The following is a 112,870-nucleotide window of genomic DNA, read 5'->3' on the forward strand; positions in this document are numbered from 1 at the left end:
CCGGAGGAAGACGAAGCCGCCAACGCATGACCGCCGCCCCCCGTCCCGAACGCCGGGCGCCCCTGCAGGGCGCGCTGGTCCAGCACCGTGATGCCGGCAGCGTCGACGCCAACCTTCAGGCCACCGAGGACGCGGTGGCGGAGGCCGCGGCCGGTGGCGCACGGCTGGTCGTGCTGGCCGAGCTGCACACCGGCCCCTACTTCTGCCAGACCGAGGACGCCGCGACCTTTGATCGCGCCGAGCCGATCCCCGGCCCCTCCACCCGCCGCCTCGGCGAGATCGCCCGGCGCCACGGCGTGGTGCTGGTGGGGTCGCTGTTCGAGCGCCGCGCACCCGGCCTCTACCACAACACCGCGGTGGTGCTGGAAAGCGACGGGCGCCTGGTGGGCACGTACCGCAAGATGCACATCCCCGACGATCCGGGCTATTACGAGAAGTTCTACTTTACCCCCGGCGATACCGGCTTCAGGCCGATCGATACTTCCGTCGGCCGGCTGGGCGTGCTCGTCTGCTGGGACCAGTGGTACCCCGAAGCGGCCCGGATCATGGCCCTCTCCGGGGCCGAGGTACTGATCTACCCCACGGCCATTGGCTGGGATCCGGAGGATACTCCGGACGAACGCGAACGCCAGCGCGAGGCCTGGATCACGGTTCAGCGCGGTCACGCGGTGGCCAACGGTCTGCCGCTCGTCGCGTGTAATCGCACCGGGCACGAACGCGACCCTTCGGGCGCGTCTGCCGGCGCCCATTTCTGGGGCAGCAGCTTTGTGGCCGGCCCGCAGGGCGAATTTCTCGCCCGCGCCGGCGAGCAGGCGCCCGAGGTCTTGGCGTTTACCCTGGACATCGCCCGTGTGGACACTGTCCGGCGCATGTGGCCGTTCCTGCGGGACCGGCGCATCGACGCCTACGATCCCATCCTGAAGCGCTACATCGACCCGGAATCGTAAGCGCGGAATCCGTATAATGCCGCGTCCGCCATTCCGGAAGCTTCACACCGCATGTCCGAAGAACTGCGCAACCCCCTGAATCCCGGCCGCCTTCCCCGCTCCGGGTTCGAGACCTGGACCGGCATGGGACCGAGCGCCAGCACGCTGGCACTGGCGCGGGCCGCCGCGGATTTCCCGCACCCGCTGCTGGTGATCACGGAATCCAACGAGGCCGCGGACCAGTGGGAGGAAGAGTGGTCGTTCTTCACCGCCGGGCAGGACATCCCCCTGCTGCGCCTGCCCGACTGGGAGACCCTGCCGTTCGACGTGTTCTCGCCCCACGAGGACATCATCTCCGAGCGGCTGCGCACCCTGTACCGCCTGCCCGGACTCGAACGCGGGATCATCCTGATGCCGGTCGCCACCCTGATGCAGCGCCTGCCCCCGCGCCAGTGGCTGGCGGAACAGGGCATCGCGCTGCACAAGGGTCAGTGTCTTGACCGCATGCAGCTGCGCGAGGACTTGGTTCAGGCGGGCTACAACCCGGTACAGCAGGTGATCAGCCACGGCGAATTCGCGGTGCGCGGGGAGATCCTGGATCTGTTCCCGATGGGCGCGGAACAGCCCGTGCGCATCGAGTTCCTCGACGACGAGATCGACTCGCTGCGTCATTTCGACCCGGAATCCCAGCGCTCCACCGAGACCACCGAGCGCCTCGAGATCCTGCCCAGCCACGAATTTCCGCTGCACGAAGAGGCGATCCGCGAGTTCCGCAGCCGCTATCGCACGCGCTTCGAAGGCGACCCCGGCAAGCACCCGATCTACCGCGACATCTCCGAGGGTCTGGTGCCGCCGGGCATCGAGTCCTACCTGCCGCTGTTCTTCGAGACCCTGGACACGGTATTCGACTACTGCCCGCAGGCCCGCGTGGTGCAGGTGGGCGACATCGCCACCGCAGCCGCGCAGTTCGCCGACGAGGTCTTCCAGCGCTATGACCAGCTGCGTCATCAGGTGGACCGGCCCCTGCTCCCTCCGGACGAGCTGTATCTCAACCCCGAGGCGCTGGCCGGAGCACTGGGGGACACGTCCGGGCTCGCCCTGGGAGCCAACCCCGCTCCCCTGCCCGCCGGGCGCGGGCGCGAGGTGAGATTCCAGTGCGAGGATCCCCCCGACATGGCCCTGGAACCGGCCCGCGACGACCCGGCGCGGCGGCTGCAGGACGTGCTCTCCGGAGGCCCGCGTGTGCTGGTGACCACCGAGTCCGCCGGACGCCGCGAGGCCCTGCTGACCCTGCTGCGGGATCACGGCCTGGACCATCATGCGGTGGCTGGCTGGGAGGACTTCCTCGCGAGCGAACCGGGGCTGCACGTGACCGTCGGTACACTGGCGGCAGGATTCCGGTTGCCGGATGACCGCATCGTCGTCCCCGAATCCGCCCTGATGGGCGAGCGGGCACGACAGACCCGGCGGCGGGCGCGCCCGACCCGCGACGCGGAGGCGGTGATCCAGAACCTCTCCGATCTGACCATTGGCGCCCCGGTGGTGCACGAGGAACAGGGCGTGGGCCGTTATCTGGGCCTGCAGACCATGGAGATCAACGGCCAGCCCTCCGAATTCCTCACCCTCGAGTATGCCGATGGGGCGCGGCTGTACGTGCCGGTTTCCTCGCTGCATCTGATCAGCCGTTACGCCGGGGCCGATGCCGAACACGCTCCGCTGCACCGCCTCGGCAGCGAGCAGTGGAGCAAGGCCCGGCGCAAGGCCGCGGAGAAGGCCCGCGACGTGGCCGCGGAGCTGCTGGATATCCATGCCCGCCGGGCCGCAACGCAGGGCACGGTGTTCGAGACCGAGACCCCCGAATATCACGCCTTCGCCGCCGGCTTCCCGTTCGAGGAGACCCTCGACCAGCAACAGGCGATCGATGCCGTGCTGTCCGACATGGCCGCGGATCAGCCGATGGACCGGGTGATCTGCGGCGACGTGGGCTTCGGCAAGACCGAAGTGGCGATGCGCGCCGCCTTCGTCGCGGTGCAGAACCACAAGCAGGTGGTGGTTCTGGTGCCCACTACCCTGCTCGCGCAGCAGCACCACCAGAACTTCATCGACCGCTTCGCCGACTGGCCGGTGCAGATCGAATCGCTGTCGCGGTTCCGCTCGGCCAAACAGCAGGAAGCCGTGCTCGAGGGCCTGCGCGAAGGGAAGGTCGACATCGTCATCGGTACTCACAAGCTGCTGCAGAAGGACCTGAAGATCGAGAATCTCGGGCTGGTGATCGTCGATGAGGAGCAGCGCTTCGGCGTGCGCCACAAGGAGGCCCTGAAGAAGCTGCGCGCTCAGGTGGACATGCTGACCATGACCGCCACGCCGATACCGCGCACGCTCAACATGGCACTGGCGGGGCTGCGTGACCTGTCGGTCATCACCACCCCGCCGCGCGAGCGTCTGGCGGTGAAGACCTTCGTCAACGAATGGAACGACGCGGTCATCCAGGAGGCCTGCCTGCGCGAGATCCGGCGCGGCGGACAGGTGTACTTCGTCCACAACGAGGTCAACACCATCGACAAGACCGCCGCGCAGGTGCGCGAACTGCTGCCCGGGGCGCGGGTCGGCGTGGCGCATGGCCAGATGCGCGAGAGCGAGCTGGAACAGGTGATGCTCGACTTCTATCACCGTCGCTACAACGTCCTGGTCTGCTCCACCATCATCGAGACCGGGATCGACGTGCCCACCGCCAACACCATCGTGATGAACCGTGCCGACAAGCTGGGTCTGGCGCAGATGCACCAGCTGCGCGGACGCGTCGGCCGCTCGCATCACCGCGCCTACGCCTATCTCCTGACCCCGCCGTGGAAGAGCCTCAGCGCGGACGCGAAGAAGCGCCTGGAGGCGATCGCCTCGCTGGAAGACCTGGGAGTCGGCTTTACCCTCGCTTCACACGACCTGGAGATCCGCGGTGCCGGCGAGCTGCTGGGTGACGAGCAGAGCGGGCAGATCACCGAGGTCGGCTTCAACATGTACAACGACCTGCTCAACCGCGCGGTGAGCGCGCTGCGCTCCGGCAAGATGCCCGAGCTGGAGGCCCCCGAGCCAACCGGGACCGAGGTCGAGCTGGGAATGCCGGCGCTGCTCCCGGACGAATACGTCCCCGACGTGCATACCCGGCTGATCCTGTACAAGCGGATCAGCAACGCCGATTCCGAGGACGCCCTGCGTGATCTGGAAGTGGAGCTGGTCGACCGCTTCGGCCTGCTGCCGGATCCGGCGCGCACCCTGTTCGCGGCGGCACGCCTGCGTTTGCGCCTGACGCCGCTGGGCATCCGCAAGCTGGAGATGGGGCCGGCCGGCGGTCGCCTGGTCTTTGGAACGGATCCCGATCTGGACATCGGGGCCCTGGTGGAACTGGTGCAGTCGGACCCGCAGGGGTATCGTCTGGACGGACAGAAGGCCTTCCACTTCCATGGCAGCATGGAGACGCTGGAAGCCCGAACCGAGGCGGTTCACCGACTGTTGAACACCATCAGCCGCAACCAGGAGGCGGCCTGAATGTCACGCAAACATCGCGAGTCCCCGACGACCGACGTCCGGTCCGGTCCGCACAGCCCCGGTCGGCGCCGGCTGCTGGGCACGCTGGTGGCCCTGCCCTGGCTGGCGCCCGCCGGCCCGGCGCTGGCCCAGGTCGGGCGTGAGTACCGCATCGAGCTGGTGATCTTCCAGCACCTGACCGAAGAAGGCCGCCGGTTACTGGAAACCACGGGGGCCGCGTTGCAGCCATCGCCGGGATCCGGCCCGATCGGCGAAGGGACCTACCGGCATTCGCGCCGGGGCTTCGACCTTGGCCATGTGGTCCGGCGCATCGAGGACGATCGCGACAGCCGCCTGATAGCCACCCTCGCATGGGACCAGCGCGGCCGGGACCATGCCTCCACGCCGTGGCTGACGGTACGTGAGGGGCGCCCGCTCGACCGCCGCACGCCGCTGTACGACGATCGCGGTCCGGCCTCGCCGATCCTGCAGGAACCGGCAGAGGAACGTCACGAACTCGAAGGCCGTTTGCGGGTCTGGGTCGGTCGTTTCCTGCATCTGGAGACCGACCTGATCTTCCATGACGCGACCGCCGGGAATGGCGCCATTGCCGTCCGGGGCCATCAGCGGATGAATTCGGGCGACGATCTGTTCTACCTCGACCACCCGGTCGTCGGCATGATCGCGCGCGTCACGCGCATCGACACCAGCGACTGACGCGCGCGCCCGCCGGACATGGAGTCCGTGGGGCGGGGGCCGCCCCCGGCCGGTTCCGGTTTACCGGCTCATCGCCACTGAGGCGTGGATTCCAGGTTCAGCATCTGCTGCATCACCACCGTGCCCAGGTCCTCCAGGAACAGCTGGATGGGCGTGCGGCGCGGACGGAATTCCACCATTTCCTCGATTCCGATCACGTCGCGAGCCACGCTGCGCGGATTGCCGAGACCGTCGGTCAGCCCGAGCTCCACGGACCGTTCGCCGGTCCAGGTGAGCCCGTTGAAAATATCGGCGTCCTCGTCCAGACGTTCGCCGCGTCCGGCACGGACCACATCGATGAACTGCTGATGGACGTCCGTGATCAGGCCTTCCATATGATCCACATGGTCCGGCTCCAGCGGCAGGAACGGATCGAGGAAGGCCTTGTTCTCGCCCGCGGTGAACAGCCGGCGCTCGACACCGATGTTGTCGATCAGGTCCACCACGCCAAAGCTGTCCAGACGCACGCCGATGGAGCCCACCAGGCTGGCGCGGTCGGCGTAGATCTCGTCCGCCGCTACCGCGATGTAATACGCGCCCGAAGCCCCGATGTCCCCGATCACCGCATACAGGGGGATGTCTTCGTGTTCCTCCTTCAGGCGCAGCAGTTCGTCGTGGATGATCCCGGCCTGCACCGGACTGCCGCCACCGGAGTTGATGCGCAGCATCACCGCCTGCGTGCCGTCATCCTCGAACGCCCGTTGGAGCGTCCGGGTAAGGTCCTCCGCATTGGCGCGGGCCGAGGCCGCGATCATGCCGTCCACGTCCACCACGGCCACGTGTTCCCCGGGTTTCCTGTCGGTTTCGAACCAGCTGTCGAAGCCGTCGCCCCGCACCAGGATCAGCAGGGCGAACAGATAGGCGAACAGCAGGATCTTGAAAAAGATGCCCCAGCGGCGCGCGCGGCGCTGTTCGATGACCTGCGCCTGGACCAGGTTCTCCAGGGTTTCACGTTCCCAGCCCGGCTTGTCGTCTTTCGACCATCCCATCTCGTTCGTCCTCTTCCAGGGAAACACTGATCCGCGTTCCGTCACGGTTCCATCAGTCGGCGGTGCAGCGCGGGAATGTCCGGCACCAGCGCCGCCGGTTCCTCGGCGGCGAGGCGCGCATCCGAATGGGCCCCGTGGGTGATCCCCACCGCCCGTACCCCGGCCGCCCGCGCCATCTGCAGATCGTAGATGCTGTCGCCCACCATCAGCGCCCGCTCGCGGGCGACCCCCGTACGCCGCAACAGGTCCTCCAGCATCGCGGGGGCGGGCTTGGACGGCTGCTCGTCACTGGTCACGGTGGCCACGAAGCGGGGGCCCAGTCCACTGGCCGCCAGCGTCCGGTCGAGCCCGGCGCGGGATTTGCTCGTGGCTACCGCCAGCAGGATCTCGCGCCGGTCCAGGTCCTCCAGCAGCGCCTCCACGCCGGGGTAAAGCGGCTCGTCCGGGGCATCCGTGGCCTCCAGGTAGCACTGGCGGTAGCTCGCGGCGAACGCCTGTATCCCGGCGTCGTCCAGTTCGGGGTGGAGCTGACGTACCGCCGCCTGCACCCCCAGCCCGATGATGCCACGCAGCGCGCTTTCCTCGCGCTCGGGAAGACCGTGCTCGCGGGCCGCGCGGCGCAGGCAATGGATGATGCGCCGCGGCGAGTCCATCAGCGTCCCGTCCCAGTCGAAGACCACCAGGCGGAGTTCCCCGGTGTCGGGCGGAAGCAATGCCACCTGCGTATCCTTGCCCGTTGCCGTCATGTCGTCGCGTCCGCCGTGTCCAGATTTTCCAGCACCTGCTGCAGTTCGTCCGGCAAGGGAGCGGAAAAGATCCGCTCCTCGCCCCTTCCGTCCTCGAAGCGCAACGCCTGGGCATGCAGGAACAGGCGTTCGAGGCCCAGCTGACGCAGCCTGCGATTGGCATCCGGCAGGCCGTATTCATGATCGCCCGCGACCGGATGACCGATCTCGCGGCCATGCACCCGGATCTGGTGAGTCCGTCCGGTGCCGATGCGGACGTCGGCCAGCTGAAAGGCGCCATGGGCTTCCAGCGGCACGAACACGCTGTTCGCCGCGCGCTGGCGTCCGCCGGTGTCGCCCGCCGCGGACATGCGACGGCGCCCGTCGTCGCCGCGATCCGCGCTCAGCGGGGCATCGCAATGGATGGGCTGGTCATCTTTCCAGCGGCCAACCAGCAACGCCAGGTAACGCTTGTCCACGCGCCCGTCACGCAGGGCTTCGTGCAGGGCCTGCAGCGGCTCGCGCCCCTTGGCCAGCACCAGACACCCGGAGGTCTCGCGGTCCAGACGGTGACCCAGTTCCAGCGACGCATCCGGCCGCAACACCCGCATCGCCTCGATGATCCCGAACGGCAGACCGCTGCCCCCGTGCACCGCCAGACCCGAGGGCTTGTCCAGCACCAGGTAGTCGTCGTCCTCGAACAGGATCGCCCCGCGCAGGCGTTCCAGCACCTTCGGCGGCACATCCGGGGTGCCGGTCTCCTGCGGACGCTCGAGGTCCGGCACGCGGACCTTCGAGCCCGTGGACAGGCGCTGGCGCGCGCTGGCCCGCCGGCCGTCCACGCGGATGGCCCCCTTGCGGATCAGCCGGTAGAGCAGACTCCGCGGCACTCCCTTGAGTTCGCGCAACAGGAAATTGTCGAGACGCTGGCCGTCGGCGCGCTCGCCCACCACCAGCTCGCGGGGGCCGGAAGCGCCGGCGTCGGAAGATCGGGATTTCATGCGCGGAATGCTACCGCAGTCCCCTCCCCGCGGCCATGCGCGCCGTGCTTGCCGACGCCGCGACGATCTCACCCGGGGAACAGAACGGATCCTGCCGTGCGTCGTCATAAAGTAGCAAAAAACTTGCCGCGGCAGGGCCTTGTATCCTACATTGCCCGCTGGCGGTACCCCGTTCCGGGCGTACGCCGCCACGAATCATCCACCGCTCCGGCCCGCGCCTCAGGCGCCGGGGCCGGACGGCCCTCGCCAAGAGCGAACGCGTGACACTATTTCTTTTAACCCAGTCCTGCTTCCCCGGTCGCTGTCCAGAAGGACGGCTGATCCCGTGGCTGCTGGTGAATACCTGGCTGGCGCGCTGGCTCACGCTACGCGCCGCCCCTGCGCGCACTCTTTCAGCACAGCATCCGTGCCGCACGGTCACCGCCCGCCCGACCGGCCCTGTCGGGGAGCAGCGGGACGCCCCAACGAGTCCATCGCATGAAACGCATCCTGATCAACGCAACGCAGCCGGAAGAGCTGCGCGTCGCCATGGTCGACGGCCAGCGGCTGTACGACCTCGACATCGAACTTCCCTCGCGCGAGCGCAAGAAAGCCAACATCTACAAGGCGAAGATCACCCGCGTCGAGCCCAGCCTCGAAGCGGCCTTCGTCAACTTCGGGGCTGACCGCCACGGCTTCCTGCCGTTCAAGGAAATCGCCCATTCGGCGGTGGGAGCACCGGCCGACAGCGACAAGCCCGTCCGCGAGTTCCTGAAGGAAGGCCTGGAAATCCTGGTCCAGGTCGAAAAGGAAGAGCGTGGCACCAAGGGTGCAGCGCTCACGACCTTCATCAGCCTGGCCGGGCGCTACCTGGTCCTGATGCCCAACAACCCGAAGGCCGGCGGCGTCTCGCGCCGGATCGAGGGCGAGGACCGGGCCGAACTGCGCGAGGCCCTGTCGGGCCTGAACATCCCCGAAGAGATGGGCCTGATTGCCCGCACCGCCGGTGTCGGCCGCAGCACCGAAGAGCTCCAGTGGGACCTCGATTACATGACCGCGCTGTGGTCGGCGGTGACCGAGGCCTCGAAAAAGGCCCGGGCCCCTGCCCTGATCCACCAGGAAAGCAACGTCATCATCCGTGCCCTGCGCGACCACATGCGCACCGATGTCGGCGAGGTGATCATCGACGATGACACCATCTACGAACAGGCCGACGAGTTCGTGCGCATGGTCATGCCCAACAGCCTGCGCAAGCTGAAGCACTACACCGACCCGGTCCCGCTGTTCAACCGCTACCAGATCGAAAGCCAGATCGAGAGTGCCTTTGACCGCGAGGTGCAGCTGCCCTCCGGCGGCGCCCTGGTGATCGACCACACCGAGGCGCTGATTTCCATCGACGTCAACTCGGCGCGCTCGACCAAGGGCGGCGACATCGAGGAGACGGCCTTTCACACCAACCTGGAAGCGGCCGAGGAAGTCGCGCGGCAGCTGCGGATCCGCGACCTTGGCGGCCTGATCGTCATCGACTTCATCGACATGAGCGCCAACAAGCATCAGCGCGAGGTCGAGAACCGCCTGCGCGAGGCGCTGGAGATGGATCGCGCGCGCGTCCAGGTCGGCCGCATCAGCCGCTTCGGGCTGCTGGAGATGTCGCGCCAGCGGTTGCGCTCCTCGCTGGGCGAATCCAGCCAGATCACCTGCCCGCGCTGCCACGGCCACGGCCAGATCCGCAGCGTGGAATCCATGGCGCTGTCCATCCTTCGCCTGATGGAGGAGGAAGGCATGAAGGACCGTACGGGCCTGGTCCTGGCCCAGGTCCCGGTGGACGTGGGCACCTTCCTGCTCAACGAGAAGCGCCAGGCCATCGGCGAGATCGAAGAGCGTCACGGGGTCGAGATCAGCATCATCCCCAACCCGCAGTTCTTTACCCCGCATTTCACCGTGCAGCGCGTGCGCGGCGACGAACGCGAGGAAGTGGTCAGCGATCGCAGCAGCCACCAGCTGGTGGAAATCGTGGAGGAAGACCCGGACCCGCATCAGGAGCGCCGGCAGAAGCCGGAAAAACCGCTGGTTCAGGGCGTCAGGGTATCCGCACCACCGCCGGAGTCCCCAGCCGCGCCGCCGACCGGTGCGGGTTCCTCCGCTCCGGCCGGGCCGCCGCCGGAACCGGTGGCCCAGCCCGGATTCTTCGGACGCATCTGGTCCGCGCTGTTCCCCAACAGCCGTCCCCCGGCCAGCACCGCCGGCACGCCGGCCGAATCGGACACGCCGGCAGAGGGCGAAGCGCGTGGCCGGCGCCGTGGCAAGGGTGGCGAGCGCGGGCCGGATCGCAACCGCAAGTCCGGCGACAGGAGCGGCGACAGCGGTGGCAATGGCAGCCGCCGTTCCCGCGGCGGCAAGGGTGACAAGTCCCGCAAGTCCGACAAACCCGACAAGTCCGGGGAGGAAACGCGCACCGGCAAGGGTGGCGGCCGGAACGGCGGCAAGCCCGAAGGTGATGACAAGCCGCGCAAGGAGAGGACCGGCGAACCCGGCGAAGGCAAGGGCAAGTCCGCCGGCGGCGGGCGTTCCGGCAAGGCCGGCGGCGCCGACAAGTCCCGCAAGGGTGAAGACAAAAGCGACGACAAGACCGCCCCTGAAGGCGCGAATGAAGGCCCGAAGACGGCCGAAACCAGCGCAGATACGCCCGTAGAGGCCACCACACAGGAAGCCGCGGATCGTGCGCCGGAGACCTCCGGTAGCGGCGAGGACAGCGGGGATGACGGCAAGGGGCGGACCCGCAGCCGGCGTTCCCGCCGTGGTGGCCGGCGTCGCGGCGGCCGTTCCCGCAGCGGCGACGCGGCAGCGGACAGCCAGGAGACCCGCGACGACCAGGACGCCAGCGCCACCGACTCCGGTGACACCGACTCCGGCGAGCCCACGGCCGACAGCAGTGAATCCGGATCGCAGGCCACCACCCCGGTCCGCTCCAACGCCGAACCGGCGCCAGCTGCCGCGCCGGACGCCGAAGCGCCGGAGCCGAGCCCCTCGCAGGAAGACAGCGAGGCGGCATCGGCATCCGGCGGGCGGAAGCCCCGCACCCGCAAGCCGGCGAAAAAGAAGGAATCCGCCGCCAGCGAAGGGGACGCGGACAACCAGGCCCCGGCCGAGGCGCAGGCGGAGCAGGCTACGGAGGCCGCCGGCGATGACACCGGCGAAGACGCGAGTGGAAGCAGCAGCCGTCGGCGGCGTTCCTCCGGCAGCCGCGGACGTTCGCGGGCCGCGCAAAAGGCGGAGGGCAATACGAGTGACGAGGGCAGCGCGGAGCCGGTGACGGAGCCCGCCAGCGACGCGGCTTCCGCATCCGCGCCCGAAGCCGGATCATCCGACGAATCCCCGGATGCCGGCACGGCCCCGTCCAGCCGCCGTCGCCGCACGAGCTCGACCCGGTCCCGCAAGAGCGCACCCGCGAGCGAAGCCTCCGACGCCGGCCCGGCGGCGGACGCCGGGGACAGCAAGCCCGCGGACAGTGAGCCCGCGGATACCGGCGGCGAGACGGACGCAGACGGTTCCGGGTCGAAGAAGGACTGAGGCCCGGTTCCATGAATCCCGCCCCCGCAGGCACGCACCTGTGGAGGCGGGATTCCCGGTCAGCCGGTGGATCCGTTCCGCGGCCGGATGCCGTGCTCGCGTTCGAAGTGCTCGAGCAGGCCGTCCGCGGCCGCCTCGACCAGGTCCATGACATGGACGAAACCCTCCCCTCCACCGTAATACGGGTCCGGGACCTCGGTTTCCGGCCGGTTCACGGCGTACTCGGGGAAGCGTTGCAGGCGCGCGCGTGTATCCTTGCCCTGCAACTGGCGAGCAATCCGCTCGTTCGCCTCGTCCATTACCAGGATGTAGTCGAATTCATCGAAGTCTTCGCGTTCCAGCTGGCGCGCGCGCAGGTGGCTGATGTCGTAGCCGCGGCCCCGGGCTTCATCGCGCGCCCGGGGATCCGGCCCGGAGCCGATGTGATAGCCATGGGTCCCGGCGGAATCGACTTCGATCACGTTCTCCAGCCCGCGCTCGCGCAGGCGCTGTTCGAATACGCCATGTGCCATCGGCGAACGACAGATGTTACCCATGCAGACCATGAGTACACGCAGCTTGGACATGTTGTTTCCTCTGTTGATGAATAAATGACTCGACGCGGCGGGAGCCTGCCCGGCCGCGGCCCTTGTGACAAGCAGGCATGCTCGTGCCCGAGATTCCGCCCGAGCCGGGCTTTGTGCCATGCTGATCCGGCATTCCAGCGAGAAGAGCGTTCCCCATGGGCGATTTCACCGGATCGCGTCCTCTGCTACCCCTCCCCGCCTCCGCGGACGGTGCGCGTGCCGGCGGGGTCCGCGATCCGCTGGCCGCCGTTGGACAGCGGATGGAGGTCCGCATGATCGAGCGCCTGGCGGACGGCAACGTCCGGCTGCAGCTGCCCGCTACCGGGGGTGGCAGCGGCGATCGCCCCGGCGTGCTGGTCGCTCGGCTGGCCGGCGCGATGTCCGAGGCGCTGGCTGCCCGTGCCGAAAGCGGCCAGCGCCTGATGGCCGAGGTGACGCGCAGCTCGCCCTCGCTGGAAGTGCGGCTCCTGCCGGCCGCGGGTTCACCGGGTATCGGGACCGGCTCACCGGCGGAGACGGATCGACTGGCGGCCTTGCTGCGTCGGACCCTGCCCGCGGCGCGCGCCCTGGCGCCAACGCTGCAGGCCCTCTCCGCCGCGGCAACGCCTCCGGACACCCGCGCCGACGCGGCCTCGACGCGCATCGACGCCCTGGTGCGCGGTCTCCCCGACGCCTCCGGCCTGACCCGCCCCGAAGGCCTGCAGCAGGCGACGCGTGCCTCCGGGGTGTGGCTGGAGTCCATGCTGGCCCAGTCCGGTACACCGGGCAGCGCGGGCCCGAACGTGTCGGGCGACCTCAAGGCCCGGCTGCTGCGGGCGGCCGACGCCCTGCGGCAGATGCCCGGTACCGGCCCGGGCGGCGGTGCCGGCTCGGCCCCCGCGGGCGGGACGGGCCCGCTGCTGGAGGGCATGCTGGCCCGCCTCGCCAGTCTTCAGCTGCAGGCCGCCGGCGACGGAGCGGATCCTCAGCGCTGGCTGTTCGAACTGCCATTTCGCACCCCGCAGGGTATACAGGGCCTGCATGGCGAGATCGAACAACACGCCGGCGAACACGACGGGGCCACCGAAGGTGACTGGCGCTGTCGTCTGACCCTCGATCTGCCGGCCCTGGGCCCGACCCTCATCGTGCTGCATTCACGGGCCGGACAACTGCACGTACATTTTACCGCCGAACGCGCGGAGACCGTGGAACGCCTGCAGGCCGGCCAGGGGTCCCTGCGCGACAACCTGGCCGCGCGCGACCTGGAACCGGCGAGTCTTGCGGTGCGCCAGGGCGACGTGGATACCGATCCGCAGGCCCGGCCGGACCGGGCGCACGGCATGCTGGACGAACGCGCATGACCCGTGGCCGTGACAGGCGAACGGGCGGGGCCACGGGGGCACCGGGGCATGACCGGGCCGTCGCCCTGGAGTGGGATCGCCGGCAGGCACCGCGCATCACCGCGTCGGGCACCGGGGTGACCGCGGGGGAGATCCTCCGGATCGCCGAGGAACACGATATCCCGCTGCATCAGGACGCCGCCCTGAGCGAGGCCCTGGCTCAGGTGCCACTGGGCGAGGAGATCCCCGAGGAGCTTTACGTGGCCGTGGCGGAGGTACTGGCCTTCGTGTTCCTGCTGGCGGGGATCACGCCGGAGGACCTCGGACGATCCTGATCAGCCCCCGTCAGTCGTCGTCACGCGCGCTCCCGGCACCGTGCAGGCTGTAGATCAGGTCCAGTTCCGCGGCGGTCAGGCTGCAGAGCCGGCGGACTTCCTCGCGCGGATAACCCTCGCGGACCAGCTGGATGGCCTTCTCGTACGAGCCCTGATCCGGGTCACGCGCGCGCAGCTCGGTGTGCTGGTCGTGCAGGCGTTCCAGCGCCCGCTGTACCGAAGCCTGCGCCTGACCGTGATTGATCACCCCCTCGGACAGGACCTTCATCGCCCCCTGCAGGGCCATCAGGGAGGTCGCCTGGCGCTGGTAGTCCTGCCGCAGAGCCGTGAGCTGCCGCCGCAGCAGCAGCACCAGCGCAACGGCGAATCCCGCCACGATGGTGGCCAGCAGCGCGATCCCCGCCGCAAGCCAGACCAGTAGATTCTCTCCCATCAACCCGTGCTCCCCGTTGGCTGGCCCGATTGTCGCGTGAAGTCACGGTCCGAGGCCAGTCCGGAGATGCGATGCGACGGCAATCAGGCGTATTCGTCGATCCGCCCGCCCCGGCGCCGTTCGCGTTCGGCCAGGCGTGGCGGTTTCTGCTGGGCCGGGGGGATCCCGGGGCGCAGGATCGGGTCGCGATCATGGTCGTCGCTCAGGGCGTGGCCGGCCACGCTGGTGTGCACCGGACGCACGTCGCGAGGTGGCCTGAGGACCGGGTAAAGCGGCCGTACGGAACGGTCGTGCTGGAGCTCGTCCACCATTTTTTCACCTCCCGCACGGGCGGTCCGTGCATCGGTGCGCCGTCCCGCCCGACCGGGCGAATCCGGCGCCGGGCTACAGCTCCCGCAGCTGCGCCCACTCCTCGTCGGAGAGGAGCTTGTTCAGGTCGACCAGGATGGTCAGACCCGCTTCGGTACTGGTGACGCCCTGGATGAAACGGCTGCTTTCGTCGTTGCCGACCTCCGGCGCCGCCTCCACGCTGTCGGGCGAAATCCGCACCACTTCGGACACCGAATCCACGAGGATGCCCACGTTCTGGTCGTCCACGTCGATGATCACGATGCGCGAGGCATCGTCCGGCTCGCGGTCTTCCAGCCCCATGCGCCGACGCGCATCAATTACCGTAACCACGTTGCCGCGCAGGTTGATGATGCCGAGGATGTAATCCGGTACGCCGGGCACCGGCGCGATATCCGACACCTTCAGCACCTCCTGGACCTGGAGCACGTCGATGGCGTAGGTCTCGTCGGCCAGGCTGAAGGTCACGTACGGAGCGGTATCGGCCTTGGCCATGGATTCAACGTCTTGTGCGCTCATGCTCATCCTCTTGGAGCGGTCGTGTCCGGCGGGACGGACACGCAACATGGATTCTTTTTCAATGTAACGGCCGACGTCCGGGTGGCTTGAAGGCCACCTGGTCCGGCCGGTGGTTCACCCCTGGCCGGACTCCCAGTCCCCGGCCTCGAGACTGCCGTGCAATGCCGTCAGGTCCAGCAGGGTCGCCATCTTCTCGCGATCCACGCCCGCGAGCCACGGCAGCCGGCGCCGTTCGCTGCGCCAGCGAAGCTGTTCGGGGTCGATCGTGCGGGTCCCGTGGATCGCCCGGCAGGCCAGCGCAAAGCGCGAGTTCGCGAGAAAGACCACCTGACGCGCGGTGTCCGGTTCGTACTCCCGGTCCGACGGCGTCACGATGGCGGCGAGGTCGATCAACTGCACCCGGCCCTGCTTGCTGTCCGCGATGCCCAGATACCACGGAGAATGCGCCGGCGTCGGGCGGATGTTCAGCTGATCCAGCGGTGTCACGCCTCCGAGGTCCACCAGGGGAGCCAGCAGGGTCAGTGGCCCGGCTTCGATGACCAGGGCCGAAAACGGCTTTTCCGGCCGGGGATACGTCGGACCCGCGGGAGATTCCGGCGGCGCGGCGGGGCCGGCAACCGGCGCCGGTTCGCTCGCCGGAACCTCCACCGGGCTGTCCACCGGCTCCAGGATGTCGTCGCGCATCAGGCTGCGCGGGCCGGCCGGTGCCTCGGCCACCGGTGTACGCGAATCCTGCGCGGACCGTTCCTCCTTCTGCTCGGCGGGGGCCGGCTCCGGCGCGTCCAGCAGGTCGCCGAAGTAGTCCTCGAGGGCCTGTGGCTCGGCGAGCAGCGGCCCGTTCTGTTGCCGGTGACGGCTCATTTCGCCTGTCTCCTCTCCCCGTGGGTCCGTGGCAGCCGTCCGCCGATGGTTTCCAGCAGGTCGGCATAGGCCAGCACGCCGCGGGCATCCGGGATCATGAAGCAAAGCGGCTGTCCTGCACTGGAGGCATCACGGAACTTGGTATCCACCGGAATCACCCCGGACCAGACCTCGTCGCCGTACTGCCGCCGCAACTCGGCAAGCGCTTCGTGTGCCGCGCGGGTTCGCCGGTCGAACAGGGTCGGGATGATGCGGTAGTTCAGTTGTGCCTTGCGCGATTTCTGGACCATCGTCAGGGTGTTGATCATGCGCTCCAGCCCCTTCAGGGCGAGGAATTCCGTCTGTACCGGGACCAGCAGTTCGTCGCAGGCCGCCAGGGCGTTCACCATCAGCACGCCCAGCATCGGCGGGCAATCCATCAGGACATAGTCGTAGTCATCCTGCACGCCCTCCAGGGCATGGCGGAGCACCAGCCCCATGCCGCCCCGCGTACCGAGCTGACGGTCGAGCGTCGCCAGCGCGGTACTCGCGGTCAGCAGATCCAGTCCCGGGAACGGTGTCTCGCGTATCAGCCCGGCCGGGTCCGGACGCTCCCCTTCCACCGCCTGATTGAACAGTTCGTACACGCCGCGCGTCGCGGTCTCGGGGTCGTGTCCGAAGTACGCGGTGAGCGAGCCGTGCGGGTCCATGTCCACCAGCAGCACCCGCTGGTCCGGACCGGACAGCAGTCCGCCCAGGGTCACCGTCGTGGTGGTCTTGCCCACCCCGCCCTTCTGGTTGGCTACTGCCCAGATCTTCATGCGACGTCCTCTCGTGGCTACGGCGACGGCACCGCACGCAGCTGTTCCGGTTCCCGTTGTCCGTCTTCGCGCGGGGGTGCCCCGGGCAGCACCACGATCGCCACCCGGCGGTTTTCCGCCCGCCCGGCCGCGGTCTCGTTGTCCGCCACCGGTCGATATTCCCCGTGCCCCAGCGCCACCATGTCGGCCGGGTCCATGCCCTGCTGTTCGAACATCCTGACCACTGTGGCCGCCCGCGCGGCGGACAGTTCCCAGTTGGAAGGATAGACCTCCGTGGTGATCGGCACATTATCGGTATGCCCCTCGACGTGAATGCGCGCCGCGCGCGGCGCCAGCACCCCCGCGATATCTTCCAGCACGGGCTCCGCATCCGGGTTCAGGGTGGCCTCGCCGCTGGGGAACAGCAACTGGCTGGTGATCTCGATCTCCAGCCAGTAGGTGTCCCGCGTCACGTCCACCTGCCCGTCCTCGATCATCGGTGCCATCGCCGATTCGATCTCGGCGGCCACCTCGGCGATCTCGTCCAGCAGGCCCTGCAGGTCTTCGTCACCGCGCTCCTCGAACAGACCCGAGGCCGCCCGGTCCAGCGCTTGCGGGCCGTCGTCCAGCAGCCCCGGCCGGATGTCGATGGGTGCCAGCGTACGCGGTACGTCCGCGTCCGACGGTGGTGCGACCACGCCGGGATCGCCGACCTGGATCGGCTCCAGCTGCCCCGGGGTCCCGAAGGCTTCCACCAGCGAATCGGACAGCACCCGGTACTTGCCCTCGTCGACCGAGGAGATCGCATACATCACCACGAAAAACGCGAGCAGCAACGTCACGAGGTCGCCATAGGGGATCGCCCAGGCTTCGTGGTTGGCTTCCTCCTCCTGACGTTTGCGCCGGGCCATGTCCGTCCTACCCGTGCACGTAGCCGCCGAGCTTGCTCTCGATGTTGCGGGGATTCTCCCCCTCCGCGATCGCGATCAGACCCTCCATCAGCATCTCCTGGTGACGGGAGCGTTCCTGCACCAGCGCCTTCAGCTTGTTCGCCACCGGCAGGAACAGCAGATTCGCCGAAGCGATCCCGTAGACCGTGGCCACGAACGCGGCCGCGATCCCGGCGCCCAGACGATCCGGATCGGTCAGGTTCTGCATCACCGCCATCAGCCCCATGACCGCGCCCACGATGCCGAGCGTGGGCGCATACACCCCCATGCTCTCGAAGACTTTGGCGCCCTGCAGATCGAAGGCCTCGCGGTTGTCCACGTCGGATTCCAGGATCTGCCGGATCACCTGCGGCTCGGTTCCGTCCACCAGCAGCTGCAGCCCCTTGCGGGCGAACGGGTCGCGTTCCTCTTCGGCTACGCTCTCCAGTCCGAGAAGTCCTTCCTTGCGCGCGATGTTCGACCATTCCACCACGCGGCGAATCATCGCGGCGTTGTCGATCGCCGGCGGACGAAAGACCCACGGCAGCATCTTCATGCCGTGCATGAAGACCCCCAGACGCGCCTGCACCAGGGTCGCGCCGAGGGTGCCCAGCACCACGATGATGAACGCCGCGGCATTCCACAGCGCGCCGATCCCGCTTCCCTTGGCGATGCTTCCGCCCAGCACCGCAACGAGCCCCAGGAGAATCCCGATGAGGCTCAGGATATCCATGTCAGCAGAACCCCTTGACCAGGGCCGGTCCAATCTCCGGCAACGGATACACGTGGTCCGTCAATCCGGCCTCTGCGACCGCCGCCGGCATGCCGTACACCACCGAGGTCGCCGCATCCTGCGACCACACCTGGGCCCCGCAACCCTTCAGCGCGCGCACGCCCTCGCGGCCGTCCGCCCCCATGCCGGTCAGGATGATGGCCAGGACCTGGCCGCGCAGCGCATCGACGGCCGATTCGAAGGCCGCGTCCACGCTCGGCTTGTAGATGGTGCCCGCCGGACTCTCGGTCACCCGCACGCGGGTCTGGGAACCGCGTTCCAGCGTCAGCTGCTGGCCACCGGGGGCCAGCAGAGCCGTGCCCGGGCGCAGGAAGTCGCCGTCCACCGCCTGCTTGATGCGGATCGGGCAGATCGCGTCCAGCCGCTCGGCAAACGCCGGGGTGAAGCTTGCCGGCATGTGCTGGACCAGCACCACCGGGAGCGGGAAGTTCGCCGGCAGGTGCTTGAGCACCTCCTGCAACGCCACCGGCCCCCCGGTGGAGGTCCCGATCAGCACCGCGCGCAGGGAACTGAGCGGTGCCGGCGGACGGGCCACCGGCGGCTTGGGCGTCTCGCGCGCGGTTTCGCTCGCCTTGCGGTCCGCAGCCTGCCGGCGTTCCGACACGGGTGCCTCGGTTTTCGGCCGGTCCCCTCCCGGCGCACTGGAGGAACGCGCGCGGCTGCGCGCCAGACTGCGGACCCGCCGGCGCAGCAGGGCACGCGCACTGTCTTCGTCCCCGGCCATGTCGGAGAAGCGTTTGGGCAGAAAGTCAACCGCCCCGGCCTCCAGCGCGTCCAGGGTCGCCTGGGCACCCTCGGTGGTCAGGCTGGAGAACATCAGGATCGGTCGCGGATGGTCCGCCATGATCTTGCGGACCGCCGTGATGCCGTCCATCACCGGCATCTCGATGTCCATGGTCACGACATCCGGGTCCAGTTCCTTCACGGCGTCGACCGCCTTCTGGCCATCCTCGGCCGTACCCACGACCTCGATCCCGATATCCGCGTTCAGGATCTCCGCAATCCGGCGTCGGAAAAACCCGGAATCATCCACCACCAGAACCTTGACCGGCATCCTCAGCCCTCAGCTCGTCGGGCGGCCCGGCGCGCGCGCCCGCTGCCCGGTACCTGATTCACCAGCAGGGTGACCAGGTCCGAGACATCCAGAATGAGTGCAATGCCACCATCGCCGGTAATGGTCGCCCCCGCCAGGCCCTTGACCCCCTGAAGATTCTGGCCCAGAGGCTTGATGACAACTTCTTCCTGCCCCACCAGACCGTCGACCACCAGGCCGACCTTGCGATCGGCCGCGTGGACCACGACCACATGGGCGTTCTCGCGGGGTTCCGGCTCCACGCCGGGCTTCGCCCAGCGCGACAGATAATGGATCGGCAGGGTCTGGTTGCGCACCACAATGACTTCCTGCTCGTCCACGTAATGGGTCTGGGTGAGATCCAGATCAAGGATCTCGGAGACCGCCGCCAGCGGGATCGCGAAACGGCGTTCGCCCAGAATCACCATCAGCGCCGGCAGGATCGCCAGGGTCAGCGGCAGCTTCACCCGCAACGTCGTGCCGACGCCGACCTCCGATTCGATCTCCACGGTGCCGTTGAGCTGGTTCAGGCTGGTCTTGACCACGTCCATGCCCACGCCGCGCCCGGAGACATCCGAGATCTCGGCCTTGGTCGAGAAACCGGCCATGAAGATCACGTTGAAGGCCTCGCGGTCGGTCATGCGCTCGGCCATCGCGGGCTCCATCAGCTCCTTTTCCACTGCCTTGCGGCGCAGCGCATCCGGGTCCATGCCGCGCCCGTCATCCTTGATGATCAGGGCGATATGGTCGCCTTCCTGCGCCGCGCCCAGCACTACCGTACCCCGGCGAGGCTTGCCGGCCGCCTCGCGTTCCTCGGGCATCTCGATCCCGTGGTCCACCGCGTTGCGTACCAGATGGACCATCGGATCCGCCAGGGCCTCGACCAGGTTCTTGTCGAGGTCGGTCTCCTCGCCGAAAATCTCCAGATCGATTTCCTTGCCCAGGTTGCGGGACAGGTCGCGGATCACCCGCGGAAAGCGATTGAAGACCTTCTTCACCGGCTGCATGCGGGTCTTCATCACCGAGGCCTGGAGATCCGAGGTCACCAGCGCCAGCGAACTGATCGCCTTGCCCAGCTCGTCGTCCACGTGCTCCGAACGCAGCATGCTGAGCCGGTTACGCACCAGCACGAGTTCGCCCACCAGGTTCATGATCTCGTCGAGGCGCTCGGTATCCACGCGCACCGAGGTTTCGCCCTGGTGTCCACCGCCGCCCTGGCCGCCGCCCCCGGTACTCCCGCCGGCGCCGCCACCGCCGGAAGCGCCGCCGCGCGCACCGCCGGAGGCGGGCGCAGGACCGGAACTTTCCGCTTTCTGTTCCTTTTCCTTCCCGGCCGTGTCCCCGGGCGAGGCTGCCGCCGGTTCTGCGGCAGGCCCGGTGTCCGCATCTCCGGTGCCGCCCGCCGCGGCGGCGGACGGGGCCGGCTCGGCCGGTTCGGCCGGGGCGGTCGGTGGACCAGCGCCTTTCGCCTGCAGTTCGTCGAGCAGGCTCTCGAACTCATCGTCGGTGATCTCGTCGTCGCCACCACCCGCGTCACCGCCATCCGCGGCCGCGACCTCCGGGGCCGACTCCGCTGCCGTGCCCGGATCCACCGGCTTCGGTGGCTGGTCTCCGTGCAGGCTGTCCAGCAGGGCTTCGAACTCGTCGTCGGTGATCTCGTCCCCGGCACCCACGCGGACTTCCTCATCGCCCGGCGCGTCATCGGCTGCCGGCTCCGGCGCGGACGGCGACTCGGCCGCTTCCTCCAGCGCCTCCGACGGCCAGTCGTCGGCCGTCGCCGGCGCTGCCTCCCCGGCCGGAGCCGCGTCCGGCGTTTCTTCCGCGACCGGGGCGGCTTCGTCCCCGCCGCCGACGGGGACCGTTTCGTTGCGGGCCATGCGTCGCAGGGTGTCGACCAGATCTTCGGGCGCCGGCGTCGGCTCCTGGCCGTCGCGCAGCTCGCCGAACATCACGTTGAGGGTGTCCAGCACCCGCAGCATGGTGTCCATGAGCTGGCCGTCCACCTGGCGCTCGTGATTGCGCAACAGGTTGAAGACGTCTTCGGCGTTATGGCAGACCGTCACCAGCGGGTCCAGCCCGAGAAAACCGGCCCCGCCCTTGATGGTATGGAAACTGCGGAAGACCGCATTCAGCAGATCGGTATCGTCCGGATGCTGCTCCAGGTCGATCAGCTGTTCGTTCAGGCCTTCCAGCAGCTCCCCCGCCTCGATCAGGAAGTCCTGGAGGATTTCGTCGTTGGGGTCGATGGCCATGCGGTCTCTCCGTTCCGGTGACTCGAATCGTCGGCAGATGGCTGCCGGTGCAAGGGGATCCCGGGACGGACCCTAGAACCCCAGGCTCGACAGCAGATCGTCCACCTCGTCCTGTCCTTGAACGACATCCGTGCCGGAATCTTGAGTGTGGGGCACCGCGGGTCCATGCCCGCGGCGGTCCTCCTCGCGTGCGGTTCGTTCCGCCTCCGGGGCCTTTTCGGCCGCCGACCGGGCATCCTTCTCCAGGCGCCCGGAAGACAGGCGGATCAGCGAGACCAGGTTTTCCTCCAGATCCGTGACCAGACGGATGACCCGCCGGATCACCTGCCCGGTGAGATCCTGGTAGCTCTGTGCCATCAGGACCTGTGACAGCAACCGGCGCAGTTCCTCGGTGTCCTTGCCGGTCTGTTCGAAAAATGCATCGAGTTCGCGCGCGAACTCGCGGAATTCCTCCACCGACAGTTCGCGGTTGCGGAACCGGGTCCATTTTTCGGTGAGTTCCGCGGCACGCCCGGCGAATGCCTCGGCAATCGGCAGGGACGATTCCACCGCATTCAGGGTTTCGTGCGTGGCCTGTTCGGTCTGGGTCACCACGTAACTCAGACGCTCGCGCGCATCCGGAATCTCGTCCTGCGCCAGCTCGACCAGACGCGAATCGCCCCGGAAGCTCTCCAGTGCCTCGTGCAGTTCGCGGGTCAGCTTGCCCAGTTCGTCGAACAGTTCGCGTTCATAAGGCCGCGCGAGCTCCTGGATCAGGCGGCGCGAAGCCTCCTCGTCACCGCCTTCCAGAGCGCCCACCAGCTCCCGCGCCAGCGCGAGCCGGTCATCCCCGGAGGCATTCTCTTGTTCGGTCATCGGGTCTCTCTTGCCGTGTCAGCCGGTCGCGGTATTCAGCCTTGAGCTTCAATACGTTCGAAGATCTTTTCGATCTTCTCCTTGAGCGTCTCGGCCGTGAAGGGCTTCACAATGTAACCGTTCACGCCGGCCTCTGCCGCCTCCACGATCTGATCGCGTTTGGCTTCCGCCGTGACCATCAGCACCGGCAACGATTTCAGCCGCTCGTCCTTGCGTACCTCGCGCAGGAGGTCGATGCCCGGCATGTTGGGCATGTTCCAGTCGGTGATCAGAAAATCGAAGTCGCCGTTCTGCAGCATCGGCAGGGCCGTGCTCCCGTCGTCGGCCTCCATGGTGTTGTTGAAGCCAAGATCCCGCAGGAGATTCTTGATGATGCGCCGCATCGTGGAGAAGTCGTCCACGATCAGGATTTTCATACCCTTGTCCACAGTTCGCTCCGGGAATGTGTTTGAACCTTAGAATATCTGCAGGGACTCGACGTCTTCGAGCCACGAGCCCAGACGCGCCCGCAGACGGTGCACCGCCTGGCTGCGGATCTGGCTGACGCGCGATTCGGTCACGTCCAGCACGGCACCGATCTCGCGCAGGTTGAGTTCTTCGGTGTAGTACAGGTTGAGCACCAGTCGTTCACGCTCGGGCAGATCGCCCAGTGCGCCGGCCAGTTCCTCGCGGAACTCCCCGGCCTCGATGCGCCGCGACGGGGACTGCTCCTGCCCTTCCAGCACGCGATCCGCCTCGCCCTCCGGGCCGCCCACCTCGTCCAGCGCGAACAGATGGGCACCGGCGTGATCATCCAGCATCTGGTAGTAGGTTTCCACCGGGACGCCCAGCTCCTCGGCGATCTCCGGGGCGCGGGCGGCGCGGCCCTCGCGGGCCTCCACCGTCTGCATCGCCTCGGAGATCCGCCGGCTGTTGCGGTGCACCGAGCGCGGCGTCCAGTCGCTGCGACGCAGCTCGTCGATCATCGCCCCGCGGATGCGGATCCCGGCGTAGGTGGCGAAGGTCGCCCCCTGGCCGCCTTCGAACTGCCGCGCGGCCTCGATCAGCCCCACCATGCCCGCCTGCACCAGGTCATCCACCTGAACCGAGGCCGGCAGCCGGGCCATCAGGTGATGGGCGATCCGATTCACCAGCTCGACGTGGTCCGCGACCAGCTGGTCCGGTCCGCCGGTCCCCGCCCGGGCGTATCCTGCAAGTCTGTTCTTTGGCGTGTTCATGCGCTTTGCAGCATCCTTTCGACGAAGAACCCAACTCCCCCGCTGGCGCCGCGGGCCACCGGCCAGCCGTCGACCTTGCGCGCCAGCTCGAGGAACGCCCGTCCCGCCGGGCTGCCCGGGGACTGCTGCACCACCGGCGCCCGTTTCTGCACCGCCTGGCGCAGGGCATCATCCAGCGGAATCACGCCCACCAGATCCAGTATGACCTCCGGCAGATAGGTGGAACAAACCGCCTGCAGCTTCTGCATCACCCGTTCCGCCCCGGCTCGGCCCTGCACCATGTTCGCGACCACGCGGAACCGGTTCACGCCATGATCCCGATGCAGGACCTTGATCAGCGCATAGGCGTCGGTCATCGATGCCGGCTCGTCGGTGACCACCACCAGGGTCTCCTGCACGGCCTGACAGAAACTGGTCACCGACTCCTGCAACCCGGCCGCGGTATCCACCACCAGTACGTCCAGCGGTCGCGTATACATGCTGAAGGCCTGGATCAGACCGTGATGTTCCGGCCGGCTCAGGTTGGCCATGGTCGCGATCCCGGACGCGGAAGGCACCACGCGGATTCCCTCCGGGCCCTCGATGATCACGTCTTCCAGATCCTCGACGTCCCCGGTCACCAGGTCGTGCAGCGTCCGCTGCGGACGCAGGCCCAGCAGTACATCGACATTCGCGAGCCCCAGATCCGCATCGAACAGCATGACCTCGCGTCCCAGACGGGCCAGTCCGACCGACAGGTTGACCGAGACATTGGTCTTGCCGACCCCGCCCTTGCCCGAGGCCACCGCGACCACCTTCAGGGGCTTAGTGTTGTGTGACATGACGTCCCTTCAGCACCGGTTGAATCATTTCCAGCGGGGCGGGCTCCTCGCCCGCGGCCGGCTCGTCCGCGGATCGCGGTCGCCGCGCCTCGCGTTCCGTCGCCTGGCGCCGCCGCCAGGCCTGCATCGCCTCGTCGACCCAGGCATCGGCCGCCCCGTGCTCGGGTTCCTCCTGTAGCGCCAGGCGGGTCAGATGTCCGGTATCCACGCGATGGAAGTCCTCGGCGATGCGCTGGCCGTCGCTCATGAACGCAACACCCAGCGGCTGGTCCAGCAGTACCGAAAGCACCTCGCCCAGCTGTTCCGCCTCGTCCAGCTTGGTCAGTACCAGGGCCGAGGGTTCCGTGGGGGCAAATGCCTCCAGCACCCGCCGCAGGGCCATCCCCTGGGTGGTGGCCGCGATCACCAGCCAGGTCTCCGCGCGCACGTCGGCGGGCATGTCCGTCAGCAGGGGTTCGCGCGGGGCGGTACGCGGCGACTGTCCGGCGGTATCCACCAGGATCAGGTGCCCGCTGCCCGCCGAGCGCCGCGCCATCTCGCGCAGCTCGGCCTCCGTCTCCACCACACGCACCGCGGTTCCCGCCATCTGGCCGAAGGCCTGCAACTGCCGCGTCGCGCCGATGCGCTGCGCGTCCATGGTGACCAGGGTGACCGAATCCGGCCCCATGCGGCGGATCTGGCGCAGTGCAATCCGGGCAATGGTGGTGGTCTTGCCGACCCCGGTCGGTCCCTCCAGCGCGAGCACCCCGCCCTCGTCGAGGATCGAGGCGCGCGCGGTGACGATGGCACCCGACAGGCGTGCCCGCAGGCGCTCCCATGCCTCCTCCGAGCTGTGATCGTCGAGGATGCTGCCGGCCAGGCTGCGCGCCAGCGGCTCGCGGAAGCCCAGATCCATCAGCCGCGCCTTGCATTCGGCCGCCAGTGGATGCCGCGCCGCCCAGCGGGCCTGCTCGTTCTCTTCGTACTGCCGCGTCAGCAGACTGCGCAGATCCCGCAGTTCCTGACGCATCGCGGACACCTCGGGGTCGGTGGGCCATTGCGGGGCCGGCCGCTGCCGGGACCCGGCAGCCGATCCCCCGCCGGCGGAAGCCGCCGCGGGCTCCGGCGCGCGCGAGTGCTCACCACGTGGCGCCGATTCATCGCGCACACCCTGGCGCATCGATTCCCGGGCGGAGCGTGCCCCGCTGCCGGCGTCGTCCTGCCGCGGGGCACCCCGGCCGTCACCCTCTGCCGTTCCGGCGGGCTCCTCGCCGCCATCGAGGGCCGCGACCACCTCCAGCCAGCCGTCGACCCGGCGGCTGGACAGGATCACGGCGTCCTCGCCCTGCTCCTCGCGGACCTGGCGCATCGCGTCGCGCATGTCCCGTGCCCGGTATCGTCTGACATTCATCGTTCGCTCTCCCGCCGATCGTTGACTGGTGCTTCAGGCCATGCCCGTTCGCACATCACGCCGACTTCTTGTCTGCTTCATCCTGTCCCACCGTGGCCACCACCCGGATCCGCCGGTTGTCCGGGATCTCGGTGAATGCGAGGACGGTCAGGTTGCGCACCGCGCCCCGCAGCCACCCGGCGATCCAGGAGCGGATTTCCGGGGCCACCACCAGCACCGCCGGCTGTCCCGCCGCCTCCTGACGCTGGGCGGCCTCGCCCACCGATCGTTGCAGGCGTTCGGCCAGGCCCGGCTCCAGTCCGACGGTGTCGCCATTGCTGCCCTGCAGAGACTTATGCAAAAGCTGTTCCAACGAGGGGTCGAGGGCGATCAGGGGCAGCTCCTCCTCCGGTCCCACCAGGTCCTGGACGATGGAGCGCGACAGGGCGACCCGGACTGCGGCGGTCAAAGTGCCGGGATCCTGACTCTTGGCACCCTCCTCTGCCAGGGTTTCGGCGATCGTGCGCAGATCGCGGATGGAGACCTGTTCGGCCAGCAGGTTCTGCAGCACCTTCAGGATCACGCTCAGCGACAGCGTCTTCGGCACCAGGTTTTCCACCAGCTTGGGCGAACGCTGCGCCAGCTGGTCCAGCAGGTGCTGGGCCTCCTCGTGGCCGATCAGCCGGTGCGCGTTCTCGCGGAACACCTGCGACAGATGGGTCGCGATCACCGTGGACACGTCCACCACGGTGTACCCCGCCCCCTGCGCCTGTTCGCGGTTCTCCGGGTCGATCCACAGGGCATCCAGGTTGAACGTCGGATCCTTGGTCGGCGTCCCCGGTACCTCGCCGAAGACCTCGCCCGGGTTGATCGCCAGCTCCTTGTCCGGGAACACCTCGGCCTCGGCGACGGTCACGCCCAGCAGGGCGATGCGGTAGGTGTTCGGACTCAGTTCGAGGTTGTCGCGGATATGCACCGGCTGCAGCAGGAAGCCCAGCTCCTGCGACAGCTTGCGGCGCACGCCCTTGATCCGCCCCATCAGCTGCCCGTCCTGGGTCCGGTCCACTAGCGGGATCAGGCGGTAGCCGACCTCCAGCGACACCAGGTCCACCGGCGGCACGTCTTCCCAGGACAGCTCGCGGTTCTCCGGCGAGGGTTCCTGTTCGGCCTCCGGCAGACGCTCCACCTCGGCCGCCTCCTCGCGACGCTGGCGCGACATCAGATAGCCACCCCCGGCGGCCAGCGAGGCCAGGCCGAGGAACACCGCATTGGGCATCCCCGGCACCATGCCCAGCGATGCGATCACCCCGCCGACCACGTACATCACGCGCGGGTTGGAGAACATCTGCCCGACCACCTGCTGGCCCATGTCCTGGGTGGTGGACACCCGCGTCACGATGATGGCCGTGGCCGAGGACAGCACCAGCGACGGGATCTGCGCGACCAGCCCGTCGCCAATGGTCAGCAACACATAGTTGGTGGCGGCATCGCCGATCGACATCCCGTGCTGCAGGGCGCCGATGGTCAGTCCGCCGATGATGTTCACGAACAGGATCAGGATCCCGGCGATGGCGTCGCCGCGCACGAACTTCGAGGCCCCGTCCATGGAACCGTAGAAGTCGGCCTCCTGGGCGATCTCGTCACGCCGCCGGCGCGCCTCTTCCTGCGTCAGAAGCCCGGCATTGAGGTCGGCGTCGATCGCCATCTGCTTGCCCGGCATCGAATCCAGGGTAAAGCGGGCGCTGACCTCCGACACGCGCCCCGCCCCCTTGGTCACCACCACGAAGTTGATGATGATCAGGATCGCGAACACCACCAGGCCGACCGCGTAGTTGCCGCCGACCACGAAGTCGCCGAAGGCCTGGATGACCTGCCCGGCCGCGTCCGTCCCGGTGTGCCCTTCCAGCAGGATCACCCGGGTGGAGGCGATGTTCAGCGCCAGACGCAGGAGCGTGGCCACCAGCAGTACCGTGGGAAACACCGCGAATTCCAGCGGCCGCGGGGTGTACACCGCGACCATGATCACCACCAGCGACAGCGCAATGTTGAAGGTGAACAGCACGTCCAGCGCCACCGGCGGCAGCGGCAGCACCATCATCGACAGCATCGCGATCAGCAGCAGCGGGGCGCCCAGCCCCCAGCGGCCCATGCCGCTCAGGCGATCGAGGAAGCTCATGCGTCATCCTCCCGGCGCCGGCCGTGGCGTCCCTGGTGGGGATCGAGATATTCGTCCGGCACCGGCAGGTCGTCCGGCATGTCCACGCCCTGGTCGGCCCGCTTGAGCTGATACACGTAGGCGAGGATGCGCGCCACGGCCACGAACAGCCCGTCGGGAATCTCGCGGTCGAGGTCGGTGGTGAAATAGAGCGCGCGCGCCACCTTCGGCGCCTCGACCCGGATGATCTCGTGCTCGTCGGCGATCTCGCGGATATTCGCCGCGACCTCGTCGACGCCCTTGGCCACCACCTTCGGCGCCGACATCTTCGAGGCCTCGTAGACGATCGCCACGGCATAGTGCGTGGGGTTGGTGATCACCACGTCGGCCTTCGGCACCTCTTCCATCATCCGGCGCTGGGCCATTTCCTGCTGTTGCTGGCGGATCTTCTGCTTGACCTCGGGCTTGCCGTCGGTCTCCTTGTACTCGTCCTTGAGCTCCTGCCGCGTCATCCGCAGCTGCTTCTGGTGATTCCACATCTGGAACGGCGCGTCGATCGCCGCGACGATGATCAGCGCCGCCGACACCGCGATGAAGGTGCCGAGCGCGATCTGGGCCGCATGCGACACGCCCTGGTGCAGTGGCTCGTAGCCCAGTCCCAGGAGACGGTCGGAGAAGGTCCACAGGGTCAGCATCGCGACCGTGCCGACCAGCGTGAACTTGGCGAGGGTCTTGCCGAACTCCATCAGCCCCTGCCAGGAAAAGATCCGCTGCAGGCCCTTGATCGGGTTCAGCTTCGACGCCTTGGGCGCCGCCGCCTGCCAGGAGAAATTGGCGCCGCCGATCAGGATGGGCGCCATCACGGCCGCCACCATCAGGATCCCGAACAGTGGCAGCAGTGCCATCAGCGTCTGAAAGATCTGATCGGCCAGGTACGGCAGCAGCAGATCCGGGTCATGGGCCAGTTTCGGCTCGAAATCCAGGCGCGCGCGGGTCTGGTTGGCCAGCTGCCCGCCGAGGGTAGGCCCGAAGAACAGCATGAAGATCCCGGCGGTGATCAGCACCAGAAAGGTCGACAACTCCCGCGAGCGCGGGACCTGACCCTTCTCGCGCGCCTCGCGGAGCCGTTTCTGGGTTGGCTCTTCGGTTTTTTCCTGTCCGTTCTCGTTCTCGGCCATGTCAGAACCCCAGCAGGACCTGCATCAGTCCGAAACCTTCCATGGCCAGCTCGCCCACGCGCTCGGGCAGCCCGGGCAGGATCAGCAGCAGGAGGACGAAGCCCATCAGGATCATCATCGGGAACCCGACGGCGAAGATGTTGAGCTGAGGGGAGGCCCGCGTGATGACCCCCATGGAGATGTTCACCACCAGCAGCGAGGCGACTGCGGGCAGCGCCACCAGCACCGCCCCGGCAAACATCGTCTGGCCGAACAGCGCCACCTGCATGAAGGCCTCCGCATCCAGTCCGGACGGCGCGACCGGCATGGTCTCGAAGCTCGCCAGCAGCAGCTCGAACAGGATCAGATGGCCGTTCAGGGCGAGAAAGATCAGCGTCGCCATGGTCACGAACACCGTGGAGATCACCGGTACCTGAATGCCCTGCGCCGGATCCATGACCGAGGCGAAGCCCAGCCCCATCGACAGGGCCACCACCTCCCCCGCCTGCGTCAGTGCGGAGAACACCAGCTGCAGGATGAAACCCATGGTCAGGCCGATCAGGACCTGATGCAGGGTCACGATCGCCCCCTCCAGGCTGATCGGATCCACCTCGGGCAGGGCGGGCTCCTGCATCGCCACCACCACCGCCAGCACCAGCGCCAGGCCCATGCGCATGCGCGCGTTCAGCTGGTCGCCGCCGAAGATCGGCATGACCACCAGCATCGCGCCAATCCGGGCCAGCGGCCACATCACTGCGGCCACCCACACCAGCATCTGGTCGGTGCTGAACTCCACGAGGCCCCCTAGCCCACCATTCCCGGCGCGTTCTCGTACAGGCGCTCGGTGAACTCGATCACCAGCGACAGCATCCAGTGTCCGCTGATCAGCAGCGCGGCGAACATCGCCAGCAGCTTGGGAATGAACGACAGGGTCATTTCCTGGATCTGGGTCGCCGCCTGCAGCATGCCGATCGCCAGGCCCACGGCCAGCGCCGTCAGCAGCGGCGGCGCCGCCAGCAGGACCACCACCATCAGCGTCTCGCGCCCGATATCCACGACCGTTTCGGGTGTCATCCGCCTCTCCTAAACAAAAAAGCTGGTTGCCAGCGTGTTCATCAGCAGGGCCCAGCCGTCCACCAGCACGAACAGCATCACCTTGAACGGCAGCGAGATGATCAGCGGCGACAGCATCACCATGCCCATCGACATCAGCACCGAGGCCACCACCAGATCGATGATCAGGAACGGGATCAGGATCAGGAAGCCGATCTGGAACGCCGTCTTCAGCTCACTGGTCACGAACGACGGCACCAGCAGCGACAGCGGGATGTCGTCCGGATCCTCGAAGCCGTCGATGCCGTTGATCTCCGCGAACATGCGCAGATCGCTTTCGCGGGTCTGCTCCAGCATGAAACCCCGCAGCGGCTGGATACCCGTTTCCAGGGCCTCTTCGGTGCCGATCTCCTCGGCCAGGTAGGGCTCCACCGCCACCTCGTGGATCTCTTCGAACACCGGCGCCATCACGAACAGCGTGAGAAAGAACGCCAGCCCGATCAGGATCTGGTTGGACGGTGTCTGGGACGTGCCCAGGCCCTGGCGCAGGATCGCCAGCACGATCAGGATCCGGGTGAAGGCGGTCATCATGATCAGGGCCGCCGGCAGCAGGGTCAGCAGCGTCATCAGCACGAGGATCTGCAGGGTCACCGACCAGGTCTCCCCGCCGTCCTCGTCCGTGGTGATGGTCACCGCCTCGATGCCCTGCCCCACCTGCGCGCCGGCCAGGCCGGGCAGCAGCCACAGCCCCAGCAGCAGCCAGGGGAAATAGCTCCGCAGACTCACGACTCCTGACCTCCCCCGCCGGCGCGGCGCGAACGTACCGCGCGTTTGAGCACGCCGGAAAAATCGGGGCCTTCGCCGCCGGCGGGCACCTCGACCGGCGTCTCCATGGTGTGCAGCGTCCGGATCCCCGAGGGCGCCACGCCGATCAGCACCTGTTCATCACCCACGCGAACCAGCATCAGCCGTTCACGGGCACCCACCGAGCGGACCGACTGAACATCGATCATCTGCCGACCGTGGCCCACGCTCCCCTGGGTACGCCGGAGCACCCAGGCCAGCACCACGATCGCCACGATCACGATCATCAGGCCGCCGATCAGCTGCGTCAGGTAGGCCGCGGCGTTCATTGCCCCGCCGTCCTCGTCGGCCAGGGCGCCGGCCGGCAGCAGCGCCAGCAGCCAGAGCGATCCGGGAAGAACACGCGAGAACATGGCTATTTCAGCTTCCGGATGCGTTCGCTGGGGCTGATCACGTCGGTCAGACGGATCCCGAATTTCTCGTTCACCACCACCACCTCGCCGTGGGCGATCAGGGTCCCGTTGACCAGCACGTCCAGCGGCTCGCCGGCCAGGCGTTCCAGTTCCACCACCGAACCCTGGTTGAGCTGGAGCAGGTTACGGATCGGAATGCGGGTGCGGCCGATCTCCATGGAGATGGTCACCGGCACGTCCAGCACCATGTCCAGATTCACGTCTTCTTCTTCGCCGTCCCCGGAATCGGTCAGTTCCTCCGGTTCCAGTGGCTGCGCATTCGGATCCGGCTTGTGCTTGCGTTCCCGCTCACCCCCGGCAGCCGCCTTGCTGCGACCGCCGGTGCCGCTGGCCGCTGCGCTGGCCGCGTCGCTCTCGTGCGAATTGGACTGCGCCTGGGCCAGCAGTGCGTCGGGGTCCTCCGCCTCGGCCTCGGAGCTGTCATCCTGCTCCGCCAGGGCCGCGGCCCATTCATCGGCCAGGGCATCCTGATCCACCGATTCCTCGCCGTCGCCCTGTTCGGTTTCCTGATCCGGACGCTTGTCGTCGTCTGCCATCGTCCTGTCCTCTTGCCTATCGTTGTGCGCGACCGTTGATCTTGATCGCGTTCTGGCCGTTCGAGACCCCGAACTTGCCGCGCAGCAGCGGGATATCCTCGACCTTCAGAGTGACTTCTTCGGGGATGTCCACCGGAATGATGTCGCCCGGCTTGATGTCCAGCAGCTCCTGCACGGTGACCTCCGCCTCGGTGAGCACCGAGGCGATCTCCACGTCCGCGTCCTGAACCTCTTCCCGCAGGGCGTTCATCCAGCGCTGATCGACATCGGAGCGATCCGACTGGATACCGGTATCCAGCTGCTCGCGGATCGGTTCGATCATCGAATACGGCAGGGTCACGTGGAGATTGCCGCCGCCGCCATCCAGCTCGATGTGGAATTCGTTGATCACCACGATCTCGGTGGGGCTCACGATGTTCGCGAACTGGGGATTGACCTCGGAGTTGAGGAACTCGAAGTCGATGTCCATGACCGGCTCCCAGGCCTTGGTCATGTCCTCGAACGCGCCCTCGAGGATGCTGTGCACCACCCGCATCTCCATCGGGGTGAAGTCACGGCCCTCGATGCGGGTATAGAAGCGCCCGTCGCCGCCGAAGAAGTTGTCCACCAGGATGAACACCAGCTTGGGGTCGAACACGAACAGGCCGGTGCCGTGCAGCGGATGCGCACGCACCAGGTTCAGGCTGGTGGGCACGAACAGCGAGTGCATGTACTCGGAAAACTTGGTCAGCCGGGTGCCGCTGACCGAGATCTCGGCCGAACGCCGCAGCATGTTGAACAGTCTCACGCGCAGGTGCCGCGCAAATCGCTCGTTGATCATCTCGAGCGTGGGCATGCGCCCGCGCACGATCCGGTCCTGGGTGGCGAAATTGAACTCGCGCGCCTGACCGTCGCTGGGGAACTCTTCCTCCTCGGTCTCGACGTCACCGGCATCGACGCCGTGCAGCAGCGCGTCGATCTCGTCCTGGCTCAGGATGTCGGTTTGCTGTGCCATGACGCGCGCCTTACTGCATGACCAGTTCGGTGAACACCACGCGCTCCAGATCGGAGGGCGCTTCGCGCGACTCCAGGATCGCACGGACGGTGGCCGTCAGATCCTCCGCCAGCGCTTCCTTGCCTTCCCGCGTGTTCAGCTCGGTATATTCCTGATCCGAGAGGACGCCGAGGATGTCGTTGCGGACTACGGGCAGGTGATCTTCCACGGCTTCCAGGACCGCCGGGTCGGTGGACACCAGACCGATCTGCACGCGCAGGAACTGCACGCTTCCCGGGGCATCGATGTTCACCGTCATGGGATCGAGCGACGAATAGTGGCGCTCGGGCGGCTGATCTTCCGCCATTTCGTCAGCGTCCTGCGACAGCAGGAACCAGGCGGCCGCGCCCCCGCCGCCGGCGAGCAGAACCGCAACGACCAGGAGGATGATGATCATCCATTTCCTGCCGCCGCCCCCCTTGTTCTCCAGTTCGACTTCCTTCTCCGCCATGACACACCCGCATTGCGTGGATTCGCTGCCGGAACCCAAGCAAGCGCGGTGCCATGAATCATTACTTTTTTATAAACAGGGAGTTGAATCCATCTGAGGGGGTGTGGTGCGTTATCCGGAGGATCGAGCGCCCGGCGTATGCGTCAACGAACCGGACGCTCCATCGATGGAGAAGTCGAGATTCTGGCGGCCGGCCTGCCGGAACGGACCTCAGGCAAACAGGTCCACCCGCCGGTTGAGGAAGGAAAGGGTGCTGCCGGGGGCGACGGGACCTTCTTCGTCGTCGCTCTCTTCGCCCTCCGCACCCGTGGCGACGCCGGGTTCATCCCCGCTCCCGTAACCGTCGCCGGCCATCTCGGTATCCGCGGAATCGTCCGGCGGTTCATCCGAAACCGAGGCATCGGCAAGTTCGAGCCCGCTGTCGGCGAGACTGTCACGCAGGCGCGGCATTGCCGCTTCCAGCACCTCACGGGTCACGGGGTTGGTACTGAAGAACTGTACACTGGCACGGTCCCCCTCCATGCTGACCCGCACATCCAGGACCCCCAGCTGAGGCGGATGCAGTTTCATCTCGGTGCGCCCGCCGCGGGCCTGCGCCATCATCTGGATCTGCTCCGCGAGCTGGCGATCGCCCGAAGTCTGCAGCAGGCGGGTCAGATCCAGCCGCATCCCGCCGCCCCGCGCACCCTCGGCATCGGAGGCCTGGGCTGCCGGCTGGGCCAGTGCCTGGGCATTCTCACGGCCGCTGCGCGCCGATTCCGAGGCCTGCGTCAGCCACTGGGCCAGGACCTCGGTGGTCCCTTCACGCGAGCCACCGCCGGTCAGCGCCCCGGGAGCCAGTTCCTGCAGCCGCGACCCCGGGTTCTGCCCTTCCGGACCGGTCTGCAGGAACAGGCGCATCAGGGAAACCGGGATGCCGTCGCCCGCCGCTCCGGACCCGGGCCCGTCTTCCAGCAGACTGCGCAGCTCGCGGCCGTCGATTTCTCCGTCACCTTCCTCGCCGGTCAGCCAGCCGGGCGGCAATTGCATGCCGTCCACAGCGGTCAGATCCTGCCCCTGCAGGAGATCCTGGAACCGCTGGATCAGTCCTTCCAGATCCAGCTCGGCCAGCTCGGAATCATCCACCCCGAGCGCGCCCAGCATCGCTTCCAGCTGCGGGCGGAGTGCCTTCAGGAAACCGTCTTCCCCGCCTTTTCCCTTGTCTTTCAATTCCTTGAGCCGATCCATGCCCTCGCCGCCGTCGAGCAGCTGTGCCAGCGCTCCCAGCCCCTGTCCCGATGCCTGTGCTGCGATCATGTCCCGTCCTCGCCTGTTGCGCGCACCGCGCGCGTCCGCCCCTGCGGGGTCTGCGTATCCATACCTTTCAAGATTCCTGCCAGTTCACCGTGCGTTCGCCGGATTCCGGTTCCCGTGCGAAGGCCTGGCGGGTCGCCCACATGTCCTGCTCCACCTGCTGCCGCCGGGCCTGATGACGCTGGCCTTCAGCTCGCGTGCGTTCCAGCAGCTTTTCCAGCGACATGCAGTCGCGATGGTGTTCCAGCCATTGCTCGCGAGCCGTCTCCACCTGGCTTTCGGCCGCCTGGATGCGCAGGGCCTGCTGTTCCAGCGCCTCGCGCAGCTTCTGCCGCATGCCGGCCAGCCATTTGAGGGTGTTGGGGTCCTGAGGCATGGAGGCCGCCAGGTATTCCTGCTGGAAGGTTTCCAGCTGCTCGCGCTGGGCCTCGGCCGCGTTCAGCTGAGCGATGCGTTCGCCCAGTTCGCGAGTCGCCTCGGTCTCGCCGATCTGGCGGATACGCAACAGCCGTTCGATGCGCTGCGGATTCATGCCCCGCCCCCGGTGAGTGCGACCAGCTGATCCCGCGCGGTGGCAAAATCCACCCCCTCGGTCGTGCCCTGCGCCAGGAACTGCTCCAGCCGGTCATGCATCGCCACGGCCTGGTCGAGGTGCGGATCGGCACCCTTGCGGTAGGCCCCCACCGAGATCAGGTCACGGTTGCGCTGATAGGTGGCGGCCAGATCACGGAACCGCCGTGCCGCCTTCTCGTGCTCGGGGGTCGTCAGGGCACTCATCACGCGCGAGATCGATGCACCGACATCGATGGCCGGGTAGCGACCGGTCTCGGCGATCTCGCGCGAGAGCACCACATGCCCGTCAAGGATCGCCCGCGCGGCGTCCACGATCGGATCGTTCGGATCATCTCCCTCGGCCAGCACCGTATAGAATCCGGTGATCGAGCCCCCGCCCACGTCGCCATTGCCGGCACGCTCCACCAGCTGCGGCAGGCGCGCGAACACCGAGGCCGCATAACCCTTGGAAGCCGGCGGCTCGCCGATGGCCATCGCGATCTCGCGCGCGCCCTGGGCGAAGCGGGTCAGCGAGTCCATCAGCAGCAGCACGTTCAGCCCCTGATCGCGGAACTGTTCCGCCACCGTGGTCGCCACCCAGGCCCCGTGCTGGCGCAGCAGCGGCGACTGATCCGCCGGCACCGCCACCACCACCGTACGCCGGCGGGATTCCTCGTCGAGGATCTCGTGGATGAAATCGTTGACCTCGCGCCCGCGTTCACCGATCAGCCCGACCACGATCACGTCGGCGCTGGTGTGGCGGGTCATCATCCCCAGCAGCACGCTCTTGCCCACGCCGGAACCGGCGAACAGGCCCAGCCGCTGGCCGCGCCCGACCGACAGCAGGGCGTTGATCGCGCGTACGCCGGTGTCCAGAGGCTCGCGCACCGGGGCGCGCGACAGCGGGTTGATCGGCTGTCCGTTGAGCGTGGCACGATCATGCGTGCGGATCGGCCCGAGGCCGTCCAGAGGCTCGCCACGGGCGTCGATCACCCGCCCCAGCAGGCCATTGCCCACCGGGATCGAACGCTGGGTGTCCACCGGCTCGATGCGGGCCCCGGGCACCAGCCCGGCGGCCGCCTCCTCCGGCATCAGGAACGTCCGGTCGTTCTGGAATCCGACGACCTCGGCGGGCACGGTTTCGCCGCGTTCGCCATGGATCAGGGCGCGGCCGCCCAGCGGCAGACGCAGGCCCTCGGCCTCGAGGGTCAGACCGGTCACGCGCGACAGGATCCCCTGCGACTGCGGGGCCGCCACCCGTTCGACCCGCCCGCGCGACTGCTCCAGCCGTTCGCGCAGCCCCGCGGTGAGCCCTTCGCGCTGGCGTGTATGGGCATCGCGAATACTGGCGGTCATGCCGGATCCTCCTCATCACGGGCCGACGCATCGTCGCCGGGTTCCTCTTCGGTGTGGGACGCGGACCCGGCGCCGGGACCTTCCTCTCGCTTCTCCGTACCCGGCCCGTCATGCGCCGGCGTCGCGACCGCCTCGCGCGGCTCCGGATCCGTGTCCGGCACGCTCGCGTGGCCGTCCCAGATGGCCTCCACGGCCTGCCGCAGGCGGCGCTCCAGACTGGCATCCACTTCGGACGCACCCGCCTCGACCCGACAGCCACCCCGCGCCAGTTCCGGGTCCGGGATCCAGGTGATCTCGCCCGCCTGCGCGGACCCCCATTGCTCCACCAGGGCCTGATCCTCGGGATGCAGGTGCACCCGCACGCTGCGGTTGCGCCCCGGCAACTGCCGCATCGCCTCGTCCAGCACCTCGCGGATGATCTCCGGTCGGGTCTGCAGCTCCACCCGGATCACCTGGCGCGCCAGCGCGGTCACCAGCGACAGCAGTTCCGGTTCCAGGGCATCAGCAGCTTCGGCGAGCGGATCACTGAGGCCCTGACCCACCGACTCCAGGGCCGCCACGGCCTCGCGCAGCTTCTTTTCCTCGCGCGCCCGCGCCGCCTTTTCGGCCTCCTGTTTGCCCAGTTCATGGCCCTCGGCGTAGCCCCGCTCGAAACCGTTCTGGCGCGCCTCTTCCTCGATCGCCTCGATCTCGGCGGCGGTGGGCAGGCGCCGCTGTTCCGGCTCGTTGCCGTTCTCGTCGAACTCCGGCGGCTCCCACAGGGAGGCCGCGCTGGCGGACCCGGCGTCGTGCACGCTCACAGCATCTGCTCCCCGCCCTTGCCGCCAAGCACGATCTCACCGTTCTCCGCCAGGCGGCGAGCGACCTGCAGGATCTCCTTCTGCGCCCCCTCGACCTCGGACACGCGCACCGGCCCCTTGGCTTCCAGGTCCTCGCGCAGCATTTCGGCGGCGCGTTTGGACATGTTGCTGAAGATCTTGTCTTTCAGGTCGTCGTCGGCACCCTTCATCGCCAGCACCAGGGACTCGGTGGACACCTCCCGCAGCAGGGTCTGGATCCCGCGGTCGTCGACGTCGATCAGATTGTCGAAGACGAACATCAGCTCTTCGATACGCCCGGCCAGGTCCTGGTCCATCTCGCTGACCGTATCCATGATCTCCGCCTCGCGCGACCCGTCCATCAGGTTCATGATGTCCGCGGCCGTCTTCACCCCGCCGACCATCGAGGTCTTGGCGGTGTTGTTGCCGGAAAGCTGACGGTCGAGGATGTCATCCAGCTCCTGCAGCGCGGAGGGCTGCACCCCGTCCAGGGTCGCGATGCGCATCACCACGTCGGACTGCACCCGCTTGGGCAGGTAGCTCAGGGTCTCGGCGGCCTGGTCGGCATCCAGATGCGACATCACGATCGCCACGATCTGCGGGTGCTCGTTGCGCAGCATGTCGGCGATCGCGCGCGGGTCCAGCCACTTCAGCGCATCGATGCCCTTGGAATTGCGCCCCAGCAGGATGCGATCGATCAGGCCTTCGGCCTTGTCCTCGCCCAGCGCGTTCTGCAGCACGCTGCGCACGTAATCGTCGGCACCGATACCCAGGGCGGTCTGCTCGCGCACATGTCCGGAGAAGTCCTCCAGCACCGCGTTCACGTCGGAACGCGAGATGCGCTCCATGTTGGCCATGGCCGCCCCGATCTTCTGGACCTCCTTCGGTCCCATGTGGCGCATGACCTCGGCGGCGGAATCCTCGCCGAGGCTCATCATGAACACGGCCGCGCGTTCCGCGCCATCCAGTTTGGACTTCTTGCTATCGGCCATCTTCGTTCAACCAGGTCTTCATTACCTGCGCTACACGCTTGGGATCTTCCTTCACCATGCCCCGCACGGCTTCGAGGTCCATTTCCTGCTGATCCTCTTCCGGCCCGGTCAGCGAAGCCACCGCAGAGCCCTCACCGCTGGGACCTCCACCACCGGCCGCGGATTCCCCGCTCTGGTCGGTCAGAGCCAGATTCTCGTCCGATTCCGCCTGCGGCTGCTGTGCCGGGCGCGCGGTTGCACCGCTCATCAGATGTTTCAGGGCCGGACGGATCACGGTCAGCAGGATGATCAGGGCCAGCAGCAGCGCCCCGATGAGCCTGGCCAGCTCCATGAACCAGGCCTGGGTCCAGAACGGGCGTTCTGCCTCGACGATTTCTTCCTCCACCGGCGCCTCAAACGGGGCACTGACCACGTTGATCGAATCCCCGCGCTGCTCGCTGAAGCCCACCGCCTGGCGGACCAGATTCTCCAGGCGCTCGATCTCCTCGGCGTCGCGTGCGACGCGCTGGACCTCGCCATCCTCGCCCACCTCTTCGCGGAAATCGACCACCACGGCGGTCGACAGCCGTTCGACGCCGCCGGGCATTTCGCGGATGTGAGCGATGCGGCGGTCGACTTCGTAATTGCGCGTCGCCGAGCCCGAACGCTCACCGGTTGCCCCGTTCTCCGCGTTCTCGGCGCCTTCGCCTTCTTCTTCGCCCACGGCACCCCCGGCAGGCGGCTGATTGGTCAGCGCGCCCGGCACGCCCATCGGCCCTTCGCCCGCGTCCCCGCGGACATCCTCGGAGATCTGCTCCGAGCGCAGCGCGATGGTGTCGGGATCGTAGAGTTCTTCGGTGCGTTCGATTTCGGAAAAATCGATGTCCGCCGATACCTGAACCCGCACGCGGTCGCCGCCAACGAGCGGCGACAGCAGGTCCCGGATCGCCTCGGCATAACGGCGCTCCACCTGACCCTGGAACGACAGACGGTCGCCACTGCTGCGCATGCCGCCCTCTTCCATCCCGTCCTCGGTCAGCAACCGGCCCTGCTGGTCGACCACGGTCACGTTTTCGGGCGACAGGTCCGAGGTACTGGAGGCCACCATGTGGACGATGGCCCGAACCTGCGATTCGCTCAGGGTGCGGCCCCCGTGCAGGTGCACGGTGACCGAGGCGGTCGCCGGCGTGCGTTCACGCACGAAGACCGAATCCTGTCCTTCGGCGATGTGCACGCGGGCACGCTCGACCGCGTCCAGCGAAGAGACGGTGCGGCCCAGCTCGCCTTCCATCGCCCGGCGATGGCGCGCGCTTTCCATCATCCGGCTGGTGCCGATCCCGGTGTCCTCCTGCAGGAGCTCGAAGCCGACATCCCCGGAGCGCGGCAGCCCTTCACCGGCCAGATGCAGGCGGGCTTCACCCACATCGCCGCGCGGCACCTTGATCTGACCGGTATTCGCATCAATGCGATAGCGGATGCCGGCCCCGTCCAGTGCGGTCACCACCTCTGCGGCCTCGTCCTGGTCGAGCGACGAATACAGCGGGACGAAGGTGGGGCTCATCGCCCAGAATACGATCCCCGCGATCACGGCCAGCGCGCCGGCCAGCATGCCGATCAGGGCCAGCTGTCGGCCGGCCGGCATGGTGCCGAAATCCTTGATGCCACCGCTGACGACGGCGGGCAGACTTTGCTGTGCTGCGGCCATGATCACGTCTCTCCGGAGGGATTACAGGCCTACACCTGCATCCGCATGATTTCCTGATAGGCATCCAGCAGGCGGTTGCGCACCTGATTGGTGGCCTCGAATGCCAGGCTGGATTTGTTCATCGCCACCATCACCTGCGGCAGGGACACGTTTTCATCACCCAGTTCAAAACGGGTCTGCAGATCGGTCGCCTCCTGCTGCACCTCGTTCACGTTGCGCAGCGAGTCACGCAGGACGTTCTGGAAGTCGGCGCCGCCGGCCTGACCGGTTCCGCCTCCGGACGCAGGAGCCTCGACGCTCCCGCTTTCCGAGAGCTGCCGCATCTGCTGCAACACGTTCTGGATCTGCATTTCACTCATGCGTTACCTCCGGCTTCCACACGGGACGACGGTGCCTCGCCCCCGCTCAACCCAATCCCAAGCAAATGCCGGGCCAGTTCTCAGACCACTCCGGTGCGGGGGACATGGATGCCCGATTCGCGCAGTCGGGCGAGCTTGTAGCGCAGGGTGCGCGGGCTGATTCCCAGCCGTTCCGCGGCCTCCTTGCGTCGCCCTCCCGCTTCTCGCAACACGTTGAGGATCACCCGGCTTTCCTGGGTCTGCAGGGTCTGTTCCAGCAGAGGGGCCGACGGGATGTCGTCATCCGAAGCCGCCGGAACGGAAGGAGCGCCAGCCGCACTGACACCTTCGCCATGCTCCAGCATGTCGGCATCCAGCCAGATGGACTCGGCGGTGACCCGCCCGTCGCTGCGCTCGCCGGCCAGGGTGGCCGCCCGTTCCATCACGTTGGCCAGCTCGCGGGCATTCCCGGGCCAGTCATGCCCCATCAACCGCGATTCGGCCTCCGGTGCCAGTTCCACCAGCCGGCCCTGGCTTGCGCGGGTCAGCAGCGCCCGCGCCAGCGACGGAATGTCCTCCGGCCGCTCGCGCAGCGGCGGGATCCGCACCGGGAACACGCTCAGGCGGTAATACAGGTCCTCGCGGAGCACCCCCTCCGCCACCGCCTTGCGCAAATCACGATTGGAGGTTGCGATCACCCGCACGTCGACCGGACGGGTGCGCCGCCCGCCCAGCGGTTCCACTTCCCGTTCCTGCAGCACACGCAGCAGCTTGGGCTGCAGATGCACGGGGATTTCCGTCACCTCATCCAGCAGCAGCGTGCCCCCGTCCGCCTGTACGAACTTGCCGGGCCGCGCCTCGATCGCGCCGGTAAAGGCCCCCTTCGCGTGCCCGAACAGCAGGGCCTCCAGCATGGCCTCGGGCAGAGCGGCGCAGTTGATCGCCTCGAACGGCCCCTGAGCCCGGGCCGAGCGCGCATGGATCTGCCGCGCCAGCACCTCCTTGCCGACCCCCGACTCGCCAGTAATAAAGACCGTCGCAGCGGTTTGCGCGATCCGTTCGGCAAAGGCATCCAGCGAACGCATGCGCTCGCTGTGCGCCACCATTTCCGGGATCCGGGCCCGGGTGCCGGGGCCGGGGAGCTGATCGCGCAGCCACTGCGCCAGCGGCGCGGCCATGTCCGGGAGGCCGAAATGGGCATCCACCCCGGCGCGCATGGCGGCGATCTCGTTTTCATGGGTCGCATCCGGACTGATCACCGCGACCGGCAACCGTGCCGGGATCCGTTCACGCAGCGCGGCGGTCGCGGGATGCGCGATCAGGACGACCTCGGGGCGCTGCGCTTCCAGGGAACGTTCGAGCTCCCCTTCGTTGCAGTCCTGGAGGCGAACCCGCGGGATGGTGGCCAGCACCTGCACCACGCGTTCACGCAGGGCGGCGTCGGCATTGACCAGAAGAAGGGTCGCTCGAGGCATCGGTGCAGTCCTGTCGATGGGATTCGGACTGCCTCAAGCAGTTAGTGTGCCACTATGAATAAACCCCGGTTATTCAGGGACCTGCAAACAAGGTTGCCGGTTTTCGTCGGGATCTCGACAGCGGCAAGGCCTTGCCACGGAGGCTCAGCCGTCAGAATCCCGTCCCAGCCCGAACTTGCGCATGCGCTCAACCAGCGTCGTCCGCCGCATGCCGAGCCGCCGCGCGGCCCGCGCCACCACATGACCGGTATCGGCCAGCGCCGCTTCGATCATCGAGCGTTCCAGGTCGTTGAGATAATCGCGCAGATCGACGCCTTCCGGTGGCAGGCCATCCGGTCCCGGCATGTTCGGGCCGGTGGCCGATGCCGACGACCCGGCCGATGCCCCGCCCGGTTCGGCCGCCGCACCGCTGCGATCCTCCACCCCTTCCGGACGCACGCGCGGCGGCAGCTGCCCCAGGTCCACCGGCAGATCGGGGTACATGATGGACAGCTGTTCCAGCAGATTGCCCAGTTCGCGGATGTTGCCGGTCCAGTCCAGACGTTCCAGGTGAGCCACCACCGCCGGCGTCAGGTGCGCGGGGCTGCCCCCCTGTTCGCGCAGCCGCTCCTCCAGCGCCGTGATCAGCTGCGGAATGTCACTGGCGCGTTCGCGCAACGGCGGCAGTTCAATAGGGAAGACGTTGAGGCGGAAGAACAGGTCCTGACGGAAATTCCCCTCCGCCACGGCCTCGTCGAGATTGCGATGGGTCGCGGCGATGATGCGCGCGTGCGTGGTGATGGACTTGTTCGACCCGACCCGTTCGAAAACGCGTTCCTGCAACACCCGCAGCAGCTTGACCTGCATGGGCAGGGGCATATCGCCGATTTCGTCCAGGAACAGCGTGCCGTCCTGCGCCAGTTCGAAACGTCCGGTGCGCGCGGTGAAGGCCCCGGTGAACGCACCCTTCTCGTGACCGAAAAGCTCGCTTTCCAGCAAATCCGGGGGAATCGCGCCGCAGTTGACCGCGACGAACGGCTTGTCGGCGCGATCCGAGGCATCATGGATCGCCCGGGCGACCACCTCCTTGCCGGAACCGGTCTCGCCCAGGATCAGCGCGGTGGCATCGGTTCGCGCAACCTGCGCCACCAGCCGCTTGACCCCGACCATGGTCGGATGGTGACCGACCAGCCCGGGTACGTCGTCATGCACGCGCTGACCGCCGAACCGCAACCACTGCAGGATCTGGGTCACCCGGGAAACCGACACCGGGTGTTCCACCACCCAGTCCACGGCCTGGTGCTCAACCTTGCCGCCGTCGGTCGGCTGGGCCACCACTGGCAGGCTGTCGGGTGCGGCATCCGCCTGGGCCGCGACCGTGGATGCCGGGCCGCACAACCAGATGGCGGCAGGCTCGCGAGGGCCGTCGGTGAGTCCGTTCGCGTCGATGCGCGCCTCGGCCTCGCACCCCATGGAGGCCAGAACGGCCCGCGTGTCGCGGGCGGCATCCGGCTCGCCGCCCAGGGCGATGTGAAGGCCGGTGTCGTCTTCCTCGGGTGTCGCCATGCCGTGAGGGCTCCGGTCGGGGTATGAGTGGCCTCATACGTGAAGCCGATCACAGTATTATAGCGATCACCCGCCCCCGTCAACTTTCTGTCGTTTCTCCGCGACGTCGCGTCGATGCAGACGGAAAATCCACCGCCCCAGGGCGTCGTGCATGCGGTCATCATGCGGGGTCCAGCGGATCAACTGGGCCTCGTTACGACGTGTCGGGGGTTCGACACCCAGCACCAGGGGCTGGGGCAGAAAGTCGCTCAAATACAACGCCAGACGATCGGCATCTTCGGGCAGCGTGCCCTCCGGCAGCACGATCCCGCCACGGCTGATGACGACCGGCCGGACCGACGGGCGTTCGGGCTCCAGCGATTCGGCCAGCAGATGCACCAGCAGGTCCAGCTTGCGTTCCAGCCGCTGCAGTTCCTGGGCGGTCTCGTCCGCCACCCCGTGGGCGGCGTGGTTGCGTCCACCGCCGGCCTCGAACAGTTCGATACCGTCCACCAGACGCTCGGCCAGTTCGCCGTGGGTGAGCGGACGGCTGGTCGGGCCCACCGCCAGCGATGTGTTCACTGTCAGGGTCTCCCCCAGCCAGTCGCTCCAGTCCTGTTCGCTCATTATTTCCCCCTGTGCGGCCGTCGGTCAGCCAACGAATGCCCGGGCGTTGCGGAACAGACGCATCCACGGACCGTCCTCGCCCCACTCCGCGGGGTGCCAGCTGTGCTGCACGGTGCGGAACACCCGTTCGGGATGCGGCATCATGATGGTCGCGCGGCCATCCTCGCTGGTAAAGGCGGTCGCCCCGCGCGGCGAACCGTTGGGGTTGGCCGGGTAGGCCTCGGCCGGGGAGTCGTCGGCCTCCACGTAGCGCAGCGCCGCCTGATCGTACACCGGGGCCTCGCCGGGATATTCCACGCGCCCTTCTCCGTGCGACACCACCACCGGCAGCACCGAGCCCCCCATCCCGTCCAGCAGCACCGACGGCCCCGGCTCCACCCGTACCAGCGACAGGCGCGCCTCGAACTGTTCCGAACGATTGCGCACGAAGCGGGGCCAGTGCCCGGCCCCCGGGATCAGCGGCGCCAGCCGCGACAGCATCTGGCAGCCATTGCACACGCCGAGACTGAAGGTATCGTTGCGCTCGAAAAAGGACGCAAACTGCGTGCGCAGCCCTTCGTGATTGAGAATCGTGCGGGCCCAGCCCCCGCCGGCGCCCAGCACGTCACCGTAGGAAAACCCGCCGCAGGCCGCCAGGCCCTGCATGTCGGCCAGATCCCGCCGGCCCTCGAGCAGGTCCGTCATGTGCACGTCCACCGGCTGGAAACCGGCGCGCTCGAAGGCCGCCGCCATCTCCAGCTGACCGTTGACCCCCTGCTCGCGCAGGATTGCCACGCGTGGCCGTGCCCCGCTGGCGATGAACGGCGCCGCGATATCTTCCGACGGATCGAAATGCAGGCGTTCGGTAAGCCCGTCATCGGCGTCGATGCGTGCGTATTCCTCATCGGCGCATTCGGGATTGTCGCGCAACCGCTGCATGTGTCGGGTGGTCGCCTGCCACTGGCGCTGGAGCCCTGCGCGCGTCGACTCCAGCAGGTTCTGCCCGGCCTGCGCGACCGTGACCGTCTCGTCTCTGCGCAGACGGGCCACCTCGTGCAGATGCGCGCCGAGACCGGCCTGTTGCATCGCCTCGCGCAGGGCCTCCTCCGCTCCGGCCCGCACCTGCAGGACCGCCCCCAGTTCCTCGTTGAACAGCCAGGCAGCCGGGTCCATCCCCGCCGGCACGTCGATGTCCAGGCCGAGACGGCCAGCGAAACCCATCTCCAGCAGGGTCGTGATCAGGCCTCCGTCCGAGCGGTCGTGGTAGGCGCACAGCAGCCCCTCGCGGCGCAGGTGGCCGACCGCGTCCACGAATGCGCGCAACGCCGCCGGATCTTCAACATCCGGGGGCACTTCACCGATGCCGCCCGCCGTCTGCGCCAGGGCCGAGCCGCCCACACGCATCTGGCCGGCTGCCAGATCGACGAACCACAGGCTGCCCCCCTCGCGGGCATCCGGCTCCGGGGTCAGGGTCCGGCGCGCGTCCGTCACCGGCGCGAAACCCGATACCACCAGGGTTACCGGCGCATGCATGTGGCGCTCGTGACCGTCAGCGTCCTGCCAGACCGTACGCATCGACAGCGAGTCCTTGCCGACCGGGATGCTGATGCCGAGCTGCGGGCACAGATCTTCGGCAACCGCCCGAACGGTATCGAACAGTGCGGCCTCCTCGCCCGACACCCCCGCAGCGGCCATCCAGTTCGCCGACAGGCGGATCGTCCGGGTGCCTTCGATGTCCGCGGCGGCCAGGTTGGTCACCACCTCGCCGATCGCCATGCGTCCGGAGGCCGGTCCCGAGAGGATCGCCACCGGCGAACGTTCACCCATGGCCATGGCCTCGCCGGTATACCCGTCGAAGTCCGTCAGCGTCACGGCGCAGTCGGCCACCGGCACCTGCCAGGGGCCGACCATGGGATCCCGCGCCACCAGGCCGCCCACCGAACGGTCACCGATGCTGATCAGGAAGTGCTTGGCGGCCACCGCCGGCAGATTGAGGACTCGCTCCAGCGCCTCGACCAGATCCGTACCGGCCGTCTCCAGCGTCGTGACCGGCGCGGCCCGGCGCGCGTCCTCGCGCGTCATCTTCGGCGTGGCGCCCAGCAGCATGCCCATCGGCATGTCGACTGCCGGCTCGTTGAACAGTCGGTCATCCACCCGCAGGTGGCCGTCATCGGTCGCCTGCCCGACGACCGCGAACGGCGCGCGCTCGCGCTCGCAGATCGCGCGGAAGGTCTCGAGGGCCGCGGCGTCCACCGCCAGCACGTAGCGCTCCTGCGCCTCGTTGCACCACAGTTCCATCGGCGACAGGCCCGGCTCGGCGGTGGGCACTTCGCGCAGTTCCATGTGCCCGCCGCGCCCGGCATCATCCAGGATCTCCGGAATCGCGTTGGACAGTCCGCCGGCCCCGACGTCGTGGATGGAACGGATGGGATTGTCCTCGCCCAGCGCGGTGCAGCGATCGATCACCTCCTGGCAGCGCCGCTGGATCTCGGGGTTGCCACGCTGCACCGAGGCATAATCCAGTGCCTCGCTGCTCGAGCCGCTGGCCATCGACGACGCGGCCCCACCGCCCAGTCCGATCAGCATGGCGGGACCGCCCAGCACCACGATCGGCGTCTGTGCGGGCACCTCGCCCTTGTGCACGTGCTCGGCGCGCATCGATCCCACGCCGCCGGCCAGCATCACGGGCTTGTGGTAACCGTACAGGACCTCTCCACCGTCCGGTTGCGGCAACGCGGACTCCAGCGTGCGGAAATACCCGCACAGCGCCGGTCGTCCGAATTCGTTGTTGAAGGCCGCGGCACCGATCGGCCCCTCCAGCATGATGTTCAGCGCGCTCTCGATCCGATCGGGCCGTCCGAAATCCCGCTCCCAGGGCTGCGGATGCGCCGGAATGCGCAGGTTGGACACGGTGAAACCGGTCAGCCCGGCCTTGGGCTTCGATCCACGCCCGGTGGCGCCCTCGTCCCGGATCTCGCCACCGGAGCCGGTGGCCGCCCCCGGCCACGGCGAGATCGCGGTCGGATGGTTGTGGGTTTCCACCTTCATCAGCACCGGAAGATCCAGGTCCTCGCGACGGTACTCGCCATCGGGCCCGGGCATCAGCCGCACCCCCCGGTGGCCTTCGATCACCGAGGCATTGTCGCTGTAGGCGGACAGCACCCCGTCCGGATGGAGCCGATGGGTCTCGCGGATCATCCCGAACAGCGTACGGTCCTGCTCCTCGCCATCCACCACCCAGCGGGCGTTGAAGATCTTGTGCCGGCAGTGTTCGGAGTTCGCCTGTGCGAACATCATCAGCTCGGCATCGGTCGGGGCCCGCCCCAGCGCTCGATAGCCTTCGGCCAGGTAATCGATCTCCTCTTCCGACAGCGCCAGCCCCAGCTCCCCGTTGGCGCGCGCCAGCGCGCTCCGGGCATCCGGCTCCAGGCTCACCCGTTGCAGCGAACGCGGCGTCTCCGCGCGGAACAGGGCGCCCGCGTCCGCGGGATCCTCGATGACCGCCTCGGTCATGCGGTCGAACAGCGGCGCAGCCATGTCCACCAGTTCCAGCCCCTGCGGCAGCTCACCACCCACGTACCAGTGGGTACCCCGTTCGATCCGCTCGACGGCGGATTCCAGTCCCGCATGACGGGCAATCTCGGTGGCCTTGGATGACCAGGCGCTGATCGTGCCCGGGCGCGGGATCACCACGGGTTCGCGCACCGCCTCGAATGCAGGAGCGGACCAGGCCTCGCCTTCGTCCAGCAGCGCAGCCAGACGCTTCTCCTCGTCCGCATGGAGCCGGCGGTGCAGCTGGACGAAATACAGATGACGCGCCGCCAGACGAACCGGCACCCCGGTGCGCTCCTCCAGCGCCGTTTCCAGCGTCCGCAGTCGAAAGGAGGAAACCGCCGTGCCGCCTTCAAAAACCCGCATCATCTTCACCCGGTGTGCCGTGGTTGGACCTGTTTCGAGCCGCGCATTGTACCGGAGCACCGCCACCTCCGGGAGAATGTCGGAGGTGCACGGGAACTCCGACTGCGGTACCCTGTCCCAGTAGTTGCAAAGGGGGCGACCTGGATTCGACGCGGGTCGCGAAACCTGAGGTGCATGCCGAGGATGTAGTGAGCCTCGTAAAAATCACTGCAAAAAAATAGTTGCCAACGACGACAACTACGCACTCGCCGCTTAAAACCCGGTAGGGTGCCGTCCGACTGGAGCCGTGCTTGTGCGTCCAGTATCGGGCGTCGACTCTCACAAGCTCGCGGTGAAGCGTGCCCGGCGCGGATCCGTTAAAACTCAACCGGGATCGCCAGACGTCTTCCCTGCCTGTCGGGTAGCGGCTGGTTAAACGCAAAGACAGGATAAGCATGTAGAGCCGAGGGCGGAGGGCCTGCGGACGCGGGTTCGATTCCCGCCGCCTCCACCAGATGAAGCAGCAAAATCAGCAGGTTACGGAAACGTGACCTGCTTTTTTTGTGCCTGCATGCACTGTGTTGTCCTCAGAATGACAGCATTTCGCCAACATGGAATGACAACATGATTCCGTCCGGAACGGGCTCAGCGGTCGAGGACGTTGATGGCCACGAGCTCGGTGCCGTCCGGCGATGTTTGGCAACGGGAGTTGTGTTCGCTGGGGACGCCGAAGGCGTTCTGCGCGGTGAACGGGATGTTCAGGAGGATGTTGCCGTTATCCATGCGCGTGTCGCCGATGTTGAGGCGCGAGACCTCGAGGGTGGCGGGGTAGCGCACCAGGTCCGGGAGGGCATCGAGGCAGGTGGTCCGAGCCTCGCGGAGTGCGTCCTGGTCATTGCTGTCCGTGCCCGGGCGCGGGGTGCCGAATGCGAATACCACGCCCAGGCCGACCACGATCAAGGCGGCGGCGTAACCGAAGCGTGTGGCGCCGCTCGGCTGCTGCGGCTTGTCTGGCGTGCTGGGTGACGGGCGCCGGACTTTCGCGTAGTACGCGCCGCAGTGCGGGCACTGCCCGTCCTGGTCTTCGTCGCTGCGGTCGTCCAGTTTTCCGCATGCGGGGCAGATCGTCCCCATAGCAGTCTCCTTTGCTGTTTTCGAAGAGTCTGCCGCGCCCGGGCGACCGGTGCAATGTTGCTCCGTCTACACCGTAATGCTGTCCTGCGGGAGGTCGGGGGCTTCGTCTTCGATGCGGCCGGCGCGGACGTAGACGGGGGTGCCGGTGGGCGTGTCGCCGCGGACGCGCTGTTCGCCACCGCCGACAAGCTCGACGGTGACGGTGCCGTCGCCGTGGTTGGCCTGGACGGTGCCGATCTTAAGGGGGTCGTAGGGTAGCAGGCGCTGGAATCGGGCCCAGACGTTGTCGGGCACCTCGCCGAAGCCGAGGGTCTGGCGTACGCGGGTGGTGTCGCGGTCGCGGGTGGCTTCCACCTGCACGCTCTGCAGGGTGGCGCGTTCGGGCTGGCCGTCCAGCTCGATCTGGATCAGGTCGGCGATGCTGGGCAGGGGGTAGTCCCCGCCCAAGGGCATCGTCACGCGGCGCACGGCGGGCTGCCGGTGCTGGCCGGCGAGGATGCGCCCGCCCAGCAGGCGTCCGGCGTCGACGTTGGTGATCAGGTCGCTGGTCTGCGTGGGCGCGAGGCGGTCGGCGGCGGTGCCCTCGCGCGAGACCTGGATCAGGCGGCCGCCGGTGTCGCCGCCGTGCACGTAGACGGCGTTGGCCTGGGTGGCCAGGGGCTGCTGGCGCGTGAGGCGGAGGATGGCCGCGTCGGGGATGGCGAGGTCGGGCTCTGCCTGATCGTACTGCCAGGGCAGCACGGGGTAGCGCGGCCGGAAGCGCAGGGCGCGCTCTTCGCGGTCCGGGACCACCACCATGCCGACATCCGTGGCGGCCTCGTGGATGATGCTGAGCGGCGTGCCCTCCCCCCAGCTCCAAGAGCCTTCCGGGAGCAGCCAGTCCGCGAGGGTGTCATCCCATTCGACCGACCAGTCCTGATCGACCGGCAGCAAACTCGCGAACGCTTGCTGCACGGAGATGGGGGCGGTGACCTGCCCGGATACGTGCTGCAGATAGGGCTGCGTGAGGCGCGCGGAGCGACCCCGCCCCTCCACTGAGACGCCGCGCCGGCCGAACTCGCGCGACTCGGCCCACTCTTCGACGATGACACGCCAGGTGTAGCCGTTGAGCGTGACCTCCAGCTCCACCGGCTCGCCGTCCTCGCCGGGCTGCACGGCGTCGCGGGCCTCCGCGCCGACCAGCGTGCCGCTGAACGTCCAGCTGTGGCTGGAGGTGTCCAGGCTGAGCTGCAGGGCCGTGGCGTCGATCTCGGTCTGGTCGTCTACGCGGACGACGCTGATTTCGTGGATCATGCGGTACACCTTGAGGGTCGGAATCTCATTTGCCGGCGGCTCTGCGGGGCAGCCGAGCGTGAGGTGGACGGCGTCGCCGGGGGTCTCGCGCCAACGGTCGCGCAGGACCAGTTCGACGGCATCGCCCGGCGGGGGGATGTAGCAGGGCTCGGGCTCGGGTTCCGGCTCGGGTTCCGGCTCCGGGTCCGGCCGGACGAATAGGTTGATCTGCCACACAGCTCCCCAGGGCGCACGTGCCTGCGTACGCAGGGGCGGCGGTGCCCGGTGCAGGGAGTCCAGCAGGCGCGCGAGCGGGTGCGTGGCGCCCCAGCTGTGGCGGGTGTGCACGCGGCGGTTCGGGGGCTCGCCGTGCGGGGCGTGGGTTTCGCGGTGCAGCGGCGGGAGGTCCGGCCCCCACGCGGCGGCAGTGTGCCGGCGGTTCGTGGGCAGGTCTCCCCAGCCGCTGGCCGTTTCGCGTCGGTGCGGGTCGAGGTCCGGGCCCCATGGCACGCCGGTCTCGCGCGGGCGCTGCGGGAGGCGGCCCCAGGCGGATTCCTGGTGGCGGTGCTGCGGGGTGCCGGCGCTGTGGGCGGCGGCCACGTGGCGGTGGTGCCCGGGCGGGCTCTGCCAGCCCGGCGCGGTGTGCGGGCGCAGGCGCTGCGCGGGTGTGCCGCTGTATCGGATGCCGGTGACCGGGGCCGGGCCGCGGAACGGGGTCTCGTCGAGGACCGGGGGGCGGTACGGCCAGCGCAAAACAACCGGCTGCGATATGGGCGGCGGGCAGCCGGCGTGCAGGGTGACCGGGTCATCGATCGACGGCGGGGGGCGCGCCTGGCCAGGCTCCGGGTCCGCGAGCGCGCACAGGCCGCCAATCGGGCTCGGGATCTCTGCCCAGGCGGAGACCGGGGACCGGGTGTCCGCGCGCAGGGCGGGTGCGCCCAGCACCCTCGGCCATGCGGCGCGGGACTGCCGAACCTGCCGTGCGCGCAGCGCGGGCCCTGCGAGGACCCCGGGCCACGCGGCCCGGGCCTGCACCTGGGGGATCGTGTCGGCCTGCAGCGCCGGGGTGCCCAGCACCTCCGGCCACGCGGCCCGGGCCTCGATCTCGCCGGTGCCCAGAACCACCGGCTCGGAGAGCGGTGGCGGTGGGCCGGTGTCGGTGAGGACGACCGGGTCGTCTATGGCCGGCGGGGTGTGCGCCACGAGTCAGTCCGTAGACGGCTGATACGGGCCGTGGGTGACCGGGGCGTAGCCGTCTGCGGCGTAGAGGACGCCGTATTCGACCGCCGGGGCCAATGCTTCCCAGTCTCCGTTTTCGTCCGGGTGCGCAAAGCCGAGGGTCTCGCCGTCGGAGTAGCGGTAGATCGACACGTATTCTACCGGGTCGCCAGCGGCGGTAGTGGCATTGCCTGTGATCGTATCCAGCAGATACCTGACGTACACTGCCCCGGACCCGCCTTTCCCTCCCGCCCCAGGCTTATCGTTATCTCGTCCAGTGGCCGCACCCCCGCCACCGCCACCGCCTGTGCCCAGCTTCCCGTCCTCTGCGGCGACATCATCACCCGCGTTGGCCCCCGCGCCGCCGCCTCCGGGCGGAGCCGCAAGCGGTGCTTGCGGGTTATCGAACGCACCACCGGAACCACCGGAACAAAACCACCCGTCATCGCCCGCATCCGGCCCGAATCGGGTGTCTTGTACTCCGTCGCCGCCTACGCCGGTGCCGCCCTCCGAAGATGCTGCGTCCCCGGGGCCTCCCGCGCCGCCACCGCCTGCGCCGATGTCGTCCCCATCCTCGCTAGACGGGCCGGGAGCGCCGCCCGGATGACCCTGACCATCGCCAACCGGCTGCCCCGCCGTGGATGACAGGCGGCCAGCGCCGCCACCCGACCCGCCATCTTCGCCGGGCATATCCTCGGAGCCGCCCCCGCCGCCGCCTATCGCGGTTTTTCCAAATGCCTCGGTGTCCTCACCGTTGTCGCCGGGGGAGTCACGGTCATCGCTTCCGGGTCCGCCGTCCCCGACGATGATCGTGTAGTCGCCGGCCGGCAGATCAACCCCGTCAGCAACGACATAATCACCAGCCCCCCCGGCCGACGCGCTCACGCTATTCACATCGATCTGAGTACCGCCCCCGCCACCCCCAGCGATCAGCGCATAATCGGCAGGCAGGTTTTGCTTGACGCTGAACGTGAATTGCCCGACCGAATCAAATCGGTGGACTCGGTACGACACTCCATCGATTGTGACGTCATAGATTTCTCCGCCTTCGGCGTACTTCGTCAGACCGGTCATGTTTTACCCCACCTGCGCGCTGACCAGCTCGACGGGTTCGCCTTGCTGGATCTGTTTCGAGGTCACGACGATCTTGCCGGCCTGCGGGCTGGTGCCCTCCGCTACGGGCAGGCTGCGGTGTGGGTTGCCGTCGCCATCGTAGAGCGTGGCGTGATCGGCCTCGCCGGATTCGGCGGCTTCTTCGTCGCGGCCGTCCGGGTCGAGGGTGAGCGTGCCGGTGGCGCTGTCGATGGTGCCGCTGGGGTCCTGTAGCTCGATCGTGCTCAGGGCGGTGTCGTCCGCGGCGTAGATCACGACCCTGGCGCGGTCCACGCCGGTGTCCAGCAGGTCGCGCAGGGCGGTGTGGGCAGCAGTGCGGGCGGCGGGACTCCATTCTGCGAGGTATGCGGGCATCGGTCAGTCCTCAATCGGGCGGATGTGGTCGATCGTCATCGGCAGTTTGCGGCGGCGGAGGTCGTGCACGGTGACGGTGTAGCGGTCGCGGTCGCCTGCGGGCAGGTTCAGGCGCCAGGTCCCGTCGGGGTGTGCGTGCAAGCGCCACCCGGACAGGGTGCCCTGGCGGGTGACGGTGACCGGGGCCGGCTTCAGGCCGGCCCCCTCCCGCTCGGTGGTGCCGGCGATGTGGCGGCGCGCGGGCGCGGTGCGCAGGAGATCGAGGCGGGTGGCGGGGGTCACGGGTGCCAGTCCTCGCCGGTGTCGATCAGACAGGCGCATTGGGCGCTGGATTGCAAGCTGCCGACGCCGGTCCCCAGCGGGGTCACGATATAACGCGGCTCGGTAGTGTCGAGCGGTTCGAGGCGCGCGTGGTCGTATACCAGGTCGTGGTGGGGCACCCACAGCCCGGGGAGATGCCCGCGGTAGTACCCCTGGTCGTCCAGCACCTGCAGCCGGTCGATCACCAGACCGTGGATCGGGTCGGGGAACTCGGGGCCTGCATCGCCGGGGCGGTCGCCGTGAAACGCGTACTGTCCGCGTGCTTCAAGTCCTGTGGCCTGACCTGCGTGGTCCCCCAGTAGGTAGGCGATCCGGTCGCCGCGCGGGCGGCCGGCAAGCCGGCTGTTGCTGGCCTGGCTATAGTCGTTGCTGCTGCTGGTCGCGCCGGTGTTCATCACCACGTTGCCGCCGTCCCCGGGTGCGCCGGCGAGGCGGCCGAAGCAGTACACAGTCCAGCTCCAGGCGTAGTTGTCCTGCCCGTCCGCATCCATGTCGCGCGCGGACAGGGAGACCGCGAGGTCGTCTACTGCGGAGCTGGTGCCCAGCCAAACGTAGAAGAACAGCGCGTTGCCGCGGATGATCCAGTCCAGGGTGCCCTGGCCTTCCGTTCGGCCGCGGCGCCAGGCCCCTTCCTCGAACACGCCGTCGGCGTCGGGGGCCCCGTCGGAGTCGAACCCGGAGAAGGTGCGGTATCCCACGGCGATGGCGTCGTGCGACGGACGCTCCGGGTCGTCTTCGTCGAGGTACAGCCAGCCGCCGGGGTGGTTCGGGTCGGTCGGGCGGAAGGCGGCGCGCTTGCCGTCCTCTCGCTGCACCATCTCCCATCCGAGCGCGGGGCTGGGCTGGTCTGCGGTGCCGTAGCCTTCCACCAGCACCTTCCTCAAGACGCGGATCAGGGTGCCGGGTTCGTCGCTGCGAAGCGTTGGCGCATCGGCGTCTCGGCTGGTGCGGGTTTGTGGTGTGAACGCGCCCATCAGTTGGCGTCTCCGCGGATCTGGAGGCGGAAAGAATCGGACTCGGTCCGGTCATCGCTGGCGAGGACCGTGCGGGCGATCCAGACGGGGCGGTTTGTGGCGCGGGTGTTGAACCTCAACACGTTGCCCGTGCTCCAGCCGCCGCCCCAGCCGGCCGGGGCGATCTTGAAATACGGGGCGCCGCTCTCCGTGGTCGGGTTCGTCGGCGCGATCTCTTCGTCGATCGAGACGTCGGTGAGGATCTGGCCGGTGTACTCGCCGATCACGTCGACGGTGCTGGTGCTGCGGAATTCGAGGCGCCAGCGTTCCTGGATCGCGCCTTCGTTGGTGACTTCGATCGGGTGGTCGGTCTGGTTGTAGGTGCCCGACGCGCTGTCCCCGATCTGTTCGTCGGACCACTCGCCGGTCCAGGTCTGCTGGTCGAACGCGACGGAGGCAGAGGCCTGCAGGTCTCCGTAGAGCAGCGCGGTGCTGAGGTACGTTTCCTCTGCGGGGAATTCGTGCGTGAGCGGGCTGGCGAACGACACGACACCGGTGATCTGCGCCTCGGAGACCAGTCGCATGTCTTCGATCCGGTGCTCGCACTTGAAGGGGGCATCGAAGCCGCTGGGGTCGGCCACGCGCACGGTGCCTTCGTCCAGGTCCTTTTCCAGCTGGTCGTCCGGGACCTGGTCGCCGTTGTCGTCATAGACGTGGGCGTAGCTGAGGCGGCCGCGGCCGAGGTCCGTGGTGGTGTCGCCGTCACCGAGGTCGGTGGTCTCGGTGTGATGGATCACGGCGACGTCGCCGGGGCGGATGAACGGGACGCGGCCGTCCGAGGGCAGCCGGATGGGGTCGAGGCCGAGGATGTCCGGGTCGAGGGGGATGCTGGAGTACACCACGGCGCTGAAGCGGACGCCGCCGGGGATGACCAGGGTCAGCGGCTCGCTTTCGGGGTCCTCATCGTCTTCGAGGCGCTTGAATTCGTCGCCATCCCACTCGCCGAACTGGATCGAGACCACGCCGGTTTCCCAGTCGACATGCCCGTCGACACGGCCGGGGCCGTCGTCCGTCAGCACGCCGTTGTTGTCTCCCTGGATCGTCAGGGTCTCGCCGCCGGTGGTGGTGGCGGTGACGATCAGGCTCTGCTGCACCAGCGGGGCGCCGGCCACGCGGAACTGGAGGTCATTCGTGGCGACCGCGCCGACGGCGGTGACCATGCGGTCGATCGTGAGCCCGCCGCTGCCGCTGTCCCAGCGGGTCAGTTCGATGTCGCCGGTATCGTAGCGGACGGTTCCGGCCGTGGGGCCGAAGCCGCTGGAGTCCGGGTCCTTGACCAGATCGCCGTCCCGGTCTTCATAGGTGCTCCCGCGCCAGCGGAATCGCAGGCTGCCGGGGATAATTTGTTCGCGGCGGAGCCCGAGGACGTTGCCCTCGATCGCGGGGGCCTCCACCTGTTCGGTCACCGTGCTGCCGGTGACGCCGGGCGGGAACCAGCGGACGTGGATGCCGCTGGCGAGCTGTTCGCGGGTGGTGCGTTCGGTGCCGGTGATCCGGTCATCGTGATGCGGCCGGATGGTGCGGGTCATCGAATCCCAGGTTTCGTCCTGGACGGCGGTGAACGACACGGTGCCGCTGCTGTAGTCGACGCTGCCGTCGGCACCGATCAGGCCGCCGTCGCCATCGTCCCGGATGCGGCGGGTGCGGCGGCCGGAGCGTTCAGTCTCGGTGTCGGTGCGCAATGTGAGACGGCGGCGCTCTTCGCTCCACTCGATTTCATATTCCATGGAGAGGCTGCCGGGCATCACGCCCTCGCCGATCTCGATCGTGGCCACGCCGTTGCCGTCGATCGACGGGCTGGTCTCGAGCGCCTCGCTGGGGGCCTCTTCCCCCTCGACCTCGATCACGGAATCGTAGTCCGGGGTCATCGCGAGGTCGGGCTCGAGGATGGCCAGGCCGGTGGGGTAGTAGATGGCTCCGCTGGCGTCTCCACTGAGCTGGCCGGAGCCGTCGTCCGTGGCGGTTTTTTCGGTTCCGTCGACCAGCCAGCGCACGGTGACGCTGCCGGGCAGCAGGGGCTTGTCGGCTTCGATGCGGATGCGCGTGTCGTCCAGGTCGCCGTCCTCGCCGGCGCGGTCGTGATAGACCAGCTCGCCGGCGCCCCAGGTGAACATGATCGAACTGGGCACGTCGGGCAGCTCCGCGAGGGTGACCTGCACGGTGCCGGTGCTGTAGTCGACGCTGCCGCTGCCGGTGCCTTCCATGCGGCCGTCGCCGTCGTCCTCCAGGCTGTACCAGCGGCCCTGGCTGCGGTACTGCACGGTGACCGTGCCCGGCGCGGGCCGGGGCACGCAGGAGTACACGTAGTTGAACGCGCGGTTCTGCAGCTCGACCTCGATCTCGCCGGTCTGCGCCACGTCCTGGAACTCGAAGTCCTCGCCGCCGGATTCGATGGTGATGCTGACGCCTGCGGCGGCGTCTTCGTCGGTCAGCGGGTTTTCTGCGCGGGTGGCGGGCACCAGCGGGGTGAACACGCGCTCGCACTGTGCCTCGAGGTCGCCGGGTTCGGCGGCCGCGGACAGCGGGGTGATGCTGTAGTAGCGCGCGGCGTCGGCCACTACGGTCTCGTGCACGGTCACGTCGGTGCCGCTGTTGCGTGTGCGCTCCGGTTCGTAGCCCTGGAAGTCATGTCGCAGGGGCTCGGAGGTTTCCATCGTCACCCGGCGGCGGGTGAAGGTGCCCTGACTGTCTTCGTAGGTCACCTCTTCGTGGTCGACATCGGTGATGCGGATGTACTGCGTGTTGCCGTGTTCGTCGTCCACCAGCGCCAGGGTGTCGCCGATCTCCGGGACCGGGGCGTCGAAGCGCTGCAGGGCGGCGATCTGCCGCTGCCCCTCGAACTGCGTGCCCAGCAGGTACAGGCGGGCCTCCGGGCCCTGGACCACGTAGCTCTCCACCCGGTCCTGTGCGTCTTCGCGGCGGTCGGTCCAGCTCCCGGTGTCGAACATCGACACGTAGACGGTATCGTCCTCCGGCGGCTCCACGATCGCGACGTGCGAGCCGTAGTAGACGGCGGTGTTCGGCGAGCGCACGGCCGGGTAGGCCTTGCGCAGGCTGATGCGGCCGTACACGCGATCGAGGGAGCTGATATCCGGGAACAGGTTGTTGGCCTCGCCGCTCTCGACCACGTTGCCGGTCATGCGGCCGCCGCCGTCGTCTTCGTCGGTCAGGCGGTCGGATTCCAGCAGGAGGATTTCGTCCAGGGAGATGGTGCTCATTCGTCGGTCTCCATCAGTCGGAGGGTGGCGATGACGCGGTCGGCGGTGTCGTGCGGCAGGAGCTCACGCACTGCGCGCACGTCCAGCGCGCCGTCGCTGTGGCGCCATTCCACGGTGTGGGTCTCGCCGTGCCAGTCGAGCTGCATGACGGCGGCGGGGGTGTTGGCCCAGGCCTGCAGGGTGTCCGCGGTGGCGCGGTCCATCCACGCGCGCGTGGTGTCGCCTTCGAGGGTGATCGGGCGCCCGGCCTGGCGCTGGTCATACTCGACCACCAGGGCGCCGGTCAGGGTGTATTCAGCGGAGCTGGTGACCGAGCGCCAGCTGTAGCGGTCGGTCCAGAAGAGATCACCGGGCAGCTCGAGGGTGATGCCGTTATGCGTGAGCGTGATCATGCGGATGCGCCTCGCGATTTTTCGAGTGAGCGGAACAGCCGCTCGACATCGGCCTCCTGCCCTTCGGCCACGTCGAATTCGGCGCGCTCGCCGCCGACGTCCGCTTCGATGCGGACGGTGCGCGTTGGCGCGCTGTCACGCTGGGCGCCCAGGGTGTCCGGGGCGTCGGTGCCGGTGTCGCTTTCGGCCTCGCGCTCCCGCTCGCGCTCTTCGCGCTCGCGCTTGCGTTCGCGGGCCTGTTCGCGCTCTGCCCGGTGCACCTCTTCCAGCAGCGATATCTGCCGCTGCAGCTGCTGGTTTTCCTGCTCATAGGTCTTCGCAAGTTCGTCCTCGCCGCGCAGACGGGCGCGCTGGGCTTCGATTTTGTTGCGCTCGATCTCCAGGTTGATCTGCTGCTGGTCGCGTTCCAGGCGGGCCTGCGCGACCTCTTCCTCGGTGCCGTTCAGCTCCAACAGCCGCAGCTCCAAATCCGCCACGCCGCGCGCCGCGCCGTTGGTCTGCGCGTCCATCTGCTCCAGGCGCTGGTCCAGCCGCTCGATCTGTTCCGCAGCCCGGGCAGCCTCCGCCACCGCCGCCGCCATGCGCCGCTGGTAGCGCTCGAACGACATGCCGTTGGTGTCCATCTCCGACGTCAGGCGATCGAACGCCGCGCCGAAATCGTCGGCGTAGGCCTCCGCGCGCTCCATCTCCCAGCCGAGTTCGCGCACCAGCCACTGCGCGTTACTGCTCTCGCGCGCCACGCGGACGTTGGCGCGGGCGGCCTGGTGCATGCGGTTGGTGGCGCGTTCGGTGCTGTCGGCCAGGTCTTCGTTGGCGTCGGCCTGCTCGGATGTGCTCTGGCTCGACTGGCTCTGATCTGCCCGGGCGGCGGCGGCCTGGTCGCGAAGCTCCTGATAGCGGTCGCGGACCTTCTCGACTACCTCCGCATGTTGTTCCGCGCTGATCGTCCCCTCGCGGAAGGCCTCGGCCGAGGCGGCGCGCACCTCCTGCAGCTCGTTTTCGGCGAGGTCGCCGATGCCCTGGCGCAGGTCGCCGAACACGCCGGAGGTCTCTGCGACGGAGTTGCGCAGGGTCTCCATCTGTTCGGCGGTCAGCAGGCCGGCCTCGCCGGCGGCCTGGATTTCGTCCTGCAGCGCGCGGGTGGCTTCTACGCCCTCGGTCTGGTCTGCCGCGGCGGCGAATGCGGAATCCAGGGCGCGGCCCATTTCGTCGGCGGCGAGATCGGTGTCCCGGATGCTGGCAATGATCGTCTGAATCGACTGCCGGGCCTGCTCTGCCTCGGTCGGGACGCGGCCCAGGGATTCGTCCAGGGAGATGCCGAGGGCGTCGAACGATGCGGCGACCACGTCCTCATTGACGCGGGCGAACTCTTCGGCGCCGATGCGGGCGTCGTCATACGCCGCGCGGGCGTTCTGCGCGAACTCGGCCAGGGACTCGCTGCCGAGGTCTTCCAGGGCGCTGCCGAGTTCGTCGCGCACGGTGTCCGCGAGGTCGGAGGATTCTTCCTCCAGCAGGCGGATCGACTCCAGCAGGTCGCCCACATCGCGGCCGTTGGCCAGGTCGACTTCCTCCACCAGTTCGCGGATGGCCGCGCTGGCTGCGTCCGCTTCGTCGGCTGCACTGCGGAAGCTTTCGGCCAGGTCGGCCGCGCGGTTGGCGCGGTCGATCTTCTCCGCCATGTCCTGCAGCTCTTCGCCCAGCTCGCCGGCGCGGATCCGGTTGAGCTCCATGGCGTCGATCAGGGCTTCGTGCGTGCGGGTCAGCTCGCGGATCTGTTCCGCGCCGTTGCGGTAGCGGCCCGCCGCTTCGTCGAAGACGATGGTGCCGGCGTCCATTTCCTCCCTGAGCTGTTCGAAGGAATGGACTGCCCTGCCCGCCTCTTCGGAGATTTCGTCGAGGCGGTCCTCCATCGACAGCCATGCCTGACGCTGCCAGTCGACTGAATCTGCGAGCTCCTGGTTCTGCTTTCTGAGCTCCAGGAACTTGGGTAGAAGGTAGTCGACGCCGGCGATAATTGTGGCGAACGGGAGGGCGCGCAGAGCCACCTGCAACGCACGGGCGCCGCTTGCCGCCGCTACCATGCTGTTGCCCAGCGCGGCCACGCGGGTGGCCAGTGCGGCGACGCCGGCGGCGATACGGCGGGCGGCAACCAGGGCCATGGCCGCACCGGCGGCCTGGGCGGCGCGCTGCAGGCCTTCCATGTTCTCCGTCAGCGATTCGAGGCCCGACGCCAAGGAATCGACAGCAGATTCAACCGCCGGCGAAATCGCCTCACCGGACTTCTTGCGGAACTCTTCCCACCGCTGGCTGGCGAGGTCCAGCGATGCGGCCAGACCCCCGGACGTCTCGCGAGCCATGCCGCCGACCCGGTCCTGCAGCTCGCCCAGGATGATTTCCTGAGCCTGCGCCGCTTCGCCGCTTTCCACCAGCGATTCGATCATGTCGCGCTGGGAGTCCGAGAACTGGACGCCGGTGCGGCGGAGGCGGTTGAGGCCTTCCGACGGGTCGTCCAGCGCCATGCCCAAGTTGCGGGCATTGGATGCGAGCGAGCCGAACCCAGCCTCGGCCAGGTCCTTGGAAAGCTCTAGGATGCGCGGCAGCGATTCCTCGCTCACGTTGCGGAACGTAAGAAGCTGGGTGGCGGCGTCCTCAAACCCGGCGACATCGCCCAGGGTGGCCTCCGCGAGCTCCTGGCTGATCTCCCGGATTGCCTCGGCCGTGATTTCGCCCTGACGGCCGGTCGCCTCCAGCACGGCGTTGATGCGCCGGAAGCGGGTGTCGTATTCGGTGGCTTCGCCGATGGCGGAGCGCAGGGAGGCGGCCACGCCGCCCAGCGCGGCCCCGGCGGCGACCACCTTGCCGATGTTGTTCTGCAGGGTGTCCATGACGTCGGCGGTTTCGCCGGCGCCCTGGCGCAGCTGTTCGGTGTTGTCGGGGACCTGTTCGCTACCGGCGCGCTCAAGCTCGCCCAGCTCGCTGGTGAGCTGGGCGACATTCTCCAGGCCATCCACGATGGCCTGGATCTTCAGGTCGACGTTGCTACCGGTCCCGGTGGCCATCGATCAGGCGATCAGTCAAGGAACCGGATGCGGTACGGCTCCAGTTCGCCCGGCAGGGTCACCATGCGGCCGCCCACGTCCACCGTGGCGAACTCTTCCGACAGGAAGTCGAACTCGCCGGAGCCGGACAGGATCACGCGGTCGATTTCGATTACCACCGACTGGCCGGTAACGGTGTCGATGCCGTCGAACACCAGCTCGCCGCGGATCTCCGAGCGGGCCGCGCCGCGGATCATGTCGCCGGTGACCTCTTCGGCATCGAAGGTGACGTGCAGGGTGTCGCCGTCCTCGACCGACCCGCCCTCGAGGGCGCGGATCATGCCCAGGCGCTCCTCGACTTCGTAGTCCGTGCCCTCGACCAGCTCGGCACCCGGGGACCCGCCGTCGTCCTCGGACACGGTGACCTCGCTGATCTGGTAGCTGCCGACCTGCACGCCGGCGCCGACGCGCGCGGTGATCTGCACGGTTTCGCCGGTCTTGGCGGACGCCGTGAAATGCTCCAGCGCGCCGTTGAACGCGGAGGCCAGCAGCTGCCCGTTGAAGCCGTCGAACGTGATCGACAGCTCGTGCGGCTGCGGTTCGGAGACCGAGTCCAGCACCTGGCCGGCGGTGTCGCGCATGCGCGAGGTTCGGTCCGTGGTCTCGGCCTCCGGCACCTGGATCTGGAACTGGGTGGCGTTCTGCGCCGGCAGGTAGCCGGAGTGCGAGCCGTCGTCGAGTTCGACGTTCAATCGCACGTCGCCGCGGAAAATCTTGCCGCCTTCTTTCATGCCCATGGTCATGTCCTCACTGCTGCTGGTAGGTGGCCACGTACGTGACCGTGATGGGGTACGACACGGCCGCGAGTTCGCTGCCCGGCTCCGGGTGCACGTAGTCGCAGCCGTCGATGGTGAGTTCGGTGGCGAGGCCGCCCAGGCGATCGCGGTTTCCCTGCGGCACCAGCGCGCGGTACAGGTCGTGCGCGAGTGCGTCCAGCGTGGGCTCGTAGTCCTCGCCGGTGGCCTGGATTACGCCCTGCACCGTGAAGCTGCGGGTGTGCTGGACCTGGCCGGGGCGCGAGGCGCCGGGCGGGTCGGACTCGGTGCGGATCAGGATCGCGGGGAATTCGTCTTCCTGGGCGTCCGCCATGTGGTCCGCACGTCCGCGGTGCACGCGCGTGCCGGCCGCGGTGTAGTAGCCGTTGGCCGGGGTGATCTGGCTCAGCCGGTCGATCAGGTAGTCGGTGATCTGGGTGCCCGGGGTCATGTCCGCGCTGCCTCCCGCCGCAGGTAGTAGGAGAACTGCCGCTGGTACTGGGTCTGCAGGTCGGCGCTCACGTCGCCGTGGATCTCGCCGCGCAGGCGCCGGAACAGCTGGTCGACGCTGGGGCCGTACAGCTGCCGGATGCGGTTGCCGTCGCGCACGAACACGCCCATGTGCCCGGTGCGCTCGGTCTGCTGGCCGCCAAACACGTTGCCGCGCGTGGTGCTGAGCGGGATCAGAAACGCGCGGGGCATGCGGGCGCGGCCGGTATTGCGCGAGACGTTCACGGCCACGCCGCCGGCCTTGCGCCCGGCGCCGATGCCGCGCAGCGGATCGCCCGCAGCGCCCGGGGCCCGGCGCGTGAGCTGTTTGGCGCCGAAGCGCGCGAGGCGCGTGGGCCGCTTGCGGGCGGTGATGGTGGCGCGAGGGTCGTCCCGGCGGGCCTTGCGGCTCACCTTGAGGTGCTGGTTGATATACCCGGCCTTCAGGCGCACGTCTTCGCGGATGCGCTTGGAGGCCTTGGTGCGCGTCTTGCTGGCCACGCGGTTCACGGCGCGGTACTGCGCGTTTTCTGCCGCGCGGCGCATGCCGCGCAGGAACTTGCGCGAGGCCGGCAGGTCGCTGGTGTCGATCGTGTAGCTCACCGCAGCACCACCCGGAGCATGTGGCCGTCGTCCGCGAGGGGCTGGTCGACGGTGTAGGTGTCGCTGCCGATCTCCACGTGAGCGCCGCGGCGCACGTACTCGCGCGCGCTGGAGGGCACCTCGAGGGTGGTGCGGCGGTCGATCATGCCGCTCTCGAACTGGACCTCGGCATCGTGCGTGACGACGCCGGTCAGCTCCTGCCCCGCTACAGTGACCGGCTCGCCGAAGGTCGAGCGCAAGGCGTCGTGCAGCGGGCCGAAGTCGATCATGCGGCACCCCCGGCGAGCGCGGGCAGGAACTCGAGCGCGGCGAACGTGCCGCTCAGCCCGCCCAGGGCGGAGGCCAGCACCATGGCGCCGGCGACCTTCCAGCGGAGCCGTTCCAGCTCTTCGAGGCGCGTCCGCAGGTTGGCGATGTCGCGCGCGTGGCCGTCCATGCGGTCGGTGCCGCTGGCCATGCGCTCTTCGACGCGGGCAAGGGAGGTGATCGCCTGCGTCAGGTCGTCCAGCTTTTTCTCCTGCCGGTCGAGACGGTTCACGATGAGCTGGGAAAACTGATCATCCAACGTCCAAGCTCCCTTTGTTGGTGCGCGTGTGCCGTGGCCCCCGACGCCAGGCCGCCCAGCCGCCGACGCGCACGCCGGCGTAGATCGCCCAGCGGTGGCGGCGCGAGACGCCTTCCTCGACCATCGCGTCCAGGAAGATGCGATCCGCGGTGCGGCGGGTGATCGGGAGGTGGTCGACGGCCTGCGCGTGGTACAGCCAGTCGTGCAGCGCGGCGCTCTGCTCAGCGCGGCCTTTCAGCCACGCGTGCAGGCCGGGGATACGCGGGACAGAATCCCAGTCGAACTCGAACCCGGACGGGATGCGGATCGTGCGGTCGATGCGCTGCGAGACGAACCGCGCGGGCCGGACGGTGCGGGACCATCCCGGGCGCACGGCCTCGGTCACCAGGCGGTCGAGCCAGGCATCGCCGATCAGGGGATATCCGGACGGCATGATCATCCCCGCGCCTCCACCCGAGCGGCGGCGTCATCGATCCAGTCGATCACGCGCTCCACGCGTTCGACGTCGTCCGGGTCCAGCAGGCCGTCGCCGATGCGGGATTCCAGCTCGGCACGCAGGGCGCCCAGCAGTTCAGCCAGCAGGGTGGCATCCGCAAGGTCGAGGTCATCCCAGGGGATAGCGTCCTCGACCGCCTGCGCCAGGGCCTCCAGCGTGGTCTCCCCGGTGGCGACCGGGCGGATCTCCACCAGCACGTGGCGGGCGCGCTCCGCGCGGAGGCTGTCGTCCCCCAGGTAGCGCAGGGTCGCGTACTGTACGGCGGCGCGGGCACCGCCGCCCATGCGCTCGAGCGTGGCGCAGGCGCTCAGGCCGGCGGCCGCAGCCGAGGCCACGGCGGCGGCGAGAAAGTTACGGCGGTTCATGCGTGGGCCTCCAGCATGTCGGCGATCAGCCGGTGGTAGCGGGCGGGCTCATTGGCCTGCAGCACGTACTCGATCGGCTCGCGGCCGTGGCCAACCCAGGGCACGCGCTCCGGCCGGGTGTCGATGTGGAACATGCAGTAGTCGCCGGGCGTGCCCCGCAGCATCAGCGAGTCGTAGATTCCGAGACCGCCCACAGCCGGATGGCGGCGGGCGATCTCCAGCACGTGGGCCGCGTTGTTCCAGTGCACGTAGAAGTCGGTCGCACGCGACAGGCGTTCCCCGCCCTGCGTGCTGTGCTGGCCGGGGCCGTCCCCCCGCACATGCGCCTCCGGAACCGGCGACGGAAAGAACGGCACCCCGGCCGCCGCCCGCAGCTGGGACAGGACCAGGATCACGGAGGCCTCCATCTCGGACAGCACGCCCTCCGGCCATTCCTCCGGCTGGAGGGCGTCCGTGATGTCGTCCTGCCAATCCAGCTCCGAGGCCGGGATCAGGCGCCCGGACTCGATCGCGGAGAGGCGTTTGTGCAGGCGGATCAGGCTCATGGGTCAGCTCTCGCCTTCGGCCCCGGAATTCCCAGCGTTGTCACCGGTGCCCTCGCTGCCTTCCGGCTTCGCGGGCTTCGGCGCCGGCGGTTTGGCGCGCGGCTTGCGGTCGGTTCGCTCGACGGAGGCGGACGCGATCAGGTCGCGCACGACCTTGTCCGTCAGGTGCTTGTTCTTGGCCGGATCCAGGATGGCGCCGCGGGGGTGCGGTTCGCCGCCGATGAAGATGGACCGGCGCAGGTACAGGTTGGTCGGTTCGTTCTTGCTCATGTCGGTGCCTCGGTTGTCGCCTGCAGGAAGACCCCCGCAGCCAGCGGCTGCGGGGGTGCTTCATCAGCTGGTGATGGCATCCTTCATGGCGGCGAAGGATTCGGCGTGGCGCACGGCGATGTCGGCGTCCTGGAACACCCGGACGATCACGCTGCCGCTGTTGCCGGCGGAGTACGGGTCGACCTGAAGGTCGAGGCCGCCCCACATGCCGACCAGCAGGTCGGTCCAGTTGCCGAACAGGATCGCGGACAAGTCTTCGCCAGTGCCCTTGGTGAGGTTGCTGGGCACCGCGTTGGTGACTTCGGAACGGTAGCCGCGCAGCGGGGTCTCGCCGTCCGCCCACACCATCTGGCCGGAGCCGGAGTCGCGCCGTGTGGTCAGCAGCTTGCCGCGCACGGCGGCATTGGTGAGGTAGCCCAGGTTGCCCACGGCGGCGTTCGCCACCGCGACCTTGGTTTCCAGCGCCACGATGTCGTCCCAGTCGGGTTCGCCACCGTTGTCACCGCCCACCACGGACCCGATGCCGGTGGTGTTGAGCACGCCTTCGGGCTCTTCATTGGAGCCGGAGCCGTTGATCGCCGCGCGCTCCAGTTCCAGGGCCAGCACGGTGGCGAGGTCGTTACGCACGAAGCCCTCCATCGCGATGGAGCTCTGCAGCAGCAGGCGGCGGGACATCTGCGTGCGGGCCGCCACGGTCTTCGGCTCCAGCGCGACCTGGCCGAAGGCCTGTTCGCTGCCCGACGGGCTGTTGCCTTCCTCGACCCAGTAGGCGGTGGCGCCGCCGGTCTGTTTCGGGATGGCGACATTGCCGGACAGGCCGCCCAGCATCTGCACGCCCAGGTTCGACAGCACCATCCGATTGCGCAGCAGGTCGATGAACGAACCGGCCAGCAGGTCTTCGGCCACGGTGTCGCCGCCCTTCGAATCGGTGCCGGCGACCAGCTCACGCTTGAGGACGTCATGCGGCACCAGGGCGCCACGCGCTTCGCGCTTGGTCTGTTCGGCCGCGGCGCGGGAGGCTTCCAGCTCGAACGCCGCGGACTCACGCGCGCGGTGATCGGTGGGGTTGGCCAGGGCATTCAGCAGGCGCACCACGCTGAACTGTTCGGTCTCCTGCCGGCTCATGCCGATCTCCGGATCGGGCGCCGGCTTGGAACCCGCGTTCTGCAGGATGGCCTCGCGCAGCTGGTCGACGGAGTCGCCGCGCTGGATCGCCTCCTGCGCGAGCTTTTCGCCGCCGAACCGGGAATAGGACTGCCCCAGCTTCATCAGCTCGGAGACGCGGGTGCGCTCGGCTTCGCGGCCTTCGTTGTGGATGGAGTCACGGTCGATTTCGACGCCGCGCGTGGAATCGTCGGAGGCCGGGGCGGTCCCGGCCGGGGTGTTCTGCTCGGGCATGGTGCGATCCTCATGTTCCGGTTTCGGTTCCGGCGCGGCGGCCGGGGGATTGGGGGCTGCCGGGGCGGGCTCCTGCGAGCGGCCGACGCCGGCGGTGTGATCGGCGGGCACCGACACGATGGAGATCTCGAACGGTTCCCAGTCGGTCACGCGGATTTCGTCGGGGGCGTTGCCCTCGCCGCGCCGCTCCTCGACCGCGTGGATCCGATACCCGACCGACACGTGCCGGCGGATTCCGTCCAGGACGTCCTGCCAGATCTCTTCGGCACGGGCGCCCCGCCCGAACCGAACCTGAGCCCGGGCCACCTGGTCCGAGCCGATCTTCACGTCCTCGACCACGCCGATCTGTTCGCGCCAGTCGTGGTCCAGCAGCAGGGCCGCGCCATCCTGCAGGCGGGCCGTGCGCATGCTGTTCTCGCTGATCTCCAGCACTTCCATGCCGAAGTACCGTTCCACGGGGGCGGTGGTGGCAAACGCCAGTTCGGCGGTGCGGGCCTCGGCATCGACGGCCTCGCGCGTGAACGATGCGCTGCGGTACTCCGGGGTCTTGGTGTCGGGCTTGCGGTTTGGCATGGGGGTAGTCTCCTGCGCGCGTGGTGACATCCATCAGGTGTCCGATGTCACAGGCGGATCGGTGTACGGGGGGATGTCGTGTTCGGCCGCCATTTCGTTGGCCGCGGCGATGGCCTCGATCACGTCCTCGAGGTCCAGGCCGGCGCGGGCAGCGACATCCTGCGGCGTGGCCAGTCCGGCCCGGATCGCGGTGATGGCCGCGTTGATGTCCTTCTGCGGATCGACCCAGTCCCAGCGGCGGCCCTGCCATTCGTGGCGGCGGAACTTCTCGATGCCCTGCGCCGGCAGCGGGCGGCCGCTGGGCAGAAGGATCTTGCGCGAGGCCAGCGCCATCTCGATCCAGGTGTCGAACACGGGCTCGAGCCAGCCGTCGGCAAACCAGTTCTGCAGGGTCATCCAGTGGTTGCGGTCTTCCAGGACGGCGACGCGGATGCTGGAGTAGCTGACACCCTCGAGGTCATTGGCCAGGCTGTTGTAGGAAACGCCCAGGCCGGAGGCGATGCCGCGCAGGTGGGACTTGACGAAGTTCTCGAACTGGTCGTGCGGGTACGTGGGGTCGAAGGTCTGGAACTGGTAGCCCTCCGGCAGCACCGGGAACTCCCCGGGCTCCGCGGTGGCCTGGAACTCGCCGCTGCCCTTGTCTTCGCCAAGGCCGGTGGCGGTCCCGTCCGGGGTGTAATAGAACCCCATCTTGCTCGCGCCAATGCGGGCGGCGATGACGGCCGCCTCTTCATACGCTTTAAGCTGGTGCAGGCGGATCATGGCCGTGTGCGCCCACGGGTAGCCCCGGTGCTGTTCCGCGCTGTGACGCGCGAACAGGTGAATCACCTGGCTGGCCGGGTACACCGTGTGCCGATCGTTGGTGTACAAGGTGTTGATCGGCCGCAGGTGGTAGGCCACCGGGCGGCCGCGCTGATCCACCTCCACGCCCATGATGATCGCGTTGCGGTTGCCCCCGGCCGGGCGGTTCAGGTGAGTATCCAGGCGGTCGATGTCCAGGATCTGCAGGGACAGGCCCCAGTCGTTCCCGGCATCGGGGCCGGTGTGCATCAGGGTCAGGGATTCGCCGTCGCGCGCGGTGATCTCCACGATCGTGCGCTCCATGTCCTCGAGCGACTGGTGCCCGGTCGCATCGCATACGCCGCGTCGGCCCCAGGCGTACCAGGCGCGTTCCACGGCCTTGCGCGCCTCGCGGTCCGGCTGGCCGGGGGCATCCTCGGCCAGCGCGCGCAGCATGAAGCCGGAGGACCCGACCACGTTCGAGACCACCATCTGCAGGTAGCGGCGCACGTAATCGTTGTTCTGCGCGAGTTCGCGGGCGCGGGCGCGCAGCGTGGGCAGGTCGTTCAGCAGGCGTTCGTCGATGGTGCCGTGTTCGCCCAGCCAGCTCGCCACCAACCGGTGCATCTGCGCGGCGTCGAAGTTCCGCGCGGCACCCACGGAGGGTTCGACGCGCTCCTGCGGCGGCTGCGGGCTGCGCCCGAACATGCGCGAAAGCAGGCCCTTCACAGCCGCACCGTCACACGGTTGCCGCCGCCCATCCCGGCGGCGCGGTCCTCTGCGGCGACTTCGGCGCGGTAGCGGTCACGCAGCTTGAGTAGTTCTTCCACGCTGAAGCTGCGCACCTGCCGGTCGTTCAGGCGCATGTCCAGCATGCCGTTCGAGGCCTTGCCCTCGAGGGTGGCCTCGATCGCCTCCAGCGCACGGCGGGCGTGGCTGCGGCCATCGGTTACCTGCGCGGGATCGGCCAGCACCTTCAGGTAGCCGGCATCGTGCGTGTCGCGCGTGTCGCCGCCGTCCTTGGTCCAGGCGATGCGGACGCGGTACTGCCCCGGTTCCAGATCGGTCTGGCTGGACGCCGGGGCGGAGAACTCCCAGGCAGCGCCATCGGCGGCGCCGTCCACCGTCTTCACGGCCGGGCCGATCAGGTAGGCCTTTGCATCCCAGCCATCCGAGGGCAGATAGTCGGGGTGCTCGACTCGCCAGGACAGGGAGTCCCCGGCGGTGTGCTGACGCGGCAGAGTGCTTTCCATGCCGCCACCCTGCCCCGGACGCTATGACATCCATCAGGGGATCGATGTCACTTTTGGAGCCAAGATCCGGCTTACAGAGCCCCAGGCGGAGAAGCTGCGCGAGGCCGGTGTCTGGCCGCGTAACAGCAGCGGAGAATATTGCCAGGTATCGCACAGCCAGAGCGCCCTGGTCCAGCGCGGGCTGGAATCCCTGCAGGACTCTACCCGCCGCGCAGGATGCGATACACCTGACGGGCGCTGATACCGTAGCGCCGTGCCAGCAGGGGCACGCGCTCGCCGCGCATGTAGTCGCGTACCAGGGCGCGGTTGCGCTCGGCAATGCGCTGCCCCTCCATGGTGGCGATGTAGCAGGTGTCGCGGCCCCATTCGTCGCGCAGGCATTGCTCGATCTGCTGGAGGCGGGACGGATCGACCCCGAGCTCTTTCTCGATTCGCTGGAATGCGTCGCGGATGATGTCCATGGCGTAGTCCTACCAGTTGGTCGCAAAGCCGCCCCGGCGCTTGCGGGCCGGGCGCTGGGGTTTGGGTCCGGGTTCGTCGGCGCGGTCTTCCTGCTGGTCGGGCTCGCCATCGCCTGATGGCGCCTGCGTGTCCCGCCCGCTCAACCGCAGCGCCACCAGCGCGAGGATCAGGCAGTCCAGGGCCTCGTTTCGCGGGCGGGTGGCGACCCATTCGTGCAGGTCCCGGCCGCGCTTGCGCTTGCGCACCAGCTTTTCGGCGGCGACCTGGGCGAAGTATTCGTCGTCGAATGCGGGGCTATCGACCCAGTGGATGTACCCGGGGCCCGGCTGTTCGCGCTTGATGCGCGAGTAGATCAGGGCCTTGCCTTCATCCACGCCGATGGGCTCCACCGGGGCGCCCTTCTTGCGGCGGTAGCGCAGGCGCTGCCGCCGCTTGCGTTCGTCCTCGATCAGCGGGCGGGACAGGCCGGCGAGGCCCTTGGTCGCAAAGGCCCATGCGCGGGGCTGGACCCAGCTCTGCACGGCGCCGGTGTTGTACCCGGCGTCGACGGCGACGAACTGGACGCCGTAGTCGCGCAGCAGGGGCTCGAGTTGATCCCAGGGTTCCGGGGTCAGCGTGTCGCCGGGGATGATCACGTGATCGATGACCCAGGCTTCCTCGCCGGCACCCCACTGGGCGATGGTGCTCTCGAGCCGGTCCTGCTGGACGTCGACGCCGGCGGTTGTCACCAGGGTCTGCAGGGCAGCGGGGTCGACGTCTTCCAGTCGGGTGATCAGGCTGATGTCCTCGATCCCGTCACCTTGCTCGGTCCAGACTTCGCCCAGGTGGGTGTTGGTGAAGGCCTTGAGCTTGGCGGTGTCGTTCTGCGCCTGTCGCCAGTCCCGCGCGAGGTCTGCCCAGCGCGGACCCAGGCCGACCGGGGCATACAGGGCGTTCAGGTGGTAGCCGCGGTGGGCCTTGATGCCGGGCCGCTGCGGGATCCAGTGCCCCGCGGCCAGCATGTCGGGCTTGTGGTGCTCTTCGATCGCCTCGCCGCAGGCCGGGCACTCCATCCACGTGGCGGCAATCTCTGCGTTCGGGTCCTCGCGCGTGGCGCCGGGCGCGAGCCGATACTGGAAGTTCCGCCACTCCAATGGGTGGCGGTGGCCGCAGTGCGGGCACGGCACGTGGTACTGCCGCTGGTCGCTGGTGGCGTAGGACGAAGCGATGTGGCTTTCGTGCTCTACCGTGGGCGTGCTGACCAGGTACGTCTTGGCGCGCGAGAACGTGCGCTGCCGGTTACGGATCAGCGAGAGCGGGTCACCCTCCTGCCCCAGGTCCCAGGGGAAGGCGTCGATTTCGTCGGCGATCACGTACGGCAGGTGGTCGGACCGGAGGCTGTCCGGGCTGTTCGCCCCGGCCTTGATGATGCGGGCCTGCGCGCCGTACTCCACCAGGTCGTCCCGGTTGGCGCGGTTGCGCTTCTGGTCGGTGACCAGCTCGGAGAGGACGGGGGTTTCCTTGAAGGTCTTGCGCAGACGCGGGTTCAGCGAGCGGTTGCGCAGTTCCAGCGTGGGCACCACCAGCAGCGTGTCCTTGTTGCCGAGGTGGTGCATGATGTAGCCGACCCAGTTGTACAGCACCTCCGTGCCGCCCACGCCGGCGGCCTTCTGGAACGTCACCTGCCGCACCGGGCTGTGTTCGCTCAGGCTGTCCATGATCTCGCGCAGGTAGGGCGCGCGGTCCGTGCGCCACTGCCCGGGCACGTTGGTCCCGCTCTCCATGAACCGGTGGCGATCCGCCCACTGCGAGACGGTCAGCAGATCGCGCGGGCGCATGGCGCGCACCAGCGGCCCGGCCACGCTCTCCGGCAGATCCTCCAGCCCCTGCAGGGACTGCCCCTGTTCCCGCAGCCAGTCGATGCAGGCGTCGGACAGCCGGTAGTGGATGCGCGATTCCTCGGTCTCGCCGTCCACCGCCTCCAGCAGCCGGTCAGGAAGCTCCGCGATGGCGCGCTGCATTTCCGCCCGGCCGGCCTGCAGCGCCGCCTGAACCTCGCGGCTCTCCAGCGTGGCGGCCAGTTCGTCGGCCAGCAGCCGCCGTTCCTCCAGCGCCTTCAGGCGCTCGCGCTCGGACTGCAGTTCGGCCAGGGTCGCCATCATCCATCCCCTTCCAGCGGCGGCGGAGTGCCGGGCAGCTGCAGGCGGTGCGTGGTGCGCCAGGCATGGCCGCGGCGGCGATTCACCGCCCGCTTGCTCTCCAGCACCCTGGCCGGGTCCGGCCCGTACCGGTCGATCCTGCGGCGGATCGTATCGGGATCGATCCCGCCCGGGACCCGCGCGGCCAGCTCGGCCGCCGTGCCGGTGGTGCCATCGTTCAGCGTGTACACGCGAGGACCACGCCGCTTCAGCTCCCGGTGCTGTTCCTGCGCGCGGGCCGTGTCGCAGTGCGGGCCACGGCTCCAGGGCGAAGCGGCTTTGCCCGGATAGGGGTTGCTGCTGCGGTTCATACCAGCCCCCTCGCGCGGCGCGACTCGAAGATCTCCTGGCAGTCCAGGCAACGCGCCCGGCCTGCCTGTGCGCGCTCCGTGTTGTCCTCGCCGCACGCGACGCACAGCGCCCGATCCCCATCCCATTGCGGGGCCGGCCCACGCGCTTCCTCGCGACACGCCGCGATCTGGCGATCCCGCTCTTCCTGTTCGCGCTTCGCGGCCAGCTCGTAGTGCCATTCATCCATTGCCATTACGCCACCTCCTGCTCGCACAGCCCGTAAATCGAGGAACACATGCCTTTCCCGGCGTCGATCTCGGCCTCGCGCACCCAGTCGTTTTGGCGGCCACCCTTGCCCGTCATCGCCCACTCCACTCGCTGATCAATACCGTGGGTCGAGTAGTGCCGAGCCTCGTCTCCGAATCCGTCACGGTTGTTCGGAACCGGGAAGAATGTCGCGCTGTCCCGTTTACTGGCCTCGCTGACGATGCGCTCCCACTCGCGCAGGCCTTCGATCACTTCGGGGAATCGCGTGGCGATCTGCGCCAGCTCGTCCTTTCGGGCATGGATGCACGGCATACAACCGACCCGGCCCATGCCCTGCTCATACAGCGGGTTCCACTTGACACCATGGCGGCGGTGCTGGGCGAACACGTCGTCCGCACTCCAGTCGAGGATCGGGCGGTAATTCCACAGGCCGCCGCCGACCTCTTCGACCGGAAGGAGATCACGACGGGCCAGGGATTCACCGGCGCGCACGCCCTGCCAACTCACGACCTCGCCAGCCTCCAGCGCCGGGTCCACGACCTGCTCGAAGATCGGGGCGTGTTTCAGCTCCTGCGAGCAAAAGCGGGTCTTGGTGCTCGGAAAACGGCCTTTCCAGATGCAGAGATCCAGAAAAGGGTTTCCGGTCGGATGCAAAACAGCCAGGGCACGCTCGATCTTCTCCGCCGTCACGCCATGCTCCGGCCACTTCTCCTGCACGAACTCCCGCTTGCGCTGGATCTGCTCGGTGAAGTCGGCACGAACACGGACGATCGGCCCGGTCGCTTCCTCCAGATAATCGACGTACTCGTAGGTGTCTGGGTGCTCATGCCCGGTGTCTGCGAACACCGCGACGTGCTCCACGCCACGCTCAATTGCCAGAAGGCGCAGGGCTGTCGAATCTTTGCCGCCGCTGATACTGACGATGGTGGTCACGCGGCGATCCGCGCTAATGGGAAATTCAGCCATTGGTGGCCTCCCGTTTGATGCGGCGCTGGCTGCGGGCCAGCTCGGTGTTAAGGACCCGGCGCAGGGCGCGGGCTTCGGCGTGCAGGAGCTCGCGGCGGCCGGCGGTGTCCCGGTGGGCGATCTGCGGGGCGGCGACGTCCACCAGGCGTTCCAGGGCGGCGCGCAGGGCGTTGCCGAGGCCCTGGGCTTCGCGCTGCACGCTCTCGCGCCGCAGGCGCTGGCCGTGGCGCACGGCGAGCTCGAGCTTCACCCGCTTGTTGGAGGCCTCCATGGCCTGGGCCTTGTAACGGGTGCGCAGGGCGGAGGCGCTGTCCGCGTCGTCTGGCGCCGCCTCGCCTTCGCTGTCGAGCGATTCGTCGCCGTCCAGGGGTTCGCCCTCCCCCGCGTCCGTGTCGACGTCGTGCGTGCCTTTCGCGGCGGTTGCCGGGACCGTTGCGCCCCGGTTGCGGGCGTGGCGGTCGGCAACGTCTTCCCGGCCGGCCTGGGTCTGCGCGATGCGCGCCTGGCTTTCCTCGACCAGCACGCGGCCGCCGGCGTCCAGTACCAGGCGCCCGGCCTGCGCCCAGCGGGTCACGGTGGATTTGTTCACGCCCATCATCCGGGCGAAATCGGCCTTGGTGGTTTTGGTCATGCGGGGACCTCCAGCACGGCAATCCGGGTTGTCACGGGCATGTCACGGGGGCTGTCACGGCCCTCGGCTTCATAAACGCCTGTTTCTCCTGTGTTGTCACACCTGTCACGCGTGTCACGGGGTAACGACGCGTGCGCGGGCGCGCGCGGGCGTGTGCGCGCGGGTGCGTGCGCATACGTGCGCGGAGGGGCGTGACAGGCGTGACAGGCGTGACAAGCCGCGCGAATCAAGGGCTTGCAAATGTCACGGGGCGTGACAACGGGCGTGACAGGCGTGACAAAGCGGGGATCAGTCATAGTTCGGGCCCCCAAGGTGGCGGGTGAATTCGATGTACTGATCCGTCAGCCACTGCGCCTGGGTCTTGTGCGCGGGCTTCTGGTGTTCCGGGGGGAGGTCGTTTTCCGCGGGCACGATCATGCGCTTGCGCGCCTTGTTGGCGTACCAGGTGCTGTCGTACACGTGCTGGGGCCCGACCTTCCAGCCCGGCCGCTTATTGACCTTCGCCATCAGCTGGGGGTGCTCGCGCGGGAACCGCACGCCGTAGACCCGGCACCACGCGAGGTAGGCCTGATAGAAATCGGTGGTCAGGCAGGGCCGCACCGGGTACTCGGTATCGCCCTGCAGCCAGTCCTCGAGGAAGCGGTCCTCCGAGGGCTTGGCCACGTCCATCAGCTGGCGCTTGGCCTCCGTCATTGGCGGCCGCGTGTGCCGGGTGAATCCGGTCAGGTCGAGGTTCAGCAGGTAGTGGTAGAAGGCCTCCACCCCGCCGTTGTCGAGCTCCTGGAACAGGCCCTCATAGAAATCGCCGCTCATTTCCGGCGGGGTCCAGATCACGGCATGCCGCCGATCATCCGGTTCGATCGGGACGGGCATCGCCTCATTGGACAGGAAGGCGATGTTGATCTGATTCCGCTGCCGGTACGCGGCCGTGTGTTTGGTATTGACCCGCACCCACTCGCCGGTGATCAGCTCTTTCAGTTCATTCTTGACGTGCCACATCTCCTGCCGGGCCACCACCTCCTCGGCCAGCAGGAAAAGCTTGGAATCAACCCAGTCGGCGTTGAACTTGTCTTCGAGGCCGCGCTGGTTCAGGACGGTCGCGTAATCCCCGTAGATCTTGGCGAGGGTCTGGAACACGGCGGACTTGCCCGTGCCCTGCGGGCCGTGCATGACCACGGCCGTGGCCATCTTCGCCCCGGGATACTGCAGCGGATACGCCATCCACTTGAGCAGCCATTCCCGGATCTCTTCGCCGTTTTCCTGAGCTGCGCACAGATAGTCGATCAAGTCAATCATCATGGTGCACTCGCCTTCGCGAGGCTCCATGGGCCACCCCTGCCAGGTGTTCAGCTTCACCGCAGGATCGGTGCCGGCCGGGTCGAACCCGATTTCGTCCAGGTAGTACGCGCCGCGCTCCGTCCATGTCGGGTGCGCCTTAACGTCATCCCACTGGGCCTTTGGCGGCAGCAGCGCCTTCATCTGATCGCGCAGTACCAGGCGGTTGTTCCACAGATCGAACACGTACTTGCCCGTGCCGTCATCGATCGGCACGAACCGCTCCACCAGTTCGTCCAGCGACATCCATGCCCGGGCAGACCGGGGCTCCGAATTACCCCGCCCCCCTGTAGTGTGTGCCGCCGCGGCCCCGTTGCCGCTGGTCGGCCACCCCTCGCGCTGGATCGCGGCAAACACCTGATCCCGGACAAGGGACAGGCCGCCCGCGGGGAAGTGGTACAGGTCATTGAAGTCGGTGAGCTTCTGCCCTTCCCGGTCGGCCGGGAAGTCCGGCGCAACCCAGGCCCCGGCCACGGCCAGCGCCGCGTTCGCCGCCGCCTCGCGCCCCGGGTTCTTCTGCCCGTGCGGCTCGCCGCAATGCTGGCAGAGCTCCTGCGCCACCTCGGTCGCCTCGCCGCAAGCCTTGCACTTCTGCAAGAAATCATCGTCGGCGCACACCAGGATCCGGCTGCGCGGGTAGGCGCTGGAAAGGGCCTCGGCCACGGGCATCAGGTTGCCCGCGTCGTAGGCGACTGCAGCTGACAAGCCCGTCGCTTCGTGCAGCGTCGCGGCCGTGGCGAAGCCCTCGGCCAGCAGGATCACCGCACCGGGTGACCCGATCAGGTAGAACTTGCCCCGCTTGTCGAGCCCGCGCGGCCAGTATTCCTTCTCCAGCTTGCCGGGGCGCTTCTGCCCGCGCACGATCTGCAGGCCATGCGTGCGGCCCTGCGCATCCTGCATCGGGATCGCGATGGTGCCGGCACCCTTCGGGTCGAACCGCACCCCGTGCGGCTGTACCCCCTTGCGGTCCAGGTAGGGGGAATGCCCCTCCGTCACGTACCGCGCCCACACCTGCTGCGCACGGGCCGCCGCGCGCGCAGCCTCCGCCTTGCGGATCGCCTCCGCGCGCTTGGCATTCTCCCGGTGCCGCTGCGCGATGGCCTTCTTTTGCTCGGCCGTCATGGAGGCCTGGCGCGCGGTGACAGCGACCTTCACCTTGCCATTGTCCGTGCCCGACCAGACCCCGTAGCTGCCGACGATGAACTGCCCATCGCCGGACCCGTCCGGCAGCGGCAGGTCCGTGGTGGTCAGCCAGTACCAGCCCTTTTTTTCCCGGCGCCGATCCCCCTCCACCTGGCACCGCTGCGGCTTCGGCGTATCGATCTCGAGTTCATCGACCTGCAGCCCGTGCTCACGCAGCTGCCGCAGCACATCGTCGTAATTCTCCCAGGACATCAGGCCGGCCCCTCCGATAGACCAACGCTAACCGTTGCCTTTGCGCCATACCCATTACCTAACGCGATTTCGCGCCTCTCCGCACCCGCAGCCTCTGCTGCGCAGAAGGACCCGCGACCGGAGTCGAGGGCATCACCGAGAGCACGAGGCCGTTGCGACGTTGCCGCGCGCGCGCCGAAACCCGAGCGCGAATTGATACCTACCGAGGGGTGCGGGGATTGCGGGCGGACCGGGATCATGCGCGGGACCTCAGTCGGTAGACGCTGCGCACGTGCCGCTCGACAGCGGGGCGCAGGTGTTCGGGGCATTGGGCCAGCCGGGCGCGGCGGTCCTCGCGTGTCCGGCCGGCGGCGACGTACGCATTCCATTCGCCCTGGCCGGCGTCCTGCGCCGGCTCGAGGTCGGGGATTTCCATGCGGGGGCGCGGCTCGGGCTCGGTGCTCATTGGCGACGGCGGAGCTGGGTGACGTCGGCGGGGGCGCCGGTGTCGATTGCGGTGCGGCTGCGCTCGATCAGGCTGGTGAGGTCCGAGCGCATGGCGTCGGCCTTGGCGATCAGCTCTTCGAGGTTGGCCGCATCCTGGGGGCCAATCTCGCCATCGGCGAGGATGCAGCCCATGGCGCGTGTGACCTCCGAAAACGAATGGAGCGCGCGCGACCAGCATTCGTAGTCGCCGGCGGGGCCGGCCTCGGACCGGACGGCGCCCCACAGGCCCATGCGCTGCGCGAGTTCGCGGCGGCATTCGGAGCGGTAGGGTTCCGGCAGGGCCTCGACCCAGGCCTCTTCGACGTCGACGGGCATGCGCACATCGCCCTCTTCCCAACGCCGCACCTGCTGATCCCAGGCGCGCAAGCGGGACACGTAGTCCTTGGCGGTGGTGATGGCCTGCAGTTCCGGGGCCTTCACGCTGCGCGCGCTGGCCGGCACCAGCTCGCAGTAGGCGGTATCGAGCGCCTCGCACCACTCTTCGTGCGATACGCCCATGCGCTGCCGGTACGAAGCGGCGTGGAGGCAGAGGACGGCCGACCGCGTCGGCGCGGCCCTGTGTTGAGTGTCTGACATTGGTTCTCTCCCTTGCTCCGGGCAATCTGGAATCATGGCGACGAAGACCACGAAGACAGACCAGAGAGAGCACGCAGCCCTCCCGGCCGCGCTGCCGTCAGGCGGCTTCTCCGTCCCTGCTGAAATACCGCTGCAGGCGCTGGACCTTGTCGTAACCCGGGTTGCTGATGCGCCCCTGCGCGAACTTCATCAGCCACCAGTAGTTCAACCCGGTGTCCTCGCAGACCTGCGCCCACGTACCCCGGCAGTCCCGTAGGGATGCCTGTAACTGTTCAATGGTGGTGTCCATGCGGCAGACTCTAGCAATAGATTGCTTAGCCGGCAAGCAGTACATTGCTGCCGCCATGGCGCAATCTAGAGGCATGGACTCCGATGACCGCAAAGCACTCGCGAACAACCTGCATTTGCTGATGCAGCACCACGACCATAGCCAGGCATTCCTTCAGCAAAAAACCGGCGTGTCCCAGCGCACTGTCAGCAACCTTCTCAACCCCGATTCACCGCACGCACCTACGATCACGAAGATCAACGCGGTAGCGGACTACTACGGCCTCAAGGGTTGGCAGCTATTGGTCCCAGGGCAGACCCTGGAAACGCTGCTATCGGGGAAGCGGCTCGAGCATGTGGTGCACTCCTACATCCATGCCGATGAAGACGGGCGCAGGTACATCGAACGTGTTTCTGAAAAGGAGTCTGAGTATCGTGTAGACCCACCGGAAGAACCGCAGAAATGCGGATAGGCCAGGGAGAGAACCATGGAAGCCATCATCTGGATCACGGCCCTACTGGTAATCGTGTACCTCTTTCTCCGAAACCGCGCGCAGAGAACCCGGAACGATCAATGGAGCCAGGCGCAGCAAAGCAGCCGACGCTCGAGCGCCGGGAATAACCAAGCAGGGCGCAAGCCATCAAAGCCCAGCAAGGAAGAGGCGATATCCGAGGCGCTTCAGGATCATTGGGCCAGCGTGAAAGCAAGCGGATCGGCACCGGACTGGTGGTTCGACGCGCCAACCGAACGACAGATGGCGAGGCTTAGGGAAGAGGGAATGGAGCCGAAGGCCGGAGGGCTCACCAAGGGGCAGGCTTCCGACCTTATCGGTTTGACCGAGCCGGCCGACTCGCGAGACGAAGAGATCCTGCAGTTCTTCAAGGCTGACAAGCTCTACCGTGGATCCCAGACCCTGGCCCGCATCAAGGCTCAGGAACTACTCTCGAACCCAGAGAACCAAGAAGCCTGGGAACAGCGCCCGGCCCGCACAGCAACGAAGGAAAAAGCCCGGCTGGCCGGAGTGCCTGTTTCCAAGGGCATCACGGAAGAGTCGTTACAGCACTCGATCGCATTGAAGCTGTCTGAGGTTGAGGGAGACGACGGCGATAGCCTCCAGAGCGTGGCGATTGACGTGTTCGAGGAAGCCTGGGATCTCGCGAACGACCGCGAAGAACTGGAGGCGCGGGATATCAAGAAACCCAGCGCATCCAAGATCCGCGCGCAGATCCAGGCCATGATCAAGGAAACCGGCGACCAGGAGTTCGCTGAAGACCCTCCAATGGGGGACGACGTGCTGGACGCACTGGAAACAGACCCCTCTCTGTCCAAGTAATCCCGCCGGGCCGCACATCAGCGGCCCTTTTTTTGCCCCGGGGTAGCAATCTATTGCTTGACCTTCGGCGAAATCAGTAATAGTTTGCTAGTCACGCGAGTCAGAAAACGACCACAGGAGCGTGATGATGCAGACCCAGAACACCCCCGACCGTGAATTCGCCATCCGCCGGCTGGTGACGCTGCGCGCGCAGAAGGCGCAGCTCTCCAGCGATATCGCCCGGCGGGCGCAGACGGTGGCCGTGCGGCTGCTGCGGGCCGGTGACAGTGCGCACCGGGCGGCGGAGGCCGCGCTGGGGCCGTACGTGAGCCGGCATCGGCAAGGGGGTGCGCAGTGAGCGGGTACGCGCGGGAATACCTGGACGCAGCCACGGCGATGTTCGAGGCCATGGGTGCCAGCGACGCCTGCCAGTGCGCGGCGAGTGCCCTGGCCGACGAGATCGACCGGCAGTTCCAGGCTGAGGGCTGGTGCGGGCCGGCGCGGCTGCAGGCCAGGGCGGCGGAGTTCCGGGTGCGCACTCGGGATATCCGCGCGGAGGATCGGGCGCGGAAGGCGAAGCGGGGTGCGGCATGACGGCCGGCGGCAGCGAGCGCGCGATGCGCATCGGGTATGAGTGCTGCGAACACCTGCGGGCGCGGGGCGTGAGCTATGGCCAGGCGGTGGCGGATCCGTTGATCGCGCGGCTGCTGCGACGCACTGGCGAGGCGTATCTCGCGGGGCGGGATGCGCGGCCGGTGGGGCAGGAGGCCGATGCGGGGCCGGATCCGGCTGACGATCCGCGCGGAATGGCCTGGTGGAACGGGCTCACCCGCCAGGAGCGCCGGGAGTGGCTGGAGCGCGCGAAGAGCGCGCGGCCGGTGGATGCCTGGCGCGCTTTTCGCCAGGGGCCGCCGGATCCCGGTCGGATAACCGGGGAGCGCCGTGTGCATGTGCGGGGTGTGCGGTGACGGCCCGGGTCCCCTCCCCTCGCCGGCCGCGGGTGTGCGGTTTGCCGCTGATCGTGATGGATCACACGGGGTCGCCGGGCGGCGAGGCGGATATCTGGCTGTACCTGAATGAGGCGCCGGGCAGCACGGCCTGGGACATCGCGCAGGCGACGGGCCGGGCGCCGGATTCGATCCGGCGGGTGCTGCAGCGCTGGGTGCGCGAGGGCTCGGTGCGGCGCGTGCCGTCGCGGCAGCGGGCGGAGTTTTTCCCGATCGAAACGGAGACGACGAATGCTTGACACCCCTCAGCTTATGGACCGGCAGATCGCGTGCTACGACGCGTCGATCGCGGAGCTGGAACGACGGATGAAAGACCAGGAGTTCGCGACGCTCGCTGCGGAGCGCCGGGCGCCCCGGACGGTGGACAACCTGCGCGAACAGCGCGAGCGGCTGGAAGAGCTGCGGAGGGCCGCATCGTGAGAGTAGAGATCCCCGTGATCGGGATCGCCGGCCGTGCGGGCGCTGGCAAGGATACCGCGGCCGACGTGGTGGAGGCCTCGGCCGGGTTCGAGCGGATCGCGTTCGCCGACCCGGTGCGGGCCGGCCTGGCCGCCATGTTCGACGGGTACGGCATCGGGGAATACCTGCAGCCCGGGCGCAAGGAAGAGCCGATCCCCGGACTGCACGGACACAGCGCGCGCACGCTGATGCAGACGCTGGGCACCGAATGGGGCCGGGACCGGGTGAACCGGAACATCTGGACGCAGGCCCTGGTGCGGCAGGTGCGCATCGCGGAAGAGCTGGGGGCGCCGGGCGTGGTGATCCCCGACGTACGGTTCCCGAATGAGGCGTATGCGGTGCACTCCATGGGCGGCGAGGTCTGGCGGATTCATGCGAGCGAACGCCTGGGGGCGGGTCGCCATGGGCACCGCTCGGAGCTGGAAGTGGACTCGCTGATCAGGAGATCCCGAACCAGCGGGGCCTGGAGGAATTCCGGGAGCGCGTGCACACGCAGCTGTGGGATTCCGTCCATCGCCATTTCGAGCGCCGGGGGAGCACGGCGTAGGCGTGCGCGGCGCCATCCGGGGTGCGGCCCCTGTCGATCTTTTAACCAAGGTCATCTGGAAAAGCGGGGCCGCACCACCGGATGGCGCAGCCACCAACCATCGGAATGCCATACCCGCACACGCGGGGCCCCAGCCGGCGGGGGGCTTGAACACCGGCAGCGAGGCGGGTGCCTAGCTTCATCTCCACACCCGTGACGAGCCGAGGAAGCCGCGAGACGGCTAGACCCGGGGGCGCCCCGGGCACGATTTCAACCCGAGCGGCCGGGGAGCGGCCGCGGCAATGAGAGGACCGCGCTATGACTCAATCGAAAGGAGACCCCCACGTCGAGGGCCGCGAGGCCTTCATGGAAGGTATCCCGTTGCACTCCTGCCCCTACCCGGAGGATTCGGAAGAGTCTGCCGAATGGGGAGGCGGCTGGATCGCCGCCGAAGAGGAAGACGCACAGGAGTAACCCACTGCCACTGCCCCGGCCACGGCCGGGGCCATTCCCCGGGCGCCTGCAGGGCGGGCGCCGCGGGAATGGAGATATGGAGAACCGAGCAATGCAAGCGATCGATCTATTCGCCGGCGCGGGGGGTTTCAGCAGCGGCGCGGCCCTGGCCGGCGTCGACGTCGTATGGGCCGCCAACCACTGGGCCGATGCCGTCGAATGGCACGGCCGCAACCACCCGGGCGCGCAGCACGTGTGCCAGGACCTGCACCAGGCCGACTGGTCGCAGGTGCCGGCGCACGACATCCTGCTGGCCTCCCCGTGCTGCCAGGGGCACAGCCGCGCGCGGGGGCGAAGCTCGCCGTTCTATGACGCCAGCCGGTCTACGGCGTGGGCGGTGGTGTCCGCGGCGGAGTATCACCGGCCGCCGGTGTGCATCGTGGAGAACGTGCCGGAGTTCCAGGACTGGAAGCTGTACCGGCCCTGGGAACTGGCGATGAATGCGCTGGGCTACAGCGTGTCGCCGCACGTGGTGGATGCCGCGGACCTGGGCGCCCCGCAGCACCGGGTGCGGATGTTTCTGGTCCTCACACAGAGCGCCGCTCCGATCCGGCTGGACCTGCCCCGCATGGACCACCGCCCTGCCCGCGCCTTCATCGACTGGGACGGCGGCCGGTGGAGCCCGGTTGAGAAGCCGGGGCGCGCGGAGGCGACTCTCGAGCGCGTGCGGCACGGGCGGCAGCACTTCGGCGAGCGGTTCCTCTTCTCTTACTACGGGAACACCCGCACCGCGCGCAGCCTGGACCGCCCGATCGGGACGATCACGACGCGGGACCGGTGGGCGGTGGTCGACGGGGACCGGATGCGCATGCTCACACGCCACGAATGCCGGGCGGCGATGTCGTTCCCGGACACGTACCAGCTGCCGGATCAGCATCGGCTTGCGGTTCACCTGCTGGGCAATGCCGTGTGCCCGGAGCCGGTGCGGCATATTATCCAGGCCACGCAGGCCGCTGCCTGAGCCATGCAGGTTCGTTACGTCACAGTCGCTCGATTCGCGGAGCTGGTCGGTTACACTGAATCGGCGGTGCGCGCGAAGATCCGCGATGGCGTCTGGCGCGAGGGCGTGGTGTGGCGCCGTGCGCCGGACGGGCGTGTGACGATGGACCTGCAGGGGTATGAAGCATGGGTAGAAGCGGGCCAGGCTGGAAACGAGCCAGCGCGTCCTCCTACGAAATCACGTTCCAGTTCCAGGGGCGGCGGTGCCGGGAGCGGGTCGCGCTTGAGCCCAGCGCCGCTAACGACAAGCGGATAGCTCAGTTCCGTGCCGCGGTGATCGAGTCGATCGACCGCGGCACGTTCGATTACGCGTACACCTTCCCGCACAGCGAGCGCGCACGGCAGTTCGCTGTGGAGACCGGCGTGGGCATGACCGTGCGCCAGCATCTGGAAGAATGGCTGGAGCGGACCCGCCCGACCGTGGCGGAGAGCACGTTCCGCGACTACCGCCGAAGTGTGATGAACGTCCTGATCCCCGCGTTCGGGGACTACCCCCTGCAGGATCTGCGCCGGCGGGATATCCGCGACTGGTGCGCGCGGTCGGAGCTCTCGAACAAGCGCATCGGCAACGTCCTGTCCCCTCTCCGGATCGCCCTGCGCGAGGCAGTCGAGGACGAACTGATCGACGCCAACCCACTGCACGGGTGGAGCTACAAGCGCAAGGAAGAGAAGGCGGCCGACCACGTCGACCCGCTGGGGGCCGACGAACAGCGCGCGGTCCTGACCGCCGCGCCGGAGGGAAGCGGGCGCAATCTGCTGCAGTTCGCGATATGGACCGGGATGCGGACCTCGGAGCTGGTGGCGCTGGAATGGCAGGACGTGGATTGGCGTCGCGGCGAGGTCCGCGTGCAGCGCGCGCAGGCGCAGGGCGTGCAAGCCGGGGCGACGAAAACCACCGCCGGCACGCGCGCGGTCCGTCTTCTGCCGCCGGCACTGGAGGCACTGAAAGCCCAGCGGGCGCTGTCGGAGCTGCACCCTAGCGGCCGGATCTGGCTCAACCCTCGCACCGGTGAACCGTGGACCGGCGACCAGGCCATCCGCAAAACCCTGTGGACCCCGACGCTCAAGCGCGCCAAGGTCCGATACCGGAACCCGTACCAGACGCGGCACACGTATGCGAGCATGATGCTGTCCGCCGGGGAGCCGCCGCGATGGGTCGCCTCGCAGATGGGGCACTCCGATCTGCACATGATCTTTCGGACCTACAGCCGGTGGATCCCCGACGCGAATCCCGAGGCCGGATCCGGGGCCGTGGCGGCGTTCTGGAGGGAGGCATAATCGAGCAAGAATGACAGCATTATGACAACCACGCCCCGGGAAACCGCGTCATAGAGCGCCTGAACGCGGGTTCGATTCCCGCCGCCTCCACCACATTCTGAAGACAATCAGGCGCCTGAGGGCGCCTTTTTTTGTTGCTTATGAGCGTTTACCAGGAAGATCTGACGATCACCACGCGGGGCCGCGGCAGCATCGCCGTCACCGATGCCGTGCGCGACATCATCCGTCGTTCGGGCATCACCACCGGCACCTGCCACGTCTTCCAGCACCACACCAGTGCCTCGCTGCTGATCACCGAGAACGCCGACCCGGACGTCCGGCGCGATCTGGAAACGATCCTGGCCCGGCTGGCGCCGGACGGCGACCCCGCCTACCGCCACGACATGGAAGGCGACGACGACATGGCCGCCCATGCCCGGGCCATGCTGACCCACAATGACCTCACTCTCCCGGTCACCCGCGGCCGCCCCGCTCTGGGTACCTGGCAGGGGGTCTTCCTCTGGGAACACCGTTACGCCGGACACGACCGGCGTATCACCGTGACCGTGCAGGGCGAATAACCCGTATTCTTCAGCCGGCCGCACCACCGGCCGGACGGGCATGCACGGTGATTTCCTCGCGATCGTGATACAGCTGGCGGGCGTGCACGCGAAATCCGTGCCCGGCCAGCCGGCCCTCCAGCCGATCAAGACATTCCCGCACGGTCTCGTAGCGCTTCTTCATCGGGAGCTTGAGGTTGAAGATCGCCTCTTCCGCCCATCCCGCCTCCAGCCAGTCGCCTATGCGGTCCGCGACGCGTCCGGGCCGGTCCACGATGTCGCACACCAGCCAGTGCACCGGACGCGACGGCATCCAGGTAAACGCATCCTCGCGCACATGCTCCACCTGGCCCCCGGCCATCAGGTCGGCATCCATCGGCCCGTTGTCCACGGCCTGGACATGCAGGCCATGGCGCACCAGCTGCCAGGTCCAGCCCCCCGGCGCCGCCCCCAGATCCACCGCCGTCATGCCCTCCGCCAGTCGCTGTTCGCGCTCCTCGGGAGTCAGGAAGTGGAACCAGGCTTCCTCGAGTTTCAGTGCGGAACGGCTGGGCGCTGCGCGCGGGGCCTTCAGCCGCAGGATGCCCCCCGGACGGTCGCTGCTGCTCTCCGGCGCGGCCAGACCCAGCTGCACACGGTCGCCGGCCGTCCAGAAACAATGCAGACGACGACCCTGCGCCTCGCCCTGCCCGCGCAGCGCGCCGGCCTTGCGCAGTGCCGAATCCAGCGGGCGCTCCAGTGCCTTTCCCAGGCGTCGAAGCTCCTTGCCCTCATTGGTATCCGGTGTCTCGTGCCAGATGGCCTCGAACGACCAGCCACTCGCGCGAATCCGTTCCACGACCGGGCTCACCCGGTCTTTGCGTGACAGGCCCTCCAGCGGATGCAGCGCCGGGAGGCGCTGGCGCGCGAAGATCCGCTCATCCAGGGGAAAGGCGTCGCGCAGCGGTGCCGGATCGCCATCGGCCGATAACAAGCGGACGAAGGCCGTCCCTTCAACGAACTGTGGATAGACGGCCAGGCCTTCGCGCGCGGCTTCCGCGGCCAGCTCGCCGGCCAGGTCCTTTTCGAATCCTGCCCGGCAATAAAAAAGCAGTTCTTCCATGATCCTCCCCAAGTAATTCCGCGCGCCTGCGGCGCCCTGTGGAGCGGCCCCGGCCGCGAATCGCGGCGCCAATCAACACCCCGCGTTGTTCGCGTGCAAGCACGCTCCCATCAAGGGTACCCCGAGAAACCACCCCGGGAGCCTTTCCGGGATCCCTCCTTCACTCGGGGCCTCTCGGGGGCAACAAAAAGGGCCGCCCCTCGCGGGACGGCCCTTCACAATCCGGCTCCGGGTCACAAGGATCCGGAGCAACTGGCGGCCTTAGCGAGCCAGGCCGGGATCGCCCTCCACGTTCTTCAGCTTCGGCAGGTAGGGCTCGCCCACGTTGACCGTATCCTGGTTGCGCAGCCAGTTACCCACCACTTCCCAGACCGGGGGCGTGTCATGCGGCTGATGCACGTCGGCCCAGCCCGCCACTACATAGCGCCGTTCCGGATCCATGGGTTCGCCATTGATCTCCATGTCGGTGATGCGCTCGCCCATCGGCTTGTGCGGGTCAATGGTGTAGCGGATACCGCCGGTGCGCACCATGTCGCCACCGCGATGACGATACGGATCTTCGTTGAAGATCGAGTTGGCCACGTCTTCCATCGCGTGCTTGAGATCCGCGCCGGTCATCTCGTTGCGCGTGGTCTCGGAGTACGTCGTCGCGGTCTGGGTCATCAGCTCTTCGAAAGTGATCGGCTGGCCCGGCAGCACGCTCACGCCCCAGCGGAAACCCGGTGACAGCGCGACTTCGGCATCCATCTCTTCCATCATCGCCTGCACGATGACCTCGTCGAAGGTCCCGTTGAAGTTGCCGCGGCGGTAGAGGACGTCGTCGGTCACCGCCAGTTCTTCCCGCAGCTGGTCCTCGAACGGCTTGCGCACCTCTTCGATGTGCGCCTCCATCTCCGGATCCGCGTCCAGCATGTTGGCGAACACCGGCAGCATCTTGAAGCGGTAGTCCTTGATGCCGCTGTCGTTCACATCCAGATCCAGCACACCCAGGAACTTGCCGTTGGAACCGGCGTTGGTCACCAGCGTGCGCTCGCCCGCGGCGTTCTCGATCTCCAGCGCACCGGGGATCGCGTCGTGAGTGTGGCCGCCCATGATCACGTCGACGTCACGCAGCCGGCGGGCCATTTCGATGTCCGTCACCATGCCGTTGTGCGACAGGATCGCCACGACCTTCGCGCCCTTCTGACGCACCTCGTCGATCATCTGCTGCATCTTGTCGTCACGGATGCCGAACGACCATTCCGGGAACATGTAATCCGGATTGGCCACCGAGGTATACGGGAAGGCCTGCCCGATCACGGCCACCGGGACGCCGTTCATCTCGCGGATGGTGTAGGGCTCGAAGATCCGGTCACCCCAGTCGCGATCCTCGACGTTCTGCGCGACGAAGTCGATGCCGTTGGGCTTGAAGTCGTTCTCGATGACTTCCTTGACGCGCTCGTCACCGAAGGTGAACTCCCAGTGACCGGTCATCACGTCCACGCCCAGCAGCTTCTGCGCGTCGACCATGTCCTGCCCGCCGGTCCACAGCGAGGTCGCCGAACCCTGCCAGGTGTCGCCACCGTCCAGCAGCAGGGAGTTCGGCCGGTCCGCACGCAGGCGCTTCACCAGCGTCGACAGATGCGAGAAGCCGCCGACCCGACCGTATTTCTCGGCCGCCTCGGCGAAATCGAGGAAGGTCAGCGCATGGGCCTCGGGCGTGCCCTTTTCGACCCCGAAGTGGTCAAGCAGCGCCTCGCCGGCCAGCACCGGCGGCTTGCCCTGCATGTCCCCCACGCCAATGTTTACGTCCGGCTCACGGAAATAGACCGGGCGCAGCTGCGCGTGGCAGTCGGTGTAGTGCAGCAGAGACACGTTCCCGAACGGAGAAATGTCGTAGAAATCCGACGGCGCGCGCTGCCAGTCGATGCTCTCGCCCGCCCAGGCATTGGTGGCGAGGCCGGCCGCGCTGGCGGCCACCATGACTTCGAGGAATTCCCTCCGCGTGAGGTTCATATACCACTCCTGAGTGTTAGGACCTGAATGAAGAAAGCCGTCTGCCGGATCGCGCCGACAGACGCCCTGGTGAACCAAAAGACGTCGGCCCGACATCCGTTATTCCGTCCGGACACCGACCATAGCTACAGCGTGACGCGGAACGCCGCCTGCGTCGCAAAACGCCCACACAGGAAGGGGGCACAAAAAAGGCCCCTTCGTCCTGAAGGGGCCAACACGCGACATACACCACTCAACGGTGCCCGGCCCGGGGCAGAGACCCTGCCGGCGACCACCACCGCAGAAAGCGGACAGTTCGAGTGTAGCGTCGGCACAAAGCGAGTTCGTGATGCAGATCAACGAGTAATGCCGGCACACCCCGGAGGCCTGCCCCTCGGGACCGCGCGGTCTCGTCCATTGCACACGGCGCCGATGTCGTTTAACCTTTCGCAGCTTACGGAGAGGTGGCCGAGCGGTCGAAGGCGCACGCCTGGAAAGTGTGTATACGGTAACCCCGTATCGAGGGTTCGAATCCCTCCCTCTCCGCCAGATTCTTGAACCAGGGGGCAACCGGGCCCCTGGTTCCATGTAAATCCCGGTCGGACGAGGGATTCGAACCCGAGGAATCGAGCAAACCGGGTTCGACGGGTGCCGCACCGCGGCACCCGAACATCGCCGCAGGCGATGGCCCGGAGGGCGAGCCACAGCGTGGCGAGTAATCCCTCCCTCTCCGCCAGATTTCAGGGGGTATTCCGGTCCATCCGACCGGATTCCGGCGCCCGCAGCGGGCAACGCCGGAACTCGGCAGAAAAGGGCCCTCGCGGCCCTTTTTTTACATCGGCTCCGCGTATGGCGCGCACTCCGCGCCGGGACCAGGGAAGAATGGGCAACCCCAAGGATCAAACGGGCGACCACCGCACCCGCTGGCTGGGCTCCCTCGTCAACCTGCCGCGCCGAACCAAGCGCTGGCTGATGGTCGCGGCCGATGTGGTCATGCTCCCGCTCGCCCTGTGGACGGCCTTCGCCCTCCGGCTGGCCGAACCCCTGCCCGAAGCCCTGATCAATGCCTGGTGGCTGTTTCCACTGCTGCCGGTGGTCGGTGTGTTCATCTTCGCCCGGCTGGGCCTCTACCGTGCCGTGGTTCGTTTCATGGGCACCCGCGCGGTATGGTCCGTGGCCACCGGGGTCGTCCTGCTCGCCGGATTCCTCTGGGCGGCCGCGGCGATTGGGCGGCTGGACGACTTCCCTCGCCTGGTCCCGGTGGCCTTCGCCCTCCTGGCCTTCATCTACGTGGGCGGCAGCCGTTTTCTCGTGCGCAGCTGGTACCAGAACGTGAACGAACTGCGCCGCCACGCGGAACCCGTACTGGTCTATGGCGCCGGTGCTGCCGGGATGCAGCTCGCGGCCGGCCTCGGTACCACCGGGCAGTTCCGCATCGTCGCCTTCATCGACGACAACCCCGCCCTGCAGGGCCAGGCGATCAACGGCATTCGGGTCCACCCCCCGCGGATGATCGGCACGCTGATGCACCAGTACGGCATCCGGCGCATCCTGCTGGCCGTTCCTTCGGCCTCGCGCTCGGCGCGCAAGGCCATCCTGGAGCGCCTCGAGCCCTATCCACTGCACGTGCAGTCGGTACCCTCCATGGAGGCCGTCGTCTCCGGCCAGGCACGCCTGGACCAGCTCGAGGATATCGACGTGGCGGATCTCCTGGGACGCGACCCGGTCCCGCCTCAGCCGGACCTGCTGCAATGCAGCATTGTGGATCGCCGCGTAATGGTCACCGGTGCCGGGGGTTCCATCGGCTCGGAGCTGTGCCGGCGCATCCTCCGCCAGGGACCGGCCGAACTCGTCCTTTTCGAACGCAACGAATTCGCGCTCTACCGTATCGAACAGGAGATGCAGGCCCTGCGCGACGAGCTCCGCGTGGACTGCCCGATCCATGCCGTTCTGGGGTCGGTCACCCTGCCCCGGCGGGTGGAATCCGTCCTCGACCGGCACCGAATCCAGACCCTTTACCATGCGGCCGCCTACAAGCACGTACCCATCGTCGAGGAGAATGCCGTCGAGGGAGTGCGCAACAATGTCCTCGGCACGCGGGTGCTGGCCGACGCCGCGATCGCGGCCGGCGTGGAACGATTCATCCTCATCAGTACCGACAAGGCCGTACGCCCCACCAATGTCATGGGCGCGAGCAAGCGGCTGGCGGAAATGATCCTGCAGGACCGGGCAGCCGGCGCCCCGGCTACCCTGTTCTCCATGGTGCGCTTTGGCAACGTCCTCGGATCGTCCGGTTCCGTAGTGCCCCTGTTCCATCGCCAGATCCGGGAGGGCGGCCCCGTCACGGTGACCCACCCCGAGATCACGCGCTACTTCATGTCCATCCCGGAGGCCGCCGAGCTGGTGATCCAGGCCGGCACCATGGCCGGCGGCGGTGAGGTCTTTGTTCTGGACATGGGCGAGCCCGTACGAATCCAGGATCTCGCCCGACGCATGATCCGCCTGCACGGCCGCCAGGTCCGGGATGACAGCGGCAACCCGCCCGACGGCATTGCCATCCAGTTCACCGGGCTGCGCCCGGGCGAAAAGCTCTACGAAGAACTGCTCATTGGCGACAACGTGGAGAGCACGCGCCACCCCCGCATCATGCAGGCCCGCGAAGACCGGGCACCGGCGGATGCCCTGAGCGAGGCACTGGAGGCTCTGGAACGCGCCGACCAGGCCATGGACGCCGCGGCGACCCGCGCATGTCTGCGGGAGATCGTTCCCGAATATCGTCCCGCCGGGTGAACCGGGGCTTCCGTTACTTGTACGAGTAGTGGTAGTAGCCGTAGCCGTAACTGGCACTGGCGGTGGCTTCCATGGAATTCAGGATCGCACCCCGCGTCTCCACGCCCGCACTCTCCAGACGACGCCGCGCCGCCTCGATCTCGCGCGGCGGGTTGAGCTGGAAACGCACCACCATCAGGGTGGTCGAGCAGTGGCGCGCCACCACGGAGGCGTCCGTCACCGCGAGGATCGGCGGCGTATCGATCAGCACCAGGTCGTACTGCCCGCTCGCCTGATCGAGGAACCGGGTAAAACGCTCGTTCATCAGCAGCTCGGCGGGATTCGGGGGTGCCGAGCCCCTGGCCATGTAGTCCAGCCCCTCGATATCGGTCTCCCGGATGGCTTCTCCCGGCGTCAGCTTCTCCGACAACAGATCGGACAGCCCGCCCGCGCTGCCCTCGCCGAATGCATGGTGGACGTGGCCCTTGCGCATGTCGGCGTCGACCACCAGGACTTTCTGGCCTGCCTGCGCACACACGGCCGCCAGGTTCACCGAGATGAAACTCTTGCCGACACCCGGACTCGGACCGGTGATTACCAGCCGGTTGTCCGCCGCCTCGAGCATCGCGAAATGCAGGCTGCTGCGCAGCCCACGCAGCGCCTCGATGGCCCCGTCCGTCGGGGAATACGAGGCCAGCACCCCCGTCACGATTCCTTTTTCCGCGGCGGCCCCGCGTCGACGCCCGCTTTTCAGATCACGCCGCCGCCGCAGCCGCTTGACGAGTTTCTGCTGCACGTCCGACAGCGGTACGGTCGCATAGACCGGTAGATCCAGTTCCTCGATCTGCTCCTGTGATTCAACGCCCCGGTTGAGCATCCCGCGCAGCAGCACCAGCGCCACCGAAAGCATGCCGCCAAGGACCGTCGCCAGCGCCACGATCAGCCCCCGCTGTGGCTCCACCGGTGACGGCAGAACGGCGGCATCGTCCAGGATGCGAACATTCCCCACCGTGCTGGCTCGCGTGATGTCCATCTCCTGCATGCGATTGAGCAGCTGGACATAGACTTCCTGGTTCACTTCGACATCGCGCTGCAGGCGGAGCACCTGCTGCTGGGTTTCCGGCAGCCCACCGATCTCCTGCTGCAGTTCCCGGCGCTCGTTCTCCAGTTGCTCGCGCTTTTCCAGCAGGGTGACGTAGGTCGGATGGTTCTGCGTGTACCGACGGGAGATCTCCGCCTCCTCGAATTCCAGCTCGGTGATCTGGCGCTCCAGGTCCACCAGCCGGTCGAGGACCGCCTGCGTCTCCATGGACATGTCGACGCTTTCCTGCTCCACCTGATACTCGTTCAGGGCGTCTTCCGCTTCCCGCAGCCGTGCCCGTACCTGGGGCACCTGCTCTTCCAGGAACTCCAGGCTCTGTTCCGCCTCCGCGGCCTGACGTTCGACGTTCTGTCGGCGATAGATGTCACTGATCGCGTTCAGGGCGCCGCGAGCCTGTTCCGAATCGGTGTGGGTGAACGTCAGGCTGAAGACGCCACTCTCATTGCCCTGTTCCGTGGCCTGGAAACGGTTGCGCAGATCGCGTATCGCGGCCAGCCGAGCGCGGCGCTGGAGTTCGAAGCGGGCCCCGGCCTCGGCCGAAATGTCCTCCACAAACAGGATGACCTGCCCGTCGAGGAAGCTCGCCTCCTCCCCGGTTCGGCCTTCTCCCAGGACCCGATCGTCGTGGGCCAGGCGGAACCGATCCTCGCCGGTGACCTGCAGTGTCAGGGTTTCCCCCTCCATCGCGGGCGTGACCCGCAGGTCGCCCACCGTCAGCGATTCTCCGGACCACGCATAGCGCTCGGCGACTCCGCCCAACATGGCGGCCCGGCTCCGGTCCCAGTCCTGGCGGACCAGAAAATCTCCGATCACCGGCAGGCGCACCGGACGCACGATCAGGTCCAGGCGCTCGCGATCCACCGCCTGACCCAGCACCATGCGCGAACGCAGGATCTCCAGCTCCGCCGATGCACGCGGCTCGCGCCCCAGCATCTCCCGCATGTCGTTCAGTGGCGCACTGACACCGCCGGTATCCTCCACCTGGACCAGCGCATCCGCCTGGTAAACCGGCGTCGAGAGGGTCGCATACGCCCCACCGCCCAGCATGAACAGGAACGTAATGCCGACGATCCACCACTTGTGATCGAGCAGCAGTCCGAGCAGCCGGCCAAGGTCGATCTCGTCATCCGCCGGCGGCGGGGAAGCGGGGGTCTGCGTCATGGGTTACCTGTTCCTGTCGTGGCGCGGCCGGGAGATCAGCCCAGTCGCTCCGCCCAGCTCTGTGCGGCTTCGGTCAGCAGCGCGTGCACTTGCCGAAATGCCTCGTCGCTCTTGCCATAGGGATCGGGAATATCGCGCCCGCGACCGTCATCCAGCCAGTGGCCGAAACGCATGGTCTTGCCCAGGGCACGGGGGTGGTTGCGACCGATTGCCTGGCGCTGCCCGTCGCTCATCACCAGCACCAGATCCGATTGCTCGAGCATGCCGGTGGTCAGTTGCCGGGCCTGGTGACCGGACACGTCCAGGCCATCGGCCTCCGCCAGTGCCCGGGCCTGCGGCGCGACACCCTCGCCGACCAGCGCGCCCAGACCGGCCGAGCCAATGCTGCGCTCCGGGGCATGCCGGCGCAGCATCGCCTCGGCCACCGGACTGCGACAGATGTTGCCCGTACATATCACCAGGATCCGTTCAAACATCCGTTCCACCCTGCCCGGTCAGAAGTCGTCGCGCAGCTCGCGCACGTCGCGCGTCGCCTGGGAGGCACGATAAACAGCGTTAACAGTCGGCAGCAACTGATTGATCACACGGTTCCAGCGCCCCAGGGGTGTCGTCGTCACATAGACGATATCCATGGGTTCGAGCTCGAACTCCGTCCCCAGCACCAGGGCCGTGGCATCCCGGGCGTCCAGCTGGTAAACCGTCGCCAGCAGGTCACTGTCCGGCGGCGCCTGACGGACCACAAAGATGCCGCTGGCATCCGCCGTCGCCTCGTTGAAGCCACCGGAATCGGTAAGTGCGTCGGTCAGCGAGATCCGTCCGCGTCCCATCGGGATACTGCGCGGTTCGCCCACCTCGCCCAGCACATACGCCTTCTGGTCTGTGGTGTCCGGCACGTGCAGCACGTCGCCATCCCGGAGCACGCGGTTCTCGGACAGATCGCCCTCGCTCAGCATCGCGTACATCGACAGCGGCACTTCTTCACCATCGCGTGTCAGACGTACGTTGTGCCAGTTCGCCTCCTCGGTCAGGCCACCGGCATCATTGATCGCGTCCAGCACCGTCAGCGGAACGTTGGTCACCGGCTGGCGCCCCGGTTCGCGCACCTCGCCGGTCACGTGCACCTGCTGCGAGCGGTAATCCGCCACCAGCACTTCTACCTGCGGATCATTGATGACCGCGGCGAGTTCTTCCGCGAGGATGTCCCGCACTTCGGCTACCGTTCGACCCTCGACCTCCACACGGCCGACGAACGGATAGAAGATGGTCCCGTCGGAATGCACCGTATTGCCGGATTCGGCCGCCGAGCGTTCCGAACCGGCCGGGATCGTCAGTTCGGGATGGTCATAAACGATGATGCTGAGCACGTCGCCGCGACCGATCCGGTAGTCGTACCGCGTGTCATCCGCCTCGAGCTCCTCGCGTGCCTGTTCCAGATCCGGCTGGACGGGATCCTCGGCCTCCTGACGAACCAGACCGCGGGTGATCGGCTTCACTTCCACCATGTCGTGCAGTGGTTCGCTCTCGGCGCGCTCCTGAATGAAACCACCCGGCGCAAACCCGCAGCCCGACAGGGCGACGGCGACCACGAGAGGCACCGCGGTTTTCCAGCTTCCTGCTGCGATCATTGGCAACTGCACCCGGGTTTGGCGATCTCTGAAGGCCGCAAGGATACAGCTCGGTGCGGGCATGTTCCACAGTTCCGGCCCCATCCTTTCCGAGTATCGGAGCGGTCCCTCAGCCGGACCGCGAACGTGTACATTGATCCACGTTTCCTTACCATGCGCGGATTCCGAAACCCGATCTTCAAACCGTCATCTCGGAGTACCGATGTCCGAAGCAGCCACGCTGATCCTGAGCGCCTCCTGGGTGCTGCCCGTGGTTCCACGGGGGGCCGTCCTGGAAGACCATGCGGTAGTCGTTCGCGACGGTGCGATCCTGGCCGTAAGGCCCCGCGAGCAGGCCCTCGCCGAGCATCCCGAGGCCCGCCACGAACATCGCGAGGGGCACGCCCTGATGCCGGGGCTGGTGAACGCACACACCCACGCCGGGATGACTCTGTTGCGCGGCATCGGCAGCGACCAGCCGCTGATGGAGTGGCTGAAGCGCTACGTATGGCCGGTGGAGGGCCGGCTGCTTTCGCCGGAATTCGTCAACGAAGGCACCCGGCTGGCTGCCGCGGAGATGCTGCGTGGCGGCACCACCTGCTTCTCCGACATGTATCTGTTCGTGGGGGACGCCGCCGCCGCGGTCGATGCCAGCGGCATCCGCGGGGTGATGGGCCTGACGGTGTTCGACTTCCCCACCCCCTGGGCGCAGACCCCGGACGAATACTTCCAGCGTGGCCGCGAGGTGGTGGAGACCTGGGGCGATCACCCCCGCATTCGTTTCACCGTCGCTCCTCACGCGCCCTACACCGTCGGTGACGAGAGCATGCAGCGGGTGGGCGAGCGCGCGCGGGAGCTGGGCGTGCCGGTGCACACCCACGTGCACGAAACCGCCGGCGAGGTGGAGGAGGCGGTGAGCAACGGCGGTGAACGCCCGCTGGCCCGCCTCGCTCGCCTGGGCCTGCTGGACCAGCCGTTCATGGCGGTGCACATGACCCAGGTCAGCGACGAAGACCTGGCCCTGCTGGAGAACCGGCCGGTGTCGATCACGCACTGTCCGGAATCCAATCTCAAGCTGGCGTCCGGCTTCTGCCCGGTGGCACGCCTGGACCGGGCCGGGATCAACCTCGCGCTGGGCACCGACGGGACCGCCTCCAACAACGACCTCGACATGATCGGCGAGATGCGCACCGCGGCCCTGCTGGCCAAGGGCGTGAGCGGCGATGCGGCCGCGCTGCCGGCCGAGCGCGTGCTGGAGATGGCGACCCTGGGCAGCGCGCGCGCCCTGGGGCTGGACCACGAGATCGGCTCGCTGGAAACGGGCAAGCGCGCCGACCTGATCAGCCTCGACCTGACCTCCCCGGAGCTGCAGCCGGAACACGATCCGCACGCACGCATCGTCTATGCCGCCACCCGCGAGGCCGTGCGCGACGTGTGGGTGGACGGCCGGGCGTTGCTCGCCGACCGCGAACTGCTTACGCTGGACCTTGAGGCCATCCACGCCAGCGCCGTTCGGTGGCAGGGCCGCGTGGCCGAGACCCTGCAAGCCTGCGAGAGCTGAACCGCCCATGACCCAGACGCACTCCAACGTCGATCCGGCCGAGATCCACAAATTCACGGATCGCGCGCACGAATGGTGGGACCCCAACGGGGCCTTCGCCACCCTGCACGCGATCAACCCGCTGCGTCTGGAATGGATCGACGGGCACGCCGATCTCGCCGGCAAGAAGGTGCTGGACGTCGGCTGCGGCGCCGGGATCCTGTCCGAGGCGATGGCCGTGCGCGGGGCCGAGGTCACCGGACTCGATGCCGGAGCCGAACACCTGGAAGTCGCTCGCGAGCACGCCCACGACAGCGGTGTTTCCGTGCGTTATCTGCACGTAACGGCCGAGGAGCACGCGGAAAAACACCCGGGCGAATACGACGTGGTCACCTGCCTGGAAATGCTGGAACACGTGCCGGACCCGGAGAACGTGATCGACGCCCTGTGCCGACTGGTCCGGCCCGGCGGCTGGATCTTCCTCTCCACCATCAACCGCACGCCGCGCGCGTTTGCCGAGGCCATCGTGGGCGCCGAATACGTGATGCGCCTGCTGCCGGCCGGTACCCACGAGTACGGCCGTTTCATTCGTCCGTCGGAACTGGCCGCGCAGCTGCGCCGGCACCAGGTGGAAGTGGCGGACATGACCGGGCTCACGTGGTCGCCGCTGTCCGGACGCTATCGCCTGACCCCGAACACCGACGTCAACTACCTGATGGCCGCACGCGCATGAGCCACGAACCGGGCGCGGTCCTGTTCGATCTGGACGGGACCCTCCTCGACACCGCACCCGACATGCACGCCGCGCTCAACCGGCTGCTGGCCGAGAACGACCGCGCGCCCCTGCCCTTCGATGCCGTGCGCAACCATGTATCGCACGGCTCGCATGCCCTGGTCACCCTGGCCTTCCCCGACGCGCCGGAGGCCCGGACCGAGGCTCTGAAGAAGCGCTATCTGGAGATCTATGCGCGCGACCTGTGCATCGCGACCGGGCTGTTCCCCGGCATGGATGTCCTGCTGAACGAGATCGAGGCGCGCGGCTGGCACTGGGGCGTGGTCACCAACAAGCCCGCGTGGCTGACCGAACCGCTGCTGGAGGCCCTGGGCCTCGCCCCGCGCATGAGCGCGATCGTCTCCGGCGACAGCCTCGCACGGCGCAAGCCGGACCCCGACCCCATGTGGCTGGCCGCCCGCCAGACCGGGATCGAGCCCGCGCGCCACTGCTACTGGGGCGATGCCGAGCGCGACATCGCCGCCGGCCGTGCCGCCGGCATGAGCACTCTCATCGCCGCCTGGGGCTATATCGATGCCGGTCAGGATCCCGACGGCTGGGGCGCCGACGGTGTCCTGGACCATCCCGGCGACTTCTGGGGCTGGCGCGAGACGTTCACCCGCGCTGCCGGCTGAGCAAACAGCCCTCCTTGCAGGGGCCGAGCCCCGGCGAGCGCCCGCCGCCCGTCCGATCGGCCGGAGGGCCGGCCTCCCACACAGGACAAAACCGGCATAATGGGTGCACCAAGATCCCCGACTGGAGCTGACATGGCCCGCCCCGACATCGCCGCTGCCTATCGGCATTGCCGCCAGCGTGCCCGGTCGCACTACGAGAACTTCCCCGTCGCCTCGCGCCTGCTGCCACGCAAGCTGCGCGACCCGGTGGCCGCGATCTACTGCTATGCGCGCGACGCCGACGACCTCGCCGACGAGGATTCGCGCCCGGTCGAGGCCCGCCGCGCCGATCTGCAGGCGATGCAGGAGCACGTCCGCGCGCTGGACGACCCGGCCGCGGAGACCGCCCCCGAATGGATCGCGCTCGCGGATGCGAAGAAGCGCTTCGACCTGCCCGTTGAACCCTTTGTCGACCTCGCGGACGCGTTCATCCAGGACCTGGAAAAGACCCGCTATGCGGACATCGGCGAGGTGATGGAATACTGCCGGCGTTCGGCCAACCCCGTCGGCCGGCTGATCCTGCACCTGCAGGGCGACCCCGACGACGCAATGCTGGGCCAGTCGGATGCCATCTGCACCGCCCTGCAACTCATCAACTTCTACCAGGACCTGCACCAGGACATCCGCGAGAACGACCGCATCTATCTGCCGCAGGACGAGATGGCCCGCTACGGGGTGACCGAGGTGATGCTGCGCGAGCGGCTCAACACCCTGCCCCTGCAGAACCTGATGCAGTTCCAGTACGCCCGCGCCGACCGCCTGCTGCGTGCCGGCGCCCCGCTGGGCGGAACCCTGCGCGGGCGGCTCGGTCTCGAGATCCGTGCCATCGTCAATGGCGGCGCGCGCGTGCTCTGGCGCCTGCGCCAGGAGAACGATGCCTTCGCCCGCCCCCGCCTGGGCGCGCGCGATATGGCGGTGGTCCTGTGGCACAGTCTGCGGCCGCGCCGACGGGGACGCGGTAGCTGAACGTCCCCCCCGACCCGATCCCGACTCCGAACCATCACCCGGCTACTGACATGCAAACCAACCCGCTGCTGCCCGGCAACCACCCCCTGCGCGAGTCCATCCAGGAAGAGGTCCATACCCGTTTCTACGAGCCCCTGGATCCGCCGGCACGAGTCTCCTGGCTGACCCTGCTGAGCCCGCGCGAAGCCATCGACCGGGAACGCGAATGTGTGGCCGACCTGTGCCGGCGGTACGGAATCGAGCCCCCGCTGAACGGCGAGAACTTCGTGGCCGTGGACCTGGGCGAGTTCCGCCTGCGCTGGGAACGCCACAACGAATTCTCCACCTGGGCGTTCTTCGTTGTGAACGAACCCCGGCAGGAACCGTTTACCCATCCCGCCATTCATCGGGTGCCCATCGACTGGCTGACCGGCCTGCCGGGGGAGACCATTGCCGCCATCCACCTGGAGCTGGAACCGCGCGAGGCCCCGGTGCGCAGCATGCGGGATCTGGGGGAGCTGTTCGCGCCCTATTCGTTCGCCGGCAACGGGGTCTCCGGAGGCGATGGCCGGGTGTTCACCGATTTCCGGGTACGCGAGGACGGCTTCGAGCGTTTCCTGGTCCGCGACGTGGATCTGTCACCCCGTCAGGCCGGGCGCCTGGTGCAGCGCGTACTCGAGCTGGAGACCTATCGCCTCATGGCCCTGCTCGCCCTGCCGCTGGCCCGCGAGCTGATGCCCGAGCTCAACGAACTGGAGGGCCGCCTCAACGACATCAACGACGAGATGGCCGGCATCTCCGATCGCTTCGGCGGCACCGACCGCGAACAGCGGCTGCTGGCCGCGCTGTCCGATCTGGCCGCCGATGTCGAGCGCATGGGCAGCCACACGGCGACCCGCTTCCACGCCGCACGCGCCTATGCCTCCATGGTGGACAAGCGCGCCGAGGAACTGCGCCCCGTGCGTATCCCGGGTCTGCAGACCCTGTGCGAATACCTCGGCCGCCGTCTGGACCCGGCCATGCGCACCTGCCGCTCGCAGGACGAACGGCTCAACAACCTCGCGACCCGGATTCACCGGACCACCTCCATGCTGCGCACCCGGGTGGACGTCGCCGTGGAAAACCAGAACCGCGACCTGCTGCGCTCCATGAACCGGCGCGCCCATCTGCAGCTGCGCCTGCAGGAGACCGTCGAAGGACTGTCGGTGGTGGTGATCTCCTATTATCTGACCAGCCTGCTGGCCTATTTCCTGCGCGGGATGGACGAAGCCGGCACGCTCCCGATCCCGGTCAACATCGCCATCGGTGCCACCGTCCCGGTGGTGGTCGGCGGGGTGTGGTATGCCCTGCGCCGCATGCGCGCGCGCATCACCGCCACTCACGGCGAGGACGGGCGCCAATGACGGCGAGCAGGATTCCCGTCGCATGATGCCGTGTTCACACGTCTGTAACACGCCTGTTATGCAATGCGGTCATCACGCAACCGGAGGCCGACATGGCTGTTTCGATCCTGCTTGTGGAGGATGACCTCGCCATTCGCGAGATGCTCCGCCTGCCCCTCAACCGGGCCGGCTACGATCTGCGCGAGGCAGGCGACGTCCGCAGCGCGCGCACCGACCTGCTCCAGGACCCGCCCGATCTGGTCCTGCTGGACTGGATGCTGCCGGACATCAGCGGGCTCGACTGGGCCCGGGAACTCAAGGCCAGCCCCGTCACCAAGGACATTCCGGTGATCATGCTGACCGCGCGCGGCGAGGAGGAAGACCGCGTCCGCGGGCTGGACGTCGGCGCCGATGACTACATCGTCAAACCGTTTTCGCCGCGCGAGCTGGTGGCGCGGATCAAGGCCGTGCTCCGGCGCACCACGCCCACCAGCTCGGAGGAGCCGGTGGAGGTCCGCGGTCTGGCGCTCGATCCGGTCTCGCACCGGGTCAGCGGCAACGGGCAACCGGTCAGCCTTGGCCCCACCGAATACAACCTGCTGCATTTCTTCATGACCCACCCCGACCGGGTGTTCACCCGCGAGCAGCTGCTGGACAAGGTCTGGGGCACCAACGTCTACGTGGAGGAACGCACCGTGGATGTCCACATCCGTCGCCTGCGCAAGGCCCTGGCCGAAACCGGACACGACGACCTGGTGCAGACGGTGCGGGGCTCCGGTTACCGTTTCTCCGACCAGCCCTGACCGGACCCGCCCCTTGCAGCCCCCCTTCAACCCCTGGCCACGGGTTATTGCCCGCAACCTGCTCGCCGGCCTGATCATTCTCGGCACCGGATGGGCCCTGGGCTACCCGTGGATCACCGCGACGGCCCTGCTGACCGCCGCGCTGGGCTGGAACCTCCTGCAGCTCTACCGGCTGGAAAACTGGGCCCGTCGCGGCGGCCGCAGCGAGCCCCCGGATGCCCGCGGCATATGGGGCGAGATCTTCACCAACCTGCACCAGCGCCGCCAGCGGCGACTGCGCCGGGTGGCCGGTCTGCGGCGCACGCTGGAACGCTACCGCGACTCGGCCAGCGCCCTTCCCGACGCGGTGGTGGTACTCAACCCCGAGCACCGGATCGAATGGGCGAACCCCACCGCCGCGCGCCTGCTGGACCTGGAATGGCCGGCCGACGAGGGTCGCCGCATTACCCACCTGGTGCGCCATCCGGATTTCCTGCGTTTCATGGACCCCGCCACACCGCCGCAGGAGAGCCTCAACATGCCGTCGCCGCTGGATGCGAACCGGCGGCTGGAGATCCGTCTGGTGCCCTACGGCGAGCACCAGTACCTGCTGCTGGCGCGCGACACCACGCACCTGCACCGTCTGGAAGTGATGCGCCGGGATTTCATCGCCAACGTGTCCCATGAACTGCGCACCCCGCTGACCGTACTCTACGGCGTGGCCGAAACCCTCGAGGACGAACTGGTCGACCAGCCGGAACTGATGGACTCGGTACGCCTGCTGCGCGAACAGTCGGAGCGCATGAAACTGCTGGTGGACGACCTGCTGATGCTCTCGCGCCTGGAGACCGGCTCGGAACAGGGCGAGCAGACCTGGTTCAACCCGACCAAGATGCTGCGCAGCCTGATCGACGAGGCCGAACTGCTGTCCGGCGACCGCGGCCACCACCTCGCACTGGATGCCGAGCCCGATCTGGAGATCCTCGGCACCGAGACCGAGTTGCGATCGGCCTTCGCCAACCTGCTGTTCAATGCGATCAAGTACACCCCGGCAGGCACCCGGGTCACCCTGAGCTGGTCCGCAACCGACGACGGCGGCGCCACCCTCGCCGTGGACGACAACGGTCCCGGCATCGCCAGCCACCATCTGGAGAGGCTGACCGAGCGTTTTTACCGCGTGGACGATGCCCGCAGCCAGGATCGCGGCGGCACCGGCCTGGGTCTGGCCATCGTCAAGCATGTGCTGCTGCGCCACCAGGGACAGCTGCAGATCGACAGCGAACTCGGCGTCGGCAGCCGCTTCAGTTGCCATTTCCCGCCGCATACGGTGCGGCGCTGCGAAAATTGAATTCAGATCAACCAGGTCGTGCCGAGACGCAGTTCCGGGGCGGCCCCGGGAATCAGGTCCATCAACGCCCAGCCAAAGACCAGCGTGATGAACGCCCCGGAGAACAGCGTGGCCGCCCACAGGCCGATCCGGTTGCCGCGTTTCAGTCCCAGCAGTTCACGCAGAGCCACATACAGCAGCGCAAGGCTGTACAGGATCAGGGCCAGCGCGAGGCCGTTGCCCCAGGGCCAGGGGAACGCCGCGACCACGTTGCCCAGCCATGCCGGGACCAGCCCCAGGGTCACGGCCATGGCGGCCCGCTCGGGACCCGCCGGCCCCTGGAACAGCTCCACGAGATAGTGAGCCGACAGGGTCAGCCCCGCGACCCCCACCGTCATGGCCAGCACGCTGTAGACGCCGAACCCCACCGGATCCGGAACGGACTCCGGGGGCAGCGCGGGTGGCATCAGCCCGTAAAGCCATTGACTGAGGATGACGCTGGTGAGCACCAGGGGCAGAGAGAAACGCAGGAACACGGCCTGCCACGAAGGCAGCGGACCGTGAGCGGCGAGCGAGCGCAGCACCGGTCCCGGACGAACCAGGACACGGGCGGCCAGGGGCCAGACGCGAAGGGGACGATCAGCTTTCATGGGTGCACTGTATGGAGCGCCGATGACAATCCCGTTACAGCCCCCTGTCATGCTTCTGTCACGTTGCCGTCACCAAACTGCAAGCATGGCTCCCGATAATCCGGCATCAAGGACCCACCGATCCGACGCACCGTCAAGCAAGCACGAGGGAGTGACCCATGCTGTTCAAGCGTACCGTTCTGGCCGCCGCCGCGGCCGCCGCCCTTGCCGTCACACCGGCGATGGCCGATGTTGACCCGGACCTGCCGGCCTACCAGACCGTCAGCGGCATCTCCGGCAACCTGTCCAGCGAAGGCTCGGACACCCTGAACAACCTGATGGCACTGTGGGCCGAGGAGTTCCAGGACTTCTACCCGAACGTGAACATCCAGATCCAGGGCGCCGGCACCTCCACCGCCCCGCCCGCCCTGACCGAGGGCACCGCCGACTTCGGCCCGATGTCCCGCCAGCCGCGCGACAGCGAGCAGGCCGCGTTCGAGGAGCGCCACGGCTACGAGATGACCCTGGTGCCGGTGGCCATCGACTCCATCGCCGTGTTCGTGAACCGCGACAATCCGATCGAGGGGATGTCGATCGAACAGGTGGACGCGGTGTTCTCGTCCACCCGCCGCTGCGGCGGTGCCGAGGACATCAACCGCTGGGGCCAGCTCGGTCTGGAAGGCTCCTGGGCCAACCGCGACATCACCATCTACGGGCGTAACGCGGTCTCCGGCACCTACGGATACTTCCGCCAGCACGCCCTGTGCGACGGTGACTTCAAGAATGCCGTGAACGAACAGCCGGGTTCCGCCTCGGTCGTCCAGGGTGTCGCCGAGTCCCTCAACGGCATCGGCTACTCCGGTATCGGGTACAACACCTCCGGTGTCCGCGCCATCGCCCTCGGCGAGAGCGAGGATGCCCTGTACGAGCCGACTGCCGAGAACGCCGCTTCCGGCGACTACCCGCTGTCGCGCTTCCTCTACGTCGCGGTCAACAACCACCCGGAAGACGGCCTCGCCCCGCGCCAGGCGGAGTTCCTGAAGATGGTGCTGTCGCAGGAAGGCCAGGAGGTGGTCGTGCGTGACGGCTTCGTCCCGCTGCCCGAGACGGTCGCCAAGCGCCAGCGCGAGGCCCTCGGCCTCGAATAACCGGTGCACCTCCCGCAATGGGGAGGCATCAGGGCCCGGACACTGTCCGGGCCTTTTTCGTTTATGCCTCTCTCCTCGAGCCGCTGCGCGTTCAAATGCCTGTCACCGCAGTGTCATCGGACTGTCACAACCCGCCCTTAGGATCCATGCCAACGACCGTCACGCGCCCGTCGATATTTCAGGGGAACCGAATGCCCGGCACCATCGCGAACACCACTCTCGACCGCTTCCAGCGCTGGCGCCGCGCCAAGGACACCTCGGCCCGCTACCTGATCGGATTCTTCGGTCTGGCCGTGATCGGCGCCCTGACCCTGATGTTCGTCTACCTCCTGAGCGAAACCCTCCCGATGTTCCAGGGCGCCTCGCTGGAGGAACGCGCGGCCTACGATGCGCCCGGCGGGGCCGACACGGGGACCATCCACCTGGCGGTCAATCGGCATCGCGAAATGGCCGTGCGTCTGACCGAAGACCGTCGGGCGGTCTTCTTCCGCCCGTACAGCGGCGAGGTGGTAAGCGAACAGCCGCTGCCGATCCCGGATGACGTACGGGTCACCAGTTTCAGCATGGCCGAACCGCGCACGCGCCTGGTCGCGGCCGGCCTGGACAACGGCCAGGTGCTGGCCATCGAATACGAATACAACGAACGCTTTACGCCGCAGGGTCGCGAATACGATCCGGGCCTGGTGTACCCCCTGGGGGACGAGGATTCGGCGCTGCTGGACGTGGACTCCGAGGGCCGGGCCATCGACGTGGTCGGCATCCAGCGAGGCTCCAGCGGCGTGCGGGTGGCCGCAGCCACCGAGGACGGCGACCTGCGGCTGGTCAACTTCGAGGAACGCACCTCGATGATGACCGGCGAGACCGAGGTCACCCGTTCAGCCCACGACCTGCCCTCCCTGCCCGAGGGCGCGACGCCGACCCGCATCCTGGTCGACATCACCGGGCGCAACCTGATGGTAGGTGACGACCGGGGCCGGCTGCATTTCTTTGACATCAGCACCCCGCGCAACGCCCGGCTCATCGACAGCAAGCGCGTGGTGCGCGGGGACGATGCCGAGGTGACCTCGCTGGAATACATCCTGGGGACGGTCTCCGTCGTGGTCGGGGGCTCGGATGGCTCGGTCGCCCAGTACATGCTGGTGCGCGACGAGGACAACGTGAACCGCATCACCCGCGTCCGCGACTTCCCGCAACATGCCGATGCGGTCACCAACACCCAGCCGGAATACATCCGCAAGGGGTTCGCCACCACCGACGCCTCCGGCGCCCTGGCGGTCCATTACCCGACCTCGCAGCGCACCCTGCTCCAGCAGACGATCAGCGACCGTCCCCTCTACCGCGCGTACATCGACCCGCGCAATCGGATGCTGATCGCGATCGACGATGCCGAGACCTGGTTCGTGAACGACCTGTCCAACCCGCACCCGGAAGTCTCCTTCCACGTGCTGTGGCAAAAGGTCTGGTACGAGGGCCGTTCCGGCGGCGACTACGTGTGGCAGTCGTCATCCGCCACCGACGAATTCGAACCCAAGTTCTCGCTGGTGCCGCTGACCCTCGGCACGGTCAAGGCCGCCTTCTACGCCATGCTGTTCGCCACCCCGCTGGCCATCATGGGGGCGATCTACAGCGCATATTTCATGTCGAGCCGCATGCGCAGCCTGACCAAGCCCAGCATCGAACTGATGGAGGCCCTGCCGACCGTCATCCTGGGCTTTCTGGCGGGCCTGTGGCTGGCCCCGTTCATCGAGGCCAATCTGCCCGCGGTAGCCAGCATCCTGATCCTGCTCCCGCTGGCCATGCTGGTGATGGCCTTCGTCTGGACGCGGGTCCTGCCGGAGGGCGTACGCCGTGCGATCCCCGCAGGCTGGGAAGCCGCGATCCTGATCCCGGTGATCCTGCTGGTGGGCTGGTTCGCGGTGTTCATCAGCCCGCATCTGGAAATCTGGATGTTCAACGGGGATGCCCGCCAGTGGCTGACCGACGCCGGCTACACCTACGACCAGCGTAACGCCCTGGTGATCGGCATCGCGATGGGTTTCGCGGTAATCCCGACCATCTACTCGATCTCCGAGGATGCGGTATTCAACGTGCCCAAGCACCTGACCCAGGGCTCGCTCGCACTGGGCGCCACCCCCTGGCAGACGGTGGTGCGCGTGGTGCTGCTGACCGCCAGCCCGGGGATCTTCTCGGCGGTGATGATCGGCTTCGGCCGCGCCGTCGGCGAGACCATGATCGTGCTGATGGCGACCGGCAACTCGCCGGTGGTCAACTTCAACATCTTCGAGGGCATGCGCACGCTCTCCGCGAACATCGCGGTGGAGATGCCCGAGACCGCGGTGGGCGGCACCCATTACCGCATCCTGTTCCTGGCCGCGCTGGTCCTGTTCGCCCTCACCTTCACGGTGAACACCATCGCCGAGATCGTGCGCCAGCGCCTGCGGAACAAATACAGCACCCTGTAAGGAACAACGATGAAACACTGGTTCCAGTCCGGCACCCCGTGGATCTGGCTGAATGCCGGGGCAATCGCCGCCTCCCTGGTGATGGTCTTCGGGCTGATCACCATGATCGCGGTGAATGGCCTGTCGTTCTTCTGGCCGTCCGAGGTCATCGAGTTCGAATACCAGCCCGCGGATGACAGCGAGCCCCGGGGGGTGATGGGCGAACTCGCACGCTCGGAAACCATGACCGCCCAGGCCGCGCGGGAAGCCGGCTTTCACGTGCCGGAGGGTCAGGAAATCGTCGTGCGCCACCTGATCAAGCGCGGCAACCGCGACCTCGATTCACGCGACTTCCGCTGGTATCTCGAAGACGCGATGTCCGAACGCCGCACCCCGCGCGACGCCGTGGTGCTGGAACGCCTGCAATGGGGTGACTTCTTCGGCTTCATCCGGGAATACCGCGAGGACGGCGAGACCGTGGCCGAAGGCGACGCGGCGCGCTCCGCCTTCGAACAACGCATCCGGGAGACCCGCGATCTGGTGCAGCAGCTCGAACGCATCGAGCGGGTCGAGATCGGTCAGGTCAATCATCAGATGGAACGGGTGCGGCTCGACCGTCGCGGCCTCGAACGGGACACCTCGCTGACGGAGGAACAGCGCGCGCAGCGCCACCAGGAACTCGACGAGGAACAGGCAGCCCTGGACGCCGAATACGCCGAGCTGGAATCCGAACGCAACGCCCTGCGCGAAGAAGTCGCCCGTTACGCCATCGTGCTGGAGACCGCCGATGGCCAGCGCACCACCATCGCGCTGTCGCAAATCGTGAATGCCTGGTGGCCGAACGACATGAGCACGGCCGCGAAGCTGAGCCACTACGTCGGCAGCTTCTGGGACTTCATGACCGGCTACCCTCGTGAAGCGAATACCGAGGGCGGCATTCTCCCGGCGATCTTCGGCACCGTGCTGATGGTGATCCTGATGTCGATCGTGGTGACCCCGTTCGGCGTGCTCGCCGCGATCTACCTGCGCGAATACGCGAAACAGGGCCCGCTGGTGCGCATCATCCGCATCTCGGTGAACAACCTGGCGGGGGTACCGTCGATCGTGTTCGGGGTGTTCGGCCTGGGCTTCTTCGTGTACCTGATCGGCGGCAACATCGACCAGATCTTCTTCCAGGATGCCCTGCCCTCGCCCACCTTCGGCTCGCCGGCGATCATCTGGGCATCGCTGACGCTCGCCCTGCTGACCCTGCCGGTGGTGATCGTCTCTACCGAGGAGGGCCTGACGCGGATCGGCAGCAGCGTACGCCACGGTTCCCTGTCGCTGGGCGCCACCAAGGCCGAGACCCTGTGGCGGCTGATCGTGCCGCTGTCCGCGCCGGCCATGATGACCGGCCTGATCCTTGCCGTGGCGCGGGCCGCCGGCGAGGTCGCACCGCTGATGCTGGTGGGCGTGGTGAAGCTCGCGCCCAACCTGCCGGTGGACGGCACCTTCCCCTATCTGCACCTGGACCGTGCCTTCATGCACCTCGGCTACCACATCTACGACGTGGGCTTCAAAAGTCCGAACGTCGAGGCCGGCCGGCCGCTGGTCTACGCGACCGCGCTGGTCCTGGTGCTGCTGATCATCGTCCTGAACCTGACCGCCATCTCCATCCGCAACCATCTGCGCGAGAAATACCGCGCGGAAAGCGACTGAGACGCGATCGGCGTCGAACCCCATTCGCCACGGAGTACCCGAAATGAGTGACACCCGGACCCACGCCGTCAACCTGCCCCAGGAGCAGGCCCCGCGCGACCTGAACATCGATCGCGAAGACATCTGCCTGACCGCAGAAGACCTGAAGCTGTACTACGGCGACGACCAGGCGCTCAAGGGGATCGACATCCGCATCCCGAAGAACCGGATCACCGCCTTTATCGGCCCGTCCGGCTGTGGCAAATCCACCTTCCTGCGCTGCTTCAACCGCATGAACGACCTGATCGACGCCGCCCGCATCGAGGGCACCATTCGCCTCGACGGCGAGGACATCTACGGCGCCGATGTCGACGTGCCCGAGCTGCGCCGCCGCGTGGGCATGGTGTTCCAGAAACCCAACCCCTTCCCCAAGTCGATCTACGAGAACGTGGCCTACGGCCTGCGCCTGCAGGGCGTGAAGAACCGGCGCCGGCTCGACGACGTGGTGGAAAAGTCGCTGCGCCGCGCGGCCCTGTGGGATGAGGTCAAGGACCGCCTGCACGAGAACGCCTTCGGCCTGTCCGGCGGCCAGCAGCAGCGCCTGGTGATCGCCCGCGCCATCGCCATCGATCCCGAGGTACTGCTGCTGGACGAGCCCTGCTCGGCGCTGGACCCGCTGGCCACGCTGAAGATCGAAGAGCTCATGATCGAGCTGAAGAAGGACTACACGCTGGTCATCGTCACCCACAACATGCAGCAGGCCGCGCGCGTATCGGACTACACCGCCTTCATGTACATGGGCGAACTGATCGAATACGCCGACACCGACACCCTGTTCACCTCGCCCGCGAATAAGCAGACCGAGGACTACATCACCGGCCGCTTCGGCTGAGGAGCCCCACGCCATGGACAAGAGTTTTTTCAAGCAGCACATCTCCCAGCAGTTCAACGAGGAGCTGGAAGACATCATCAAGCGCGTGATGGCGATGGGCGGGCTGGTGGAACAGCAGCTTGCCGATGCGGTGAACGCCATGGTGGAGGGCGACACCGAGCAGGCCGAGACCGTGATGACCACCGACTACCGCATCAACGCGATGGAGGTGGAGATCGATGAACAGTGCACCCACATCCTCGCGCGGCGCCAGCCCACCGCTTCCGACCTGCGTCTGGTGATCGCGGTGATCAAGACCATCACCGACCTCGAGCGCATGGGCGACGAGGCCGAGCGCATCGGCCGCATGGGCCTGCATCTGCTCGAAGCCGACCGCCAGACCGCCCCGATGAGCGATCTCGCGGAAATGGGCGAACACGTGCGCCACATGACCCGCGGCGCCCTGGACGCCTTCGCCCGCATGGACACCGAACAGGCCGTGCGCGTCGCCCAGCAGGACATACAGATCGACAGCCTGTACGAATCCGTCACCCACAAACTGATGAAACAGATGACCGCCGCCCCCGACGCGGTCCCCCGCCTGATGGACATCGTCTGGGCCACCCGCTCCCTGGAACGCATCGGCGACCGCGCCCGCAACATCTGCGAATACGTCGTCTACTTCGTCAAGGGCAAGAACGTGCGCCACACCAGCTACGAACAGATGGCCGCCGAAGCCACCGGCGACCGGCGCTGACCGATTCCGGGCCGACGCTCAGTCGCGCCCGCCTCGACCGATGAGGTTGAGGAATTCGCGCCGGGTGCGCGAGTCCTCGCGGAAGGCGCCGAGCATGACCGAGGTGGCCATGGAGGAGTGCTGCTTCTCCACGCCGCGCATGGTCATGCACATGTGCCGCGCATCCACTACTACGCCCACGCCCTTGGCCTGGGTCACCTGCTGCAGGGCCTCGGCGATCTGACGCGTCAGGTTTTCCTGGATCTGCAGGCGGGCGGCGAACATGTCGACGATGCGTGCGATCTTGGAGAGGCCGATCACCTTGCCGTCCGGCAGGTAGGCCACGTGCACCTTGCCGATGATCGGCAGCACGTGGTGCTCGCACAGCGAATACAGCTCGATGTCGCGCAGCAGGACCATCTCGTCGTTGTCGGAGGTGAACAGTGCCCCGTTCACGATGGTATCCAGGTCCTGCTCGTAGCCGCGGGTCAGGTACTGCATCGCCTTCGCGGCACGCAGCGGGGTGTCCTTCAGGCCCTCGCGTTCCGGGTCCTCGCCGAGCCCGGCCAGGATCTCGCGGTAGTGCCCGGCCAGTTCGCTGGCCGGCGTGCGGTTATCGGGTTCCTCGTCGCTGTGCGAGTCGCTGTGCGAAGCGGCATCCATCATGTTCTCCTTGGATCAGAGCGGATCGGATCAACCGACCGTGACCGCCCCCAGGCCCGCGGCCAGGGAGAGGATCGCGCCGGTGGTCAGCACCATGCGCAGGGTCAGATAGCCCGGCGGCAGTCGCCGGTCACGCAGGCTCAGCCGGTCCACCCACAACACGCCCAGGAACAGGACCGCCAGGGTCATGATCGCCTCGGGCAACGGTTGCAGGACCGCCAGCCAGGCCAGCACGGGCGGGATGACCGCCCAGGCAGGGCCCGAAAGCGGCCCCACGCGATGGGAACGGTCCGCCAGGTGGATGCCCCAGTGGATCGCCCCCAGAAACGCCAGAATGACCGCACCATATAGCGCCAGCGCGTTGAGTGCGAAAGCCTGCCATTCCGGATGGGCGATCCATGCCCCTGCGCCGAAGAACACGAACGGGATCAATCCGCCGGCGCCGAGCACGGTCAGGACCGGGTCCCGCGCGTCGATCCGCGGCGTGTCCGGCGTGGCTTCGCCCAGCCAGGCGCGCAGTTCGGGCACCCCGCCCAGGGCGCCTTCCCGCGTGACCACCAGGGGCAGCATGCGCATGCCGGTGGCCTGCTGCAACTGGTGGAACGCCGCGCGGTTCTCGGCCGACCCCATGCCCCATTCCAGGCGGGTCCACTCGCCGGGCCGCTGCTGGTCCAGCAGGGCTTCCGCTTCGCGGGTATCGCTGAGACCGGAGGTCACCAGCACGATCGGGTATTCGTCGAGTGCGCGGCGCACCGGTTCGGGCCAGTCAGGGTTGGTCTCCGCCATGCTTGTCTCCTTCGGCATCATTTACAGCCATTGTACAGGTATTGTATAAGATAGATATCGACCCCGGCCGCTGGAGAGCCCGGACATGCAAAGACAGCGCATCGCCGTCATCGGCGGCGGTATTGCCGGACTCGCCTCGGCCTGGATCCTGCAGCAGCACCACGACGTTCGGCTGTTCGAACAGGCGCCGCAGCTCGGGGGCCATGCGCATACCGTGGATGTGGCCGACCCCGAGGGGCCGACCGCCATCGACACCGGGTTCGTGGTCTATAACCAACGCAACTATCCGCTGCTCACCCGCCTGTTCGCGGAGCTGACCGTCGAGACCCGTCCCACGGACATGAGCTTTGCCTGTTCGCAACAACCCGCCGGCATCGAATATGCCGGGAACAACCTGAACACGCTGTTCGCCCAGCGCACCAATCTGTTGCGTCCGCGGTTCCTGCGGATGGTTGCCGATATCCTGCGCTTCAACCGCCTGGGCCACGAACTGAATGCACGTCAGGAGATGCCGGAGGGCACGCTGGGCGAGTTCCTGGCCCGTCATCGCCTGGGGCGCGGCTTCACCGAAGACTATCTGCTGCCGATGGGCGCGGCCATCTGGTCGTGTCCGCCGGCGCGCATCCGCGAATTCCCGGCAGCCAGCTTCCTGCGCTTCTTCCTCAATCATGGTCTGCTGGATCTGCGCGATCGCCCGCAGTGGCGCACGGTGGTCGGCGGTTCGCGCAGCTACGTCCGGCGTCTGGCGCAGCGTCTGGTCCCCGGCTCGGTGGCGCACGGCGCGGTATCCGCGGTGGAGGCTCGCGCCTCGCAGTGGCGGGTGCACGGATCCGGCGAACCCGAGGAGTTCGACCGCGTGGTGTTCGCCTGCCACGCGGGCGATGCCCGCCGGCTGCTCGACGGCGGCCCCGAAGCCACCCGCGCCCGCCTGGCCGCCTGCCAGTTTCAGGAAAACCGCGCCCTGCTGCATACCGACGTCCGGTTGATGCCGCGCTCCCGGCGGGTCTGGTCTTCGTGGAACTACCTCTCTCGCGCACGCACAACCGGCGAACGCGGTGTCTCGGTATCCTACTGGATGAACGCCCTGCACCGGCTGCAGCGTCGCGAGAACTACATCGTCAGCCTCAATCCCCTGCACGACCCGCATCCGTCGCTGACCCTGGGCGAGTTCCTGTGGGAACACCCGGTAATGGACGCACCGGCCGAACGGGCGCGTGCCGCACTGGCCGAACACCAGGGCGAGGACGGCCTGTATTTCGCCGGGGCGTGGATGGGCGACGGCTTTCACGAGGATGGCCTGCGTTCGGCACGGAGCGTGGGGCGCGCACTGGGACTGGAAATGCCCTGGACGGCGGGTTCCGAACCCCTGGCTGCTCCCCGGGCGGACACCGAGCAGCCTGCGGAAACCTCCGTCCGCACCGTGACGGGACAAACCTGATGGATGCCGCCCTGCTTCCCGGCCATGTCATGCACCGTCGCCTGCACGGGCCGGACTATCGTTTTCGCTACCGGCTGGTGAGCGCGCTGTTCGACATCGACCGCGTCGAGGATCTGGCGCGCAACCGCCGCTGCTTCTCGCTGGATCGCTTCAACCTGTTCAGCCTGCACACCCGTGACCACGGCCGCCGCGACGGCACGCCCTGGCGGCCGTGGGTCGAGGCCCGGCTGCGCGAGGGCGGACTGGAACCTGATGGCGGCGCGATTCTTCTGCAGGCCACGCCCCGGGTCCTCGGCCATGCCTTCAACCCCCTGAGCATCTGGTACTGCCATCACATCGACGGGCATCTGCAGGCCGTTTTGCTGGAAGTCCACAACACCTTCGGCCAGCATCACCATTATCTGCTGCCGGCCGGAGACAGCGCGGGGGGCATGCTGCGCGCGGAGAAGGACAAGGTGTTTCACGTCTCGCCGTTCATCGATATGGACGCACGCTACGCGTT

111 protein-coding genes, 1 tRNA gene, 2 other RNA genes and 1 pseudogene (2 of these 115 cut by a window edge) are annotated in these 112,870 nt (G+C 67.9%); 38 read left to right on the forward strand and 77 right to left on the reverse strand.

All coding sequences use genetic code 11. From position 1 onward, the window contains the following. The 4 genes in view from C998_RS0103430 to C998_RS0103445 are tightly spaced (at most 51 nt apart) and all read left to right on the forward strand, a layout consistent with a single transcriptional unit that may run on beyond the window. Positions 1-30 carry the final stretch of an agmatine/peptidylarginine deiminase gene (locus C998_RS0103430; protein WP_018869452.1) on the forward strand. 1,050 nt of this gene lie to the left of the window's left edge, so 30 of the gene's 1,080 nt are visible here — the last part of the coding sequence; its start codon lies beyond the left edge, outside the window; it ends in the stop codon at positions 28-30. Beyond that, positions 27-947 (forward strand): carbon-nitrogen hydrolase, encoded by a 921-nt coding sequence (locus C998_RS0103435; protein WP_018869453.1) that lies wholly within the window; start codon positions 27-29, stop codon positions 945-947. The genes C998_RS0103430 and C998_RS0103435 overlap by 4 nt, the downstream gene beginning before the upstream one ends. 51 nt (positions 948-998) lie before the next feature. Then, positions 999-4,469 (forward strand): transcription-repair coupling factor, encoded by a 3,471-nt coding sequence (gene mfd / locus C998_RS0103440; protein WP_018869454.1) that lies wholly within the window; start codon positions 999-1,001, stop codon positions 4,467-4,469. After that, positions 4,470-5,165, forward strand: a complete 696-nt coding sequence (locus C998_RS0103445) for a CsiV family protein (protein ID WP_018869455.1) — start codon at positions 4,470-4,472, stop codon at positions 5,163-5,165. It begins immediately after the preceding gene. 68 nt (positions 5,166-5,233) lie between these two features. On the opposite strand, the gene C998_RS0103450 is transcribed toward C998_RS0103445, so the two are convergent. Genes C998_RS0103450 through C998_RS0103460 form a run of 3 tightly spaced genes read right to left on the reverse strand, consistent with a single transcriptional unit; the run spans position 5,234 to position 7,919 of the window. Further along, on the reverse strand, positions 5,234-6,193 hold the full coding sequence (locus C998_RS0103450; RefSeq protein WP_018869456.1) for a S49 family peptidase: 960 nt from the start codon (positions 6,191-6,193) through the stop codon (positions 5,234-5,236). Positions 6,194-6,234: 41 nt separating this feature from the next. Further along, positions 6,235-6,939, reverse strand: a complete 705-nt coding sequence (locus tag C998_RS0103455; protein ID WP_018869457.1) for an HAD family hydrolase — start codon at positions 6,937-6,939, stop codon at positions 6,235-6,237. Next, complete coding sequence (locus C998_RS0103460) at positions 6,936-7,919, reverse strand: RluA family pseudouridine synthase (RefSeq protein ID WP_018869458.1); 984 nt, start codon at positions 7,917-7,919, stop codon at positions 6,936-6,938. Before C998_RS0103460 ends, C998_RS0103455 begins: the two co-directional genes overlap by 4 nt. 477 nt (positions 7,920-8,396) lie before the next feature. On the opposite strand from C998_RS0103460, the gene C998_RS0103465 reads away from it, so the two are divergent. Next, a complete protein-coding gene (locus C998_RS0103465; RefSeq protein WP_018869459.1) occupies positions 8,397-11,468 on the forward strand; it encodes an Rne/Rng family ribonuclease in 3,072 nt (1,023 codons plus the stop codon). Positions 11,469-11,527: 59 nt separating this feature from the next. Here the strand turns inward: C998_RS0103465 and C998_RS0103470 are convergent, their stop codons facing one another. Further along, positions 11,528-12,034, reverse strand: coding sequence for a low molecular weight protein-tyrosine-phosphatase (locus C998_RS0103470; protein ID WP_018869460.1), 507 nt, complete (start codon positions 12,032-12,034; stop codon positions 11,528-11,530). A 155-nt stretch (positions 12,035-12,189) separates the two neighbouring features. Here C998_RS0103470 and C998_RS0103475 point away from each other — a divergent pair, with 155 nt between their 5' ends. Both C998_RS0103475 and C998_RS0103480 read left to right on the forward strand, forming a co-directional pair. Beyond that, the gene (locus C998_RS0103475) at positions 12,190-13,374 is read left to right on the forward strand and encodes a flagellar hook-length control protein FliK (RefSeq protein ID WP_018869461.1); all 1,185 of its coding nucleotides are present in this window, start codon (positions 12,190-12,192) and stop codon (positions 13,372-13,374) included. Next, on the forward strand, positions 13,371-13,688 hold the full coding sequence (locus C998_RS0103480) for an EscU/YscU/HrcU family type III secretion system export apparatus switch protein (RefSeq protein WP_018869462.1): 318 nt from the start codon (positions 13,371-13,373) through the stop codon (positions 13,686-13,688). The genes C998_RS0103475 and C998_RS0103480 overlap by 4 nt, the downstream gene beginning before the upstream one ends. Positions 13,689-13,698: 10 nt before the next feature. On the opposite strand, the gene C998_RS0103485 is transcribed toward C998_RS0103480, so the two are convergent. The 34 genes from C998_RS0103485 to purL all read right to left on the reverse strand — a co-directional run bounded on the left by C998_RS0103485 (position 13,699) and on the right by purL (position 48,154). Further along, complete coding sequence (locus C998_RS0103485) at positions 13,699-14,121, reverse strand: DUF2802 domain-containing protein (protein WP_018869463.1); 423 nt, start codon at positions 14,119-14,121, stop codon at positions 13,699-13,701. Between the two features lie 83 nt (positions 14,122-14,204). Beyond that, the gene (locus C998_RS0103490; RefSeq protein WP_018869464.1) at positions 14,205-14,432 is read right to left on the reverse strand and encodes a hypothetical protein; all 228 of its coding nucleotides are present in this window, start codon (positions 14,430-14,432) and stop codon (positions 14,205-14,207) included. Between the two features lie 73 nt (positions 14,433-14,505). Continuing rightward, entirely contained in the window at positions 14,506-14,964 is a 459-nt protein-coding gene (locus tag C998_RS0103495) for a chemotaxis protein CheW (RefSeq protein ID WP_018869465.1), read from the reverse strand. 138 nt (positions 14,965-15,102) lie between these two features. Continuing rightward, positions 15,103-15,849 carry a chemotaxis protein CheW gene (locus C998_RS0103500; RefSeq protein ID WP_018869466.1) on the reverse strand — a complete coding sequence of 249 codons (747 nt, stop codon included), beginning with the start codon at positions 15,847-15,849 and terminating at the stop codon, positions 15,103-15,105. Then, the gene (locus tag C998_RS0103505; RefSeq protein WP_018869467.1) at positions 15,846-16,649 is read right to left on the reverse strand and encodes a ParA family protein; all 804 of its coding nucleotides are present in this window, start codon (positions 16,647-16,649) and stop codon (positions 15,846-15,848) included. Before C998_RS0103505 ends, C998_RS0103500 begins: the two co-directional genes overlap by 4 nt. A 17-nt stretch (positions 16,650-16,666) precedes the next feature. Further along, complete coding sequence (gene motD / locus C998_RS0103510) at positions 16,667-17,539, reverse strand: flagellar motor protein MotD (RefSeq protein WP_018869468.1); 873 nt, start codon at positions 17,537-17,539, stop codon at positions 16,667-16,669. Between the two features lie 7 nt (positions 17,540-17,546). Continuing rightward, positions 17,547-18,290 carry a flagellar motor protein gene (locus C998_RS0103515; protein WP_018869469.1) on the reverse strand — a complete coding sequence of 248 codons (744 nt, stop codon included), beginning with the start codon at positions 18,288-18,290 and terminating at the stop codon, positions 17,547-17,549. A gap of 1 nt (position 18,291) precedes the next feature. Continuing rightward, the gene (locus C998_RS0103520; RefSeq protein ID WP_018869470.1) at positions 18,292-19,404 is read right to left on the reverse strand and encodes a chemotaxis response regulator protein-glutamate methylesterase; all 1,113 of its coding nucleotides are present in this window, start codon (positions 19,402-19,404) and stop codon (positions 18,292-18,294) included. A gap of 2 nt (positions 19,405-19,406) precedes the next feature. Next, positions 19,407-21,674 carry a chemotaxis protein CheA gene (locus C998_RS0103525; protein ID WP_018869471.1) on the reverse strand — a complete coding sequence of 756 codons (2,268 nt, stop codon included), beginning with the start codon at positions 21,672-21,674 and terminating at the stop codon, positions 19,407-19,409. 72 nt (positions 21,675-21,746) lie between these two features. Continuing rightward, entirely contained in the window at positions 21,747-22,529 is a 783-nt protein-coding gene (locus tag C998_RS0103530; protein ID WP_018869472.1) for a protein phosphatase CheZ, read from the reverse strand. A gap of 35 nt (positions 22,530-22,564) precedes the next feature. Beyond that, entirely contained in the window at positions 22,565-22,945 is a 381-nt protein-coding gene (locus C998_RS0103535) for a chemotaxis response regulator CheY (protein ID WP_018945949.1), read from the reverse strand. 39 nt (positions 22,946-22,984) lie between these two features. Beyond that, complete coding sequence (locus tag C998_RS0103540; RefSeq protein WP_018869474.1) at positions 22,985-23,746, reverse strand: RNA polymerase sigma factor FliA; 762 nt, start codon at positions 23,744-23,746, stop codon at positions 22,985-22,987. Further along, a complete protein-coding gene (locus C998_RS0103545; RefSeq protein WP_019570004.1) occupies positions 23,743-24,567 on the reverse strand; it encodes a MinD/ParA family protein in 825 nt (274 codons plus the stop codon). Before C998_RS0103545 ends, C998_RS0103540 begins: the two co-directional genes overlap by 4 nt. Continuing rightward, a complete protein-coding gene (gene flhF, locus C998_RS0103550; RefSeq protein ID WP_081617408.1) occupies positions 24,551-25,957 on the reverse strand; it encodes a flagellar biosynthesis protein FlhF in 1,407 nt (468 codons plus the stop codon). Before flhF ends, C998_RS0103545 begins: the two co-directional genes overlap by 17 nt. Before the next feature lie 55 nt (positions 25,958-26,012). After that, a complete protein-coding gene (gene flhA, locus C998_RS0103555) occupies positions 26,013-28,112 on the reverse strand; it encodes a flagellar biosynthesis protein FlhA (protein WP_018869477.1) in 2,100 nt (699 codons plus the stop codon). Beyond that, positions 28,109-29,269, reverse strand: coding sequence for a flagellar biosynthesis protein FlhB (flhB, locus tag C998_RS0103560; protein ID WP_018869478.1), 1,161 nt, complete (start codon positions 29,267-29,269; stop codon positions 28,109-28,111). Before flhB ends, flhA begins: the two co-directional genes overlap by 4 nt. 1 nt (position 29,270) lies before the next feature. Next, positions 29,271-30,023: a flagellar biosynthetic protein FliR gene (gene fliR / locus C998_RS0103565; RefSeq protein ID WP_038081646.1), complete on the reverse strand. Its 753-nt coding sequence runs from the start codon at positions 30,021-30,023 to the stop codon at positions 29,271-29,273. Between the two features lie 29 nt (positions 30,024-30,052). Next, positions 30,053-30,322, reverse strand: coding sequence for a flagellar biosynthesis protein FliQ (gene fliQ, locus C998_RS0103570; protein WP_018869480.1), 270 nt, complete (start codon positions 30,320-30,322; stop codon positions 30,053-30,055). Positions 30,323-30,331: 9 nt separating this feature from the next. Beyond that, positions 30,332-31,087: a flagellar type III secretion system pore protein FliP gene (gene fliP / locus C998_RS0103575; protein WP_018869481.1), complete on the reverse strand. Its 756-nt coding sequence runs from the start codon at positions 31,085-31,087 to the stop codon at positions 30,332-30,334. Continuing rightward, positions 31,084-31,518: a flagellar biosynthetic protein FliO gene (gene fliO, locus C998_RS0103580; RefSeq protein WP_018869482.1), complete on the reverse strand. Its 435-nt coding sequence runs from the start codon at positions 31,516-31,518 to the stop codon at positions 31,084-31,086. Before fliO ends, fliP begins: the two co-directional genes overlap by 4 nt. 2 nt (positions 31,519-31,520) lie before the next feature. Further along, the gene (gene fliN / locus C998_RS0103585; RefSeq protein WP_018869483.1) at positions 31,521-32,114 is read right to left on the reverse strand and encodes a flagellar motor switch protein FliN; all 594 of its coding nucleotides are present in this window, start codon (positions 32,112-32,114) and stop codon (positions 31,521-31,523) included. Positions 32,115-32,130: 16 nt separating this feature from the next. Beyond that, positions 32,131-33,108: a flagellar motor switch protein FliM gene (gene fliM / locus C998_RS0103590; RefSeq protein WP_018869484.1), complete on the reverse strand. Its 978-nt coding sequence runs from the start codon at positions 33,106-33,108 to the stop codon at positions 32,131-32,133. A 10-nt stretch (positions 33,109-33,118) separates the two neighbouring features. Then, positions 33,119-33,598, reverse strand: coding sequence for a flagellar basal body-associated protein FliL (gene fliL, locus C998_RS0103595; protein WP_018869485.1), 480 nt, complete (start codon positions 33,596-33,598; stop codon positions 33,119-33,121). A 210-nt stretch (positions 33,599-33,808) separates the two neighbouring features. Further along, a complete protein-coding gene (locus C998_RS0103600; RefSeq protein WP_018869486.1) occupies positions 33,809-34,894 on the reverse strand; it encodes a flagellar hook-length control protein FliK in 1,086 nt (361 codons plus the stop codon). Between the two features lie 67 nt (positions 34,895-34,961). Then, complete coding sequence (gene fliJ, locus C998_RS0103605) at positions 34,962-35,423, reverse strand: flagellar export protein FliJ (RefSeq protein ID WP_018869487.1); 462 nt, start codon at positions 35,421-35,423, stop codon at positions 34,962-34,964. Continuing rightward, positions 35,420-36,799 (reverse strand): FliI/YscN family ATPase, encoded by a 1,380-nt coding sequence (locus C998_RS0103610; protein WP_018869488.1) that lies wholly within the window; start codon positions 36,797-36,799, stop codon positions 35,420-35,422. Before C998_RS0103610 ends, fliJ begins: the two co-directional genes overlap by 4 nt. Beyond that, positions 36,796-37,599 carry a FliH/SctL family protein gene (locus C998_RS0103615; RefSeq protein WP_018869489.1) on the reverse strand — a complete coding sequence of 268 codons (804 nt, stop codon included), beginning with the start codon at positions 37,597-37,599 and terminating at the stop codon, positions 36,796-36,798. Before C998_RS0103615 ends, C998_RS0103610 begins: the two co-directional genes overlap by 4 nt. After that, the gene (gene fliG / locus C998_RS0103620; RefSeq protein WP_018869490.1) at positions 37,596-38,609 is read right to left on the reverse strand and encodes a flagellar motor switch protein FliG; all 1,014 of its coding nucleotides are present in this window, start codon (positions 38,607-38,609) and stop codon (positions 37,596-37,598) included. Before fliG ends, C998_RS0103615 begins: the two co-directional genes overlap by 4 nt. After that, complete coding sequence (gene fliF / locus C998_RS0103625) at positions 38,599-40,293, reverse strand: flagellar basal-body MS-ring/collar protein FliF (protein ID WP_018869491.1); 1,695 nt, start codon at positions 40,291-40,293, stop codon at positions 38,599-38,601. Before fliF ends, fliG begins: the two co-directional genes overlap by 11 nt. A 29-nt stretch (positions 40,294-40,322) precedes the next feature. Further along, on the reverse strand, positions 40,323-40,652 hold the full coding sequence (fliE, locus tag C998_RS0103630; protein ID WP_018869492.1) for a flagellar hook-basal body complex protein FliE: 330 nt from the start codon (positions 40,650-40,652) through the stop codon (positions 40,323-40,325). Positions 40,653-40,732: 80 nt separating this feature from the next. Beyond that, on the reverse strand, positions 40,733-42,106 hold the full coding sequence (locus C998_RS0103635; RefSeq protein ID WP_018869493.1) for a sigma-54-dependent Fis family transcriptional regulator: 1,374 nt from the start codon (positions 42,104-42,106) through the stop codon (positions 40,733-40,735). Between the two features lie 144 nt (positions 42,107-42,250). Continuing rightward, positions 42,251-43,651, reverse strand: a complete 1,401-nt coding sequence (locus C998_RS0103640) for a sigma-54-dependent Fis family transcriptional regulator (RefSeq protein WP_018869494.1) — start codon at positions 43,649-43,651, stop codon at positions 42,251-42,253. Between the two features lie 66 nt (positions 43,652-43,717). Next, a complete protein-coding gene (locus tag C998_RS0103645) occupies positions 43,718-44,257 on the reverse strand; it encodes a PilZ domain-containing protein (protein ID WP_018869495.1) in 540 nt (179 codons plus the stop codon). Between the two features lie 24 nt (positions 44,258-44,281). After that, positions 44,282-48,154: a phosphoribosylformylglycinamidine synthase gene (gene purL / locus C998_RS0103650; protein ID WP_026279460.1), complete on the reverse strand. Its 3,873-nt coding sequence runs from the start codon at positions 48,152-48,154 to the stop codon at positions 44,282-44,284. 131 nt (positions 48,155-48,285) lie between these two features. Here purL and ssrA point away from each other — a divergent pair. Continuing rightward, positions 48,286-48,647, forward strand: a transfer-messenger RNA (tmRNA) gene (gene ssrA, locus C998_RS14415). A 131-nt stretch (positions 48,648-48,778) separates the two neighbouring features. On the opposite strand, the gene C998_RS0103655 is transcribed toward ssrA, so the two are convergent. The 31 genes from C998_RS0103655 to C998_RS14790 form a co-directional block, all read right to left on the reverse strand. After that, positions 48,779-49,267, reverse strand: a complete 489-nt coding sequence (locus C998_RS0103655; RefSeq protein WP_018869497.1) for a hypothetical protein — start codon at positions 49,265-49,267, stop codon at positions 48,779-48,781. Positions 49,268-49,333: 66 nt separating this feature from the next. Continuing rightward, entirely contained in the window at positions 49,334-51,742 is a 2,409-nt protein-coding gene (locus C998_RS0103660; protein WP_018869498.1) for a hypothetical protein, read from the reverse strand. Positions 51,743-51,745: 3 nt separating this feature from the next. Continuing rightward, entirely contained in the window at positions 51,746-52,831 is a 1,086-nt protein-coding gene (locus C998_RS14785) for a glycine-rich domain-containing protein (RefSeq protein ID WP_156001257.1), read from the reverse strand. A 3-nt stretch (positions 52,832-52,834) separates the two neighbouring features. Beyond that, the gene (locus tag C998_RS0103670) at positions 52,835-53,224 is read right to left on the reverse strand and encodes a hypothetical protein (RefSeq protein WP_018869500.1); all 390 of its coding nucleotides are present in this window, start codon (positions 53,222-53,224) and stop codon (positions 52,835-52,837) included. A 3-nt stretch (positions 53,225-53,227) separates the two neighbouring features. Beyond that, entirely contained in the window at positions 53,228-53,506 is a 279-nt protein-coding gene (locus C998_RS0103675; RefSeq protein WP_018869501.1) for a hypothetical protein, read from the reverse strand. Then, entirely contained in the window at positions 53,503-54,519 is a 1,017-nt protein-coding gene (locus C998_RS0103680; protein WP_018869502.1) for a hypothetical protein, read from the reverse strand. Before C998_RS0103680 ends, C998_RS0103675 begins: the two co-directional genes overlap by 4 nt. Continuing rightward, positions 54,519-57,776 (reverse strand): hypothetical protein, encoded by a 3,258-nt coding sequence (locus C998_RS0103685; protein WP_018869503.1) that lies wholly within the window; start codon positions 57,774-57,776, stop codon positions 54,519-54,521. The genes C998_RS0103680 and C998_RS0103685 overlap by 1 nt, the downstream gene beginning before the upstream one ends. Beyond that, positions 57,773-58,168 (reverse strand): hypothetical protein, encoded by a 396-nt coding sequence (locus C998_RS0103690; RefSeq protein ID WP_018869504.1) that lies wholly within the window; start codon positions 58,166-58,168, stop codon positions 57,773-57,775. The genes C998_RS0103685 and C998_RS0103690 overlap by 4 nt, the downstream gene beginning before the upstream one ends. Next, positions 58,165-61,227, reverse strand: coding sequence for a phage tail length tape measure family protein (locus C998_RS0103695; RefSeq protein WP_018869505.1), 3,063 nt, complete (start codon positions 61,225-61,227; stop codon positions 58,165-58,167). The genes C998_RS0103690 and C998_RS0103695 overlap by 4 nt, the downstream gene beginning before the upstream one ends. Positions 61,228-61,238: 11 nt before the next feature. Next, positions 61,239-62,003: a hypothetical protein gene (locus C998_RS0103700; RefSeq protein ID WP_018869506.1), complete on the reverse strand. Its 765-nt coding sequence runs from the start codon at positions 62,001-62,003 to the stop codon at positions 61,239-61,241. Positions 62,004-62,013: 10 nt separating this feature from the next. Next, on the reverse strand, positions 62,014-62,472 hold the full coding sequence (locus C998_RS0103705) for a hypothetical protein (RefSeq protein ID WP_018869507.1): 459 nt from the start codon (positions 62,470-62,472) through the stop codon (positions 62,014-62,016). Next, positions 62,469-63,113, reverse strand: coding sequence for a phage tail protein (locus C998_RS0103710; RefSeq protein WP_018869508.1), 645 nt, complete (start codon positions 63,111-63,113; stop codon positions 62,469-62,471). The genes C998_RS0103705 and C998_RS0103710 overlap by 4 nt, the downstream gene beginning before the upstream one ends. Next, positions 63,110-63,382, reverse strand: coding sequence for a hypothetical protein (locus C998_RS0103715; RefSeq protein ID WP_018869509.1), 273 nt, complete (start codon positions 63,380-63,382; stop codon positions 63,110-63,112). The genes C998_RS0103710 and C998_RS0103715 overlap by 4 nt, the downstream gene beginning before the upstream one ends. Further along, on the reverse strand, positions 63,379-63,678 hold the full coding sequence (locus C998_RS0103720) for a hypothetical protein (protein ID WP_018869510.1): 300 nt from the start codon (positions 63,676-63,678) through the stop codon (positions 63,379-63,381). The genes C998_RS0103715 and C998_RS0103720 overlap by 4 nt, the downstream gene beginning before the upstream one ends. Beyond that, the gene (locus C998_RS0103725) at positions 63,671-64,117 is read right to left on the reverse strand and encodes a DUF1353 domain-containing protein (RefSeq protein WP_018869511.1); all 447 of its coding nucleotides are present in this window, start codon (positions 64,115-64,117) and stop codon (positions 63,671-63,673) included. The genes C998_RS0103720 and C998_RS0103725 overlap by 8 nt, the downstream gene beginning before the upstream one ends. Continuing rightward, the gene (locus tag C998_RS0103730; RefSeq protein ID WP_018869512.1) at positions 64,114-64,539 is read right to left on the reverse strand and encodes a twin-arginine translocation signal domain-containing protein; all 426 of its coding nucleotides are present in this window, start codon (positions 64,537-64,539) and stop codon (positions 64,114-64,116) included. The genes C998_RS0103725 and C998_RS0103730 overlap by 4 nt, the downstream gene beginning before the upstream one ends. Beyond that, positions 64,536-65,084, reverse strand: a complete 549-nt coding sequence (locus C998_RS0103735) for a hypothetical protein (RefSeq protein ID WP_018869513.1) — start codon at positions 65,082-65,084, stop codon at positions 64,536-64,538. The genes C998_RS0103730 and C998_RS0103735 overlap by 4 nt, the downstream gene beginning before the upstream one ends. 3 nt (positions 65,085-65,087) lie before the next feature. After that, positions 65,088-65,354, reverse strand: a complete 267-nt coding sequence (locus tag C998_RS0103740; protein WP_018869514.1) for a hypothetical protein — start codon at positions 65,352-65,354, stop codon at positions 65,088-65,090. Positions 65,355-65,417: 63 nt separating this feature from the next. Beyond that, positions 65,418-67,325 carry a phage major capsid protein gene (locus tag C998_RS0103745; protein ID WP_018869515.1) on the reverse strand — a complete coding sequence of 636 codons (1,908 nt, stop codon included), beginning with the start codon at positions 67,323-67,325 and terminating at the stop codon, positions 65,418-65,420. 33 nt (positions 67,326-67,358) lie between these two features. Then, positions 67,359-68,834: a phage portal protein gene (locus C998_RS0103750; RefSeq protein WP_018869516.1), complete on the reverse strand. Its 1,476-nt coding sequence runs from the start codon at positions 68,832-68,834 to the stop codon at positions 67,359-67,361. Further along, on the reverse strand, positions 68,831-69,358 hold the full coding sequence (locus C998_RS0103755) for a hypothetical protein (RefSeq protein ID WP_018869517.1): 528 nt from the start codon (positions 69,356-69,358) through the stop codon (positions 68,831-68,833). The genes C998_RS0103750 and C998_RS0103755 overlap by 4 nt, the downstream gene beginning before the upstream one ends. 200 nt (positions 69,359-69,558) lie before the next feature. Then, entirely contained in the window at positions 69,559-69,819 is a 261-nt protein-coding gene (locus C998_RS0103760; RefSeq protein WP_018869518.1) for a helix-turn-helix domain-containing protein, read from the reverse strand. Positions 69,820-69,828: 9 nt separating this feature from the next. Further along, on the reverse strand, positions 69,829-71,961 hold the full coding sequence (locus C998_RS0103765) for a phage terminase large subunit family protein (protein ID WP_018869519.1): 2,133 nt from the start codon (positions 71,959-71,961) through the stop codon (positions 69,829-69,831). Beyond that, complete coding sequence (locus C998_RS0103770; protein WP_018869520.1) at positions 71,958-72,308, reverse strand: hypothetical protein; 351 nt, start codon at positions 72,306-72,308, stop codon at positions 71,958-71,960. Before C998_RS0103770 ends, C998_RS0103765 begins: the two co-directional genes overlap by 4 nt. Then, positions 72,305-72,541: a hypothetical protein gene (locus C998_RS0103775; RefSeq protein WP_018869521.1), complete on the reverse strand. Its 237-nt coding sequence runs from the start codon at positions 72,539-72,541 to the stop codon at positions 72,305-72,307. Before C998_RS0103775 ends, C998_RS0103770 begins: the two co-directional genes overlap by 4 nt. Further along, on the reverse strand, positions 72,541-73,521 hold the full coding sequence (locus C998_RS0103780) for a phosphoadenosine phosphosulfate reductase family protein (RefSeq protein ID WP_018869522.1): 981 nt from the start codon (positions 73,519-73,521) through the stop codon (positions 72,541-72,543). The genes C998_RS0103775 and C998_RS0103780 overlap by 1 nt, the downstream gene beginning before the upstream one ends. Then, positions 73,514-74,152: a hypothetical protein gene (locus C998_RS0103785; RefSeq protein ID WP_018869523.1), complete on the reverse strand. Its 639-nt coding sequence runs from the start codon at positions 74,150-74,152 to the stop codon at positions 73,514-73,516. Before C998_RS0103785 ends, C998_RS0103780 begins: the two co-directional genes overlap by 8 nt. 288 nt (positions 74,153-74,440) lie before the next feature. Then, entirely contained in the window at positions 74,441-76,882 is a 2,442-nt protein-coding gene (locus tag C998_RS0103790) for a DUF5906 domain-containing protein (RefSeq protein WP_018869524.1), read from the reverse strand. Between the two features lie 235 nt (positions 76,883-77,117). Further along, a complete protein-coding gene (locus C998_RS0103795; protein ID WP_231364949.1) occupies positions 77,118-77,297 on the reverse strand; it encodes a hypothetical protein in 180 nt (59 codons plus the stop codon). A gap of 26 nt (positions 77,298-77,323) precedes the next feature. After that, positions 77,324-77,944, reverse strand: coding sequence for a hypothetical protein (locus C998_RS0103800; protein WP_038081609.1), 621 nt, complete (start codon positions 77,942-77,944; stop codon positions 77,324-77,326). Positions 77,945-78,041: 97 nt separating this feature from the next. Further along, the gene (locus C998_RS14790; RefSeq protein WP_018869527.1) at positions 78,042-78,233 is read right to left on the reverse strand and encodes a hypothetical protein; all 192 of its coding nucleotides are present in this window, start codon (positions 78,231-78,233) and stop codon (positions 78,042-78,044) included. Between C998_RS14790 and C998_RS0103810 the strand changes: the two genes are divergently transcribed. From C998_RS0103810 to C998_RS0103865, 13 genes and pseudogenes are all read left to right on the forward strand, one after another. Beyond that, entirely contained in the window at positions 78,232-78,684 is a 453-nt protein-coding gene (locus C998_RS0103810; protein ID WP_196799372.1) for a helix-turn-helix domain-containing protein, read from the forward strand. The two genes, C998_RS14790 and C998_RS0103810, sit on opposite strands and share 2 nt — an antisense overlap. 15 nt (positions 78,685-78,699) lie before the next feature. After that, complete coding sequence (locus C998_RS0103815; RefSeq protein WP_018869529.1) at positions 78,700-79,545, forward strand: hypothetical protein; 846 nt, start codon at positions 78,700-78,702, stop codon at positions 79,543-79,545. 124 nt (positions 79,546-79,669) lie between these two features. After that, on the forward strand, positions 79,670-79,882 hold the full coding sequence (locus tag C998_RS0103820; protein ID WP_018869530.1) for a hypothetical protein: 213 nt from the start codon (positions 79,670-79,672) through the stop codon (positions 79,880-79,882). Then, a complete protein-coding gene (locus C998_RS0103825) occupies positions 79,879-80,118 on the forward strand; it encodes a hypothetical protein (protein WP_018869531.1) in 240 nt (79 codons plus the stop codon). The genes C998_RS0103820 and C998_RS0103825 overlap by 4 nt, the downstream gene beginning before the upstream one ends. Beyond that, positions 80,115-80,492 (forward strand): hypothetical protein, encoded by a 378-nt coding sequence (locus C998_RS0103830; RefSeq protein ID WP_018869532.1) that lies wholly within the window; start codon positions 80,115-80,117, stop codon positions 80,490-80,492. Before C998_RS0103825 ends, C998_RS0103830 begins: the two co-directional genes overlap by 4 nt. 41 nt (positions 80,493-80,533) lie before the next feature. Continuing rightward, entirely contained in the window at positions 80,534-80,770 is a 237-nt protein-coding gene (locus C998_RS0103835; RefSeq protein WP_018869533.1) for a helix-turn-helix domain-containing protein, read from the forward strand. Then, positions 80,763-80,951 carry a hypothetical protein gene (locus C998_RS0103840; protein ID WP_018869534.1) on the forward strand — a complete coding sequence of 63 codons (189 nt, stop codon included), beginning with the start codon at positions 80,763-80,765 and terminating at the stop codon, positions 80,949-80,951. Before C998_RS0103835 ends, C998_RS0103840 begins: the two co-directional genes overlap by 8 nt. Next, positions 80,948-81,733 carry a hypothetical protein gene (locus tag C998_RS14335; protein WP_018869535.1) on the forward strand — a complete coding sequence of 262 codons (786 nt, stop codon included), beginning with the start codon at positions 80,948-80,950 and terminating at the stop codon, positions 81,731-81,733. The genes C998_RS0103840 and C998_RS14335 overlap by 4 nt, the downstream gene beginning before the upstream one ends. Before the next feature lie 101 nt (positions 81,734-81,834). Then, positions 81,835-81,990 carry an Rmf/CrpP family protein gene (locus tag C998_RS15025; RefSeq protein WP_196799373.1) on the forward strand — a complete coding sequence of 52 codons (156 nt, stop codon included), beginning with the start codon at positions 81,835-81,837 and terminating at the stop codon, positions 81,988-81,990. Positions 81,991-82,081: 91 nt separating this feature from the next. Beyond that, on the forward strand, positions 82,082-82,990 hold the full coding sequence (locus C998_RS0103855) for a DNA cytosine methyltransferase (RefSeq protein ID WP_018869537.1): 909 nt from the start codon (positions 82,082-82,084) through the stop codon (positions 82,988-82,990). A 164-nt stretch (positions 82,991-83,154) separates the two neighbouring features. Next, positions 83,155-83,301 (forward strand): annotated as a pseudogene (locus C998_RS15350) (Arm DNA-binding domain-containing protein); the annotation flags it as partial. Then, positions 83,302-84,306, forward strand: a complete 1,005-nt coding sequence (locus C998_RS0103860) for a site-specific integrase (RefSeq protein WP_018869539.1) — start codon at positions 83,302-83,304, stop codon at positions 84,304-84,306. A 140-nt stretch (positions 84,307-84,446) separates the two neighbouring features. Continuing rightward, the gene (locus C998_RS0103865; protein WP_018869540.1) at positions 84,447-84,866 is read left to right on the forward strand and encodes a secondary thiamine-phosphate synthase enzyme YjbQ; all 420 of its coding nucleotides are present in this window, start codon (positions 84,447-84,449) and stop codon (positions 84,864-84,866) included. A 10-nt stretch (positions 84,867-84,876) separates the two neighbouring features. Here the strand turns inward: C998_RS0103865 and rlmM are convergent, their stop codons facing one another. Together rlmM and soxB are read right to left on the reverse strand one after the other, a co-directional pair. After that, complete coding sequence (rlmM, locus tag C998_RS0103870; RefSeq protein ID WP_018869541.1) at positions 84,877-85,947, reverse strand: 23S rRNA (cytidine(2498)-2'-O)-methyltransferase RlmM; 1,071 nt, start codon at positions 85,945-85,947, stop codon at positions 84,877-84,879. Between the two features lie 261 nt (positions 85,948-86,208). Continuing rightward, complete coding sequence (gene soxB / locus C998_RS0103875) at positions 86,209-87,942, reverse strand: thiosulfohydrolase SoxB (RefSeq protein WP_018869542.1); 1,734 nt, start codon at positions 87,940-87,942, stop codon at positions 86,209-86,211. Between the two features lie 437 nt (positions 87,943-88,379). Here soxB and C998_RS0103880 point away from each other — a divergent pair. The 3 genes from C998_RS0103880 to C998_RS0103885 all read left to right on the forward strand — a co-directional run bounded on the left by C998_RS0103880 (position 88,380) and on the right by C998_RS0103885 (position 90,711). Continuing rightward, positions 88,380-88,470, forward strand: a tRNA-Ser gene (locus C998_RS0103880). A gap of 40 nt (positions 88,471-88,510) precedes the next feature. Beyond that, a non-coding RNA gene (locus C998_RS14420) (RtT sRNA) lies at positions 88,511-88,657 on the forward strand. Positions 88,658-88,803: 146 nt separating this feature from the next. Next, the gene (locus C998_RS0103885; RefSeq protein ID WP_018869543.1) at positions 88,804-90,711 is read left to right on the forward strand and encodes a nucleoside-diphosphate sugar epimerase/dehydratase; all 1,908 of its coding nucleotides are present in this window, start codon (positions 88,804-88,806) and stop codon (positions 90,709-90,711) included. Between the two features lie 13 nt (positions 90,712-90,724). Here C998_RS0103885 and C998_RS0103890 read toward each other — a convergent pair whose 3' ends face one another. The 3 genes from C998_RS0103890 to C998_RS0103900 are packed head-to-tail and all read right to left on the reverse strand — an operon-like array spanning position 90,725 to position 94,578. After that, a complete protein-coding gene (locus C998_RS0103890; protein ID WP_018869544.1) occupies positions 90,725-92,953 on the reverse strand; it encodes a polysaccharide biosynthesis tyrosine autokinase in 2,229 nt (742 codons plus the stop codon). A 35-nt stretch (positions 92,954-92,988) separates the two neighbouring features. Then, entirely contained in the window at positions 92,989-93,429 is a 441-nt protein-coding gene (locus tag C998_RS0103895) for a low molecular weight protein-tyrosine-phosphatase (RefSeq protein WP_018869545.1), read from the reverse strand. A gap of 18 nt (positions 93,430-93,447) precedes the next feature. Beyond that, positions 93,448-94,578, reverse strand: coding sequence for a polysaccharide export protein (locus tag C998_RS0103900; RefSeq protein ID WP_024328925.1), 1,131 nt, complete (start codon positions 94,576-94,578; stop codon positions 93,448-93,450). 202 nt (positions 94,579-94,780) lie between these two features. Here C998_RS0103900 and C998_RS0103905 point away from each other — a divergent pair, with 202 nt between their 5' ends. The 7 genes from C998_RS0103905 (at position 94,781) to phoR (ending at position 102,000) form a co-directional block, all read left to right on the forward strand. Beyond that, on the forward strand, positions 94,781-96,118 hold the full coding sequence (locus tag C998_RS0103905) for a TRZ/ATZ family hydrolase (RefSeq protein ID WP_018869547.1): 1,338 nt from the start codon (positions 94,781-94,783) through the stop codon (positions 96,116-96,118). A 7-nt stretch (positions 96,119-96,125) separates the two neighbouring features. Then, positions 96,126-96,830 carry a bifunctional 2-polyprenyl-6-hydroxyphenol methylase/3-demethylubiquinol 3-O-methyltransferase UbiG gene (ubiG, locus tag C998_RS0103910; RefSeq protein WP_018869548.1) on the forward strand — a complete coding sequence of 235 codons (705 nt, stop codon included), beginning with the start codon at positions 96,126-96,128 and terminating at the stop codon, positions 96,828-96,830. Next, positions 96,827-97,504, forward strand: coding sequence for a phosphoglycolate phosphatase (gene gph / locus C998_RS0103915; protein ID WP_018869549.1), 678 nt, complete (start codon positions 96,827-96,829; stop codon positions 97,502-97,504). Before ubiG ends, gph begins: the two co-directional genes overlap by 4 nt. 132 nt (positions 97,505-97,636) lie before the next feature. Continuing rightward, positions 97,637-98,509 (forward strand): squalene synthase HpnC, encoded by an 873-nt coding sequence (gene hpnC / locus C998_RS0103920; protein ID WP_018869550.1) that lies wholly within the window; start codon positions 97,637-97,639, stop codon positions 98,507-98,509. Positions 98,510-98,559: 50 nt separating this feature from the next. Then, positions 98,560-99,891 (forward strand): DUF3422 family protein, encoded by a 1,332-nt coding sequence (locus tag C998_RS0103925; protein WP_018869551.1) that lies wholly within the window; start codon positions 98,560-98,562, stop codon positions 99,889-99,891. A 92-nt stretch (positions 99,892-99,983) separates the two neighbouring features. Continuing rightward, the gene (gene phoB / locus C998_RS0103930; RefSeq protein WP_018869552.1) at positions 99,984-100,673 is read left to right on the forward strand and encodes a phosphate regulon transcriptional regulator PhoB; all 690 of its coding nucleotides are present in this window, start codon (positions 99,984-99,986) and stop codon (positions 100,671-100,673) included. Between the two features lie 13 nt (positions 100,674-100,686). Then, positions 100,687-102,000 (forward strand): phosphate regulon sensor histidine kinase PhoR, encoded by a 1,314-nt coding sequence (gene phoR, locus C998_RS0103935; protein WP_018869553.1) that lies wholly within the window; start codon positions 100,687-100,689, stop codon positions 101,998-102,000. A gap of 2 nt (positions 102,001-102,002) precedes the next feature. Here the strand turns inward: phoR and C998_RS0103940 are convergent, their stop codons facing one another. Then, entirely contained in the window at positions 102,003-102,629 is a 627-nt protein-coding gene (locus C998_RS0103940; protein WP_018869554.1) for a YIP1 family protein, read from the reverse strand. A gap of 158 nt (positions 102,630-102,787) precedes the next feature. Between C998_RS0103940 and C998_RS0103945 the strand changes: the two genes are divergently transcribed. The 5 genes from C998_RS0103945 (at position 102,788) to phoU (ending at position 109,502) form a co-directional block, all read left to right on the forward strand. Then, positions 102,788-103,756, forward strand: coding sequence for a PstS family phosphate ABC transporter substrate-binding protein (locus tag C998_RS0103945; RefSeq protein ID WP_018869555.1), 969 nt, complete (start codon positions 102,788-102,790; stop codon positions 103,754-103,756). A gap of 191 nt (positions 103,757-103,947) precedes the next feature. Continuing rightward, on the forward strand, positions 103,948-106,218 hold the full coding sequence (locus tag C998_RS0103950; protein WP_018869556.1) for an ABC transporter permease subunit: 2,271 nt from the start codon (positions 103,948-103,950) through the stop codon (positions 106,216-106,218). Between the two features lie 9 nt (positions 106,219-106,227). Then, positions 106,228-107,895: a phosphate ABC transporter permease PstA gene (gene pstA / locus C998_RS0103955; protein WP_018869557.1), complete on the forward strand. Its 1,668-nt coding sequence runs from the start codon at positions 106,228-106,230 to the stop codon at positions 107,893-107,895. Between the two features lie 43 nt (positions 107,896-107,938). Further along, positions 107,939-108,766, forward strand: a complete 828-nt coding sequence (gene pstB / locus C998_RS0103960; RefSeq protein ID WP_018869558.1) for a phosphate ABC transporter ATP-binding protein PstB — start codon at positions 107,939-107,941, stop codon at positions 108,764-108,766. Between the two features lie 13 nt (positions 108,767-108,779). Further along, positions 108,780-109,502, forward strand: coding sequence for a phosphate signaling complex protein PhoU (gene phoU / locus C998_RS0103965; RefSeq protein ID WP_018869559.1), 723 nt, complete (start codon positions 108,780-108,782; stop codon positions 109,500-109,502). Positions 109,503-109,520: 18 nt separating this feature from the next. Here phoU and folE read toward each other — a convergent pair whose 3' ends face one another. Together folE and C998_RS0103975 are read right to left on the reverse strand one after the other, a co-directional pair. Further along, the gene (gene folE, locus C998_RS0103970) at positions 109,521-110,144 is read right to left on the reverse strand and encodes a GTP cyclohydrolase I FolE (protein ID WP_018869560.1); all 624 of its coding nucleotides are present in this window, start codon (positions 110,142-110,144) and stop codon (positions 109,521-109,523) included. Positions 110,145-110,174: 30 nt separating this feature from the next. After that, entirely contained in the window at positions 110,175-110,930 is a 756-nt protein-coding gene (locus C998_RS0103975) for a DUF3429 domain-containing protein (protein ID WP_018869561.1), read from the reverse strand. A gap of 85 nt (positions 110,931-111,015) precedes the next feature. Here C998_RS0103975 and C998_RS0103980 point away from each other — a divergent pair, with 85 nt between their 5' ends. Next, positions 111,016-112,368 (forward strand): NAD(P)/FAD-dependent oxidoreductase, encoded by a 1,353-nt coding sequence (locus tag C998_RS0103980; RefSeq protein ID WP_018869562.1) that lies wholly within the window; start codon positions 111,016-111,018, stop codon positions 112,366-112,368. Continuing rightward, positions 112,368-112,870, forward strand: the 5' portion of a protein-coding gene (locus C998_RS0103985; protein ID WP_018869563.1) for a DUF1365 domain-containing protein. Its footprint extends 265 nt past the window's final position; only the first 503 of its 768 coding nucleotides appear in the window; the start codon lies at positions 112,368-112,370; its stop codon lies beyond the right edge, outside the window. Before C998_RS0103980 ends, C998_RS0103985 begins: the two co-directional genes overlap by 1 nt.

The organism is Thioalkalivibrio sp. ALgr3, from assembly GCF_000377325.1.
In the GTDB taxonomy this organism is placed as follows: domain Bacteria; phylum Pseudomonadota; class Gammaproteobacteria; order Ectothiorhodospirales; family Ectothiorhodospiraceae; genus Thioalkalivibrio.

Coding starts and splice junctions, on each gene's coding strand:
- C998_RS0103435 (WP_018869453.1), top strand. CDS start 27: ATGACCGCCGCCCCCCGTCCCGAACGCCGGGCGCCCCTGCAGGGCGCG.
- mfd (WP_018869454.1), top strand. CDS start 999: ATGTCCGAAGAACTGCGCAACCCCCTGAATCCCGGCCGCCTTCCCCGC.
- C998_RS0103445 (WP_018869455.1), top strand. CDS start 4,470: ATGTCACGCAAACATCGCGAGTCCCCGACGACCGACGTCCGGTCCGGT.
- C998_RS0103450 (WP_018869456.1), bottom strand. CDS start 6,193: ATGGGATGGTCGAAAGACGACAAGCCGGGCTGGGAACGTGAAACCCTG.
- C998_RS0103455 (WP_018869457.1), bottom strand. CDS start 6,939: ATGACGGCAACGGGCAAGGATACGCAGGTGGCATTGCTTCCGCCCGAC.
- C998_RS0103460 (WP_018869458.1), bottom strand. CDS start 7,919: ATGAAATCCCGATCTTCCGACGCCGGCGCTTCCGGCCCCCGCGAGCTG.
- C998_RS0103465 (WP_018869459.1), top strand. CDS start 8,397: ATGAAACGCATCCTGATCAACGCAACGCAGCCGGAAGAGCTGCGCGTC.
- C998_RS0103470 (WP_018869460.1), bottom strand. CDS start 12,034: ATGTCCAAGCTGCGTGTACTCATGGTCTGCATGGGTAACATCTGTCGT.
- C998_RS0103475 (WP_018869461.1), top strand. CDS start 12,190: ATGGGCGATTTCACCGGATCGCGTCCTCTGCTACCCCTCCCCGCCTCC.
- C998_RS0103480 (WP_018869462.1), top strand. CDS start 13,371: ATGACCCGTGGCCGTGACAGGCGAACGGGCGGGGCCACGGGGGCACCG.
- C998_RS0103485 (WP_018869463.1), bottom strand. CDS start 14,121: ATGGGAGAGAATCTACTGGTCTGGCTTGCGGCGGGGATCGCGCTGCTG.
- C998_RS0103490 (WP_018869464.1), bottom strand. CDS start 14,432: ATGGTGGACGAGCTCCAGCACGACCGTTCCGTACGGCCGCTTTACCCG.
- C998_RS0103495 (WP_018869465.1), bottom strand. CDS start 14,964: ATGGCCAAGGCCGATACCGCTCCGTACGTGACCTTCAGCCTGGCCGAC.
- C998_RS0103500 (WP_018869466.1), bottom strand. CDS start 15,849: ATGAGCCGTCACCGGCAACAGAACGGGCCGCTGCTCGCCGAGCCACAG.
- C998_RS0103505 (WP_018869467.1), bottom strand. CDS start 16,649: ATGAAGATCTGGGCAGTAGCCAACCAGAAGGGCGGGGTGGGCAAGACC.
- motD (WP_018869468.1), bottom strand. CDS start 17,539: ATGGCCCGGCGCAAACGTCAGGAGGAGGAAGCCAACCACGAAGCCTGG.
- C998_RS0103515 (WP_018869469.1), bottom strand. CDS start 18,290: ATGGATATCCTGAGCCTCATCGGGATTCTCCTGGGGCTCGTTGCGGTG.
- C998_RS0103520 (WP_018869470.1), bottom strand. CDS start 19,404: ATGCCGGTCAAGGTTCTGGTGGTGGATGATTCCGGGTTTTTCCGACGC.
- C998_RS0103525 (WP_018869471.1), bottom strand. CDS start 21,674: ATGGCCATCGACCCCAACGACGAAATCCTCCAGGACTTCCTGATCGAG.
- C998_RS0103530 (WP_018869472.1), bottom strand. CDS start 22,529: ATGACCGAACAAGAGAATGCCTCCGGGGATGACCGGCTCGCGCTGGCG.
- C998_RS0103535 (WP_018945949.1), bottom strand. CDS start 22,945: ATGAAAATCCTGATCGTGGACGACTTCTCCACGATGCGGCGCATCATC.
- C998_RS0103540 (WP_018869474.1), bottom strand. CDS start 23,746: ATGAACACGCCAAAGAACAGACTTGCAGGATACGCCCGGGCGGGGACC.
- C998_RS0103545 (WP_019570004.1), bottom strand. CDS start 24,567: ATGTCACACAACACTAAGCCCCTGAAGGTGGTCGCGGTGGCCTCGGGC.
- flhF (WP_081617408.1), bottom strand. CDS start 25,957: ATGAATGTCAGACGATACCGGGCACGGGACATGCGCGACGCGATGCGC.
- flhA (WP_018869477.1), bottom strand. CDS start 28,112: ATGAGCTTCCTCGATCGCCTGAGCGGCATGGGCCGCTGGGGGCTGGGC.
- flhB (WP_018869478.1), bottom strand. CDS start 29,269: ATGGCCGAGAACGAGAACGGACAGGAAAAAACCGAAGAGCCAACCCAG.
- fliR (WP_038081646.1), bottom strand. CDS start 30,023: ATGCTGGTGTGGGTGGCCGCAGTGATGTGGCCGCTGGCCCGGATTGGC.
- fliQ (WP_018869480.1), bottom strand. CDS start 30,322: ATGACACCCGAAACGGTCGTGGATATCGGGCGCGAGACGCTGATGGTG.
- fliO (WP_018869482.1), bottom strand. CDS start 31,518: ATGTTCTCGCGTGTTCTTCCCGGATCGCTCTGGCTGCTGGCGCTGCTG.
- fliN (WP_018869483.1), bottom strand. CDS start 32,114: ATGGCAGACGACGACAAGCGTCCGGATCAGGAAACCGAACAGGGCGAC.
- fliM (WP_018869484.1), bottom strand. CDS start 33,108: ATGGCACAGCAAACCGACATCCTGAGCCAGGACGAGATCGACGCGCTG.
- fliL (WP_018869485.1), bottom strand. CDS start 33,598: ATGGCGGAGAAGGAAGTCGAACTGGAGAACAAGGGGGGCGGCGGCAGG.
- C998_RS0103600 (WP_018869486.1), bottom strand. CDS start 34,894: ATGATCGCAGCACAGGCATCGGGACAGGGGCTGGGAGCGCTGGCACAG.
- fliJ (WP_018869487.1), bottom strand. CDS start 35,423: ATGAATCCGCAGCGCATCGAACGGCTGTTGCGTATCCGCCAGATCGGC.
- C998_RS0103610 (WP_018869488.1), bottom strand. CDS start 36,799: ATGACCGCCAGTATTCGCGATGCCCATACACGCCAGCGCGAAGGGCTC.
- fliG (WP_018869490.1), bottom strand. CDS start 38,609: ATGGCCGATAGCAAGAAGTCCAAACTGGATGGCGCGGAACGCGCGGCC.
- fliF (WP_018869491.1), bottom strand. CDS start 40,293: ATGGCCGCAGCACAGCAAAGTCTGCCCGCCGTCGTCAGCGGTGGCATC.
- fliE (WP_018869492.1), bottom strand. CDS start 40,652: ATGAGTGAAATGCAGATCCAGAACGTGTTGCAGCAGATGCGGCAGCTC.
- C998_RS0103635 (WP_018869493.1), bottom strand. CDS start 42,106: ATGCCTCGAGCGACCCTTCTTCTGGTCAATGCCGACGCCGCCCTGCGT.
- C998_RS0103640 (WP_018869494.1), bottom strand. CDS start 43,651: ATGGCGACACCCGAGGAAGACGACACCGGCCTTCACATCGCCCTGGGC.
- C998_RS0103645 (WP_018869495.1), bottom strand. CDS start 44,257: ATGAGCGAACAGGACTGGAGCGACTGGCTGGGGGAGACCCTGACAGTG.
- purL (WP_026279460.1), bottom strand. CDS start 48,154: ATGCGGGTTTTTGAAGGCGGCACGGCGGTTTCCTCCTTTCGACTGCGG.
- C998_RS0103655 (WP_018869497.1), bottom strand. CDS start 49,267: ATGGGGACGATCTGCCCCGCATGCGGAAAACTGGACGACCGCAGCGAC.
- C998_RS14785 (WP_156001257.1), bottom strand. CDS start 52,831: ATGACCGGTCTGACGAAGTACGCCGAAGGCGGAGAAATCTATGACGTC.
- C998_RS0103670 (WP_018869500.1), bottom strand. CDS start 53,224: ATGCCCGCATACCTCGCAGAATGGAGTCCCGCCGCCCGCACTGCTGCC.
- C998_RS0103680 (WP_018869502.1), bottom strand. CDS start 54,519: ATGGGCGCGTTCACACCACAAACCCGCACCAGCCGAGACGCCGATGCG.
- C998_RS0103685 (WP_018869503.1), bottom strand. CDS start 57,776: ATGAGCACCATCTCCCTGGACGAAATCCTCCTGCTGGAATCCGACCGC.
- C998_RS0103690 (WP_018869504.1), bottom strand. CDS start 58,168: ATGATCACGCTCACGCATAACGGCATCACCCTCGAGCTGCCCGGTGAT.
- C998_RS0103695 (WP_018869505.1), bottom strand. CDS start 61,227: ATGGCCACCGGGACCGGTAGCAACGTCGACCTGAAGATCCAGGCCATC.
- C998_RS0103700 (WP_018869506.1), bottom strand. CDS start 62,003: ATGGGCATGAAAGAAGGCGGCAAGATTTTCCGCGGCGACGTGCGATTG.
- C998_RS0103705 (WP_018869507.1), bottom strand. CDS start 62,472: ATGACCCCGGGCACCCAGATCACCGACTACCTGATCGACCGGCTGAGC.
- C998_RS0103715 (WP_018869509.1), bottom strand. CDS start 63,382: ATGATCGACTTCGGCCCGCTGCACGACGCCTTGCGCTCGACCTTCGGC.
- C998_RS0103725 (WP_018869511.1), bottom strand. CDS start 64,117: ATGATCATGCCGTCCGGATATCCCCTGATCGGCGATGCCTGGCTCGAC.
- C998_RS0103730 (WP_018869512.1), bottom strand. CDS start 64,539: ATGAACCGCCGTAACTTTCTCGCCGCCGCCGTGGCCTCGGCTGCGGCC.
- C998_RS0103735 (WP_018869513.1), bottom strand. CDS start 65,084: ATGAGCCTGATCCGCCTGCACAAACGCCTCTCCGCGATCGAGTCCGGG.
- C998_RS0103740 (WP_018869514.1), bottom strand. CDS start 65,354: ATGAGCAAGAACGAACCGACCAACCTGTACCTGCGCCGGTCCATCTTC.
- C998_RS0103745 (WP_018869515.1), bottom strand. CDS start 67,325: ATGCCAAACCGCAAGCCCGACACCAAGACCCCGGAGTACCGCAGCGCA.
- C998_RS0103755 (WP_018869517.1), bottom strand. CDS start 69,358: ATGGAAAGCACTCTGCCGCGTCAGCACACCGCCGGGGACTCCCTGTCC.
- C998_RS0103760 (WP_018869518.1), bottom strand. CDS start 69,819: ATGGACATCATCCGCGACGCATTCCAGCGAATCGAGAAAGAGCTCGGG.
- C998_RS0103765 (WP_018869519.1), bottom strand. CDS start 71,961: ATGATGGCGACCCTGGCCGAACTGCAGTCCGAGCGCGAGCGCCTGAAG.
- C998_RS0103770 (WP_018869520.1), bottom strand. CDS start 72,308: ATGAACCGCAGCAGCAACCCCTATCCGGGCAAAGCCGCTTCGCCCTGG.
- C998_RS0103775 (WP_018869521.1), bottom strand. CDS start 72,541: ATGGCAATGGATGAATGGCACTACGAGCTGGCCGCGAAGCGCGAACAG.
- C998_RS0103780 (WP_018869522.1), bottom strand. CDS start 73,521: ATGGCTGAATTTCCCATTAGCGCGGATCGCCGCGTGACCACCATCGTC.
- C998_RS0103785 (WP_018869523.1), bottom strand. CDS start 74,152: ATGACCAAAACCACCAAGGCCGATTTCGCCCGGATGATGGGCGTGAAC.
- C998_RS0103790 (WP_018869524.1), bottom strand. CDS start 76,882: ATGTCCTGGGAGAATTACGACGATGTGCTGCGGCAGCTGCGTGAGCAC.
- C998_RS0103795 (WP_231364949.1), bottom strand. CDS start 77,297: ATGGAAATCCCCGACCTCGAGCCGGCGCAGGACGCCGGCCAGGGCGAA.
- C998_RS0103800 (WP_038081609.1), bottom strand. CDS start 77,944: ATGTCAGACACTCAACACAGGGCCGCGCCGACGCGGTCGGCCGTCCTC.
- C998_RS0103810 (WP_196799372.1), top strand. CDS start 78,232: ATGCGGCAGACTCTAGCAATAGATTGCTTAGCCGGCAAGCAGTACATT.
- C998_RS14790 (WP_018869527.1), bottom strand. CDS start 78,233: ATGGACACCACCATTGAACAGTTACAGGCATCCCTACGGGACTGCCGG.
- C998_RS0103815 (WP_018869529.1), top strand. CDS start 78,700: ATGGAAGCCATCATCTGGATCACGGCCCTACTGGTAATCGTGTACCTC.
- C998_RS0103820 (WP_018869530.1), top strand. CDS start 79,670: ATGATGCAGACCCAGAACACCCCCGACCGTGAATTCGCCATCCGCCGG.
- C998_RS0103830 (WP_018869532.1), top strand. CDS start 80,115: ATGACGGCCGGCGGCAGCGAGCGCGCGATGCGCATCGGGTATGAGTGC.
- C998_RS0103840 (WP_018869534.1), top strand. CDS start 80,763: ATGCTTGACACCCCTCAGCTTATGGACCGGCAGATCGCGTGCTACGAC.
- C998_RS15025 (WP_196799373.1), top strand. CDS start 81,835: ATGACTCAATCGAAAGGAGACCCCCACGTCGAGGGCCGCGAGGCCTTC.
- C998_RS0103855 (WP_018869537.1), top strand. CDS start 82,082: ATGCAAGCGATCGATCTATTCGCCGGCGCGGGGGGTTTCAGCAGCGGC.
- C998_RS0103865 (WP_018869540.1), top strand. CDS start 84,447: ATGAGCGTTTACCAGGAAGATCTGACGATCACCACGCGGGGCCGCGGC.
- rlmM (WP_018869541.1), bottom strand. CDS start 85,947: ATGGAAGAACTGCTTTTTTATTGCCGGGCAGGATTCGAAAAGGACCTG.
- soxB (WP_018869542.1), bottom strand. CDS start 87,942: ATGAACCTCACGCGGAGGGAATTCCTCGAAGTCATGGTGGCCGCCAGC.
- C998_RS0103885 (WP_018869543.1), top strand. CDS start 88,804: ATGGGCAACCCCAAGGATCAAACGGGCGACCACCGCACCCGCTGGCTG.
- C998_RS0103890 (WP_018869544.1), bottom strand. CDS start 92,953: ATGACGCAGACCCCCGCTTCCCCGCCGCCGGCGGATGACGAGATCGAC.
- C998_RS0103895 (WP_018869545.1), bottom strand. CDS start 93,429: ATGTTTGAACGGATCCTGGTGATATGTACGGGCAACATCTGTCGCAGT.
- C998_RS0103900 (WP_024328925.1), bottom strand. CDS start 94,578: ATGATCGCAGCAGGAAGCTGGAAAACCGCGGTGCCTCTCGTGGTCGCC.
- C998_RS0103905 (WP_018869547.1), top strand. CDS start 94,781: ATGTCCGAAGCAGCCACGCTGATCCTGAGCGCCTCCTGGGTGCTGCCC.
- ubiG (WP_018869548.1), top strand. CDS start 96,126: ATGACCCAGACGCACTCCAACGTCGATCCGGCCGAGATCCACAAATTC.
- gph (WP_018869549.1), top strand. CDS start 96,827: ATGAGCCACGAACCGGGCGCGGTCCTGTTCGATCTGGACGGGACCCTC.
- hpnC (WP_018869550.1), top strand. CDS start 97,637: ATGGCCCGCCCCGACATCGCCGCTGCCTATCGGCATTGCCGCCAGCGT.
- C998_RS0103925 (WP_018869551.1), top strand. CDS start 98,560: ATGCAAACCAACCCGCTGCTGCCCGGCAACCACCCCCTGCGCGAGTCC.
- phoB (WP_018869552.1), top strand. CDS start 99,984: ATGGCTGTTTCGATCCTGCTTGTGGAGGATGACCTCGCCATTCGCGAG.
- C998_RS0103940 (WP_018869554.1), bottom strand. CDS start 102,629: ATGAAAGCTGATCGTCCCCTTCGCGTCTGGCCCCTGGCCGCCCGTGTC.
- C998_RS0103945 (WP_018869555.1), top strand. CDS start 102,788: ATGCTGTTCAAGCGTACCGTTCTGGCCGCCGCCGCGGCCGCCGCCCTT.
- C998_RS0103950 (WP_018869556.1), top strand. CDS start 103,948: ATGCCCGGCACCATCGCGAACACCACTCTCGACCGCTTCCAGCGCTGG.
- pstA (WP_018869557.1), top strand. CDS start 106,228: ATGAAACACTGGTTCCAGTCCGGCACCCCGTGGATCTGGCTGAATGCC.
- pstB (WP_018869558.1), top strand. CDS start 107,939: ATGAGTGACACCCGGACCCACGCCGTCAACCTGCCCCAGGAGCAGGCC.
- phoU (WP_018869559.1), top strand. CDS start 108,780: ATGGACAAGAGTTTTTTCAAGCAGCACATCTCCCAGCAGTTCAACGAG.
- folE (WP_018869560.1), bottom strand. CDS start 110,144: ATGGATGCCGCTTCGCACAGCGACTCGCACAGCGACGAGGAACCCGAT.
- C998_RS0103975 (WP_018869561.1), bottom strand. CDS start 110,930: ATGGCGGAGACCAACCCTGACTGGCCCGAACCGGTGCGCCGCGCACTC.
- C998_RS0103980 (WP_018869562.1), top strand. CDS start 111,016: ATGCAAAGACAGCGCATCGCCGTCATCGGCGGCGGTATTGCCGGACTC.